At 30.7% G+C, this 115,343-nt stretch carries 114 protein-coding genes and 8 tRNA genes (1 of these 122 running past the window's edge); 30 read left to right on the top strand and 92 right to left on the bottom strand.

The features are described from left to right. From KPL55_RS03410 to KPL55_RS03355, 12 genes are all read right to left on the bottom strand, one after another. Positions 1-37 carry the 5' end (the start) of an HAD-IIIA family hydrolase gene (locus KPL55_RS03410; protein ID WP_216305311.1) on the bottom strand. It extends 497 nt beyond the left edge of the window, so only the first 37 of its 534 coding nucleotides appear in the window; its start codon is at positions 35-37; its stop codon lies off the left edge, out of view. Between the two features lie 86 nt (positions 38-123). Then, a complete protein-coding gene (locus KPL55_RS03405; protein ID WP_216305310.1) occupies positions 124-1,326 on the bottom strand; it encodes a BaiN/RdsA family NAD(P)/FAD-dependent oxidoreductase in 1,203 nt (400 codons plus the stop codon). Positions 1,327-1,338: 12 nt separating this feature from the next. Continuing rightward, complete coding sequence (rlmH, locus tag KPL55_RS03400; protein ID WP_216305309.1) at positions 1,339-1,818, bottom strand: 23S rRNA (pseudouridine(1915)-N(3))-methyltransferase RlmH; 480 nt, start codon at positions 1,816-1,818, stop codon at positions 1,339-1,341. A gap of 171 nt (positions 1,819-1,989) precedes the next feature. Beyond that, positions 1,990-2,787 carry an ABC transporter permease subunit gene (locus KPL55_RS03395; protein WP_216305308.1) on the bottom strand — a complete coding sequence of 266 codons (798 nt, stop codon included), beginning with the start codon at positions 2,785-2,787 and terminating at the stop codon, positions 1,990-1,992. 38 nt (positions 2,788-2,825) lie between these two features. After that, the gene (locus KPL55_RS03390) at positions 2,826-3,623 is read right to left on the bottom strand and encodes an ABC transporter permease subunit (RefSeq protein WP_216305307.1); all 798 of its coding nucleotides are present in this window, start codon (positions 3,621-3,623) and stop codon (positions 2,826-2,828) included. A 5-nt stretch (positions 3,624-3,628) separates the two neighbouring features. Further along, positions 3,629-4,513: an ABC transporter ATP-binding protein gene (locus KPL55_RS03385; RefSeq protein WP_216305306.1), complete on the bottom strand. Its 885-nt coding sequence runs from the start codon at positions 4,511-4,513 to the stop codon at positions 3,629-3,631. Positions 4,514-4,610: 97 nt separating this feature from the next. Continuing rightward, positions 4,611-5,231, bottom strand: coding sequence for a TetR/AcrR family transcriptional regulator (locus KPL55_RS03380; protein WP_216305305.1), 621 nt, complete (start codon positions 5,229-5,231; stop codon positions 4,611-4,613). Positions 5,232-5,396: 165 nt separating this feature from the next. After that, positions 5,397-5,900 carry an SEC-C metal-binding domain-containing protein gene (locus tag KPL55_RS03375; protein WP_216305304.1) on the bottom strand — a complete coding sequence of 168 codons (504 nt, stop codon included), beginning with the start codon at positions 5,898-5,900 and terminating at the stop codon, positions 5,397-5,399. A 115-nt stretch (positions 5,901-6,015) separates the two neighbouring features. After that, entirely contained in the window at positions 6,016-6,579 is a 564-nt protein-coding gene (locus KPL55_RS03370) for a GerMN domain-containing protein (RefSeq protein WP_216305303.1), read from the bottom strand. Between the two features lie 230 nt (positions 6,580-6,809). After that, positions 6,810-7,595, bottom strand: coding sequence for an MBL fold metallo-hydrolase (locus KPL55_RS03365; protein WP_216305302.1), 786 nt, complete (start codon positions 7,593-7,595; stop codon positions 6,810-6,812). A 25-nt stretch (positions 7,596-7,620) separates the two neighbouring features. Further along, entirely contained in the window at positions 7,621-8,877 is a 1,257-nt protein-coding gene (gene murA / locus KPL55_RS03360) for a UDP-N-acetylglucosamine 1-carboxyvinyltransferase (protein ID WP_216305383.1), read from the bottom strand. Positions 8,878-9,082: 205 nt separating this feature from the next. Next, positions 9,083-9,244, bottom strand: coding sequence for a DUF1540 domain-containing protein (locus KPL55_RS03355; protein WP_216305301.1), 162 nt, complete (start codon positions 9,242-9,244; stop codon positions 9,083-9,085). Positions 9,245-9,458: 214 nt separating this feature from the next. On the opposite strand from KPL55_RS03355, the gene KPL55_RS03350 reads away from it, so the two are divergent. The 6 genes from KPL55_RS03350 (at position 9,459) to KPL55_RS03325 (ending at position 13,524) form a co-directional block, all read left to right on the top strand. Beyond that, positions 9,459-10,010 (top strand): hypothetical protein, encoded by a 552-nt coding sequence (locus tag KPL55_RS03350; protein ID WP_216305300.1) that lies wholly within the window; start codon positions 9,459-9,461, stop codon positions 10,008-10,010. A 32-nt stretch (positions 10,011-10,042) separates the two neighbouring features. After that, entirely contained in the window at positions 10,043-10,594 is a 552-nt protein-coding gene (locus KPL55_RS03345; protein WP_216305299.1) for a 2'-5' RNA ligase family protein, read from the top strand. Beyond that, a complete protein-coding gene (locus KPL55_RS03340; RefSeq protein ID WP_216305298.1) occupies positions 10,581-11,066 on the top strand; it encodes a dUTP diphosphatase in 486 nt (161 codons plus the stop codon). Before KPL55_RS03345 ends, KPL55_RS03340 begins: the two co-directional genes overlap by 14 nt. Positions 11,067-11,155: 89 nt before the next feature. Then, complete coding sequence (locus KPL55_RS03335) at positions 11,156-11,584, top strand: DMT family transporter (protein WP_281418799.1); 429 nt, start codon at positions 11,156-11,158, stop codon at positions 11,582-11,584. Positions 11,585-11,656: 72 nt separating this feature from the next. Beyond that, a complete protein-coding gene (locus KPL55_RS03330) occupies positions 11,657-12,850 on the top strand; it encodes a S8 family serine peptidase (protein WP_216305297.1) in 1,194 nt (397 codons plus the stop codon). A gap of 164 nt (positions 12,851-13,014) precedes the next feature. After that, a complete protein-coding gene (locus KPL55_RS03325) occupies positions 13,015-13,524 on the top strand; it encodes a ferritin (protein WP_216305296.1) in 510 nt (169 codons plus the stop codon). A gap of 412 nt (positions 13,525-13,936) precedes the next feature. On the opposite strand, the gene KPL55_RS03320 is transcribed toward KPL55_RS03325, so the two are convergent. The 10 genes from KPL55_RS03320 to KPL55_RS03275 form a co-directional block, all read right to left on the bottom strand. Further along, complete coding sequence (locus KPL55_RS03320; protein WP_216305295.1) at positions 13,937-15,166, bottom strand: competence/damage-inducible protein A; 1,230 nt, start codon at positions 15,164-15,166, stop codon at positions 13,937-13,939. A 47-nt stretch (positions 15,167-15,213) separates the two neighbouring features. Further along, entirely contained in the window at positions 15,214-16,161 is a 948-nt protein-coding gene (locus KPL55_RS03315) for a phosphoglycerate dehydrogenase (RefSeq protein ID WP_216305294.1), read from the bottom strand. 38 nt (positions 16,162-16,199) lie between these two features. Beyond that, complete coding sequence (locus tag KPL55_RS03310) at positions 16,200-19,130, bottom strand: insulinase family protein (RefSeq protein WP_216305293.1); 2,931 nt, start codon at positions 19,128-19,130, stop codon at positions 16,200-16,202. A gap of 330 nt (positions 19,131-19,460) precedes the next feature. Further along, a complete protein-coding gene (locus KPL55_RS03305) occupies positions 19,461-20,411 on the bottom strand; it encodes an ABC transporter permease (protein WP_216305292.1) in 951 nt (316 codons plus the stop codon). Next, complete coding sequence (locus KPL55_RS03300; RefSeq protein WP_246599286.1) at positions 20,404-21,330, bottom strand: ABC transporter ATP-binding protein; 927 nt, start codon at positions 21,328-21,330, stop codon at positions 20,404-20,406. The genes KPL55_RS03305 and KPL55_RS03300 overlap by 8 nt, the downstream gene beginning before the upstream one ends. Positions 21,331-21,368: 38 nt before the next feature. Next, positions 21,369-22,286 (bottom strand): sensor histidine kinase, encoded by a 918-nt coding sequence (locus tag KPL55_RS03295; RefSeq protein WP_216305291.1) that lies wholly within the window; start codon positions 22,284-22,286, stop codon positions 21,369-21,371. A gap of 49 nt (positions 22,287-22,335) precedes the next feature. Further along, positions 22,336-23,091 carry an ABC transporter permease gene (locus KPL55_RS03290; RefSeq protein WP_216305290.1) on the bottom strand — a complete coding sequence of 252 codons (756 nt, stop codon included), beginning with the start codon at positions 23,089-23,091 and terminating at the stop codon, positions 22,336-22,338. Then, the gene (locus KPL55_RS03285) at positions 23,084-24,007 is read right to left on the bottom strand and encodes an ABC transporter ATP-binding protein (RefSeq protein ID WP_216305289.1); all 924 of its coding nucleotides are present in this window, start codon (positions 24,005-24,007) and stop codon (positions 23,084-23,086) included. The genes KPL55_RS03290 and KPL55_RS03285 overlap by 8 nt, the downstream gene beginning before the upstream one ends. A gap of 98 nt (positions 24,008-24,105) precedes the next feature. Then, positions 24,106-24,795, bottom strand: coding sequence for a response regulator transcription factor (locus tag KPL55_RS03280; protein WP_216305288.1), 690 nt, complete (start codon positions 24,793-24,795; stop codon positions 24,106-24,108). Between the two features lie 284 nt (positions 24,796-25,079). Further along, a complete protein-coding gene (locus KPL55_RS03275; RefSeq protein WP_216305287.1) occupies positions 25,080-30,518 on the bottom strand; it encodes a diguanylate cyclase in 5,439 nt (1,812 codons plus the stop codon). A gap of 355 nt (positions 30,519-30,873) precedes the next feature. Here KPL55_RS03275 and KPL55_RS03270 point away from each other — a divergent pair, with 355 nt between their 5' ends. Then, positions 30,874-31,218, top strand: coding sequence for a protease inhibitor I42 family protein (locus KPL55_RS03270; protein ID WP_216305286.1), 345 nt, complete (start codon positions 30,874-30,876; stop codon positions 31,216-31,218). 84 nt (positions 31,219-31,302) lie between these two features. Here KPL55_RS03270 and KPL55_RS03265 read toward each other — a convergent pair whose 3' ends face one another. Beyond that, positions 31,303-32,172 (bottom strand): methionyl aminopeptidase, encoded by an 870-nt coding sequence (locus tag KPL55_RS03265; RefSeq protein WP_216305285.1) that lies wholly within the window; start codon positions 32,170-32,172, stop codon positions 31,303-31,305. 475 nt (positions 32,173-32,647) lie between these two features. Between KPL55_RS03265 and KPL55_RS03260 the strand changes: the two genes are divergently transcribed. Then, the gene (locus KPL55_RS03260; RefSeq protein WP_216305284.1) at positions 32,648-33,766 is read left to right on the top strand and encodes an HD-GYP domain-containing protein; all 1,119 of its coding nucleotides are present in this window, start codon (positions 32,648-32,650) and stop codon (positions 33,764-33,766) included. Positions 33,767-33,860: 94 nt separating this feature from the next. On the opposite strand, the gene KPL55_RS03255 is transcribed toward KPL55_RS03260, so the two are convergent. The 7 genes from KPL55_RS03255 to proC all read right to left on the bottom strand — a co-directional run bounded on the left by KPL55_RS03255 (position 33,861) and on the right by proC (position 40,450). Then, positions 33,861-34,154 (bottom strand): hypothetical protein, encoded by a 294-nt coding sequence (locus KPL55_RS03255; RefSeq protein ID WP_216305283.1) that lies wholly within the window; start codon positions 34,152-34,154, stop codon positions 33,861-33,863. A 329-nt stretch (positions 34,155-34,483) separates the two neighbouring features. After that, positions 34,484-35,179: a response regulator transcription factor gene (locus tag KPL55_RS03250; RefSeq protein ID WP_216305282.1), complete on the bottom strand. Its 696-nt coding sequence runs from the start codon at positions 35,177-35,179 to the stop codon at positions 34,484-34,486. 15 nt (positions 35,180-35,194) lie between these two features. After that, complete coding sequence (locus tag KPL55_RS03245; protein ID WP_216305281.1) at positions 35,195-36,631, bottom strand: sensor histidine kinase; 1,437 nt, start codon at positions 36,629-36,631, stop codon at positions 35,195-35,197. A gap of 29 nt (positions 36,632-36,660) precedes the next feature. Beyond that, complete coding sequence (locus tag KPL55_RS03240) at positions 36,661-37,413, bottom strand: ABC transporter permease (RefSeq protein ID WP_216305280.1); 753 nt, start codon at positions 37,411-37,413, stop codon at positions 36,661-36,663. After that, positions 37,400-38,125, bottom strand: coding sequence for an ABC transporter ATP-binding protein (locus KPL55_RS03235; protein WP_216305279.1), 726 nt, complete (start codon positions 38,123-38,125; stop codon positions 37,400-37,402). Before KPL55_RS03235 ends, KPL55_RS03240 begins: the two co-directional genes overlap by 14 nt. Before the next feature lie 149 nt (positions 38,126-38,274). Further along, positions 38,275-39,522, bottom strand: coding sequence for a hypothetical protein (locus KPL55_RS03230; RefSeq protein ID WP_216305278.1), 1,248 nt, complete (start codon positions 39,520-39,522; stop codon positions 38,275-38,277). Positions 39,523-39,640: 118 nt separating this feature from the next. After that, positions 39,641-40,450, bottom strand: coding sequence for a pyrroline-5-carboxylate reductase (gene proC, locus KPL55_RS03225; RefSeq protein WP_216305277.1), 810 nt, complete (start codon positions 40,448-40,450; stop codon positions 39,641-39,643). A gap of 230 nt (positions 40,451-40,680) precedes the next feature. On the opposite strand from proC, the gene KPL55_RS03220 reads away from it, so the two are divergent. Continuing rightward, positions 40,681-40,827, top strand: coding sequence for a small, acid-soluble spore protein, alpha/beta type (locus tag KPL55_RS03220; protein WP_216305276.1), 147 nt, complete (start codon positions 40,681-40,683; stop codon positions 40,825-40,827). A 138-nt stretch (positions 40,828-40,965) separates the two neighbouring features. On the opposite strand, the gene KPL55_RS03215 is transcribed toward KPL55_RS03220, so the two are convergent. The 14 genes from KPL55_RS03215 to KPL55_RS03150 all read right to left on the bottom strand — a co-directional run bounded on the left by KPL55_RS03215 (position 40,966) and on the right by KPL55_RS03150 (position 53,558). Then, positions 40,966-41,847 carry a DegV family protein gene (locus KPL55_RS03215; protein ID WP_216305275.1) on the bottom strand — a complete coding sequence of 294 codons (882 nt, stop codon included), beginning with the start codon at positions 41,845-41,847 and terminating at the stop codon, positions 40,966-40,968. Positions 41,848-41,983: 136 nt separating this feature from the next. Next, the gene (locus tag KPL55_RS03210) at positions 41,984-42,934 is read right to left on the bottom strand and encodes an acetyl-CoA carboxylase carboxyltransferase subunit alpha (protein ID WP_216305274.1); all 951 of its coding nucleotides are present in this window, start codon (positions 42,932-42,934) and stop codon (positions 41,984-41,986) included. A gap of 43 nt (positions 42,935-42,977) precedes the next feature. Then, complete coding sequence (gene accD, locus KPL55_RS03205; RefSeq protein ID WP_216305273.1) at positions 42,978-43,838, bottom strand: acetyl-CoA carboxylase, carboxyltransferase subunit beta; 861 nt, start codon at positions 43,836-43,838, stop codon at positions 42,978-42,980. Between the two features lie 115 nt (positions 43,839-43,953). Next, the gene (locus tag KPL55_RS03200) at positions 43,954-45,300 is read right to left on the bottom strand and encodes an acetyl-CoA carboxylase biotin carboxylase subunit (protein ID WP_216305272.1); all 1,347 of its coding nucleotides are present in this window, start codon (positions 45,298-45,300) and stop codon (positions 43,954-43,956) included. Between the two features lie 47 nt (positions 45,301-45,347). Beyond that, on the bottom strand, positions 45,348-45,794 hold the full coding sequence (gene fabZ / locus KPL55_RS03195) for a 3-hydroxyacyl-ACP dehydratase FabZ (protein WP_216305271.1): 447 nt from the start codon (positions 45,792-45,794) through the stop codon (positions 45,348-45,350). Between the two features lie 69 nt (positions 45,795-45,863). After that, on the bottom strand, positions 45,864-46,367 hold the full coding sequence (accB, locus tag KPL55_RS03190; RefSeq protein WP_216305270.1) for an acetyl-CoA carboxylase biotin carboxyl carrier protein: 504 nt from the start codon (positions 46,365-46,367) through the stop codon (positions 45,864-45,866). A gap of 2 nt (positions 46,368-46,369) precedes the next feature. Then, positions 46,370-47,611 (bottom strand): beta-ketoacyl-ACP synthase II, encoded by a 1,242-nt coding sequence (gene fabF / locus KPL55_RS03185; protein ID WP_216305269.1) that lies wholly within the window; start codon positions 47,609-47,611, stop codon positions 46,370-46,372. Between the two features lie 73 nt (positions 47,612-47,684). Then, positions 47,685-48,425, bottom strand: a complete 741-nt coding sequence (gene fabG, locus KPL55_RS03180) for a 3-oxoacyl-[acyl-carrier-protein] reductase (protein WP_216305268.1) — start codon at positions 48,423-48,425, stop codon at positions 47,685-47,687. A 55-nt stretch (positions 48,426-48,480) separates the two neighbouring features. Beyond that, on the bottom strand, positions 48,481-49,416 hold the full coding sequence (gene fabD / locus KPL55_RS03175) for an ACP S-malonyltransferase (RefSeq protein WP_216305267.1): 936 nt from the start codon (positions 49,414-49,416) through the stop codon (positions 48,481-48,483). Between the two features lie 86 nt (positions 49,417-49,502). Further along, the gene (gene fabK, locus KPL55_RS03170) at positions 49,503-50,435 is read right to left on the bottom strand and encodes an enoyl-[acyl-carrier-protein] reductase FabK (RefSeq protein WP_216305266.1); all 933 of its coding nucleotides are present in this window, start codon (positions 50,433-50,435) and stop codon (positions 49,503-49,505) included. Between the two features lie 174 nt (positions 50,436-50,609). Continuing rightward, entirely contained in the window at positions 50,610-50,840 is a 231-nt protein-coding gene (acpP, locus tag KPL55_RS03165; protein ID WP_216305265.1) for an acyl carrier protein, read from the bottom strand. Between the two features lie 20 nt (positions 50,841-50,860). Continuing rightward, entirely contained in the window at positions 50,861-51,844 is a 984-nt protein-coding gene (locus KPL55_RS03160) for a beta-ketoacyl-ACP synthase III (protein ID WP_216305264.1), read from the bottom strand. Positions 51,845-51,901: 57 nt separating this feature from the next. After that, the gene (locus KPL55_RS03155) at positions 51,902-52,354 is read right to left on the bottom strand and encodes a MarR family winged helix-turn-helix transcriptional regulator (RefSeq protein WP_216305263.1); all 453 of its coding nucleotides are present in this window, start codon (positions 52,352-52,354) and stop codon (positions 51,902-51,904) included. Positions 52,355-52,484: 130 nt separating this feature from the next. After that, the gene (locus KPL55_RS03150) at positions 52,485-53,558 is read right to left on the bottom strand and encodes an NAD(P)H-dependent flavin oxidoreductase (RefSeq protein WP_216305262.1); all 1,074 of its coding nucleotides are present in this window, start codon (positions 53,556-53,558) and stop codon (positions 52,485-52,487) included. 349 nt (positions 53,559-53,907) lie between these two features. Here KPL55_RS03150 and corA point away from each other — a divergent pair, with 349 nt between their 5' ends. From corA to KPL55_RS03130, 4 genes are all read left to right on the top strand, one after another. Continuing rightward, a complete protein-coding gene (corA, locus tag KPL55_RS03145; RefSeq protein WP_216305261.1) occupies positions 53,908-54,861 on the top strand; it encodes a magnesium/cobalt transporter CorA in 954 nt (317 codons plus the stop codon). A 70-nt stretch (positions 54,862-54,931) separates the two neighbouring features. Continuing rightward, positions 54,932-55,195, top strand: coding sequence for a zinc ribbon domain-containing protein (locus KPL55_RS03140; RefSeq protein ID WP_216305260.1), 264 nt, complete (start codon positions 54,932-54,934; stop codon positions 55,193-55,195). Positions 55,196-55,322: 127 nt separating this feature from the next. Next, positions 55,323-55,817 (top strand): TspO/MBR family protein, encoded by a 495-nt coding sequence (locus tag KPL55_RS03135; RefSeq protein WP_216305259.1) that lies wholly within the window; start codon positions 55,323-55,325, stop codon positions 55,815-55,817. A 33-nt stretch (positions 55,818-55,850) separates the two neighbouring features. Then, entirely contained in the window at positions 55,851-56,492 is a 642-nt protein-coding gene (locus KPL55_RS03130) for a tRNA-uridine aminocarboxypropyltransferase (RefSeq protein WP_216305258.1), read from the top strand. A gap of 194 nt (positions 56,493-56,686) precedes the next feature. On the opposite strand, the gene KPL55_RS03125 is transcribed toward KPL55_RS03130, so the two are convergent. Together KPL55_RS03125 and KPL55_RS03120 are read right to left on the bottom strand one after the other, a co-directional pair. Beyond that, positions 56,687-59,362 carry a YhgE/Pip domain-containing protein gene (locus KPL55_RS03125; RefSeq protein ID WP_216305257.1) on the bottom strand — a complete coding sequence of 892 codons (2,676 nt, stop codon included), beginning with the start codon at positions 59,360-59,362 and terminating at the stop codon, positions 56,687-56,689. 169 nt (positions 59,363-59,531) lie between these two features. Beyond that, positions 59,532-60,095, bottom strand: coding sequence for a TetR/AcrR family transcriptional regulator (locus KPL55_RS03120; RefSeq protein WP_216305256.1), 564 nt, complete (start codon positions 60,093-60,095; stop codon positions 59,532-59,534). Positions 60,096-60,353: 258 nt separating this feature from the next. On the opposite strand from KPL55_RS03120, the gene KPL55_RS03115 reads away from it, so the two are divergent. Continuing rightward, a complete protein-coding gene (locus KPL55_RS03115) occupies positions 60,354-60,998 on the top strand; it encodes an undecaprenyl diphosphate synthase family protein (RefSeq protein WP_216305255.1) in 645 nt (214 codons plus the stop codon). Positions 60,999-61,415: 417 nt separating this feature from the next. Here the strand turns inward: KPL55_RS03115 and KPL55_RS03110 are convergent, their stop codons facing one another. The 5 genes from KPL55_RS03110 to KPL55_RS03095 all read right to left on the bottom strand — a co-directional run bounded on the left by KPL55_RS03110 (position 61,416) and on the right by KPL55_RS03095 (position 64,809). Next, positions 61,416-61,631, bottom strand: coding sequence for a hypothetical protein (locus tag KPL55_RS03110; RefSeq protein ID WP_216305254.1), 216 nt, complete (start codon positions 61,629-61,631; stop codon positions 61,416-61,418). Between the two features lie 163 nt (positions 61,632-61,794). After that, positions 61,795-62,460 (bottom strand): ferredoxin-like domain-containing protein, encoded by a 666-nt coding sequence (locus tag KPL55_RS03105; RefSeq protein WP_216305253.1) that lies wholly within the window; start codon positions 62,458-62,460, stop codon positions 61,795-61,797. Between the two features lie 61 nt (positions 62,461-62,521). Further along, positions 62,522-63,184: a hypothetical protein gene (locus tag KPL55_RS03100; RefSeq protein ID WP_216305252.1), complete on the bottom strand. Its 663-nt coding sequence runs from the start codon at positions 63,182-63,184 to the stop codon at positions 62,522-62,524. A gap of 239 nt (positions 63,185-63,423) precedes the next feature. Beyond that, positions 63,424-63,549, bottom strand: a complete 126-nt coding sequence (locus KPL55_RS26260) for a hypothetical protein (RefSeq protein ID WP_281418797.1) — start codon at positions 63,547-63,549, stop codon at positions 63,424-63,426. A gap of 60 nt (positions 63,550-63,609) precedes the next feature. Further along, positions 63,610-64,809, bottom strand: coding sequence for a M23 family metallopeptidase (locus KPL55_RS03095; RefSeq protein WP_216305251.1), 1,200 nt, complete (start codon positions 64,807-64,809; stop codon positions 63,610-63,612). A 184-nt stretch (positions 64,810-64,993) separates the two neighbouring features. Between KPL55_RS03095 and KPL55_RS03090 the strand changes: the two genes are divergently transcribed. Together KPL55_RS03090 and KPL55_RS03085 are read left to right on the top strand one after the other, a co-directional pair. Further along, the gene (locus tag KPL55_RS03090) at positions 64,994-65,980 is read left to right on the top strand and encodes a DnaD domain protein (RefSeq protein ID WP_216305250.1); all 987 of its coding nucleotides are present in this window, start codon (positions 64,994-64,996) and stop codon (positions 65,978-65,980) included. Then, positions 65,973-66,953, top strand: coding sequence for an ATP-binding protein (locus KPL55_RS03085; protein ID WP_216305249.1), 981 nt, complete (start codon positions 65,973-65,975; stop codon positions 66,951-66,953). Before KPL55_RS03090 ends, KPL55_RS03085 begins: the two co-directional genes overlap by 8 nt. Positions 66,954-67,114: 161 nt before the next feature. Here the strand turns inward: KPL55_RS03085 and KPL55_RS03080 are convergent. From KPL55_RS03080 to KPL55_RS03050, 7 genes are all read right to left on the bottom strand, one after another. Further along, positions 67,115-67,189: transfer RNA gene (locus KPL55_RS03080), tRNA-Thr, on the bottom strand. A gap of 6 nt (positions 67,190-67,195) precedes the next feature. Further along, a tRNA-Asp gene (locus KPL55_RS03075) sits at positions 67,196-67,272 on the bottom strand. Between the two features lie 5 nt (positions 67,273-67,277). After that, a tRNA-Val gene (locus KPL55_RS03070) sits at positions 67,278-67,353 on the bottom strand. Positions 67,354-67,367: 14 nt separating this feature from the next. Further along, positions 67,368-67,442 (bottom strand) — tRNA-Glu (locus tag KPL55_RS03065). 95 nt (positions 67,443-67,537) lie between these two features. Continuing rightward, positions 67,538-67,614: transfer RNA gene (locus KPL55_RS03060), tRNA-Asp, on the bottom strand. Between the two features lie 5 nt (positions 67,615-67,619). After that, positions 67,620-67,695 (bottom strand) — tRNA-Val (locus tag KPL55_RS03055). Positions 67,696-67,709: 14 nt separating this feature from the next. Next, positions 67,710-67,784: transfer RNA gene (locus tag KPL55_RS03050), tRNA-Glu, on the bottom strand. 338 nt (positions 67,785-68,122) lie between these two features. Here KPL55_RS03050 and KPL55_RS03045 point away from each other — a divergent pair. Next, the gene (locus KPL55_RS03045) at positions 68,123-69,352 is read left to right on the top strand and encodes a BaiN/RdsA family NAD(P)/FAD-dependent oxidoreductase (protein WP_216305248.1); all 1,230 of its coding nucleotides are present in this window, start codon (positions 68,123-68,125) and stop codon (positions 69,350-69,352) included. A 386-nt stretch (positions 69,353-69,738) separates the two neighbouring features. Here the strand turns inward: KPL55_RS03045 and KPL55_RS03040 are convergent, their stop codons facing one another. Beyond that, complete coding sequence (locus KPL55_RS03040; protein WP_216305247.1) at positions 69,739-70,488, bottom strand: acyl-[acyl-carrier-protein] thioesterase; 750 nt, start codon at positions 70,486-70,488, stop codon at positions 69,739-69,741. Positions 70,489-70,769: 281 nt separating this feature from the next. Between KPL55_RS03040 and KPL55_RS03035 the strand changes: the two genes are divergently transcribed. Next, positions 70,770-71,360: an ECF transporter S component gene (locus KPL55_RS03035; protein ID WP_216305246.1), complete on the top strand. Its 591-nt coding sequence runs from the start codon at positions 70,770-70,772 to the stop codon at positions 71,358-71,360. Positions 71,361-71,401: 41 nt separating this feature from the next. Here KPL55_RS03035 and KPL55_RS03030 read toward each other — a convergent pair whose 3' ends face one another. From KPL55_RS03030 to KPL55_RS03010, 5 genes are all read right to left on the bottom strand, one after another. Further along, a complete protein-coding gene (locus tag KPL55_RS03030; RefSeq protein ID WP_216305245.1) occupies positions 71,402-71,587 on the bottom strand; it encodes a DUF1858 domain-containing protein in 186 nt (61 codons plus the stop codon). 257 nt (positions 71,588-71,844) lie between these two features. Then, complete coding sequence (locus KPL55_RS03025; protein ID WP_216305244.1) at positions 71,845-73,131, bottom strand: adenylosuccinate synthase; 1,287 nt, start codon at positions 73,129-73,131, stop codon at positions 71,845-71,847. Between the two features lie 161 nt (positions 73,132-73,292). Continuing rightward, positions 73,293-74,705 carry an NAD(P)/FAD-dependent oxidoreductase gene (locus KPL55_RS03020; protein WP_216305243.1) on the bottom strand — a complete coding sequence of 471 codons (1,413 nt, stop codon included), beginning with the start codon at positions 74,703-74,705 and terminating at the stop codon, positions 73,293-73,295. Between the two features lie 325 nt (positions 74,706-75,030). After that, complete coding sequence (locus tag KPL55_RS03015) at positions 75,031-75,993, bottom strand: 3'-5' exoribonuclease YhaM family protein (protein WP_216305242.1); 963 nt, start codon at positions 75,991-75,993, stop codon at positions 75,031-75,033. 307 nt (positions 75,994-76,300) lie between these two features. Then, positions 76,301-77,542, bottom strand: a complete 1,242-nt coding sequence (locus KPL55_RS03010) for a C40 family peptidase (RefSeq protein ID WP_216305241.1) — start codon at positions 77,540-77,542, stop codon at positions 76,301-76,303. Between the two features lie 422 nt (positions 77,543-77,964). Here KPL55_RS03010 and KPL55_RS03005 point away from each other — a divergent pair, with 422 nt between their 5' ends. Together KPL55_RS03005 and KPL55_RS03000 are read left to right on the top strand one after the other, a co-directional pair. Beyond that, entirely contained in the window at positions 77,965-78,123 is a 159-nt protein-coding gene (locus KPL55_RS03005) for a RepB family protein (RefSeq protein ID WP_216305240.1), read from the top strand. Positions 78,124-79,255: 1,132 nt separating this feature from the next. Beyond that, a complete protein-coding gene (locus tag KPL55_RS03000; protein ID WP_216305239.1) occupies positions 79,256-80,071 on the top strand; it encodes an FTR1 family iron permease in 816 nt (271 codons plus the stop codon). Positions 80,072-80,379: 308 nt separating this feature from the next. Here KPL55_RS03000 and KPL55_RS02995 read toward each other — a convergent pair. The 15 genes from KPL55_RS02995 to KPL55_RS02925 form a co-directional block, all read right to left on the bottom strand. Further along, positions 80,380-80,455 (bottom strand) — tRNA-Thr (locus tag KPL55_RS02995). 20 nt (positions 80,456-80,475) lie between these two features. After that, positions 80,476-80,814: a TM2 domain-containing protein gene (locus tag KPL55_RS02990; RefSeq protein ID WP_216305238.1), complete on the bottom strand. Its 339-nt coding sequence runs from the start codon at positions 80,812-80,814 to the stop codon at positions 80,476-80,478. A 149-nt stretch (positions 80,815-80,963) separates the two neighbouring features. After that, the gene (locus tag KPL55_RS02985) at positions 80,964-81,353 is read right to left on the bottom strand and encodes a hypothetical protein (protein ID WP_216305237.1); all 390 of its coding nucleotides are present in this window, start codon (positions 81,351-81,353) and stop codon (positions 80,964-80,966) included. A 2-nt stretch (positions 81,354-81,355) separates the two neighbouring features. Then, a complete protein-coding gene (locus KPL55_RS02980; RefSeq protein WP_216305236.1) occupies positions 81,356-82,411 on the bottom strand; it encodes a ParM/StbA family protein in 1,056 nt (351 codons plus the stop codon). A gap of 373 nt (positions 82,412-82,784) precedes the next feature. Then, a complete protein-coding gene (locus KPL55_RS02975) occupies positions 82,785-84,116 on the bottom strand; it encodes a replicative DNA helicase (protein WP_216305235.1) in 1,332 nt (443 codons plus the stop codon). Positions 84,117-84,207: 91 nt separating this feature from the next. After that, positions 84,208-86,106 carry a Lon family ATP-dependent protease gene (lonC, locus tag KPL55_RS02970; RefSeq protein ID WP_246599285.1) on the bottom strand — a complete coding sequence of 633 codons (1,899 nt, stop codon included), beginning with the start codon at positions 86,104-86,106 and terminating at the stop codon, positions 84,208-84,210. 68 nt (positions 86,107-86,174) lie between these two features. After that, on the bottom strand, positions 86,175-86,618 hold the full coding sequence (gene rplI / locus KPL55_RS02965) for a 50S ribosomal protein L9 (protein ID WP_216305234.1): 444 nt from the start codon (positions 86,616-86,618) through the stop codon (positions 86,175-86,177). After that, entirely contained in the window at positions 86,618-88,609 is a 1,992-nt protein-coding gene (locus KPL55_RS02960) for a DHH family phosphoesterase (RefSeq protein WP_216305233.1), read from the bottom strand. Before KPL55_RS02960 ends, rplI begins: the two co-directional genes overlap by 1 nt. Positions 88,610-88,622: 13 nt before the next feature. Beyond that, on the bottom strand, positions 88,623-89,630 hold the full coding sequence (locus KPL55_RS02955; protein ID WP_216305232.1) for a DUF2232 domain-containing protein: 1,008 nt from the start codon (positions 89,628-89,630) through the stop codon (positions 88,623-88,625). 15 nt (positions 89,631-89,645) lie between these two features. Further along, the gene (locus KPL55_RS02950) at positions 89,646-89,960 is read right to left on the bottom strand and encodes a MazG-like family protein (protein ID WP_216305231.1); all 315 of its coding nucleotides are present in this window, start codon (positions 89,958-89,960) and stop codon (positions 89,646-89,648) included. A 333-nt stretch (positions 89,961-90,293) separates the two neighbouring features. Beyond that, complete coding sequence (rpsR, locus tag KPL55_RS02945; RefSeq protein WP_216305230.1) at positions 90,294-90,560, bottom strand: 30S ribosomal protein S18; 267 nt, start codon at positions 90,558-90,560, stop codon at positions 90,294-90,296. A 25-nt stretch (positions 90,561-90,585) separates the two neighbouring features. Further along, positions 90,586-91,026, bottom strand: a complete 441-nt coding sequence (locus KPL55_RS02940) for a single-stranded DNA-binding protein (RefSeq protein ID WP_216305229.1) — start codon at positions 91,024-91,026, stop codon at positions 90,586-90,588. A gap of 11 nt (positions 91,027-91,037) precedes the next feature. Continuing rightward, positions 91,038-91,325, bottom strand: a complete 288-nt coding sequence (rpsF, locus tag KPL55_RS02935) for a 30S ribosomal protein S6 (RefSeq protein WP_216305228.1) — start codon at positions 91,323-91,325, stop codon at positions 91,038-91,040. Positions 91,326-91,444: 119 nt separating this feature from the next. After that, positions 91,445-91,645 carry a DUF951 domain-containing protein gene (locus KPL55_RS02930; RefSeq protein ID WP_216305227.1) on the bottom strand — a complete coding sequence of 67 codons (201 nt, stop codon included), beginning with the start codon at positions 91,643-91,645 and terminating at the stop codon, positions 91,445-91,447. A gap of 57 nt (positions 91,646-91,702) precedes the next feature. After that, positions 91,703-91,954 carry a putative Se/S carrier protein gene (locus KPL55_RS02925; protein WP_216305226.1) on the bottom strand — a complete coding sequence of 84 codons (252 nt, stop codon included), beginning with the start codon at positions 91,952-91,954 and terminating at the stop codon, positions 91,703-91,705. 217 nt (positions 91,955-92,171) lie between these two features. Between KPL55_RS02925 and KPL55_RS02920 the strand changes: the two genes are divergently transcribed. Genes KPL55_RS02920 through yyaC form a run of 3 tightly spaced genes read left to right on the top strand, consistent with a single transcriptional unit; the run spans position 92,172 to position 95,039 of the window. Beyond that, positions 92,172-93,326: an aminotransferase class V-fold PLP-dependent enzyme gene (locus KPL55_RS02920; protein WP_216305225.1), complete on the top strand. Its 1,155-nt coding sequence runs from the start codon at positions 92,172-92,174 to the stop codon at positions 93,324-93,326. Positions 93,327-93,336: 10 nt separating this feature from the next. Next, a complete protein-coding gene (gene ytvI, locus KPL55_RS02915) occupies positions 93,337-94,389 on the top strand; it encodes a sporulation integral membrane protein YtvI (protein WP_216305224.1) in 1,053 nt (350 codons plus the stop codon). A gap of 47 nt (positions 94,390-94,436) precedes the next feature. Further along, a complete protein-coding gene (yyaC, locus tag KPL55_RS02910) occupies positions 94,437-95,039 on the top strand; it encodes a spore protease YyaC (protein WP_216305223.1) in 603 nt (200 codons plus the stop codon). Positions 95,040-95,109: 70 nt separating this feature from the next. On the opposite strand, the gene KPL55_RS02905 is transcribed toward yyaC, so the two are convergent. From KPL55_RS02905 to rpmH, 13 genes are all read right to left on the bottom strand, one after another. Beyond that, positions 95,110-95,367, bottom strand: coding sequence for a YkuS family protein (locus KPL55_RS02905; protein WP_216305222.1), 258 nt, complete (start codon positions 95,365-95,367; stop codon positions 95,110-95,112). A 127-nt stretch (positions 95,368-95,494) separates the two neighbouring features. Beyond that, positions 95,495-96,019 (bottom strand): DUF4446 family protein, encoded by a 525-nt coding sequence (locus tag KPL55_RS02900; RefSeq protein ID WP_216305221.1) that lies wholly within the window; start codon positions 96,017-96,019, stop codon positions 95,495-95,497. A gap of 39 nt (positions 96,020-96,058) precedes the next feature. Next, positions 96,059-96,907 (bottom strand): ParB/RepB/Spo0J family partition protein, encoded by an 849-nt coding sequence (locus tag KPL55_RS02895; RefSeq protein WP_216305220.1) that lies wholly within the window; start codon positions 96,905-96,907, stop codon positions 96,059-96,061. Positions 96,908-96,913: 6 nt separating this feature from the next. Next, positions 96,914-97,681: a ParA family protein gene (locus KPL55_RS02890; RefSeq protein ID WP_216305219.1), complete on the bottom strand. Its 768-nt coding sequence runs from the start codon at positions 97,679-97,681 to the stop codon at positions 96,914-96,916. A gap of 172 nt (positions 97,682-97,853) precedes the next feature. Beyond that, a complete protein-coding gene (gene noc, locus KPL55_RS02885) occupies positions 97,854-98,639 on the bottom strand; it encodes a nucleoid occlusion protein (RefSeq protein ID WP_216305218.1) in 786 nt (261 codons plus the stop codon). A gap of 179 nt (positions 98,640-98,818) precedes the next feature. Continuing rightward, a complete protein-coding gene (rsmG, locus tag KPL55_RS02880; protein ID WP_216305217.1) occupies positions 98,819-99,538 on the bottom strand; it encodes a 16S rRNA (guanine(527)-N(7))-methyltransferase RsmG in 720 nt (239 codons plus the stop codon). 49 nt (positions 99,539-99,587) lie between these two features. Beyond that, positions 99,588-101,483, bottom strand: a complete 1,896-nt coding sequence (gene mnmG, locus KPL55_RS02875) for a tRNA uridine-5-carboxymethylaminomethyl(34) synthesis enzyme MnmG (protein WP_216305216.1) — start codon at positions 101,481-101,483, stop codon at positions 99,588-99,590. Positions 101,484-101,491: 8 nt separating this feature from the next. Further along, complete coding sequence (gene mnmE, locus KPL55_RS02870) at positions 101,492-102,868, bottom strand: tRNA uridine-5-carboxymethylaminomethyl(34) synthesis GTPase MnmE (protein WP_216305215.1); 1,377 nt, start codon at positions 102,866-102,868, stop codon at positions 101,492-101,494. A gap of 221 nt (positions 102,869-103,089) precedes the next feature. Further along, complete coding sequence (gene jag, locus KPL55_RS02865; RefSeq protein WP_216305214.1) at positions 103,090-103,716, bottom strand: RNA-binding cell elongation regulator Jag/EloR; 627 nt, start codon at positions 103,714-103,716, stop codon at positions 103,090-103,092. Positions 103,717-103,762: 46 nt separating this feature from the next. Further along, positions 103,763-104,425 carry a membrane protein insertase YidC gene (gene yidC / locus KPL55_RS02860; protein WP_216305213.1) on the bottom strand — a complete coding sequence of 221 codons (663 nt, stop codon included), beginning with the start codon at positions 104,423-104,425 and terminating at the stop codon, positions 103,763-103,765. A gap of 18 nt (positions 104,426-104,443) precedes the next feature. Continuing rightward, complete coding sequence (gene yidD, locus KPL55_RS02855; RefSeq protein ID WP_216305212.1) at positions 104,444-104,653, bottom strand: membrane protein insertion efficiency factor YidD; 210 nt, start codon at positions 104,651-104,653, stop codon at positions 104,444-104,446. Continuing rightward, positions 104,625-104,996 carry a ribonuclease P protein component gene (rnpA, locus tag KPL55_RS02850; RefSeq protein WP_216305211.1) on the bottom strand — a complete coding sequence of 124 codons (372 nt, stop codon included), beginning with the start codon at positions 104,994-104,996 and terminating at the stop codon, positions 104,625-104,627. Before rnpA ends, yidD begins: the two co-directional genes overlap by 29 nt. Before the next feature lie 53 nt (positions 104,997-105,049). Next, positions 105,050-105,184 carry a 50S ribosomal protein L34 gene (rpmH, locus tag KPL55_RS02845; protein WP_071614800.1) on the bottom strand — a complete coding sequence of 45 codons (135 nt, stop codon included), beginning with the start codon at positions 105,182-105,184 and terminating at the stop codon, positions 105,050-105,052. A gap of 544 nt (positions 105,185-105,728) precedes the next feature. Between rpmH and dnaA the strand changes: the two genes are divergently transcribed. The 7 genes from dnaA (at position 105,729) to gyrA (ending at position 114,873) form a co-directional block, all read left to right on the top strand. Next, a complete protein-coding gene (dnaA, locus tag KPL55_RS02840; protein ID WP_216305210.1) occupies positions 105,729-107,081 on the top strand; it encodes a chromosomal replication initiator protein DnaA in 1,353 nt (450 codons plus the stop codon). A gap of 270 nt (positions 107,082-107,351) precedes the next feature. Further along, a complete protein-coding gene (gene dnaN, locus KPL55_RS02835) occupies positions 107,352-108,461 on the top strand; it encodes a DNA polymerase III subunit beta (protein ID WP_216305209.1) in 1,110 nt (369 codons plus the stop codon). A gap of 44 nt (positions 108,462-108,505) precedes the next feature. Continuing rightward, positions 108,506-108,712: an RNA-binding S4 domain-containing protein gene (locus tag KPL55_RS02830; RefSeq protein ID WP_216305208.1), complete on the top strand. Its 207-nt coding sequence runs from the start codon at positions 108,506-108,508 to the stop codon at positions 108,710-108,712. 130 nt (positions 108,713-108,842) lie between these two features. After that, positions 108,843-109,934: a DNA replication/repair protein RecF gene (recF, locus tag KPL55_RS02825; RefSeq protein WP_216305207.1), complete on the top strand. Its 1,092-nt coding sequence runs from the start codon at positions 108,843-108,845 to the stop codon at positions 109,932-109,934. Positions 109,935-109,974: 40 nt separating this feature from the next. Continuing rightward, positions 109,975-110,238, top strand: coding sequence for an extracellular matrix regulator RemB (remB, locus tag KPL55_RS02820; protein WP_216305206.1), 264 nt, complete (start codon positions 109,975-109,977; stop codon positions 110,236-110,238). Between the two features lie 20 nt (positions 110,239-110,258). Continuing rightward, positions 110,259-112,163 (top strand): DNA topoisomerase (ATP-hydrolyzing) subunit B, encoded by a 1,905-nt coding sequence (gyrB, locus tag KPL55_RS02815; protein WP_216305205.1) that lies wholly within the window; start codon positions 110,259-110,261, stop codon positions 112,161-112,163. Between the two features lie 133 nt (positions 112,164-112,296). Further along, positions 112,297-114,873, top strand: coding sequence for a DNA gyrase subunit A (gene gyrA / locus KPL55_RS02810; RefSeq protein WP_376770423.1), 2,577 nt, complete (start codon positions 112,297-112,299; stop codon positions 114,871-114,873). The last annotated feature ends 470 nt before the right edge of the window (positions 114,874-115,343 follow it).

Raw genomic sequence — 115,343 nt, 5'->3', positions numbered from 1 at the left:
CCCTATCTATAAATACGGCGTCTATGATATTCCCCACATTCGTAACCCCCTGCTGTGCACTAATATGAATAAATTGTTGATAAAGTATGCTTTTGATATTGATGTTGTGGATAACTTTATATATTAATTTGTACCTGCTACGTATCCTGTTGAAAACGCCATTTGAAGATTATACCCACCAGTCTCCGCATCAATATCTATAACTTCTCCTGCGAAATACAAATTTTTTATAAGTTTTGATTCCATAGTAGATGCATTTATTTCTTTGACTTTAACCCCACCTGAAGTTACTTGAGCCGCCTTAATCGATAGTGTTTCTCTAGCTGTTAACTTCATCTCTTTCATATACTCAATTATTTTATTCTCATCTACTTTCTTTAAATCACTAGCTTTAACCTCAGTTAGAGCTAACAGGCTAAATATTTCCTTTAAATAGTTTTGTGGAAGTATTCCTTTTAAATTATTAAGTACTGTCTTGTTTTGATTTATTTTCATAATTTCTAATATTTCAGCTTTAGACTTATCGCGTACAAAATCTAAATAAACTTGCACTTCTCCCTCTGCTAAAGCTTTATTTATGTAAGATGAAAGCTTTAAAACCGCTGGGCCTGATATTCCAAAATGAGTGAATATCATATCACCAAACTTTTCTATACTCTTCTTTTTAATTTTAACTGAAATTACAACATCCCTCATTGATATTCCCTGCAAACTCTTAACAAACTCTTCTTTTATAACTAAAGGAATTAATGCTGCATATAAAGGCGTTATAGTGTGTCCGTATTTACTTAATACTTCGAACATAAATCCATCCGACCCTGAATCTGGATAGCTCTTTCCCCCTGTTGTAACAATAACCTTATCTCCCAAAATTCTCTTACCACTATCAGTTATTACACCTTTAATAACTCCGTCGTCAACTATAAACTGTTGAACCTTTGTGTTATACAAAATCTTAACATTGTTTTTTTCTAAATCATTCTTTAATAATTCTATAACATCATCTGCCTTATTACTTCTGGTATATATCTTTTGGTCAAGTTCTTCCTTATATTCTAATCCATTCTCTCTAAAGTACTCTAGCAGTTGCTGATTCGAAAATGTATAAAGAGCGCTATATAGGAATTTTTTATTGTTTACTATTTTGTCAAAAAACTCTTCTATATCTCTATTATTTGTAATATTGCATCTGCCACCGCCTGTAAGTTTTAGCTTGGCACCAATTTCTATATTTCTTTCTATTAATTTAACTTTATTATTTTTCGCTGCACTGATAGCTGCCATAATACCAGCCGGTCCTCCACCAACAACAATAACATTTCGCATAAATACACCCCTTTATTTGTGGTAAGGTTCACCACTTATTATTCTAAATCCCCTGTACACCTGTTCAAGTAACATTACTCTAAATAATTGATGAGGAAAAGTCATTTTCGAAAAGCATAGTTTGTAATTAGCCCTTTCTAATACTGCTTTGGATAAACCTAATGAACCTCCGATTACAAAAGCTATATTACTATCCCCTCTTATGCCCAGATCTCTCATATAGTTTGAAAGTTCAACTGAGGATATCATATCTCCCTTAAGCTCTAGGGCAATTACAAACATATTATCCTTAATGCTTTTAAGTATAGACTCCCCTTCTTTCTCTTTTATTAAAATCTCTTCTTTTTCAGAGGCATTATCAGGAGTCTTTTCATCCCCTAATTCAACTACGTTAAGCTTACAATACCTAGATAGTCTTTTTGTATATTCGTCTATTGCACTTTTTAAATATTTTTCCTTTATTTTACCGACACAAATTATAGTTATATTCATTCCTAGCTCTCCTTTATACACTTACCACTTATCTTTTTATCACTCTATCTCAGCTATGTTACAATTATCACATATATAATATACTATTACATGATTTATTTCAAACTTAGCCTTTTTAAAAAAATAACATGGAGCAAAACTCCATGTTATTTCCATTGTATTAGTCTATTACTATATGCTTAGATCTCTTTTATCATAAAAAATGTAAGTGATCTTTATCATTGCTAAAATAAGTACAAGTGATATTATAACAAAATTCAATTGGAACCCACCGCCAAACATTAAATTTTTAGCTTCAAAATATTTGAATGGTGTAAAGTATTTAAGATAATCAATTTTGCCACTTAAATCTATAGCCATTGATAATATATACGTAATTAAAAGAACTGCTGTAGATACTGATGTTGAACTCTTTGGATTTTTGCATGCGGTAGCTATAGATGCCCCTATAAACATAAATATAAGCTGCAAAATAAACATTCCACCCATTAAAATTAATATCTGTGAACTTACGGCTTCACCTTTACTATATTTTTCTACCACAACAATAGAAGAAATTAGAGTTATAATATTAAATATTAAAATATTAACAAGAGCTGCCAATAGTTTTGAAGTTATAATTTTATTCCTTGAAACTGGTTTTGAAAATAGAAACTCTGCAGTTTTATCTGTCTCTTCCTTCGAGATTATATCAGCTCCAAGCATAACGGCATGAATAGTTGCCATAATAACTAAATATAAAAAGAGCATTCCATAATAACCACTGGCCTTGGATACGTCAAACCCATTTATTCCAAATATTATTTGCATAGATTTAGGCATTTGTTCAAATACCTCATTCATAGACTGACCTGAGGATGATAATGCTACATATTTCCCCATACCGGCAGCAACCATAAATATTATACCAAAAACCCATATAATAAGCCCTTTTCTATGAGCCCTCATTTCTACAATAAATATATTCATAAACTAACCTCCTTATATTCCTTATTACCCATTAATCGTTAAGCAGAATGAACATCTTTTTTAGAATATACAAAATAACTGGCCGTAATTGCTGCTACAATAAATCCTAGCCCTATTATAAAAAATTGAACCTCATAACTAGAATTATTCAGGATATAAGTCGTGTCGAAATATTTAAAGGGAGTAATATATCTCATGGCATCATCTCCTGTAGTTGCTGCAAACATACCAAGAATGAAAAATGCAAATACAATCCCTAGTGAAATAGGTAACACCGATTTAATTTTAGGAATTAAAACAGAAATTATAATTCCTAAGGCAAGAAACATAAGCTGAACGAAAAATAATGTAATAGAAACCATAAAAAACATTTTGTAACTATATTTTTCTGTTGCTACAAAGGATGCCATAATACTAGCTACTAATAGGTAAATTATATTCGTAATTACAAGACACGTTAATGCCGCCATTAGCTTTGATGTCATAATCGCCCTTCGCGTTACAGGCCTAGTTAAAAGAAAATCTGCTGTTTTTTGGCGAACTTCCTTTGACACAATGGAGGTTCCTAGATTCATAGCTTGAATGGCACCACAGAGTGTTGTATATAAAAACATATACGAGTAAAACCCTAAAATAGAAGACATACTGTCTACCGAGAACCCAAATGCTTTTCTTAGTGGTTCTGGAAATCCTTTCATTATTTCTTTAAACGCCTCAGCTTCCTTAGAAAAAGCAGGAAACAAAGATAAGAAAAGAACAACAAGAGCTATTAAAGAACAAGTCCATATTATAGTGGATTTCCTATAAGCCTTTAATTCATGAAAAAACATATTCATAGCTCTTAGTCCTCCTTTTCATAGTAATGCATAAAGATTTCTTCAAGGTCTGGCTCTTCAATCCAAAGATTTGATATTTCTATTTGCGAAATCTTTTTCATAATAAAATTAATGTTGCCACCAAATAAAAAGCTTATTATATTCTTTTTTATCACTAAGTCGGTTACACCGCTTATTTTAAAATAATTAGCATCTATTTTTGATTTTACCTCAATCTTGAATTTCTTATGATTATTTTCTTGTAACGTACTAATCTTATCAAGCTTTATGATTTTTCCCTCTTTAATAATCGCAACACGATTGCATAACCTCTGGACCTCACTTAAAATATGCGAAGAAAGTAAAATTGTAACACCCTTTTTATTCTCCCCCTCAAGAAGTTCAAAGAATTTCTGTTGCATAAGTGGATCTAGTCCACTAGTGGGCTCATCAAGTATAATAAGTTTAGGCGAATGCAATAGCCCTTGAACGATACCAACTTTCTTTTTGTTACCAAAAGATAAATCATCAATTTTTTTATTAAGATCAAGATCCATTATTTCTGCTAGTTCTATAATTCTTTTGCTGCAATCTTTTTTATAAAAGCTAGCCGAATACTTTAGCAAATCCATAACCTTCATATTGTCGTAATAAAATACCTCTGATGGTAGATATCCTATTTCGCACCTTATCTCTGGCCCAAATTCTATACAGTCTTTACCGAAGATCGTAGCACTACCACTAGTTGGATAAATTAAAGACAGTAATGTTCTTATAGTTGTTGATTTTCCTGCACCATTAGGCCCAATAAATCCAAATATTTCTCCTTGTTCCACGTTAAAGCTAACATCTGTAATTCCCCTTGATTTTCCATAACTTTTAGTCAAGTTTTTAATTTCGATAACATTCATTTCTTAATCCCCCTCTAATTTCTAATTCCCCTACATACTTTATGCGCCTAATATCTTCCGATTTATTCAATTCTAAAAGAATACACAACAATTATATTTATCTTAATAAAAATATTTCTTTGTATACTGCATTTTTATAAAACTCGTAAATATCAATTGCCTGCTCATACATTATATCCATACTTGAATCGTTTTTAACTCCCTCGTTCCAAATACCCTCCAAACACCATCCAATCATTTTATTCAATTTTTCAATATCAACTCCATCTTTGAACTTACTTAAATCTATATTCTCAAACATTTGATTATACATTTTCTCTTCAATTTTATCATTTATTTCTTTCATTGAGTCTGCAATCTCTGGCATTTTCTCACCGCTGGCTTTAAGAACAAATTTGTACATATAAGGATGCTTCTCTAGAAGATCCATTGTAAAATTAAGACCTTGAAGAAGCATTTCAAAATAATCTTTCTCATCAAAATTAAATTTTTCGTACACTTTCTTTTCAAAAAGTTTCATAGCATATTCATATAAAAAAACAAATAATGACTTTTTATTTTTAAAATACTGAAATAATGAACCTTTGGCTATTTTCGCTTCTAATGCAATATCATCTGTTGATGCGTGCTTATAATCATTTTTAGAAAATATATTCGTACCCGCATTGATAATGCGATTTTGTTTTTCTTCATCTAATTTATAAAAAACATGATACATATAAACTCCTTTCTGACTAGTATAGTCATAATTTTACTCTGATGACTGAAAAAATCAAGCCCTAAAATTAATAAAAAAATTAGAATTCAATAAAAATAAACCTTGCCACGAAAGCAAAGTTCACTACTATAACTGTTATTTTTTTTATTATTTAAAATGATTGTACTACGCTTGTTTTCCGCAACATTTTTTGTATTTCTTACCACTTCCACATGGACATTCATCATTTCTTCCAACTTTATCAACATTAACTACCATTTTAGAATCTCTATAAGCTCTTTGAATTTCTTTTCTTTTTTCTTTAGAAAAAATTCCTTCCCATTGTGGAAGCTCATATAAGTAATCTGCTTTTGCATCTAACATATTAAAATAAAGTTTTTCGTAGTCTATTTTTAAATCTACTTCTGTTTCGCTTTCAGTTTCTTCTAGTTGTATTGGTTCTATAAGACTATCGTTTATTCCGTCAGCAAATCCCATAAAATATATATTTGAAACATCAAAGTGTTTTGCAAGTGAATCCATAGTACCCTTAACTTCATCTTTATGGTTCGATAACAATTTAGTATAAATACGTCTTTCAACTTCACCATAATCTTGCCAAAATGCTGCTTCTCCTCTACGTTTAACATAATCAACCACCATATCTGTCCACTCTTTATATAAACTCATGTATATTCTCCTCCGACTCATAATATATTTTGTTTTATTATAATAACCATTTCTGTAATATTGAATATCTAAGTTTTAAATTTCTAAGTATTAAATAGTGTTTTTACAACTAATTCTATTTTTCAACTGGAATTAGTTCACCTTTACTAAATGGTTTAGATATGTTAAAGTTTCCACCTATAGTATCAATACCATCATTTCCAATTGTAATTTTCACCTTTTGAACAGATGGTAATTGAGTTAAAGATGTCGCTATACCTTCTAGGCAACTTTCTTCTTTTTTCTTTTCCATGTTTATTCTAGCTTCGTTACTTAAATTAACATAAGCAATGTTATCTTTAATAGAAAAACTCAATAACCTAGTTTCTTTAGGAAGTATTGGTTTTAACTCACTTTTTACAGTAGGCCCTTTTATAAGTTCTTGCATAATAGTTTCCCCAATAAGTTCTTCCTTATTAATAATTCTTTCATCCTTAACTACTTCTACCTCATCGCCATCTTTAGTACCATCAAAATAAATATTCAATTGTATAATATCATCTTTTTCTAAGGGAAGTTTTAGATTCTCAAGCTTTTCTTTATTTGTAACGCTTTTTGTATCTTTTTTCTCACACCCAGAAAATGCCACCGTTGAAACAATTAACATAGAACATAATAATATTTTGATTGCTTTTCTCATATTTAACCGCTCCTTTAATAATCAACCTTAGTTGCTTAATCAACCTTAGTTGCTTAATCAACCTTAGTTGCTTAATCCACTAAAGTAGCTTAATCCACTAAAGTGGCTTAATCCACTAATATGGCTTAATTAGTGACTTCAGAATGATATTTATGAATCACTAAAGTATTGGCTTTGCTCAAGTAGTAATACCTGTGATACTGTGGTATAGGACTCCATGTTAACAATTCTTAAAAATTAATTACATCACTTGGCATATCTCTTCTTGCAAGCTTTAGAGAAATATCTCTACCTATTTCAATGTGATTTTCATTAAGTATATTAAGCACTGTTTGATATGCTAAATCGGGGTAATTATTAGTTTTGCTCAAATGTCCTAAAATAATATGCTTTTGCTTCTCACTCATTATTTCTACAATAGCCTGTCCACATGCCTCGTTGGATAAATGACCTACGTCACTTAAAATTCTTCTTTTTAAAGGGTATGGATACGGCCCAAACTTTACCATCTCAACATCATGATTGCTCTCAAGTAAAATTACATCCGCGTCTTTTATTATATTTTTCACTTCTGGTGAAAAATATCCTAAATCTGTAGCAATACAAGCTTTTTTATTTCCACTACACAACGCGAATCCTATTGGGTCAGCTGCATCGTGTGATATACTATAATTTATTATATGCATGTCCTTTATATCTACATAATTATCGCTAATTATCCTTATATTATTTTCTTTTATCTTGCCCAGTTTAATCTCCATAGCTTCCCAAGTATTTTGATTAGCATAAATAGGTATATCATACCTTCTAGAAATAATTCCAGCACCCTTTATGTGATCTGAATGTTCATGTGTAATAAAAATTCCATCAATATCACTAGGATCTTGGTTTATATGTTTAAGCGCACTTTCAATGCTTTTCCCTGGCATACCGACATCCACTAAAATTTTTGCATTTTGTGACGCTACAAATATGCTATTCCCACTACTTCCACTATATAATGGACAAAAAATCATAATTGTCTCCTTTAATTTCAAATTGTTACGCCTTAACTCTTCTTATGTCTGCACCTATACTTCTAAATTTTTCTTCAATGTTTGGATAACCTCTATCAATATGTTCAATCCCTAAGATTTCAGTAGTACCTTCTGCTATAAGCCCAGCTATAACTAAAGCCGCACCCGCTCTCAAATCTGATGCCACAACTACTTTACCAGTAAGATTACGCACACCATCCACTGTAGCGACACTTCCTTCAACCTTAATGCTCGCACCCATTTTATTGAGTTCATCCACATGTTTAAATCGTGATTCCCATATGCTTTCATTTATTATGCTCCTGCCCTCTGACACCGATAACAAAGTGTTCATTGGTTGTTGAACATCCGTTGGAAATCCCGGATAAGGCAAAGTCTTGATATTTACAGCCTTAAGTCTTCCTTCTGCCTTAACAGTAACACTGTCTCCGCCTTCGATTACCTCAGCTCCCATTTCCATAAGCTTTGCAGAAATAGATTCAAGATGTTTTGGAATAACATTATTTATAGTTACTTCCCCACCACAAGCCGCAGCTGCTATCATAAATGTACCAGCCTCAATTTGATCTGGAATTACACTATAAGTACATCCCGTTAATTCTTTAACTCCTATAATTCTTATAACATCCGTGCCTGCACCTTTGACATTAGCTCCCATAGAGTTTAAGAAGTTAGCTACATCAACAACATGTGGCTCTTTTGCAGAATTTTCTAAAATAGTTGTACCTTCTGCAAGTGTTGCCGCAGCCATTACATTTATTGTTGCTCCTACACTAACAACATCAAAATAAATACTAGTCCCAATTAACCTATCAGCTTGAACATTCACCGATCCATTTTCGATAGTAACTGTTGCCCCAAGCGCTTCAAACCCCTTTATATGCTGATCTATAGGCCTAGCCCCTATTGGGCAACCCCCAGGAAGCGCCACTCTAGCCTTTTTAAACCTAGCTAAAAGTGCACCAATTAAATAATAAGACGCTCTCATTTTTCTTACATCTTCTGTGTTAGCATCTATGCTGCTTATATTTGTACTATCTATAGTAACTAAATTTTTTTCTCTTTTAATCGTGCAACCTAAATTCTCTAATATTCTTTCAATACAATTTACATCTTCTATATTAGGAATATTTTCAATGATACATTTACCCTTGCTTGCTATTACAGCTATTGGTAGAATTGCTACTGCTGCATTTTTCGCACCACTTATTTCTACTTGACCAAGGATACGTCGACCCCCGTTAATTACCAATTTATCCATATTTGTATCAACCTCACTATACATTATATATTAAGTATTTTTTTCTATACATACAACTGAATTATACCATACCTAAGTAGTATTCTAACATTTATTTTGAAAATGTTATAGTAAATTATTTTATTAATGAAAGAATTTATTATATTTTTAAAAAAACAATGTAAAAATCACCCGTATTTCTACGGGTGATTTTTACTAAATCATATTATTGCATTGTTTTAAAACTTCCGCAATCTGTACATTCCGGTGTTTTAGCAACACTTTCATGTTTTACTACTTCTATTTTGTTCAAAGTACAAAAATTATCATCCTTACAATGATAACTACATTCGCTTACTACACAACCTATACTGTCATTATGCTTCATATAATTGACCTCCCTTTTCATTTCTATAGATATTATTAGCATAATTTAAAATATTTATACTTATAAAGTGGCAAAAGATTTTAATTTTGGGTAGTTTGAATACATAAATTTACACAGAAAATACAAACTTCAAAAATTATGTTATAATAAAGTTGTAATTTAGTCATAATAATGTTAACCAATATTGGTTATAAACTTCGCTTGGAGGAAGAAAATGAAATATTTTTTAGTTGCGCTATTTGATGATCTATCTAATTCTACAATTCAAAGTATTCAAAAAGACATTTGTAGAAAATATAAACTATATAAGAGCTCCCCTAATCTTTATATACCTATAATTTCCATAATAAATCCTGATTTAGAAAAATTAGATGTTGTTGTTTCTAAAATTTTAGCACCTTATAAAAAGTTTAAAATAGGCATAAATAACAGCATCTGTTTAAGTGATAATTTCAATCAAGTTAATCTGAATGTTTATGATAAAGGCTATATATTTCGTTTAGCAAGAAACATCACAGATACCTTAGATCTACATAGTTTTAATGTTAGAAGTGATGATAACAATAATATTGATTTGCATATTTTTATTGCAAGTGCCAATCACATAATTAAGAAGTCCTGTAATGGCAGTACTCTTCCTATCAATGATACTTTAAATAAAGATGATTTTTTTAAATTTGTAAAGGTTTCGAAACTTGAGTTATGGAAACAAGTTAGCAATAAAAAAGAAATATTAGTTAAAACTTATGAACTAAGAGAATATTAAAACATAAATTTAGATTTGAGAGGAGGATTAATATGGTTTATTACTTAGTTGGTTTATTTGATAAAACTTCTTACGAATACATTGAAAAACTTCAGAAATCAATCTGTAAAAAGTATAACTTGTACAATTCTGATTCAAATTTACCTAAGCTTCATATAACTCTTGAAGTAATAACTAATCCTACTCTTTCAGATTTAGATATTTCTTTGGAAAATATTCTTAAGAATTATACTAAATTTGAAGTAGAATTAGATGGGGTAATATGTTTCGACCCTCCCTATAAATCTGTAAATTTAAATATTAAAAATAAAGGTACAGTTTATGAATTATCTAAAAACATAAATTCTATCTTAAATTCTAATGGGTTTAATGTTAGAGAAGATATTGAAAATTGGAATTTGCATATTTCTATAGCCAGCACAACTTTCGCTGATAGAGAGTGGTCAAATAATGAATATTTAGCAGCTTGTAACTTAGTTAAGGATGAAAGCTTTCCAAAAACTATAACTGTCGATGTTGTAGAACTTTGGAAACCTATAAATAATAACGATGAAATGGTGGTTAAAAAATATGGATTTACATAAATTATTTCAAATGCAAAATACTCTAGACCAAAGAATTCAAGCAGAGCATCATCTTGAAGGAGTTCCTTTATTAAATAAAAAGATATTATCACTTCAAGTAGAACTTAGTGAACTTGCAAACGAAACCCGTTGTTTTAAATTTTGGAGCACAAAACAGCCTTCAAGTAAAGATGTAATTCTTGAGGAGTATGTTGATTGCCTTCACTTTATTTTAAGCTTAGGTTTAGAAAAAAACTTTCAAGATACCACATTAGATGTTAAAGATATTTGCTATGAATTGTCTGATCAGTTTTTAAACTTATATATATACATTGCAGATTTTGCAGTTGACTCTACTATACATAACTATTTAAATATTTTTAATAATTTTTTAAGTTTAGGCCAAACTTTAGGATTTTCCGTAGAAAATATTGAAAATGCCTATTTATATAAAAACAAAATTAACCACGAAAGACAGGATAATGGATACTAATTTTTATAAATGCCTTCTTTAATATATACCAACTTTTTTAATATTACATTTCATTCTGGGTAAACTAATTCAGAGGAGTGTGATTTTAGTTGGGTATAATATTTTCTATAATTGCAGGTATAGCTATGAGTTTACAAGGTGTTTTTAATACGAGGGTAAGTGAAAAGATAGGTCTTTGGGAGACTAACGTCTTTGTTCAAGGCACTGGTTTGATTTTAACATTAATAATCCTCTTTTTAGCTGGTAACGGAGATTTCAAAGCTATAAAGGAAGTTAATAAATTATATCTACTTGGAGGCGCCTTGGGCGCTATAATTATATTCACTGTAATGATGGGTATATCAAGTATGGGACCAACCTGTTCCATCGCAATAATATTAGTTGCCCAGCTCTTAGCTGCAGGCATAATTGATAGCTTTGGTTTGTTTGACTCTACCCAAATTAAATTTGCTCTATCTAAGTTTATAGGCCTAGGTGTAATGATTGTAGGTATAATAATTTTTAAATGGAGATGTTAATGTTTTTTTAGTTAACACTTATTGATAGTCTGCATATACTATAATAATGTAACAATACATTAGGAGGTTTACATGTTTTCCTTCAAAAATAAGTTAGACAATTCATTAAGGCATGCTTTGAGAAATAGCCTGTATCAAAACTATAGAGTAATAATCCATTGCAAATCCCTTGAACGTAAAACTATTGATAAAATAATATCTTTAAAATGTGAAATTCTAAGACATATTCCATCGATAAATTGTATTTGTGCTATTTTAACATCAAGTGTAATAGATAGGTTGCTAGAATACCCACAAGTATCATATATAACTTTTGATTCTTACGCTCATTTATGTGGCAATAGCTTGCTCGCGTCTAATGGTGTTTCTTTTCAGAGCAATTATAGCCTTACCGGAAAGGGCATTGGCATTGGCATAATTGATAGCGGTGTATATCCACATTGTGATTTATTAAATCCTAGCAGTAGAATAAAGAAATTTGTAGACTTAGTTAATAATTCAAACTACCCTTATGATGATAATGGTCACGGCACCTTTATGAGCGGATTAATTTGTGGTAGTGGTTATGGATCAAAAGGTATGTACAAAGGCATTGCAAAAGATAGCCATATTTTTATGATTAAAGCCTTTAATAAACTAGGCAAGGGTTATGTATCTGATATTTTATTTTCTCTTGAAACTATAGTAAACGAAAGTAATGACCTTAATATTAAAATCATTTGCCTCCCTTTTGAAACTTTCGAAACTAATGAATTTGTACTATCTTTATTTTCAAAGCTTTTTGACAATGCCATATCAAAAGGGCTTGTTGTAATTGTTCCTAGTGGGAGCAATAAAAATGTTAAAAGTTCTATTAAAGGCATAGCAACTCTTAGTAATTGTATAACTGTAGGTGGTTATGATAGCATAGGAACACCAAAAATTTATGAATACTCCTCTTGTGGACCTTTCCAAAAACTTGATAAACCAAATTTAATTGCTGCTTGTGTTGATATTTGTTCTTTAATAACAGATGCACAATTCATTTCCCAAAAAAATGGTGTTAAGCTTTATCCACCCTGCATCACTAATCTATATACTACATATACAGGAACGTCCTGCTCTGCTGCTTTTATAAGTGGTATATGCGCTCTTTTATATGAGAATAATAAAAATTTAAATTTCAAAGATATATTAGCATTGCTAAAGGTATCTTCAAGCTTAATTAATTCGCCCAAATATATGCAAGGTAGTGGAATTGTAAATATAGAAAATTTATTACCTTAAATTATTGTTTATAATTACTATATTTAGTGTATAATAATAGTATTAACTAATATTAATGATTAGTTAAAAATTATTATCAATTTAAGATAATAACATATTAAATTTTACTTTTAAGGGGTAATGATTGTTTTATGCCCCCCAACGTAATCACTAGGAGGATTATTATGATAAGCGAAAGATTGTTCACAGAACTAAATAAACAAATGAACTTTGAATTTTACTCTGCACACATTTATCTAGCTATGGCAGCATATTGCGCAGCAGAAGATTTTGATGGTTTTGCTAATTTTTTTAAAGTACAAGCCGAGGAAGAGAAATTCCATGCTATGAAATTTTATAATTATATAAATGAAATGAATGGAAGAATAACACTTGAGGGCATGCCTAATCCTCAAAATGATTATGAATCACTTCTCGATGCTTTTAAGTTTGCATATAACCATGAAAAGATTGTAACTAGTAAAATTTACAATCTTACTGACATTGCAACTGAGGAAAGAGAACATGCTACTATAAGTTTACTTAAGTGGTTTATTGATGAGCAAGTAGAGGAAGAAGCTACTTTTAATGGTCATATAAAAAGACTTAGTAGAATTAATGATGACCCTACAAGTATTTATATGTTAGATAATGAACTGGCAACAAGAGTTTTTGTTCCACCTATCACAAAGTAGGGATGAAAAAGTATGTATTACTACTAATGCAATCATTGCGCTAAGAACTACTAATTACAATTTTAATTAAGCTGCTAAAAACATAAACTCGCTACGATCAAACATATGTTTTCTTAACGCATCTTAATCAAAATTGTAATAAGAAGTTCTAAAGCTTATTCTAATGCATTATACGTAATACATACTTTTTTTGCGTTTAAGAACAATTGTTAACAATCTGGTAAGTTGTGACTAGCTGAAGTACCAAACGTTCATGTAAAATGGCCGTATAAAAAGAGACAAAAATAAAACAAGGGCATTTCTACCCTTGTTGCTAAGCTATTTAAATAATGTTGTCACATAATTGCAAATCTAGATTATTTTTTTATCAATGGCATTTGTAACTGGGTAAGCCATTCATCTTAGTTAATACCTATAATAGTTCTCGTCGTAGCCAGTCTAGTAACTGCATTGTTGCTCGCTTGCGGATTTCTTGTCTTTTGCCTGATAATTTAAGTTTTTTGGTTTTAACTTCGCCATTTATAGCTAAACCTATATATACAAGGCCTACTGGTTTTTCATCGCTCCCACCATCCGGACCTGCAATTCCAGTAGTTGAAATCCCAATATTAGTACCTGCAGTTTTTGCTATACCTAGCGCCATTTCCGCTGCTACTTCACTACTTACTGCTCCGTACTTATCTAATGTTTCCACTTTAACTCCTAGTCTATTGATTTTAGCCTCGTTACTATAGGTCACAGCGCCCTCTTTAAGCGAAGAAGATATCCCTGGATAGTTTATAAGCGTGGATGCTACCATTCCTCCTGTGCAAGATTCAGCTGTAGCTATGGTAATTTTTTTATTTATAAGCATTTTACCAATTACATTTTCTAGGGTTGTATCTCCTTCTCCATAAATATTGCTACCTAGTCTACTACGTATTTCATCTTCCATGGGTTTTATGATTCTTAGACCCTCCTCATTCGTATTAGCTTTTGCTGTAATTCTAAATGTCATTTCTCCGTCTTTAGCATAAGGTGCTACTGTTGGATTAGTTTGCTTATCCATTATATCCTCTATTATAGTTTCTGCGCTGCTTTCGCCCACTCCAATAACTCTTAGCACCTTAGATACCAATACTCCTTGCGATAACTTTTCAAGATATGGAATAACTGCCTCTTCAAACATAGGTTTCATTTCCCATGGAGGTCCGGGTAAAAGCGCAATTATTTTACTATTTTCGTCAATTATACATCCTGGTGCTGTTCCATTATTGTTTGGTAACACTACAGCATCTATTGGGAAATATGCTTGTTTCCTATTATTTTTAGTCATCGGCCTATCAACCCTTTTAAAATAATCCTCAATAATTTTTAAAGAAGGTTCATGAACCACACTTTGCTTTCCAAAATATTCAAATGCTACTTCTTTAGTTAAATCATCTTTCGTAGGTCCAAGTCCCCCTGTAGCTATTACTAAATCTGCTCTACTAAAAGCCAAATTATATGCTTCTAAAAGTCTTTCTGGGTTATCTCCCACTACGGACTGATGGTATACTGATATCCCTAAATCTGCCAATCTCTTAGCGATATATTGTGTATTTGTATTTACTATATCACCAAGCAAAATTTCTGTTCCAATTGCTAATATCTCTGCTTTCATAATAATTTCCTCCTCTAGGTTCCATACAGGTAGATTGTTTTATAAAACTAATATCCCTTCTTTATATCTACTACATTTACTAATTTTTCACCTTGTACATATTTTTTCATATTCTCATATATCAGGTTAAATCTTCGCTGGTTTCTCATTTCTGATATCCATGAATTATGTGAAGTTAGTATAACATTATCTAAATCCCATAATGGGTTATGCTGGGTTAATGGTTCTTCTTCGTATACATCGAGAGCTGCCCCTAATAATTTACCATCTTTCAAATTTTCAATTAGAGAAACCTCATCAACAATACTTCCTCTAGCTACATTTATGAAATAAGCACCATTTTTCATTTTACTAAATCTGTCGTCATTAATTAAATGATATGTAGCTTTAGTATAAGGCACCGTAACCACAACCACATCACATAATTTAAGCATTTCATCAATTTCTTGCATGTTATAACATTTATTAAAATATTGAACATCTCTACCATTTGTGTTTACACCTAGTAGTGTTACATCAAACCCCTGAAATCGTTTAGCTGCCTCTAAAGCTATTGTACCCGTTCCTATAAACCCGATAGTCTTACCGCATAACTCCATAATGCTTGTATCTATTTTCCACTTTCTACTAAACTGATTTTGATACAACCCTTTACTGTTTTTAAATAACTCCAAGGTTTTTAATATAATCCACTCACCCATAGGTATACTATATCCACCCCTGTTATTTGTAACTATAATAGAACTATTTTTAACGTATTCTAACGGTAATTGATCAATTCCTACACTAGATAATTGAATCCATTTTAGCTTTTTCATTTTTTCTATGGCGAGAGTTTCAAATGGATTATAACAAATTAAAACTTCTACATCTTCTACATCTTTACTATAAATTAATCCTTGCTCTTTGGTCACATTTACATTGTACCCAAATGCCTCTATGTCCTTCATCCTCTCTTGCCCATAGTTGTAAGTAAAAAGTGTTTTTATATCCATATTAGTCCTCCTTTGAAAAAAAGGTGCCCTAAGGCACCTTATTTAAACACATTTACTAAACTAGTAAATATATCTTTGTTATCTTTAAGTTTAGTTTCATTTCCTAGTACACAGAAATAGTTTTCATTTATCACATCAGCAAGCAATGTTTTAAAAGACTTAATATCTTCTGGTTTTGTATTTAATACTTCTTCTCTTTCCTTTTGTCTTTGCGCATGTGAAATACCTCTTATATAATATGCTGTTGCCCGCTCACCCTTCATAGATGGTGTTAATGGTGAATCAAGCTCACTGATTGTTCCTATTATATATTTGGTCATTTCTCTCTCCGATGCTTCAAAAGTTCCTATATAATCACATATTCCATCATATGCCTTTAAGGTCTCCTTAACATTAGGGTCACGATAAGATACAAAGACCATATTACCACTTCTAGCTATACTTGCAAACCCTCCATAAGCACCACCTTGCACACGCACTCTATTCCATAAGTAATCAAGACTTGCTATAGTTTTAAGTACTAACATCTTACCTGAATAAGAATATCCTTTTTTGATGAAGTTATATCCTTTAGCTACATATTGAACATCCGATGACGTTAATAATCCTTCATTGTCTTTATTTAGCTCAAAGTCATATTTAACATCTGGCAATTCATCCTTACCTAATATATCTATGATTTTAGGCAGCTCACTTGCAAATGCAGTATATATATCATCTTCTCCTGTAACACTTATAATAAGATTGTTTTTGTTAAATATAAGTTTTGAAACCTTGTTTAAGTTTTCAATAATTTCTTCCGATTTATTGTCAAAATCTTTTTCAATCTCATCAATAAATTTAAAGAAGGATATTCCTGTAGTCTTTTCTATATAAGCTGATGCAGGTGAGAAATGCGAGGTTAGTCTTCCTGCTGCGCTCATATGTCCTCTATCAACAATTTTCATTTCATGCCTAGATTTTAATTGTTGAATTAACTCCTTTAAACGTTTCTTTTCATCAAATTTAGTATCACTTATTATCTCTGCCATAATATCAAATAATTTAGGCATTTTATTAACTAAAGCTTTAGTCTTTAATACTAACTTAGGACTATATTTTTCAAAGCTATCATTTTCTCCATAAACATCAGTTGTAAAATGAATTCCTCCTGTATTAATATTAACCTCATTTGATAAATCAGAATAATTAGTATTTTTTGTACTTACTCTTCCTAATATTGTTGATAATAATGTTATATAAGGCAATAACTTAGTATCTACTTTTTTAGCATCAAATAATATATTTATATAAGCAATTTTATTAGTAAATATATCATGAGCTAACACCTTTACTCCCTGCTCATCCTTTTCCTCTATAGGTAAATCTTCTACCTTAGTTTCAATGTCTGATAACTCAAGTAGTGGAATAGTCTCAAGTACTTCCACTGGATCTGGTGTCATTTGTCTTTCCTTAAGATCTTTTGCCTGCTTAATTATTTTAAGTATTTGTTCTTCAGATAAACTCGCTTTGTATTTTGCTAATTTTTCCTCTGTTGCCTTAGATCTTTGCTCAGCGAGACCCTTTTTACCATTTAAAATAACCATAGAGCTATGAGTGTTATTTATAAGATATTTCTCTATAAGTTCTTCAAAATAATTAGTTGTTAATGCAGATTTTATTTTACTTAAATAACTTTCATATTCTAAATGCATAGTTGGGTCTTTGTCATAAAGCCAACTGTCCATACTATTTATATAATAATATAGCCCCTTAGGAAAACCACCTAAATCAGCTTCTCTTAACTTAAATTCTGTAATATTTATGCAAGCCTCTATTAGTTTTTTGTCTATTCCATCCCTAACTATATTCTTTAGAGTTGTAAACACAACTTCCTTAAATTTTTCTTTTTCACTTTCATTAGAGTTCTTTACTACTATACTAAATACTGGTTGCAATATACTATTATCAAAACTACCAAATACATCTTTTCCAATTTCAGCATCTACAAGTGCTTTTTTTAGTGGAGCTGCAGCACTTTCTAACAATAAATACTCCAAAATTTCAAAAGCTAAATGTAATTCTGGCTGACTAATATTATCACCTGAAACAAAATTCAAACTTAAGAAAGTTTTACCATTTTCCTCATCATCGCATGAAATAGGGTAATCTATCTTTATTTCTTCCATCTTTCCAAATGGTTTTTGAAGTTGTATAGCTGAGTCTACATTTATTTTATCAAAATTATTTAAATATCCTTCACTAATAAATTGTAACTGTTTATCAATATTTCCATCCCCATATAAACATATATAACTATTTGATGGATGATAGTATTTTTTATGATAATCTATGAATTCCGTGTGAGTTAAATCCGGTATAAATTCAGGATCTCCACCAGATTCTACTCCATATGACGTGTCCGGAAATAATGACTCTTGTATCTTACGCATAAGAATGCCCTCAGGTGATGAGAATGCACCCTTCATTTCATTATAAACTACGCCTTTATAAGTTAGTTTATCTTCCTTGTTTTCTAATTCATAATGCCAACCCTCTTGCATTAATATTTCTGGTTTAGAATATATATTAGGATAAAAAACTGCATCTAAATATACATCCATAAGATTAAAAAAGTCTTTTTCATTTCTACTAGCTAGAGGATATATTGTTTTATCTGAAAAAGTCATAGCATTTAAAAATGTGTTTAAAGATCCCTTTATTAACTCTACAAAAGGTTCCTTTGTTGGAAATTTTCTAGATCCACAAAGCACTGAATGCTCAAGTATATGTGGAAGCCCATTACTACTTTTAGGTGGAGTTCTAAATCCTATTGAGAACACCTTATTATCATCATCATTTTCTATATGCAATAATCTAGCTCCACTTTTCTCATGCTGGAACAATCTTGTTATCGAATTTAATTCTTTTACATTCTTTTCCTCTACTAATTTAAAACCATGATATATACTCCCAATCGTAAATTTCATCTTTTTCCTCCTCATACTCGCTTTGAACTTTTAAAACTATTATTAAATGTTTCACTTTTATAAATATGTAATAAGGTCTACTACATAAACATGCAAATCAATAATTCTAAACTCATTCTAATATATTAATTATACACCATTATATTCCTTCTAGCTAACAAGATAATATATTTTACCTATATATCATTCCTCATTTTACCCATGTATATACAATAAGTTAAATTTAAATAATGTGACCTATTTATTCCTCCTGCGTAGCTCCAAATAAGAGTTTGAAACGTGAAATTCCACACATACCTGACTTGATATTAGTTTATTGTCCTTATACTATTATGCTACTATATCTCTTTTACTAAAAGCTACGTATGCAATAACATTAAAAATTATAAAATAAGCTATCAGCACAGTAATTGAAAATGTCATTGTCATACCTTTGACTAATGGCTGTCCATCGATATATTGATTCAAATTCGTATTTGCAAATAAAATATATTTAGACCAATTAAATCTAGCAAGTTGCATTGTTACCATATTGCCTACAGTTAAAAGAAAAACACCAATACCTATAGCCATTGCACTATTACGGAAAACTGAAGAAATCATAAATGCTAAAGTAACCATCATCACTAAGCTAATACATTGAAGTCCATAACCCTCAACAATATGTGTTATCATATTAACTTCGATTATTTTGCCACTAACATTTGTGAGAAATGGTGTACCTGCACCTTTAAAGGTAAATAATATTCCTCCAATAAGAAATGAGACTACTAAAAGTACCAAAAGCATGAAAAGAGTATAACCTAAAACGGAAATATATTTTGATAATAAAATTTTCCACCGTTTTGAAGGTCTAATTAGTAATAATTTAATTGTGCCTCCCGAAAACTCATTGGCTACTATTCCACCACCCATTATAATTGCAAAAAGAGAAATTAAAAATATTATGCTACTTGCTCCGTCTACAAAACCCAATACCGATTTATCTTGAACTGGTTGTATGTCATGTTTAAGACGATATTCATTAGTTTGTAAATCTTTTTCATATCTATCTTTTACCGTTCTAGACATTTGTGGATTGGCTATCTCTTTTTTAATTTCCTGATTTTGAATTTTAATATCCGCTTTCCACTCACTCTTAGGTGCCTCATTACCCACAAATTTAAATAAGAACCCAAATGCTACTGTAATAATAACTAGTATACCAATCATTATCCATGTACTAATACTATGAGAAAGCTTCATGTTTTCATTACGAACTAAATTTATTATATTACGCAATTCCGCTACCCCCTGTCATTTCTAAGAATTTTTTTTCTAAGCTTTGTTGAACCTTGCGAACACCATAAATTTTAATTCCCTGGCCCACAAGCTTTTCAACTAGTTCAGGAACATTTTCTATATTTTCTTTAATTTCAATTTCTTCTTCAATTATTTCTGGTTTATATTTGCTACTAATACTTTCTAAATATACTTTTGCTTTTTCAAGCGGTTTAACATCTAAAGCTATAACTGAATCAGTCTCGTCTTCCAGCATTTCTTTCATGTCCTGAATTCTAATCAACTTACCATTTTGCAAAATTCCTACCCTATCACACATAAGTTCCATTTCAGAAAGTAAGTGACTTGATACTATTACTGCAACATTTTCTTCTCTTGCAAGTGTCCTGAGCTGATTACGCAATTCATGAATACCTGCAGGATCTAGTCCATTAGTAGGTTCATCTAGTACCAATAATTTTGGGGAATGAAGTAGCGCTTGTGCAACCCCTAGTCTTTGACGCATGCCTAGTGAATATGTCTTTATTTTGTCATGTATTCTCTTTTCAAGGCCCACAATTTTTATAACCTCATCAATATGTTCCTTTTTTATATTTGGGTACATTCTCCAGAAATGAACAAGATTTTGATACCCAGTTAAATATTTGTATAAATCCGGATTTTCGATAATTCCACCCACTTTAGCAATGGCCTTTTCAAAATCCTTATTAACATTTAATCCGTCAATATACATTTTACCTTTAGTAATAGACATAAGTCCTAGAAGCATTTTAATAGTAGTAGTTTTGCCAGCACCGTTTGGTCCGAGGAATCCAAACACCTCCCCTGAATGAACGTCAAAAGTAAGATCATCTATTATTATCCTTTTGCCGATTTTCTTTGTAACATTCTGTATTTGCACTATATTTTTCACTTCCATACTGAACCTCCTTATATGAGTTTTAAAATTATAAATATCTACTTCGAAATAGACTTTAAACATTTCCACCTTATTATTATGCTAAGATTTCCGTATGCTAGTTCCGCTGAGATTTCATGCCCCATTTGTTCAACAAATTGCTTTGTTATAGCAAGTCCAATCCCTGTGCTTTTTCCTGTTCTTGCTCTATCCGCTGTAAAAAAACGCTCAAATAAATGTTTTGCATCTTCATCACTTAAATTTGGCGCAGCATTTTGAAATATTGTAACAATGCAATCATTACTGCGTTTTAAAGCGATAACTACATTTCCTTTACCATATTTAATGATGTTTTGTATTAGATTTGAAAACACTCTCTTTACTGCAACCTCATCTCCTATAATAAAACAAGGTTTTTCTTCTATATCAATTTTAGGTTCTACTTCAAAACTTAAAAAATCATTATAAGATGAAGCCACGCATTCGCACACTATGTTATTTAAATTTAAGGATTTCAAATCAAATCTATATTCATTACCTTCTAGTCTTGATAAATCATAAAAACTAGTTATTAAGTTTTCTAAGGATTTTGTTCTATTTTTTATTATATCGATATAAGGTTTGTTTTCATCTTCAGCCAAACTATTATCATCAATTAGTTGCATATACCCCATTATTGAAGTTAACGGAGTCCTTAAATCATGAGATATATTTGAAATAGCTTTTCTAAGCTCTAAATCCATCTTTTTATATTTAGCTTCTGACTTTTGTTTTTCTTCTAAATTTTTGTTTATTCCTAGCGCTAACCTACGTAATTGTTTATTAGAACAAGATAATAGTATTTTCGAATTAGTCTTAGTTTTATTGATTTTGTTTAATTGATTATTTATACTTTTAATTTCAATATATAATAAAACATAAAGGCTAACAGATATTACTACCACCGCAAGTAATGAAAATATTATTAATCTTTGCATAAACATCACCCCTGCCTTTAATCTCTAGCATAGCTTATGCTAAACTAATTTATTTAACTTCCTTTTTTTCAAAATACAGTATGGTTATAGCTGTAAATACTACTGTATAAATAACACCCATTAATACTGAAGAGATTATAATTTCACTTGTTAATGTCCCCCTTGAAATTTCATTTATTTTTTTTGTTATAAGAATATTCTCTGCGTACTTAAAATTTTCTGAAACAAACGTTGAAAAGAATTTAATAATCGTACCCGTCATGATAAATATTCCAAGATATACACATTCAAAAACAGTATCATTTTTAATAATAAGAGCTAGACAAGTACATATTGCTATAGCCGCTATCCATAAAGGCGTGGCTACTAATGATTTTCGAAAAAAAGTTATTATATTAATAGGTAGTTCATTATTTACTCCAAATATTACAAATGCGCTCCCAAAATACAAAACTAATATACTAATTTCTGCTATAAATGCAAGCATAACTGTCGCCACAATCTTTGATAAAATTATTTTACTTCTTGCAACTCCAAAAGACACAACATTCCTAAGCGTATCATTTTTGTTTTCATCCGCTGTAATAATATCTGTAAATCCAGCAACTAAAAATACTGGTATAATAAGCGTTTCCATAAGTAAACCATCAAACATACTATTAATACTCTCAGACGGCATATTACCCTGTATATTTAAAATAGCAACATTAGATAATACAGCTAAAATAGCCATAAAAGCGATTAAAGCCCAAACACCTATTTTATTAAAACTTCTATAAAGTTCAGCTTTTATGTAATTAATCATGGTTATTACCCCCCATTAAATCTACAAAGTACTCTTCTAAATTCACACCACTGTTATTCATTGAAAATAACTTTATTCCATTATTAATAAGTACCTCTGATACAATTTCCGGGGTATCTATATGCTGATATAATCTAATTTCATTTTTATTTACCACTTCATATTCCATGCATTCCAGCTTATTTTCTATAATAACTGTAGCTTTTGAGGTATCATCTACTTTAATTAATAAGTGCCGTTTACATTTTTCTTCTAGATTTTTTGCAGATATTTGCTCTATAAACTCCCCGTTATTAATAAAACCATAGGTGTTTGCAAGTTGAGATAGCTCACTTAATATATGGCTAGATATAATTATTGTAGTATTTTTTTCTCTATTAAGTTTTAATAAGAGTTCTCTTAATTCCACTATTCCAGTAGGATCAATACCATTGGTAGGTTCATCCAAAACTAGCAAGTCAGGATTTATCATTATAGCTAGTGCCAGTCCTAATCTTTGTTTCATTCCCATTGAAAAATTTTTGATTTTTTTCTTGCCCACATCCTCAAGACCTACCATTTTAAGTGCCTCATCTACACATTCTTTTTCTACAACTCCCCTCTGCAATCTATAGTATTCTAGATTTTTCTTTGCTGATAAATACTTGAAAAAACTTGGTGTTTCAATTATGCATCCTATCCTAGCTCTTGAATTATTTAAACCAGCTTTTGATGTTTCGTTAAAAAGTTCTAGCTCTCCGCTTGTTGGTATAGATAATCCAGATATCATCCTAAGAATGGTTGTTTTTCCTGCACCGTTCTTACCTACAAGTCCGTAAATATCCCCTTGTTTCAATTCTAAATCAACATTATTTACTGCAAAGTTTTTACCATACTTTTTAGTTAATTGTTTTGTTTTTAAAATTATATCCCCCATTTAATTTCCTCCCTTATCTTTCAGCTCCTTTATATACTTATAATAATACTTAAAGTATAAGATACCTTAAGGAAATCCTTAAGAAAGTATTAAGATTTCTAACTCATCTTATAACCAATTCCCCATACTGTATGAATATACTCACTATACGGATCAATCTTTGCTATTTTTGAGCGAAGATTGCTTACATGAACATTTACAGTATTATCATCACCCAAAAACTCATCATTCCATACAGTCTCAAATATATTTGCTTTAGTAAACACCTTATTAGGGCACAACATTAACATCTCTAAGATATGAAACTCTCGTGGTGTAATATTAATATTTTCTCCTTTAACTAGTGCCTCAACTGATTCACTATTTAAAGTTAAATCTTTATACTTTAAAATGTTTTCGTCATTACTTTTATTGGAAAATATCATATATCTTCTGAGTTGTGCCTCAATCCTTGCTAGAATTTCATTTACATCAAAAGGCTTGGACATAAAATCATCTGCTCCCAGTTTTAGTACTTCTATTTTTGTATCCTGTGATGTCTTTGCAGATAAAACTATTATTGGCATAGTTTTAATTTTTCTTATTATTGATATTAGTTCCTCACCAGATATACCAGGTATCATTAAATCTAATAAGATAATGTGGAAATCACACTGCTTTATACACATTTCTGCTTCTGATCCTGAATATGCAGTTTTCACATGGTATCCATGCTTGCTCAATATTTCACATAACAAATTATTTATCTCTATATCATCTTCCACTACTAATACGCTTATATTATTCATTCCTCTCACCCTTTATAAATTAATTTAATATATTTTCTATTATATGTAATTTTATCCACACTTGTATAATTCATATTTATACAATTTTAGTATACTTTTGTTTTGTTGATTTGTACAATTATTGAAACTTTTCCTTTATTATATATATTATAGAAATATTAATATTGGTAAATTTTCATGCACATTTGACAATAATAGGCCCCACCTTCCGGTGGAGCCTATCAAAACATTTCCTTCTGATCTACAGATCATATATACTTTTTCGTTTCTTTATACTTTTAAAATTAAAGTATAGGTGCTATTATCTTGCCAAGAGTCTTTACAAAATTAACATCATCAAAATTAAATTCTTTTGCTTTAGTTGATTCACTTAAATATAACACTCCTTTTATTTGATCGCCTATAATAAGTGGTACAGCTATAACAGACTGCCAATTTGGAATACCAGTAATAACATCATACTCAATTATTGTATCCCAATCAATTTTACATACCCCTTGTTTACTATCAATTACAGACTTTATTATATTCTTATTATACATATCACTCTCAATCCATCCACTTTCAAAAATTTTTCTTGAATATTTCCCAGTGATATCTCCATTATCGTTAATAAACAAAATACCATTTTGCGCTTCTGTAATTTCAATAATTCTACCTAATAAACTGTATATTTTATCTTCTTTTGTAACGCTTTTATTTATAATTTCAATTAATTCTATCATGGCAAGCACATTTCTGTGGTCTTGTATTTCATTACCCGTTATTATTCCAGCAAGTCTATCTGTTTTTTTTGCTTTTACTAAAAACTCACTATCCCAAGCAACATATCTATTTCTTCCACGCTGCTTAGCTACATATAATGCTTGATCCACTCTCTCCACTAATTCTCCTTGCCACTCACCGTTTAGCGGACATGAAATCACGCCCAAACTTACAGTAACATCTCGTCTATCGTCTAGTATCTTCTCACTTTCAATTTTATTCCTAAGTTTTTCAGCTACAAGCTGTGCTCCGCAAATATCAGTATCCGGAAGAATAATAATAAACTCTTCCCCACCATACCTACCTACAATATCTGTTTCTCTTAAATTGTCCATCACAACTTCGCAAACTCTTTTTAAAACATAATCTCCTGTCCGATGTCCAAATTTATCATTTACCATTTTAAAGTGATCCAAATCATACATAATAATGGAAAACTTACTTCCATTAAGACTTGCTACTTCAATTTGTTCATCTAATGCCTCTTCTAGATATTTTCTAGTAAGCGTGCCCGTTAATTTATCAATAGATGCACTTAACCTAAGCTTATATTTTTCAATAATTATACCTACAACTTTACTAATCTCCATACATTTTTTCATGCTATCACTGTTAATATTGTTAAGCACTCTTTGTGATTCAATATATATATAACCAATAACATGTTTAACATCCTGCGGATTTTTTCTTCTCTCATTTTTCATAAAGTCTTTCTCATTGCCATTGTCCATAATAATAGGAATACAAATATACGCCTTCAAATTATTATAAATACTTTTTAACTCTTCCTTAGGTAAAACATCAGTTACTAAAACTGGATTATCAACACCTAAAATCTTAGCTGAACTTTCTGGATTTTGTGATAATTCATATTTTCTATCACTAGACGCAATTACTTTGTATCCATTATCATTATCACCCATAATGATAGTACCCCTAGTAGCTAAAGTTATAGATGATAAATAATCAATTATAAGTTCTAAGTTTTTGATGTTGTCAGATTGTAGATTTTCTAATACATCATTTATGTCATGAATATCCTCATGAAGAGAAAATGAATATACTTTTTTTATAGACTTTATAAGATTTTTATTCTTTAATATGTCTTTAGGATTTACTTGCTTTAATAAAAAATCTAATTCTTCTTCATCCTTAACCTTAATAGGATCAAATTTTAACATTGATACATCTTTATTATTCTTGTAATAGTTATTGACACCTAGAAACTTATCAAAAGGCCTTAATGCATTATTTAGTTTAATGTAACTTAATCTATATGATATGGGTAGATCAAGATTTATATCCTTTAATATACCACAGGCCTCAAAATAGTAAATCACTGCATACAAATAATCTTTTTTTTCAAAATAACAATCGGCAATTGATGTAGATATTCTCCAGCAAATATCTGCTATTTTATATTTTTTAGAATATTCTAACGCTTCTTTGAAAAGTTTAAGCTTACTCTTCTTTTCAATTAGTCCATCAACATATAATTTTTTAATGTATACTCTATACTCTTTTATATCGATATCAATATCAATCTTGTTAATCTCATTTAAAATATTAATTACATATTTTTGTTTACCTTCTTCATACAAGAAAATTATTAAATCATAGAATATATTAAGCCTGCTAGTATTAGCTAATATTTTATTAGCTATAATTATAATATTTTTTATACTTAAATCTATTTCTTCATCATTTGACCTGGAACGAATTTTTATATTTTCATTTAAAATAACTGCTTGCCATTTCTTTATAGAATTGTCATTTTCATATAATTTTAATGTTTTATTAATATAAAATTTAGCCTTCACCAAATCTCCCAGTTTATAGTTTATTTCAGATGCTAAAAAATAAAATTCTCTTATATCTTTACCTTGATTAGGATATTTCTCTAACTCTTTAATGCAGAACTTATAATACTTATAGGCATCGTTATAATTGTCTAATTTTAAATATACGCTTGCAATACTGGTGTAACAATAAAATGTATAGAACTCATATTGATATTTTTTGCATTTTTCTAGCGTTTGAATAAAAAATTGTAATGACATTTCATACTGTTGCTCTGAAGCATATGTAGCAGCAATATTTATCGATGCATCTATCTCACAACTACTAATATTATTTTTTTGGCATATATCCTTCATTTCAATAAAGTACTTTATAGCCTTATTATTATCTTGGTAATAATGACCATAAATAACTCCAACATTGTTTAAAGACTTTATTAATATACCAATGTTATTATACTTATTACATAAATCTATATTTGCTTCAAAAATAGCTAATGCTTCTCCAGCTTTACCATTTCTTAAGCAAACTTTTCCCATATGATGGTTGAATATAATTTTTAGCTTATCATATTCCCCTATACATTGTTGCATACATACATTGCATATAGTTTCAACTTTTGAATACTCTTGATTTATGTCATATACAGCGGCTAGTATACCTTGGCACCTAAGCATCCCTGAAATATAATCTACTTTCTCAAGCATCACATTAATTTTATCAATATAGAAAATAGTTTTATCTATATTATTTTTACTTAGCTCTATTTCAGCCACCTTAATTAAGCTATCTATTATATATTCGTGAAGATTTGTATTATCATGATACTTCTCTATTAACAAATAGTAATTTACTGCTAAATCTATATTACCCTCATCTTCATTTAACGCTGCAAGGTCCATAATAATACTTATATTTTTAATTGAATCGCACGAATAGTCCATAATAGATACCGCTTTTGTTAAGTTTTTTATAGCATCCCTCCTGTTTTTTAGAAGTTTCATCTTTTCAGCATTTTCAATACAATAATCTATAATCTTCTTCTGCTGATTTGATTTTTCTAAATGATAAATTAATTCCTCAATATATTCTGTACCACCTTGGCAATACAAATTCTCAAGTAATACGGAAGCTAATCTATGCATGGTTATTTTGTCTTCATCGCTTATTTTTTCATACATTAGGCTTTTTAAAAATTTATTGTAAAACCCAAATACGAAACCTCTGTCTTCAATTTTTTTACATAGTATTCCTGAGGAAATGAGTCCTTTAATACTATCTTCTAACTCAACATTATAATCTTCAAGAAAACCTTTAATTATCTCTAATGAAATAGCACTTTCAAATATCGATATTATTTCTAAAATAATATGATTTAGTTCTCCCATTTCGTTAACTTGGCTTAATAATACTTGATGCATATCAGTTGGCATTATAAATTCAGAATAATCATACTCTTTAGCCCAAGAACCCTTTATATCGTCTATATAAATATATTTTTTATTAAATGAATTCTTTATAATCTCTTGCACAAATAATGGATTGCCTTTTGTTTTCTCATAAACACTGTTTGCAAATTGATATGGTATAGTAGGGGAACTTAAAATATCTTGTATCATTTTACCAACTTGTACTTGTGTTAATTCTTTCAAAAATATATTACTAACTCCATTTGTGCCAGACATATTTTCTATAAATTCTGTGAACTTTTTATTTAATATACATTCTCCATCACAGTAGGACATTATAAACATAATATTTTTATTTGGTATCTTATTTCTTATAAGATATTCTATTAATTCTATTGTAAAAGAATCCGCCAAATGCAAATTATCAATAATTATTACTATAGGTATATTGTTTACACATTCTTCAATAAACCCAGCCGCTCTATTTATAAGCCTAAATTTTTCTTTTTCTTCACTTAAAGGCTTTGAATATATTATATTTTTTTTGTCCCCAAGTCCAGGTATAAATTTAACAAGCTCCGCTTCGTATCTTTCCAATAGACCTGGTTGTGCCTGCGCGATAAATAACTTTAATATATGAATGAAGGCCTTGCTACTATCTTTAGTAGATTCATCTAATGCAAAACTGCTGTAAACATTTACTTTCTTTAAATCAAAAATATATTTTAATTTTTTAAGAAACCGTGTTTTCCCAATACCTGATTCACCATGAATCAAAATAGTAGAATTATTTGCATTTTTATTTTTAATAGAATCATAGATCTTAGTTATTTTTTCAACTTCTTCCTCTTTACCTACCATTTTTAAATTAAAATTTAATTTTTCCAGTTCATCTTTTCTATGTGGTACATAATTAGTTTCAAAAATAATATTTATATCTATTACAAGTTCAGATATGTTTTTATATCTTTTTTGCGGATTACTATTAATCATTTTCTTTATAATACTTTTGAATTTTATATTCAACTTTTCATTATTATTAAATATTTCATTTACCTTGATTTCGTCAAAATCCTTAGTTTCTTCATTAAATATAAAATTGTCCTCTTTACTCCTCATATAAATAACAATCAATAAAATCCCTAGTGAATATATATCACTGAGCACATTGCATTTTTCACCTTTTAATACCTCTGGTGCTTTAAAATAATTTTGATAACTTTTATTTTTAAAGAACCCTTGTTTTTCAAGTTCAATAGTTGCAAAATCTTTAAACTTAATATCATCTTTTTTATTTTCAAATGTGTTTTGCACTATAATATTAGATAAATTTATATCACTATAAATAACGCCCTTCAAATGCAGATAATTTATACTTTGGCAAATTTCTATAAACATATCTAATATTTCCATACTTGTTTTACCAAGTGAAATATCTAAAATAGTAGAATTATTTATCACATATTCATTTGTGAAGAAATATACTTTTTCATCTAATTTTTTATTATCTATCAACTTAACTAAAGCAAAGTCGTATATTGAAATTATATTTTTACATTTAAAGTTAGTTAAATTCATAAACTCATTAGTATAGAATTCAATTAGTTTCTTATGTACATACTCCGAATTAATAATATTTAATTGAACTGTATCATGATTTTTTATTATGTCATTTACTACATAACTGGAAACCAACCTATTTTGGTTTATACATTCAACTATTCTATACCTATTGTTAATAATCTCCATTTTAATCACACCCTTAAATATCAATTAAACAAAAAATATCAATTAAACAAATTTATTATTATCAATATTATAATATAAATCTTTTTTATATACCATTATTAATTTATATAATAATATATTTATTCCAAATTATAAAAATATATCCTCCGCTGTTATTATACCAAATTGTTCTATTATTTACTTTTTTTATTTATATGATACATAATATAACTACTAAAACATCAATTATAATACTGTTGTTACATGAATAAAAAAGAATATTATAGAAATAATAGTAACAATAATAATTTATCTTATTCTATGAAAAAAACTGTATACCTCGATTTGGTATAGATAATTTAAGGAGGGTGATTGCTTGACCTTTGAATATGAAGTTTCCAAATTAGATGCTATCGCCTTAAGCTATAATTCTATTAATTTGATCCATAACAATAATCAAATGATTATTGAGCTCACCGAATCCCCATCTACAGGCTATTGTTGGTACTATACTATTTCTGATCCTTCTATTCTTACTTTAGAAAACAAAAAAAAATTTGATTTTAACAAATCCAATATAATAGGAGGAAGCCTACAAATAATTTGGAGATTTAAATGCTTAAAATGTGGTGAATGCAAAATACATTTCGCTTACTATAACAGTTGGAAAAGTGACTCTCGCTTCTTAGATGAGTATTCATACATAGTAAAAATAGAATAGAAATCTCAAATAATAAGCATATTAAAAACACCACCCTTTAGGATGGTGTTTTTAATATGCGCTTACAATTTGTTTTTATTTTTCTTATGTTAATATTTCAAATCCAGTCTCTGTAACAAGTATAGTGTGTTCCCACTGTGATGACAATGAACCATCTACTGTAACGGCTGTCCAATCATCCTCAAGTACCTCAGTCTCTGGACTACCAATATTAATCATAGGTTCAATAGTAAAGGTCATATTAGGTAATAAAATCGACCCTTCTCCTTTTTTACCTATATGAGGTACAAAAGGTTCTTCATGAAACTCTAATCCAACGCCATGCCCACCATAATCGTATACTACGGAATATCCAAGACTTTCTGCATGCTCTTGAATAGCATTTCCAATGTCCCCAAGTGTATTAAAAGGCTTCACTTGCTCTATGCCTCTTTCTAAACATTCCTTTGATACCCGTACCAAATCTACTGCTTCTTTCGACGCTTGCCCCATTATGAACATTCTATTGGCATCACCGTAATAACCATCTAGTATGCAAGTAACATCTACATTTACTATATCTCCATCTTTTAAAACAGTATCGCTTGGTATGCCATGACATATTACATCATTTATTGACGTACATACACTCTTTGGAAAACCACCATAACCTAGTGGTGCAGGATATGCGTTATGGGCTACTGTATATTCATGTACCCAAGTATTAATATCATTTGTGGTTATTCCTACTTTTATTTTCTCTCCAACCATATCTAATATCTCATGAGTTAGCTTACAACTCTTTCTTATACCATCTATTTGTTCTTTTGACTTCATGATATCTCTAGGTATTGCATAACCTACTTTTTCCTCTATATTACTTATGAATGTATCCTGGTCCATATGGCACTTTTTATATTTTTTACCACTTCCACACCAACAAACATCATTTCGAGATAATTTATCTTTATCCATTATATTTCCTCCCTGTTAAGATTATTCAAAACATCAATTTTAACTACAATTTAGTTATAAGACATCCTAGACTTATTATTTTATAAATTTGCCTAAGTATATGATTATTTTTTAGCAATCCCAATTTCTTAAGATTATATCCTATATCGATGATTCCATCTTTAATTATAGTTCATAATCGCAAGTATTCAAGCTTATTTCTTAAAATTCTTTATACACCCAACAGAATAAAATTGAAATACTTGGTTTTATTTACTATTATATTATCTAATGATATTAAGTGTAATATATATAATTATAAACTATTAGTGTAATTTATTCTTAAAATAGTGTAAAATATATTATTATACCTATATATTTCATCAATTCAATTTTATGTAATGTATAACCAGTTTGAAGATAAATGTTTTTATTTTGAATTATAATTAAAATCCGTTAAAGCGACTTAATTTTTGTGTTGGGGTGTGATGTAGTTATGAGACTTGTACCAATAGAATTTGCGAAACCCGGGGATTGTTTGGCCAAAACTATCTTTGATAATGATGGAAGGGTTCTTTTAAGAGAGGGTGTTACATTAACTGATATTTTTTTAGTACGAATAAAACGCTTACAAATTTTTTCTTTATATATCGCTGACGAGTATAGTGAAGCTCTAATAGATGATGTAATAAAACCCGAACTACGCCAACATGCTATTAAAGCTATTAAAGAGACCTTCTATAGCTTCGAAAAATATAATTTATACTCTGATACTAATAATTTTAATCAAAAAAAATTTATAAAAGAAAAACAAACATATTTTGAATCGATAGGAAATATTGCTAAAGATATTATCGACGAAATTATAAGCAAAAAAAATGTAATGATTAGTTTAGTAGACATTAAAAGTATGGATAATTACACCTACCAACATAGCGTAAATGTTGCTGTGCTCTCTCTAGTATTAGGTGTCCAACTTCATTTAAATCAACATGAACTTTATACCTTATGCATGGGTGCATTAATACATGACATTGGTAAAGTCCTTATTCCGAAAGATATAATCTTAAAACCCGGACCTTTAACTGAGGATGAATTCAAAACAATAAAAGAACATACTACTAAAGGTTATGATTATTTAAGAGGCTGTTTAGAAATCTCCGCGCCCGCTAGAATTGTGGCTCTTCAGCACCATGAAAAAGTAAATGGGAACGGATATCCCGATAATATAAAGAATAAATCAATAAATAGATTTGCTAGAATTGTTGCTATTGCAGATGTTTATGATGCTCTTACGTCTGACCGCCATTATAGAAAAGCTATGAGCCCTAGCGACGCTGTCGAATACATATTTGCCCATGGTGATACTCAATTTGATTATGAAATGGTTAAAGCTTTTTCTAAGGCAGTTGTTCCCTATCCACCTGGAACTCTAGTAAAACTTAGCACTGGTGACATCGGAGTGGTAACAACCATACTACCAAATTTTGCTTTAAGACCACAGGTTAAGATAGTAAAGAAAGGGAATAGACGTAATTCTCAAGAAATCGGAGCTACTATTTCATTAATTTCGAATTTAGATATTGTAATTCAAAATATTGAATTTGCAGTTTAATATAACGTTAACTATAACTTCCATTTAACATTTGTTTATGTGTATTAGTAAAAGCAAGAGGGTACTCCTAAATTAAGGAATACCCTTTTATTTTCTATATTTTAATTTTATTTTCTATGTATTGTTTATCATATATTCCTTGTTTAATATACTCATATTTATTGGAACCTGCTTTAGCTACTAAATTATTATTAGCTATTTCTGTAGCTTCTTCTATATTTTTAGCCTTAAATATTATTGTTCCACCATTTCTATTATACATTCCACCACATATTAAATATTTAGAAGAATGATTAATTTTATCGGTATTTTGAGCATATGTTATTGCTAAACTGTCATTACCTTCCTTTGAATAATTAATCTTAACTAATAAATCTTTTGTTTCCATTTATTTTGCCCCCAGTTAAATAATCTACTAAAGTAGCTATTTAATAATCTACTAAAGTAGCTATTTAATAATCCACCAAAGTGGTTTTTAGAAATGCAGTTCAGCGTGAAATCAAATATTATGTTAAATGAAATATTTATATTTTTTTAGATACTTTGCAGGTATTTTGTCTTAATTTGTTATATTTATATTGTACCGAACATTTGTTCGTAAGTCAATACTTTTTATAAATTTAATGCTTTAATCCAAATATATGTTTTGATTTTAATAAGTATTACTATCTTTTAAAAAAGAGAACAATATAAAAAGGTACAGGTTTAGAGTATGATTCATACCCTAAGCCTGTACCCTGTTCCCCAAACAGTTTCAATGTATTGTGGTTGTGCTGTATTAGTCTCAATTTTTTCTCTAACTCTTCCAATATGTACTGTTACAGTTGCAGTATCTGATAAAGCATCAAATCCCCATATTTTTTCAAACAATTCAACTTTACTAAATACTCTATTGGGATTTTCGGCTAGATATAATAATAAATCAAATTCCTTTTGAGCTAAATTTATTTCTACTCCATTTATAAAAACCTGTCTACAATCTTTTTTTATTTCTAGTCCTCTTATTATGAGAGTGCTACTTTTAACACTACTTTTAAATTTACTCTTTATTCGCTCGTAATTTCTGATGTGCGACTTTACCCTAGCAACTAGTTCACTTGGATTAAACGGTTTAGTAATATAATCGTCAGCTCCAAGACTCAAACCCTTTATTTTATCAATATCTTCCTTTTTTGCAGAGACCATTAAAACTGGTATGTCCTTTTCTTCTCGTATACTACGTAAAATTGTAAATCCATCAATTTTAGGAAGCATTACATCAAGGATTAAAAGGTCAAACTCACTTGTCTTTAATGCATTTAACCCCTCAACACCGTCATAACATATATAAACTTCAAATCCTTCAATCTCTAAATAGTCCTTTTGGAGCTGTGCAATACTCACATCGTCTTCAACTATTAAAATTTTCTTCATAATACTCCTCTACTCTTAAGATATTTTTCCTAATGATATCAAAATACTTATGCCTTGATCTTCATGACTTACAGCCCAAATTGTGCCGCTATGACCCTCTACAATTTGTTTTGCAATAGCAAGTCCTAGTCCACTCCCATTTGCTTCACTTCTTGCAGCATCTGCCCTATAAAACCTATCAAATATTTTATTAACATCATTCTCGTCAATTCCAGAACCATTGTCCCTTATCTCGATAATAATACTTGAATTAGTTTCCCTAAGAAATATAGTAATTTCTCCTTGCTTTTTATCCATATATTTACGAGAGTTATCAATAATATTTAATATAACCCGCATCAATCTTTCTCTATCAATTCTAACGTATTTTACCCCATCTAAATTGCTCTTTAGAGAAATTTTAATATTAAACTTTTCTAGTTCTAGTGAACTTTCATGAATGCAATAATTAAAGTAATCTATAATATCCGTTTTTTCAAAGTTAAATGGAAGTTGGCTCAAATCTAATTTGGAATATAAAAGTAAATCATCGATCATTACATCCATTTGTTCTGACTTTGAGTAAATAGTTTTTAAATAACGTTCTTCCTTCTCAGGAGTATTAGCAACCCCATCTAAAATGCCTTTTACATAACCTTTAATTGATGTTATAGGTGTTTTAAGGTCATGTGATATACTTGATACTAACATTGTCCTATTATCATCATACTTCTTTTTCATGTGGGTAGTGTCCTTAAGTTGTATTCTCATTTTTTCGAAATCCTCGCATAACTCTCTAATTTCCTCGTCACCAATTTCAGTAATTTCTACATTTAAATCACCTTTACTGATTTGTCCTACCGCCGATTTTAGAAGTTCTAGTGGTTTTATTATCCTTTTGGATAATAGATATGACATAAATATATTAACCGTTATAAAAGTAATAAGAAATACAACAAAAACAAAAATAATAAATCGTTCTAGAATACTTGAATATTCAAAAGTTGGCGCCAATAATATTGCTGATCCTATAGCTTCATCTTTAAACTTAAGTGGTGCTACTTCCACCATGTACGCTATATCATCAATTATTACTATCTTTTTTTGAGATTGATTTTTTGCTTCTAATAAACATTTTTCTATATCAATTTTGTTTATTTCCTTAGAATTATATATAACAGAATTGTTTTTAAGAATAATAATGTCTCCATTAATAATTGATACTTTCTGCTTTAAATACTTCTGAAAATTTGGATCCTCTATATCTGCAGACTTCTGCCTCCATATATCATTACTTGCATCAGATAATTGTGTTTTTATAAATATTGTTTTTTTGAAATTATCATAACTTATATTCCTGTTAAAAATTCTTGATGAAGCAAAAAGGAATAAGAATGCTGCTATAATTGTAACTACAAAAGGAATTATTATAGTTATAGTATTAGATAAGATTAACCGTTTCTTTATATTCATCTTCCCACCTCGATATTTTTAAAACCTGATTAAAATTCCTTATTATCGAATATATAATATCCTGCTGTAAAAAATATTATACCATAACTAATCATCATCATAAACTGAAGGAATACTTTGAAATAAGGAATAGTATCCATATTAAATAAGGTGTACCAACTCATCATAGATGTAATAAATACACCAGAAAATCGATAAAATATAATTCCTAACCCTTTAAAAATAGCAAAAACAAAAATAGATATAAAAAACACGCCTATGCCACTTCTAATAATATTTGCAAAAAATGCAATTATTATTGATAAAATAACCATAGGAACTAATGTAACTATATAAGAAATTACTATCTTAAAAACGCTACTAAGTGCAAATGAATTTGAATTAAAAAGACAACCTGCGATTATCGAAAAAATCATTACAAACAAAAGATTGGCAAGAATAAATAACATAATTGCTGTTAATTTTGCCCCGTAGAATTTAAATCTTGAGATTGGCCTTGTAAGTGCAATTTTCATAGTATTTTGTGAAAATTCTCCTGAAAAACTCTCTATAGTAACAAGCGCAGTAAAAAGTGGGAGAATAGTATTTACTACTACAGAAAGCACAAGAATAGGAAATTCCATGCTAGAAACTCCACGAAGTCCAAATCCAGATCTTAATACCACCATAGATAGCTGTCCTACTATAATAAAAATAAGTGATATAATCATTGCGACTAAAACTTTTTTTCTTTTGTATAACTTTTCAATTTCATTTGTTAATGCAGCTTTAAATTCTCCCATTTCTTTCTACCTCGCTAACAAAATAATTTTCTAGTGTTGCATAATTATTTAATATATTTTTTATAGTATCTATGTTAAGCATCTTCCCATTATATAATACACCAATATGAGTACATGTAAGTTCCACATCATGTATAAGGTGACTTGAAATAAAAAATGTAGTCTTTTCTTTTTCTACCATATCTTTTATTATATTTCTCATAGAAATCATTCCTTCAACATCAAGTCCATTTAAGGGCTCGTCCAAAATAATCACTTGTGGTTTAGACAATATTGTAGCTGCAATCCCTAATCTTTGCTTCATACCAAGAGAAAATTTTCTTGGTTTCTCATTTTTATATTTTAACATTCCTGTAAGTTCTAAAACTTCATGGATTCTATCATCATCAACATTTTCATAATATCTTGATGCCTGCTTTAAATTTTCATATGCTGTTAAATATTGATAACACTCTGCCGTTTCTATAATGCAACCTACTTCTTTCATTACATTTTGATAATCTTCTTGAATACTTTGACCAAAAACTTTGACATCTCCACTATCTGGTTTTATTAGCCCTGTCATTATTTTCATAGCAGTAGTCTTACCAGCACCATTGGGTCCCAGAAACCCAAATATGTCTCCTTTATTTATATCAATATTAATATCTGTTATTCCTCTTCCATTTTTATATAGCTTAGAAAGATTTTTAATTTCAATAGCTTTTTCCAATTGTATCCCCCCCATCTAGTTTTGAAACCACCTCTTATAAAAGTGATAGGCTTTCTTTTGAAATGTCATTAAACTCAATAAATAAGGCGATACCTCGCCTTATTTGAATACTTTACTCTAAATTCCCTAACCTTTAATTTTATTTATTATTAGTTGAATACTTTATTGTATTGACCATTATTAATTATTTTTCCACTTTGATTTTCATTTATATTAAAGTATATGTCTGCTGAACCTATGCTTATAGATATATTACCGGTTATCTTTTCTTTTGAGTCGCTACTTGAATTAAAAGTCCCACTAAACTGGTCCTTGTCAAATTTCGCATCAAACTTGAAGTCTTTTTTATCAGATACAAAATCCTCGTATCCCTTAACATACTGCTCATAATATCTTCCGCTAACACCCTTGTCATCTACTGCTGTAATATCTAAGAATTTTTCACCTATCTTTATAAATTTAGCATCTTTTTCTATTAAAATATCTGTTTTATATTTCCCTATATACTTTTGGGGATTAGTCAATTTACTATAATCTTGTTCTACATTTTTCTCTACTTTCTTACCATTAAGATCTGGTTTGCTAACTTTAGTTGTATTAACTTCTGTCATCTTTGCTAATAACTCGAAGGTAACCTTATGTTCTACTCCCTTTTCATCTTTACCAGAAATAACCCCACTTCCAAGAACACTTTGAATAAGTCCGTCTTTGGTTGTTACCATATTTCCTTTAACTTGTTTCACAAATACGTCCTTTGTTATTTTAGGCATTGTATTCTCGCTTGGGTTATTAGATCTGTTCCCAAGTTCATTTTTAGATTGTAGCGATACAACTGCATTAATAATCGCTGGTATTTGTGATTCACTTAAAGAACCAGATAAAGTTTTACTTCCATCTGCATTTTGCGTAACCACAACAGAGTCTTTTAAATTGCCTACTAAAGCATCTGCAATTTTCTCCATATCAGCAGCCCCATCTCGCTTAAAAGGATTTTCAGAAGTTGTACTTTTTTGAGGTTTTGCATATTCATTTGTATAATAAATATTTTGATCAGCATTTTTAGATATACTACCATTTTTATCAGAGTAATTGTAATCCTCTGTTTTTTTTGAACCCTCAAGTGTTGTTGTTACAGTTTCTTTGACGCCCTTTGATACATCTACTTTACTAAGCGAATCTTGAGAATAGAGAACAGTATTATTGTCCTTTAAAACAACAGACATATCCGCAGTATAACTTGAGAGTTTAGTTGTAGCATTTTCCGCTGTATATTTAACAGAATCTTTAAGTTGATCATATCCACTTTTGGTTACAACTTGAGCTATAGCTGTAGTTGTAAACATAACAGTCCCTATCATAAAACTTATAATGGTTGTTGTTTTCTTATTTAGCTTCATTTTATTAAAACCCCTTTTTGTTTAAAATTACTTTTGCCATGAAAGTCTTCCATAATTATATCTTAATATATATGTCTCTACTTTCTCTAAACTAATTATAAACAAAGTATAAACTCTATTATTTTTTACCCATTTTGATTGCCTTTTCCGTACAACTCTCCATAGCTGAAATTATTGAGCCCCTAAAATTGTTTTTTTCTAAAGTATATACTGCCTCTATAGTCGTTCCCCCTGGTGAGCACACATTGTCTTTAAGCTTTCCTGGGTGTTCTCCAGTCTCAAGTACCATTTTAGCTGCTCCTAGTACAGCTTGGGCTGCCATCTTATAAGCCTTGTCTCTTGGCATTCCTTGAAGCACTGCTCCATCACCTAATGCTTCAATAAACATATAGACATAAGCCGGAGATGATCCACTAACAGCCGGAACTACATCGATAAGCTTTTCCTCTAATATTTCTATCTTTCCGAAGCTTTCAAATATATTTACTACATCTTGCAATTCTTCTTTAGTTATATTCACGTTAGCGCAAAGCGCACTCATACCCTCTCCAACAAGCGCTGGAGTGTTTGGCATAGTTCTTATAACCTTAGCATCATCTCCTAGCTTTTCACTCATATGCTCAAGTGTTATCCCTGCAGCTATAGTAACTATAATTACATCCTTTTTTAAATACGGCTTTATTTCATCAATAACTTCAAAATATTTGTAAGGCTTTACAGCTAGTATTACTATGTCAGAAAATTTTGCAACTTCCTCGTTATCATTAGTTATTAAAATATTATTCGATTTTTTCATCTTAAGCAAATTTTTGTCTGATGGATTACTTGCTATTACCTTTTCACCAGAGACTAACTTTGATTTTACTATTCCACTTATCATCGCCTGTGCCATATTACCGCAACCTATAAATCCTATTGTTTTATTCATCTTATTGTTACCTCCTATTTTAGTTCAGTTAATAATATTAATTATATCATTAAAATGTATATTGGCATAAGTAACAAATCTACATTCTAGTAAGATTATACTAATATTCCATAAATGCTCTTTTTACAGCATACAAATTAGATATCTGGTTATAATAATATTTAGAAGTTTAATATTATACCGCAAGTAATTTATGATTGCTTAAATTTTAATTAAGGAGGGCTATTATTATGTCACATAAAAACAATAAAAATAGCAAAGACAATAAAAAAGCTAGTCAAAAAACTAAAAAAGAATTAGATAAAATGAAAATGGAAACTGCTAATGAAATAGGTGTTTCTAAAGAATCTAAAAAATTAGGAAAAGAAACAGAATAATTTTAAATAATGAAAAAGGAAGATGTTATAGCTAATATCGCTAAACATCTTCCTTTTACTTTATTTAAAATAAATATCTATTAATTTATAATTTAAAATTATTATTGCGATTTTATTGCCATTAATATATTTAAGCTCTTATCTTTCATTTGCTATAAAAAACAGTCCTACCATATCTGGTCCTGTATGTGACCCAATTGCTGTCCCAACATAATTTAAAATAACGTCTTTAACATTTCCATTTTCTCTAACTAAAGCCTCTAAAGCTAATGCATCATCAATACAATCTCCATGACTTATTGCTATAACTTGCTCTTTATTCGGATCTGTTTTTTCCTTAAACTTTTGGGCTAAGGTGCTAATTGCTTTTTTTCTGCCCCTGCATTTAGAAAAAGGTGTAAGTCGCCCTTCATTATCCACAAATAAAACCGGTTTTATATTTAGGAGAATACCGACGGCTGCAGCAGAACTTGATATTCTTCCACCTCTTTTTAGATGATTTAGATCACTAACTGTAAACCAATGATTAATCTTAAGTTTATTTTCCTCAATCCATGTAATTATCTCTTCTTTAGAACTTCCTTTTTTCAACATTTCATAAGCATAATAAACTAAAAGTCCTTGTCCGAGGCTTGCACATTTACTATCAACTATACTTATGTCTGCAGATGGAAACTCTTCAAGTACCATTTCTCTTGCTATGTTTGCACTATTTATAGTGCCAGTTAATGCGGAAGACATTGCAATATATATTATAGGCTTTTTTTCCATAACATATTTTCTAAAAACATCTACGTATCTTTGACTATTTATTTGTGATGTAGTAGGCATTTCACCTTGCCTTAAAGCATTAAAGAATTCCTTGCGTGTAAACTTTATACCAAAGTCATCTTCTATTGATTCACCTTTAAAATTACAAACTAAACCTAATGGCACTATGTTATCTTGCTTAATACATTCTAAAGGTAAATCGCATCCTGAATCTATTACTAGAATTATCTCACTATGTGTTTCGCTCATAACTTAAATCCCCTTCACCATTATCATAAATATTATTCTTATCTCCTATTATGTATGATTTATATGAACAGTTCAATAGAAAAAAAAAGAAAAGTATATATACTTCTCTTAATAACCCTAAAATGAAATTTATTGTCTATTCTCCTACCTTACCAATTTTTCTGAATTTATAATATCTCTTAGTGAGTAAGGACTCTATAGTCTCACGTTTTAATCTATTTATTGCCTCTTCTAAATTACGTTTAATACAAGCTGCCATCTCATCTACATTGGTATGTGCACCACCAAGGGGTTCTTTTATAATTCTATCTATTATCCCAAAATTAATTAAATCCTGAGCAGTTATTTTCATTTTATTAGCCGCTTCTTTAGCACGACTTGCATCTTTATATAAAATACTAGCAAAACCCTCTGGTGATAAAATGGAATAAATAGCATGCTCTAGCATCCAAACCTCATCAGCTATCGCCATGGCTAACGCTCCACCACTTCCACCTTCTCCTATAACTATTGAGATTATTGGTGTTTTTAATGTTGACATATACATAAGATTTCTAGCAATTGCCTCACCCTGACCTCTTTCTTCTGCACCTAGGCCACAATAAGCTCCTGGTGTATCTACAAAACAAATAACAGGTCTATTAAATTTTTCTGCCTGTTTCATAAGTCTTAAAGTTTTTCTATATCCTTCAGGATTTGGCATACCGAAGTTCCGCTTTATGTTTTCCTTTGTATTATTTCCCTTTTGCTGAGCTATAACCGTAACAGGAATACCATTAAACTCTGCTATTCCACCTACAATAGCAGCATCATCTCCATAATACCTATCACCATGAAATTCCATAAAGCCATCAAAAATTCGATTGATATAATCAAGAGCAGTCGGCCTTTCCACAAGCCTTGCAATGCTTACTTTATCCCAGGCAGTTAAATTTTTATAGGCTTCCTTTTGCATATTGTAGAGCTTAATTTCCATCTGTCTTATCTCTTTTACTAAATCCATATTCTGATCTGTCGCCAAATTCTTTAGTTCGTCTATTTTACTTTTTAACTCATACATGTTTTTTTCAAAAGGTAAAGTTACCATAAAATTTCACTCCCTATTTGTTCCTTGTGTCTTTCTCTTGATGTTATAAATGAATTTTTAATATCTTCGTTAATGTATCTTTCATATCTTTTCTATCTACTACTTCATCTATAAACCCTTTTTCAAGCAAAAATTCAGCCCTCTGAAACCCTTCAGGTAATTGCTGTTTTAATGTTTGCTCTATAACTCTTTTTCCTGCAAACCCTATTAATGCATTAGGCTCTGCGAGTATTATATCCCCAAGCATTGCAAAACTTGCAGTTACACCACCCGTAGTTGGATCTGTAAGAACAGTTATATAAAGGCACCCTTTATCATTATGCCTTGCAATCGCAGCACTAGTTTTTGCCATTTGCATAAGAGAAAATATACCCTCTTGCATCCTAGCACCACCTGAGGCTGTAAATATAATAATTGGTTTTCTATCTTCCGTTGCTCTTTCAATGACCCTCGTAAGTTTTTCACCAACTACGCACCCCATACTTCCCATCATAAAATTGCTGTCCATGACTGCAATTAGAGTATCTAAACCATTTATCTTACCTTCTCCAGTTATTACAGCTTCATTCAATAAAGTTTTGCCACGGATACCTTGTAACTTATCCTTATACCCTTCAAAATCTATAGGGTTTTCTGAGATCATAAACTCATCATGTTCTACGAAAGTCCCCTTATCTATAGTGTATTCTATTCTTTCTCTGGATCCAATTCTAAAATGGGTTCTACAATTCCCACATGTCATTATACTTATTTCTAAATCCTTCTTATAAAGGATTTCACCACAGGTTTTACATTTAACCCACATTCCAGAGGGGATATTAGGCTTTTTATCACCATCATCATTACCTAACTTTTTAACCTCAATATATTTATTCTTTTTAAATATACGATTAAACTCAAACATATAGTTACCCCTTTCTAAATACATACCTAAACTACATTTTAACATTAAAAGTAGATCCTCATACTCATATTATAAAACTTTTGAGTAATAAACTCCAGCATGCATTTAGATACTTTTAAATATTTTTAAATTCTTTACTAATAAAGCTAGTATCAAAGTTCCCTTTGATAAATTTTTCATTATTCACAATTTTAAATTGAAAATCAATATTAGTATCTATGCCTTCTATTATGAATTCACCTAATGCACTTCTCATTTTACATAGAGCTTCATCACGATCCTTACCATGCACAATTAGTTTTGCTATCATAGAATCATAAGTAGGTGGAATTTTGTACCCCTGATATGCAGCACTATCTATTCTTATTCCATATCCACCGGGAATATGAAGTGATTTTATTTCTCCAGGGCAAGGCATGAAATTTTTGTTTGGATTTTCTGCATTTATCCTACATTCAATAGCGTGTCCCTGAATTTTAATATCCTCCTGTTTATAAGAAAGTTTTTGTCCTGAAGCAATTTTTATTTGAGCTTTAACTAAATCCACTCCAGTTACCATTTCAGTTATTCCATGTTCCACCTGTATACGAGTATTCATTTCCATAAAATAGTATTTACCATGTTTATCTAATAAAAACTCTATAGTTCCAGCATTTTTATAATTAATTGATTTAGCCGCCTTAACTGCGACCTCACCCATCTGTTCTCTAAGTTCCTTAGTCATTACGACTCCTGGTGCCTCTTCTATTACCTTCTGATTACGTCTTTGAATAGAACAGTCTCTCTCGCCAAGATGAATAACATTTCCATGTTCATCTGCAAGTATTTGAAACTCTATATGCCTTGGTTCCTCAATAAATTTTTCCATATACATTGTGTCATCACCAAAAGATGTTTTAGCCTCTGCCTTAGCAGTATTATAAGCAGCCGCGAGATCTTCAACAGTGCTTACCACTCTAATTCCACGTCCGCCACCTCCTGCTGAGGCTTTTATCATTACAGGGTATCCTATTTTTTCAGCTTCGAGTAGAGCCTGCGCCTCATCAATAATTTCCCCGCCAGAACCAGGAACTACTGGTACTCCAGCATTTATCATGATTTCTCTTGCCTTTAGCTTATTTCCCATATTATCAATGTTTTCTGAATCCGGACCTATATATTTTATATTACATTCCTCACACATCTGTGCAAACTTACTATTCTCAGATAGAAAACCAAACCCAGGATGAATTGCCTCTGCACCTGTAAGCACTGTTGCACTTAAAATGTTCTGCATATTTAAATAACTATCCTTTGATTTAGCAGGCCCTATACAAATAGCTTCATCTGCCATTTGGGTATGAAGAGCATCTTTATCTATCTCAGAATATACTGCTACAGTAAGAATACCCATTTCATTACACGCTCTGATTATTCTTACCGCTATCTCGCCTCTATTAGCAATTAATATCTTCTTAAACATATTGTTTACCTTCCCCACACTTAATATTATTGAAGTGTTTTTAGTATTTATATTCCTACTGCAAATGTAATTTCAGCTTGTGCCACTTTAACTCCATTTACTGTTGCTATTCCTAAACCTATCCCAACTGGACCCTTCATCTTTATTATCTCAACCTCAAGTTTAAGTACATCTCCAGGAACAACTTTCTTTCTGAATTTTGCTTTATTAATACCTCCGAAATAGGCTATTTTACCTTTATAGCTTTCCAGACTTAGTAGTGCCACTGCTCCAACCTGTGCTAAAGCCTCAATAATTATTACTCCTGGAAGTATAGGCTCCTCTGGGAAATGACCTTGAAAAAAATACTCATTCATAGTAATATTCTTATAACCTACAGCCCTTTTCCCTGGCTCTAACTCCTCTACCTTATCAACAAATAAAAATGGATATCTATGAGGAATAATTTCTTGAATTTGTTTTATATCTAAAGTAGTCTTTTTTATATCTTCCATGTTATTACCTCCAATTTTTACGTAATTAAATTAGTGGATATAAGGCGCTCTTAGGCTACCCTAGCTCTACTAGTTTTCAATTATTTTAAATAATGGCTGTCCGTACTCTACCATATCTTCATTAGAAACTAATACTTCTGCAATTTCTCCATCTACTTCACTTTCGATTTCATTCATAAGCTTCATAGCTTCTAAAATACAAAGTGTATCTCCTATTTTAACCTTTGAGCCAACTTTAACAAAATTCTTAAGTTCTGAACTCGGAGCTGAATACATAGTTCCTACAATAGGTGATTTAACTACGAAATAGTTTTCCTCAGGTATAATCTTCGCAGCATTCTCTATAGTTCTAGCTATATTATTTTCTAACTTTTCTACATAAACTTCATTTGTTGCTATATTTTCTCTAGTTTGTGGTTCCTGCTTTACTGATACCACAGGAGTTCTTTCAACTATTACCTGTTGCTCTATTTTCTCCATCTTTATTCTAATACCTTCGTTCTCAATTTCGAAAGAAGTAAGAGAAGACTCACTAACAGTTTTTATTAATTCTTGTATATTCTTATAATCCATAATTATTTACCATCCCATTTTTTTAATATTATAGTAGCATTATGACCGCCAAAACCTAACGAATTAGACATAGCATATTTTAGCTCCTGTGATCTTCCTATGTTTGGAACGTAATCTAAATCACACTCTTCATCCGGAACCTTATATCCTATAGTTGCTGGTACAAAAGCTTCTTCTAATGCTTTTACACATACTATCGCTTCTATAGCTCCTGAAGCTCCTAGCAAATGCCCTGTCATAGATTTCGTTGAACTTATTGGAAGTTTATATGCATATTCTCCAAAAGCAACTTTTATAGCTGCGGTTTCAAATTTATCATTATATGGAGTACTTGTTCCATGTGCATTTATGTATGATACTTCTTCTGCCTTTATACTTGCATCCTTAAGTGCCATTACCATTGATCTTGCAGCGCCTTCTCCAGTTGGTGATGGTGAAGTTATATGGTATGCATCACAAGTTGTTCCATAACCACTAACCTCTGCATATATCTTTGCATTTCTCTTCTGTGCATGCTCCAAAGATTCAAGTATAACTATACCTGCACCGTCTCCCATAATAAAACCATCTCTCTCCTTATCAAAAGGGATTGATGCTCTTAAAGGATCTTCGCTTTTACTTAAAGCTGTTAGCGATATAAATCCTGCCATAGCCAGTGGTGTTATTGATGCTTCTGCTCCCCCTGCTATTATTATGTCGGCTCTCCCATCTTGAATCATATGAAAAGCATCTCCTATTGCATTAGTGCCTGTAGCACAAGCAGTAACTACGCTTGAACACATACCTTTAGCGCCGTACTTTATCGCAATGTTTCCAGCTGCCATATTACCTATTATCATAGGTATTAAGTAAGGTGTTACTTTACTTGGACCCCTTTCAATAAGCTTAGCATTTTCTTTCTCAATAGTACCAATACCACCTATTCCTGAACCAACGATTACTGCTATTCTCTCACTATCTTCAGCTTCTAAGTCAAGTCCAGAATTTTTAATGGCCTCGTCAGCAGCAACTATTGCATATTGAGAATATTTATCCATTTTTCTTGCTTCTCTTTTGTCTAGCGCAACCGTCACATCAAAATCCTTAACCTCTGCAGCTAGTTTGCATTTAAAATTGGTAATATCAAATGACTTAATTACATCGACACCACAAGTGCCTTTTTTTATATTATCCCAAAAATTGATTACATCATTTCCTATAGGAGTAACTGCTCCCATACCTGTTATAACAACTCTATTTTTCATAAAGTAAATCCTCCTTTAATTATCACCTTAAATTGCTGGAAAACCATTTACTATTAACCAACTACTATTAAAGTTACATTACCATTCCACCATCAACATTTATAACTTGACCTGTTATGTATGAAGCTTCCTCAGAGGCTAAAAATGCTACTACATTTGCTACATCTTCTGGAGTTCCAAGTCTCTTTAATGGAATTGAACTCATCATAGCTTCCTTTGCCTTCTCAGGCACAGCGTCAGTCATATCTGTTTGAATATACCCTGGCGCTACTGCATTACAAGTAACTCCGCGGCTTGCAAACTCTCTAGCAACAGACTTTGTCATACCTATTATTCCAGCTTTTGCAGATGAGTAATTTACTTGACCTGCATTTCCTGTAACACCAGTCACTGAAGATATATTTATTATTCTTCCACTTCTTTGCTTAAGCATTATAGATGATACATGCCTAGTACAATTGAAAGCACCCTTAAGATTAACATCTATAACGTTATCAAAATCTTCTTCCTTCATTCTCATTATAAGACCATCTTTAGTTATTCCAGCGTTGTTAACTAGAATATCTAAGCTTCCAAATTCAACAATACATTTTTTCATCATACTTTCAACGTCACTATAACTACTTATATCAGCTTGAACTGCTAGTGCCTTAACACCTAATGCCTCTATTTCTTTAACAACATCCTTCACCGCATCTTCGCTTTTTCTATAGTTAACAACTACATTTGCTCCAAGTTTTGCAAACTTTATAGCTATAGCCCTACCAATTCCACGGCTAGCCCCTGTAACTACTGCTGTTTTCCCTTTTAACATAAATTTACGCTCCTCTTTACATCTTTCATAGTTTCCTGTTTCTTAATTAGTGTAACTACTTCTTAAGAATTTCTACTGCTTTAGCTAAAGATGCCATATCCTCTATATTAATTACCGTAAGTTTTCTATCTATTTTCTTAACAAATCCGCAAAGCACCTTACCTGGTCCTATCTCTACGAATGTATCAACACCATCTTTTATCATATTTTTTATAATCGTTTCCCATAAAACAGAACTCATAACTTGAAGTTTTAAATTACCTTTAATATCATTTGTACTTTTTACACAATCACCATTTACATTTGTCATTACCGGAATAGTCATATCTCTAAGAACTATATTTTCAAGTTCAATCTCCAACTTCTCGGCTGCTGGTTTTAGCATAGAACAATGGAATGGTGCACTTACAGATAACATTATCGCTCTTTTTGCACCTTTTTCTTTAGCATGCTCACAAGCAAGTTCTACCGCAGCTATTTCCCCGGCAATTACTATTTGTCCTGGACAGTTTAAATTAGCTATTTCAACTATACCAGTAGTTTCAGCCTCAATACAAGCTTCTTCGACTAGATTAGCTTCAAGTCCTATTATAGCAGCCATAGTTCCTATTCCTACAGGCACTGCCTCCTGCATAAATCTTCCTCGTTTCTTAACAAGCTTCACCGCATCTTTAAACTCCATAGCTCCACTACAGACAAGTGCTGAGTACTCTCCAAGACTAAGTCCTGCAGTTACATCACATTCAATGCCATGTTCTTTTAATGCCATAAGAGCCGCTATGGAAGTTGTGAGGATAGCTGGTTGAGTATTCTCTGTGATATTTAATTCTGAATCTGTACCCTCAAAACAAAGTTTACTTAATTCAAAATTAAGTTCTTCATCTGCTATATTAAATATATTTTTGCAAACATCTATATTCTCAAATAATTCTTTGCCCATTCCGATGTATTGAGCTCCCTGACCGGGAAAAATAAAAGCAATTTTACTCATAATTTCCCTCCTTAATCATCACTTTCAGTGCTGTTCACCTTAGTTTCTGTTAATTCTCTTATCTATGTCAAATAATAAAAATATTTTTATTTAAATTTTATAATTGCGTCTTCGGCTTGCGTAAACATTTCTTCTATAATTTCTTTGCAACTTTGTTCTTTCTTTACAAGACCTGCTATTTGGCCTGCCATAATAGATCCCATTTCAATATCGCCCTCTTTTACAGCTTTTGGTAGACATCCGCGTCCAAGTTCTTCTAATGCCTCCACTGTAGCGTTTTCTTTTTCAAGTTTCTGAAATTGTCTTGATAATTTATTTTTCAAAACCCTAATTGGGTGACCTGTTGATCTTCCTGTAACTACCGAATCTATATCTTTTGCAGATAATATCTTCTTTTTGTAATTCTCATGTATTGTGCATTCATTTGCTACTAAAAATCTAGTTCCTACTTGAACTCCCTGCACGCCAAGCATAAATGCTGCAGCAACGCCACGTCCATCGCCTATTCCACCAGCTGCAATTACTGGTATAGTAACTCCATCAACAACCTGAGGTACTAGTGACATAGTCGTAAGTTCACCAATATGTCCTCCCGATTCACAACCTTCAGCAATTACTGCATCTGCTCCTGCTCTTTCCATACGTTTAGCTAAGGCAACTGATGCCACAACTGGTATTACTTTAATTCCGTGCGACTTCCAAAGCTCCATATATTTACCTGGATTTCCTGCCCCTGTAGTAACAACTTTAACACCTTCTTCACATACAAGATGTGCAATTTCTTCTGCATTATCACTTAAAAGCATTATATTAACGCCAAAAGGTTTATCAGTTAACTTCTTTGCTTTTCTAATTTCATCTCTTATATATTCAGTTGGTGCATTTGCTGCTGCTATAATACCTAATCCCCCTGCATTAGAAACTGCAGATGCTAAGCTACTGTCTGCAACCCAAGCCATTCCACCTTGTATTATTGGGTATTTCACACCTAAATCTTTAAAAAAAACGGAATTAAACATATTGCCCCTCCTTTATTCCTTCAAAATATATAGTTAGAGTCAGATAATTATGAAAAAAAAGTATATATTACGTGGACTACTATCGATGTAATATATACTTTTTAATGTACTGAAAACTAACTATTTATATGCTTAGCAGTTCAGCTCTCTAATTATCTAACCCATTGATTACTATTATTTTAATTTTTCTTCTATATATTGAACTATTCCTTTTACATCCTTGATGTTTTCTATATCTTCATTCGGAATTTCTATTTCAAATGCTTCTTCAAGCGACATTACTATTTCAAATATTTCAAGAGAATCTACTCCTAAATCATCTGCAAATTTTGCCTCCATTTTAACCTCTGCCTCATCTATTCCTAATTGTTCAACTATTACACTTCTAACTTTTTCAAATACCATTAATAATTCCTCCTAAAATTTTATTTATTCATTGTCCATTCTATTAATGAAGCTCCGTAGGTTAATCCACCACCAAAGCCTACAAGTATAATCTTATCTCCAGCTGTAAGTAAATTATTTTTGTTCATTTCATCTAGTGCTATAGCAATACTTGCTGCTGATGTATTACCATATCTATCTAGATTCACAAAAAATTTATCTTTATCAGCCTTCAATTTTCTAACAACAAATTCTATTATTCTGAAATTTGCCTGATGGCAAACAACATACTTAATATCATCAAGTGTGCAATCATTTTCGTCTAAAATTTGACTTATACTACTTGCGATAGTTTTTACTGCAAATTTAAAAATCTCTTTGCCATCCATACTTATTGTGGCTTTAAAATTTTCATTTCCTTTTGTAAAAGTATTTTTAACGTCTACAGTTGGACAAGTTAATGCTCCACCCTTTTGGCCTTCTGACGCTGAATTTATAGAAATAATCCCTTTTTTTATGCCCGCCTCAAGTACCGTTGCTCCAGCACCATCACCAAAGAGCACACAAGTGTTTCTATCAGTCCAATCAACAATCTTTGATAATACCTCGGCACCAATTATTAATGCCTTTTTACTCTTACCTGTTCTAAGAAACTGCATTGCTATGTTAAGTGCAAATATAAAACCTGTACATGCTGCTGATATATCAAAGGCCATAGCATTAACTGCTCCGATATTCCCTTGAACTATGCATGCAGTAGATGGAACAAATTGATCAGGTGATGTACTTGCAAGGATTATCAAATCTATGTCTTCGGGTTTAATTCCTGCATCTTTTAGTGCGGAAAGCGCAGCTTTTGTTGCTAAATCTGAGGTGTTTTCACCTTGTGATATATGTCTTTCCTTGATGCCTGTCATTGAAACTATCCATTCATCTGACGTATCTACAATTTCTGCTAATTGTTGATTAGTCATTATGTTTAGAGGAGCATAACTTCCTGTACCAATTATTTGTACTTCATTCATTGCATAATTCCCCCGTTTTATTAACCTTCTAATTAATCTTCAGATTTAAACTTCAGATTAACCTTCTATCCTGTATTTTTCTTTAAAAAATTCATTTAATTTTTCTAGAGACCTTATCAGCACTTCTTCTTCTTGCGCGTTTAGACCATCTATAGTTGCATGCACCATGTGAGAATGAAATGTGTCATGTATTCTATAGGCAAGCTTTCCTCTTCTTGTAAGCGCAATCATTACTGATCTTCTATCTTCTTCGCCTCTTTTTCTATCCACGTATCCTTTTTTTAAGAGTTTGTTAATAGCAGTTGTAAGAGTTCCTACTGTGATTTTAAGCCCTTGAGCTATTTGTGACATAGTACTATACTCATACATTCCTATTTCATAAATAGTATGTATTTCCGTTACAGATAGGTCTTTAAGTATCCCTTCTTTAAGGGCCCTCTGCTCTATTTGTAATATGTCGCTAAAGGTCTCTACTAAAAGTTCATTAACAACTCCAATAGATCTGCTCATATTTATCACCATTTCCTATACACTGATTTTCATATACTTTGATACTCAAAGTATATCTATGGAATAGTTATTTGTCAATATTTTTACCATTTTATTGAAACTTTAAAGTGTATTTACACTCGCTACAACCCTATAAATTACATTCAGCTTCTTCCACAAGTTCATTCATAAGCTCTTTAACTGAAACAATTTTATCTACTTTATATGCATTACTACCCACAAATATAAGCCCTTTATCTAAGTTACCTTTTACTGCTTGTATTAGCGCTTCTGTAATACAATAAGGTGTTGTCTTAGGATTACAATCCTTTATACATAAATAGCACTTACTTACTTTGCATCCTTCATCTGATACGATTTTCATGAAATTATTGTTAATAGCCCTTCCTGGCATACCTACCGGGCTTTTTACTATCTTTATATCTTCTTCTTTCGAATTGATATAAGCCATCTTGAATTCTAAACTTGCATCACATTCATTAGTCGCTACAAATCTAGTAGCCATTTGTACCCCTGCTGCACCAAGTTTTATAAGTTCTGCTATATCCGCCCCAGTATAAACTCCTCCAGCAGCTACTACAGGTATTTTTTTATTATACTTTTCTTCAAAAGGTTTAATTGCTTCAATAACTTCTTTAACTATTTGCTTTAGGTCTTGTGTTTTCTTTTCTACCAATGCTTCCATAGCGAAGCCAAGATGTCCACCGGCTTCAGGCCCTTCAACAACAATTAGATCTGCGGCACAATTATTTTTTCTATCCCACATTTTTGATATAACTGTAGTTGCTTTTGCTGATGACACTATAGGTGCAAGCTTTGTTTTAAACCCTTTAGCTATTTTAGGCAAATTAAGTGGAAGTCCTGCACCAGATATTATTAAATCTATTCCTTCTTCTAGAGCAGTTGTTACTATTTCCTCATAATTATTCATAGCTACCATAATATTTATTCCAATTATGCCCTTAGGACTTAATTCTCTAGCGCGTCTAATTTCATTTCTTAATGCTCTTTTATTTGCTTCTTTTGCATTGGTTCCAAAGTCTTTTTCATTATAACCAATTTGAGCAGTTGATATTATCCCTATTCCACCCTCATTTGCAACCGCTGATGAAAGGCCTGAAAGAGACACACCTACTCCCATGCCGCCTTGAATTATAGGAATACTTGCTGTTAATTCTCCAATTTTTAAAGGAGGTAACTTCATAATTATCCTCTCCCTTTACTTTAATTTTCAACTAGTTTGATAGTCAAAGTATATATATTTTTATATTTTATGTCAAGACATAATAATCTTACAATTATTTCTCGCAATCTATTCTATAGTAGAGTTATATATTTACATACATTTTAGTATTTACTAAGTTTTGAAAATTATTTACTTATTTTACTTCATATCCATCTAATATTTAGTTTGCCAATAACAATCATTGTATTATAATGAAAATAGTATGCTTTGTTACTTTAGTGTATCTTACATTATAAAAAATATAATATATTAGTTAAATATTAAATAGTTTTTAAACATAGAAAGTCCATGGAAGGAATGAATTTATTTGATTAGAACTATAGCTATTACAAAAGATTTAAAGGCAATCTATGATTTACCGCTAAACGAATTATCAAAAGGAAATATTATGTGGTATTGGATGGATTTTGTTAACCCTAATCATGAGGAAATATCTTTATTGGACTCACATTTTCATTTTCATAATTTGGCCATTGAGGATTGTGTTTTTTCACTAAATAGCCCTAAATTAGATTATTATGGTAGCTATAATTTCTTTGTCCTCAACGCTTTAGCTAAAAACGCTTTAGATCCAGTAGAAGTGTCTCTCTTTGTTGGCAAGAACTACATAGTATCTTATCATAATAAACAATTAGATGCATTAGATGAAGCGTGGGAGCGAGCAAGAGATAATAAAAAAAATTGGGAGAAGGGACCTTCTTATATTGCTCATCAAATACTAGATAAAATAGTTGACTACTTCTTTCCAGCTATTAGCGAAATTGAAAATAATCTAACTAAAATTGAAACTAATGTAAATAAGAAACCAACTCATATTTTAATGGATGAAATTTTCAAGGCAAGAAGTGATTTATTAAAACTCAGGAGAATAGTAAATTCTATGCGTGATTTATTATATAGAATATTAAACTCTGAACGACTTATAGGATTTCATGAACATAAATTATATTTTTCTGATATTCACGATCACTTAATTAAACTTTCAGACATGGTTGATTCTAATCGAGAGATGACATCTGATATACGCGATAATTATTTATCAATAAACTCAACTCGCATGAATAAAAATATGATGGTGTTAACTGTTATCACAAGTATATTTATACCACTAACATTTATAGCTGGTGTTTATGGTATGAACTTCCAAAACATGCCTGAGCTTAGCTCAAAGTATGGTTATTTTGTAGTTTTATTAATTATGGCTTTTATAGCAATAGAGATGTTTTTATGGTTCAAACATAAGGGTTGGTTTGATGTGTAGGTAGGTTCATAACAACAATAAATATACTATACTTAAATTTGACTATATATTAAGGAGGGAATAACTAACTATGAATAATAAATATAGTACATGTCAAAGTTGTGGAATGCCATTAAATAAGGATGATAAAAATTCCGGGTCCGAAACTGATGGAACTTTAAGTAAAATGTATTGCAGTTTTTGTTATAAAAACGGTGAATTTACGATGCCAGATATTACTGTAATTGAAATGAAAGAACTAGTAACCAAAAAAATATTAGAAATGAAGATACCTAGATTTGTAGCAAAGTTCTTATCACGAAATACACATAAATTAAAAAGATGGAATAAATAAATTTAATATGTATAATAATTAATTTATAAATAAATTATTATAAGTTCTCTTAGGTATAAACTAACTTCTTAATAAATATATATTTATAATAAACTAATTAAGAATAATTATTAAAAGGGAGCTAAATATGTTTAATATTTTTAAAGTAGAAGGTAAAAAAAATATCCCTGCTCTTGCTATTAGCATTTTATTAGCACAAAGTGTAGGTATTTTAAGTGGATTTTTGAGCAGTTCTGCGCAAAGCTCATATGAAAGTTTTAACAAACCCTTTTTCTCCCCCCCCGCTTGGGTTTTCCCTGTAGTCTGGACAATTTTATTCTTTTTAATGGCTGTAGCGTCTTATAGAATTTGGATGAAGGGTAAAGCCGGCGCCGATGTACAAAAGGCATTAGTTTTATATTGCACTCAACTGTTTTTAAATTTTCTTTGGCCAATTATATTTTTCAGATTTAGGTTATATGCAATAGCTTTCCTAGAGTTACTTCTATTGTTAGTATACATTCTATTGACTACTTTTGAGTTTTATAGAATAGATAAAATTTCCGCATACCTTATGATTCCATATATCGCTTGGGTATCTTTTGCCGGAGTTTTGAATTATGCTATATGGATGATGAATTAAATTTCTAAATTCAAAAGATTAAGAGGAGGCACCATGAACTCAAATTATAAAATAAAACAAATAACAAGCCTATATGATAGTTGTAATATGTGTGGCTTGCCAATTATAAATTGCATTTGTGCTAGGGCTCCTAAAATAAAAACTGATGCAAATATTTGGATTCTCTCTACAGAAAAAGAGTTTTATAGACCTTCTAATACTGCAAGGTTATTGAAGATAATTAATCCATATTCAACGGAGATTTTTCTTTGGGAAAGAACAAAAATCCCTGAAAAATTAGTATCAAATCTAAACAATGAAATATATGATGTATTTCTACTTTTCCCTGCAGATAATTCTGAAACAATTAGCCGAAAAGTAGAATATAAAAGTTCAGCTAAAATCCCTGTATTTATTATCATAGACGGTACATGGAAGGAAGCACGAAAAATAATTAGAAGAAGTCCCTATCTAGAAACGCTACCAATTATTTCATTAGAGCCAACTTTTAAGTCTAATTATGATTTAAGAAGAGGTGCAAAAGATGGTAATCTGTGCACAATAGAAGTAGCTATAGAAGTATTAAAAATAAATCATGAAATTGATAATTCTCAGGTAGTAAATGAGTTTTATAATCTATTTTTAAAAAGCTATAAGGCAGGGGCAAGCGGTCATGAAATTTCCAATAAAAATTAAAAATGCCATCCAAAAGAATGGCATAAAAAGTGAAATTACTGCATTGGCTGCTGAAAATTTCCTGAAGTTTTCCAACGTGCCTTTTATTATTCATATTAAGGTTATTAATCTCATATTGAAAGTCATTAATTTAATAAAACACATGTCAATTATCACAAATTGACATGTGTTTTATTAATTATCCTTTACTTGTATTATGTTGTAGTACTCGATGCTTGTTCTTTTCTCTCTTGAATAAATTTTTGTGCCTTATCTGCATGTCCCTTCATTAATATAGATGTAATTAAGAACACAAATAGTATTATTGCAAGCACTGTCACATCTTTTGCAAGAACACCATAATCAGCACCTGCTATTACTTCTCTTAATCCAGATACAGCATAAGTAAATGGCATAAATGGATTTAAAACCTTAAACAATTTAGGTACAATTTCTATTGGGAATGTACCCGCACAAGAAGTTAGTTGAAGAATTAACAATATAATAGACAATAATCTTCCCACTTGCCCAAGCAAAAATACCAAACATTGAATAATTGCTATAAATACAAATGATAATAGAATATTAAATAAGAAATATAACACTACATTACTCGGTCTAAGACCTAGCAGCATTACTGCTCCACTTGCAAGCACCGCTTGCATAAATCCTATAGCTCCATATGATAAGAACTTCCCCGCTACTACAGAAGCTGGACTTGCTATAATATCTTCATCTACCTTATCCGTAATTACAAAGAACATCATTAAAGCTCCTACCCATAACGATAGAGGAATGAAATACGGAGTAAACCCTTCACCATAAGTTTTAACAGGATTTATCGGTTCTTGATCTATTACTACAGGCTCCGAAAATGTATCCGCCATAGTTTTACTGTCATTCTTAAGGCTACCACTAAGATCTTCGTAGCCCGCTTTAGTCTTTTCGTTAAGTTCTTTAGACCCATCTGCTAGTTTTAAAATACCATTGTCTAGTTTATTAGCACCAATATATAACTTATTTACACCATTTTTTAACTCAGGTAATTTACCATTTAAAGTGCTTATTCCAAGCGATAATTGAGCCGATCCATCATTTAATTTTGAGGTTCCCTCTACTAGAGATGGCATTTTTTGATTAAGCCCTGAAATACCTTCTGATAAAGCTCCTGAACCTACCGCAAGCTTAGCTGTGCCTCCAGATAACACAGGTATTTTATTGTTAAGTGATACTAAACCATCGGATAATGCTCCCGAACCTGTAGCGAGCTTCGCAACGCCCTGCTCTAAAGAAGGCATTTTACTACTAATTTGCGAAAGTCCATTTCCAAATTCACCATTCATAGCAGTATATAGCTTATCTAAGCCTCCACTAATTTGAGTTGCGACGCCCGCTGCGCTGCCCGTTTTTTCTGCAAAACCCTCGGCTCCTTTTGAATACTGCTCTGCACCTTGTGCAAATTCTTTTGAACCATTTACAAAGCCTAATGATCCCACTTCTAATTGCTTGGCTCCTTCTGCTACTCCATGTGCACCAGCTTGAAGTTCATCCATCATCGCTATATTATTTTTATCTGTAGCAACCTTATTTAACGAATTAATTGTAGCTAAAAACCCTTGCATATTTGCATCATTTTTCGCATCTGGATTAGCATCTAAATATGCTCCGAGCTGCTTCTCTACTGCTTGCTGCAAATCTGTTTGAGATGTTTTGTTATTTTTTAATAATACATCTACACCCCCAGCAACACTCGCACTTGCATCTTTAAGATTACCTATTCCACCTTTCATTTGATCATATCCAACACTAAGCTTCCCTGAACCCTGCTTTAGACCAGTTGCTGCTTCGCCTAACTTACTTGAACCCTCTTTAGTTGCTCCAAGCCCTAGAGCAAGCTTTGACGCTCCATCTTTAAGTTGACCAGTTGAAGGTACCATTTGATTTTTGTAAACATCATTAAGCTTTTGTACCCCTTCTGCCATAGTTGGTATTTGTTTATTAAGTGACACTAATCCATTATTCAGCTGATTTGCTCCACCATTAAGTTTCTGTACCCCAGTTGCCATAGTTGGTACTTGTTTATTAAGCTCTAATAACCCCTTATTTAACTGATCTGAGCCACTATACAGCTTACCTACACCACTTGCCATATTCGGCATTTGAGCTTTAAGAGACCCTAATTTACTAGTTAACGTAGTAGAACCAGCTAGTAACTTCTCTACACCATCTGATAACTCCGGAACTTTATTGTTAAGCTGCTTTGTTCCAACTTGTAACTGACCCGTACCATCTTTTGCTGTAATTAAGCCATCAGCAAGCTGCTTACTTCCATCTGTTGCTTTTTTCATACCGTCTTTAATTACATATAAACTATCAAATACTGCTGTTGTATATTCTTTAGACATGCTTTTTGTTAATTCTGATTTAATCTGATCTAAGACCTTACCATTAATTTGCGCAGCTAAAAAATTTCTCTTCTCATTTGCACTATATAATATTTTAGCTTGCTTTGGCTTACCTACAGTAGCGCTTAAAGCATTCTCCGAAAAATTTTCAGGAATTACAAACATAGCGTAGTAATCCTTCTTCTTAACTCCATCTTCAGCTTGTTTTTTAGTAACGAATTTCCAACCTACCGCTTGCTTACTTTTAAGGTTATTTACTAGATCTTTCCCATAGTTAACCTTTGCTCCGTCTTTTGTACTTCCTACATCTTGGTTTACAACTGCAACAGGCATATCCTTAATCCTTGCATATGGATCCCAAAATGCAGCAAGATAAAGTAAACTGTACAAAAGTGGAACTATAATAATTGCTATTACTGATACTCTTATAAATCTATTTTTTAATATACTTAAAATATCTCTCTGCGCTACCTTTAAAAAATTCATATTTTCACCTTGTCCTTTACGTAATTATTTAATGTAAAAATTAATAAAATAAATTCGACTGACTAGTCAGTATATATTTATTCTACATTAATTTATTATAAAGTCAATAATTTTTTTCAAATAAAAAAAACAGCAAGAGATTCTAACTTGTAGAATTATCTTACTGTTTTTATTTTATTCCATTTAAAAGGTGCTCCATAAAGTTATCTGTAATTTCGTCTAATTTCATACTATCGTTTTTTACAACATTATAAACCGCCGTTGACACTAATGTCCCAAAATATGAATATGTTAAAAAAGAAGACTCACATTTTTTTATAATTCCATCATCCATAGCCTTAATTAAAAACTTTTCAATATCCTCCATATAAAGCTTTAGCATTTCTCTGAGTTCAAAATGTCTTATTTTCCCTCCCCATACTTGACTCATTATAACCTTAAATAAATCTCTATTTTCAAATACCAGTTTTAACTGATCCCTACTTAATTCCCTTAATTTAAAATTGTAATCGCCAGCTCCTACATTAATACTTTCCAATTGCTCCCTCAGCAAACTTACTCCTTCAGTAATTATATATTTAAAAACCTCATCCTTACTTTTGAAGTAATAATATACTGTACCTTTAGCCACCCCTGCACTTATCGAAATTTCATCCATAGTAGCTCCATCATAACCATTTGTTGAAAAAATTTTAATCGCTGACTCAAATATCGCTCTTTTTGTTTTATTCATTAGCACACCTCAACTTGTTAAAAATTTTATCAGTTGTTCTATTTTAATAGTATTATACTATATATTATAAGCATTTTTCTAAATTATTAAAATTTACAATTAATTTAAAAATCAACTAAAGTACCCTAATTAACAAATTATCAAGAAAAATTTATAAAATAAATGATTAACAATTTCATAATATAATGGATTAATGTAGCAATAGTGGATATACTATGGTTTATAAGTTGTAAAAATTTAAAACTAAAGGGTGATAATATGAGAATACCAAATCATATCGGAGTAATCCCCGATGGAAATAGAAGATGGTCTGTAGATAAAGGCTTATCAAAAGACAAGGGGTATACTTTTGGACTAGATCCTGGTCTATCTTTGTATAAGCTTTGCAAAGATGTTGGTGTAAAAGAAATAACCTATTATGGTTTTACTACTGACAATACAAAGAGACCATTACTTCAAAGGGTAGCTTTTGTAAAAGCTTGCGTTGATGCAGTAAAGCTCTTAAGTACACAAGATGCTGAGCTATTAGTGGTTGGAAATACTAATTCACCTATGTTTCCAAAGGAACTACTTCCTTTCACAACACGAAAAACTTTTGGCAAGGGCGGTATAAAGCTAAATTTCCTCGTAAACTATGGATGGGAATGGGATTTAAGTAATTTAGATCAGAATAAGAGTAGCAAAAGAAGCAATATATTTGATTGTATAAAGACTAATGACATTTCTAGAGTAGATCTAATTATACGTTGGGGTGGAAGAAGGCGCCTTAGTGGGTTTTTACCTTTACAATCCATATATTCTGACTTTTATGTTATAGATGAGTATTGGCCGGATTTTAAGCCTGAGCATCTATCAAACGCTTTAAGTTGGTATAATGAACAAGATGTAACCCTTGGTGGTTAATTATATATTTCTTTTAAGTAGATATATGTTTTAAAACTTATATCTATTTTTTTATGTAATAGCTTATGATACTATTAAACTAATAATATTTACATAACGCTTAATAATCGGCTCTATATTTTTATAAGTGATATATTTTATTTTCTTAAAGGAGTTATTTATGGTTAACCAAAAAATAAACTGTACTAAATGCATATATTACTATATTACTTGGGATTCATCTTTTCCTAAAGGGTGTAAAGTTTATGGTTTTAAGTCTTTGAATTCACCCTCCATACTAGTAAAACAATCATCTGGTATATCATGTGGTAAATTCACACCAAAATAATAATGATAAATTTTTGACCATTATTACTGGAATGAGGCATATAAACAGAAAGCTCGCTTTAGTTATATGCCTAGTAAATCCCTTAGCTATTAATCTATAACCCTTTTATTCTCCTGAGTTACCTCACTTGCATAAGATTGAATTTCTTCTTGCCTTATGGTTCCATCATCATTAATTCCTGTGACTATTGTAGGTATATTTACAAGTTTACTGTCCACACCCTCGATTTTAACATACCTATCTAATCCATTTTTAAGTTTTTCATATTCATCGTTTCCCAATTCTCTACCCTTTATCGTTTTCAAACTCCATCTCTCCTTTAAAGTATAATGCCTATCATTCAAAAAAATATACGAGTGTTTAGCCTAAAATAATTTTCACTGCAATATAATTTTGCTGAAAAGAGATGTTTTTTATTCATAAAATAAAAAAAACGCTAAATAAGCGTTTTCAACATAAATATTATAATTAAATATTACAAGTAAGTAGTATATCTGTCTTAAATTTTACAAGTCCTATACGTAAAATAAAATCACCTAATTTTTCACCCATGTTTCCATTAGCCTTGTAATACTCCATTAAATTATCAACTAGAGTAAATACCTGGTCCTGGGTTAGATTGTCCGCAATAATATCTGCTACCCTAGGAGTAAATCCTCCACTACCACCTGCCACTATCATGTATCCATCTATATGACCTATTACTCCTAGATCCCTAGAGTAAACACTAGTACATGCATTTTTGCATCCTGCTACTCCAATTTTAGTTCTACAAGGCATCTGCATACCATGATACCTCTTGTCTAAAATCATTCCAATTTGCAAAGAATTTTGTTTAGCTCTTTTACAAAACGCAGCTGGGCACATATGAACATTCTTTACTGAGTTAAGCGATTTAACCGCCGGCTCCATACCAAGTTCTTCCCATACCTTAGAAACATCATCTGCATCAAGTCCAAGTATTGCAATTCTCTGCCCCGAGGTCATCTTTAGTATTCCTTTATATTTTTGTGCTACCTCTGCTATTTTAATAAGCTGCTTTGAGGTTATAAATCCCCCTGGAATATGAGGTGTTACACCATAAGTCCTTTTTCCATTTCGTACCTTTTGAAGTACCGCATGTTTAGGTTCCATTACATTTTCTCCTATCCCACAAGGACTAATCACCCATTAGTCATAATATCCCTTGTTAGTTTTATTTACTTATAATTTGATTTAAGCCTATTATACCACTATGATCTAATCCTTTAATGAAATTATAAGTATATTTCTCATTAGCCTTTTCAATAAATGCTCTAGTCCATGCATGTCTTAGATCATAAAATATATCTACATCTCCATTTACTTCTTTCCAATAACTTTTATGGATACAACTTGTAGTTTCCCATTCGAATATATCATTTTCTGATTTTATAGGTCTTGTTACTCTATCGCAAGGCATTCCCTCCAATAGATAATTACTAATAGCATTAAATATTTCTTCTGGCTTCTCTGGTGTTCCTTTGGCTTTTAAAGTTCCCCCCATAGCCTCGCCTTGCTTTTCAAAACAATCTCGCGCGATAACTTCTGCCTCTTTACCGTACTTTTTACTCATCTCTGTTATTATAAATGCAGTCCTAGTTTCTACTTTACCGATTTTATCCTGTAACCATCCATGAATATTAGATACATCAATTACATCCTCTATATTTCTTGTAGTGTCTATTGGATTTCCGTAAGCTAATGATTTTTGAACGATATCTATTGCCACATCTCCATATTTACCTATATAAACTTCTTTTAAGTTTGTTTCTAAATCCTCTGCCAATAAAATTTTACTAAATAACCATGTGTGTATTGGTGCTAAAAATGCGCTCATTACTATTCCTCCTAATTTATATTTACTGCTTGAGTAAATTTCTTATTTACTATATTTATTATTTTAATATATATTTTTTTAAATTTATAACTTGTGTACCAATAAGTTAATAATACTATATTTGACCTGAACTTACGGTAACGTGCGTTACCATAAAAATATTATCACTAATTAATTATTTTAAAAAAATAAAAAGAGCATTAAAGCTCTCTTTATTAATATACATTAAACTAATTCAATTATTCCTGTGTTCTTGTAGCAGATTTACGTTTTGCTTTCTTCATATCAGAAGCTTCTATAGTCTCTGGTTTGCTAGGTTTATTATTTTTTTCTTTTGCAGGCATTTTCATTTCTTTATATGGCATTAAATCACCCCTTCATAAAGTATTTTTTACTTATAATATAATTCTATTCATATATTTTTTTTACTTAATGTATTTTTGAGGATCCTTAGGTATACCATTTTCCCTTACTTCAAAATGTAGATGTGGTCCTGTACTATTCCCAGTACTTCCTACTTCACCTATTTTTGTGCCTTTCTTTACTACTTCACCTTTTAGAGCGGTGATGACACTACAATGTGCATATGTGGTTTCTACTCCTTTGCCATGATCAATTTTTATTACATTACCGTATCCACTTTCCCACCCAGCATAACTAATAGTACCATCTAATGCAGCGCTTATATTTGCACCAAAATTCGCAGCAATATCTATTCCTTTATGCATCTTACCCCACCTTGTTCCAAAAGGTGAACTAATACTACCTCTTGATGGTCTATTTATAGACGCTTCCACAAGTAGTGTAGGTTTTTTAGTTCCCACGTATATTTCTTTATTTTGAACTTGTTTTATAATTTTTGATGTTAAAAGCTTTTCATTAATTATACTCTTGTTAATGGTAGTTATCTGGGTGCTAATTATTTTTGATCCATCAATGCCTTTACTTATCGTTTTGTTAACTCCACTCATTATTTCACTTGAGGGTTTCATAACTGTAGTAGGATGTATAATCTGACTTTCATCTTTATTTCCTACTATTTTAACACCTATAAGTGGTGTTTGTGATTTATCATTATATTTTATAACTTCATTTACAATTTGTGAATTTTCATATAATTCTCCAGTACTAACTTTAATCCTTTCATAAATAATTTTATTTTCTATATCCACAGATTTAACACTATTGAGCTTTGCTGCCTTATTATAGTGATCTTTTATTGACTTCAAGATTTCTCTCCCTTGATTTTCATTTGTAACACACGCTATTTTCCTATTATCCGATTTCATAACAAATGCATCTACTACTATGTTGAATTTTTTTAGCATTACTTTCTTTAGTTCATTACCACTTATAAACATACTATCATCGTCTACTTTTACTTTATTTAGTGTAAAATCCTTAACTACAATTACATTGCTATATTTTAATTTAACATCGCTTTGTAATTCCTTATACGTCTTATTAAACTCACTCTTATTTCTTACAAAGGTTATTGTATTTTCTCCTATAGAAACTTTATAACCATAAAACCTAAATACATTGAAATACAAAATAGTCACTGTAATCATAATTGTTATAAGCACTACAAATATATTCATTTTGTTTCGTTTTAAAATATTCAATACTTAAACCTCCTATTGTACTTACTTAATATGCCCTAATTTGCCAAATTATAAACATTATTGAAGTATTTTTTTTCTTCGTATCTTTAACTGTATGGTATACTATAGTTTGAATAATAAATTTTTATGGAGTAAAACATTAAGTATTTTAACTCTTTAATATAAAAAGGAAGGTAGTGACTTTATGAGCACTTTCATGTTTAAGAATGAAAATTACAAATATACTCCTGTGAGTAATATCTTTATAGATAAGTTTATGCCTAGAGCTAGAGGAGAATTCGTTAAAGTTTATCTTCTTGGGCTAAAATATTGTGCATCTGGAGAAATAGGTGCTACCTCGCAAGTTATAGCAAATACTCTTGGACTTTTAGAAACTGATGTCGTTAATGCTTGGAATTATTGGAATGATGAGACCATAATTAAAATGACTCCAATTGATAATATGGGTAACTATAATATTGAATTTTTAGACTTATTAGATATCCCAAGTGATAGTAAACAAAATATAAATTTACTTGAAGAATTAGCTAACTCTTCCATAAAGGGTATGCTTCAAGATATTGAGAAATTATTAGCGAAACCTCTCTCACCAAAGGAAATGACCATGTACCTGGGTTGGCAAAAGGATTACAATTTTTCCCCAGAGCTCATACTACTTCTAATTCAATATTGCGTATCAAAAGGTAAAGTTGACTATAGATATATTGAGACTATTGCAATTGCATGGCATGATTCAAATATTAAAAATATTGAAGATGCTCAATCTTATATAAAAAAACATGAAGATAAATGGATAAATATCAGAAAAATATTAAATTATTTAGGAATAAAAGCTCCAGAAATAATGAAACCACAAGAACAAATATTAGATAAATGGATAAATGTTTATAAATTCCCCATAGAAGTTATATTTAAAGCTTGTGATATCTGTTTTGACAGACTAAGCAGGGCCGATTTTAAATATATTGATGGAATTCTAAACAGTTGGTTTAAAGATGGTATAAAATCTTTAGAGGATATAGAGAAAAAAGATAAAAAGAGAATACTTACTAATAAACCCAAAACTGCTGGTGGTAAACCTGCCAAGGGAAGTTTTACTGATTATGAACAAAGAGCTTATGACTTTGACGAACTTGAAAAAAAATTGCTAGGATGGGATAAAAATGATTAAGGGATATCAAACCAAAATATTAGCTGTGTATGATAAGATAAGGCAAAAAGAGGAGTCCGACTTTAGAGATAGAAAAGCCTATATAGAAAAAACTCATCCTGAAATTATTGATTTAGATCATAAAATAGGTAAATTATGTATTGAATTATCCATTAGTGCCTTAAAAAGTATTAATAATAGAGATGAATACCTACGTGCTTTAAAAGAAAAAATAATGGATTTAAGAGTTAGGAAATCTGAACTACTGGTTTCTAATGGTTTTGATATGGAGTATTTGAATTTACATTATAGATGTACGAAATGTCGTGATACAGGATTTATTGGCAACATAAAATGCACCTGTTTTAAACAAAAGGTTATAGATGTTTATTATACCGGATCCGAGCTTAAAAACATTCTAAAAACCCATAATTTTGATAATTTTAAATTAGATTTTTATCCTTCTAGAAAAAGTGAACTTCAATCAGAATCTCCAAAAAAGAACATGGAAAAGATATTATCAAATTCCATGAGTTTTTTAAGAAATTTTGATACCTCCGATGAAAATTTATTATTCTATGGAAGTTCTGGTACAGGTAAAACATTTCTGTCTCACTGTATTACAAAAGAATTAATTGATAAAGGCTTTTTTGTAGTCTATAGGACAGCCGAAGAATTAATAAAAGCTTTAAAAGATATTAGGTTTAATAATGATAATTCTTTAGAAGATTTACTGATAAATTGTGACCTGCTTATTATAGACGATTTGGGTACTGAGCAACTTTCTGATTTTACTAAAACAGAAATGTTTAATCTTATAAACACCAAGTTACTCAAACAAAAGAAAATGCTAGTATCCACTAATTTAACTCTTGAAAGTATCCTTAAGACATATTCTGAAAGAATAACATCAAGACTTCTTGGAAACTTCACTCTTTGTAAATTTTTTGGCGATGATATAAGAATAAAGATAAATTTAAGTAGACCAAAATAAATTAGAAAAAGTATATATTACTACTAATGCATTATACGTAATATATACTTTTTTTGTGCATAAAAATATTTGTTAGCAACTTATAGTTTATATTACCTGTATGTTAAAAGGATTTCCTATACAATAAAAAAAAAGTACTAAACAAATGTTTAGTACTTTTTTGGAGCTGGCAATAGGAATTGAACCTACAACCTGCTGATTACAAGTCAGCTGCTCTACCGTTGAGCCATGCCAGCAGAAAATGGCGACCCAGAAGGGACTCGGACCCTCGACCTCCGCCGTGACAGGGCGGCACTCTAACCAACTGAGCTACTGGGCCATATATGGTGGGAACAACAGGGTTCGAACCTGTGACCCTCTGCTTGTAAGGCAGATGCTCTCCCAGCTGAGCTATGCTCCCATATATGTTTTGTATGGTGACTCCTAGGGGAATTGAACCCCTGTTACCACCGTGAAAGGGTGGTGTCTTAACCGCTTGACCAAGGAGCCTTGTTAAATTTAAAATGAATCTCACAATAATAATTGACTTTACAATCTGCTAATTACAGCATGTTTGCTTTTTATTAATTATTGCAGTGTAAAAATGGCGACCCAGAAGGGACTCGGACCCTCGACCTCTGCCGTGACAGGGCAGCACTCTAACCAACTGAGCTACTGGGCCATATATGGTGGGAACAACAGGGTTCGAACCTGTGACCCTCTGCTTGTAAGGCAGATGCTCTCCCAGCTGAGCTATGCTCCCATATATGTTTTGTATGGTGACTCCTAGGGGAATTGAACCCCTGTTACCACCGTGAAAGGGTGGTGTCTTAACCGCTTGACCAAGGAGCCATAGTCGTTGTCACTTTATTAGTTATGTAGTTGGGTCTCGCAACCCGACATAGACTATAATACCTAATTTTCCTTAGTGTGTCAACATATTTTCTTATTTTTTTCAATTTTATTTTTTAATTTAGTCCATGACTCCAGTTAATTCAACGCTTTATCCTATAAATAAAAGTTTTACTTTTTATAAAATATTTTAATATTTACTAAAGAATTCTCTAAATACCTTATAATTTTTTATAAAATAATATAAATACATGTTCAACTTAATGATTTTAGGGTAAAATTATAAGCAAAACAATTTATATTACAATCATAATTTTTTCTCGAAGGGAGAGATTTTCTTGAAACATTCTCTTATAATAGTTGGCGGAGGTGCCGCTGGTATAACTGCCGCTCTAATAGCAAAGGATTCTGGAATAGATGTAGCCATAATTGAAGGAAGCGATAGATTAGGCAAAAAAATATTAACTACTGGCAACGGTAGATGCAATATTAGTAATGAAAATATAAATAACGATAGATACCACAGTGATAATCCTTGTTTCTTTGAAGGCGTTCTAAATTCTTTTTCTACAGAGGATACTATAGCTTTTTTCGCCTCTTTAGGTATACCTTTAGTAACTGTAGATGGAGGTAAAATGTTTCCTATGTCTATGCAAGCCTCATCAGTTCTTGATATATTAAGGTTTGCTCTTGACGAAAAAAACATCACTGTCTATACAAATACTAAAGCTAAGGAAATTACTAAAACTAAAAAGGGCTTTAAAATTTGTAATTCAGATAATAGTATATATGAGTGTGACAGGTTGATTATTGCAGCAGGTGGCAAATGTGCCCCTAAAACAGGTTCTGACGGCTCCGGATATACATTAGCAAGACAATTAGGTCATGATGTGTTACCTCAAGTCCCTGCCCTTGTACAGCTTAAATTAAACTATAGTAGGTTAAAAGCTTTATCTGGAGTAAAATTTGATGGATATGGAGAAATATTTATAAATGGTTTATGTATTCAAAAGGAATTTGGAGAAATACTCTTTACGGATTATGGTATATCAGGCCCGCCAATACTTCAACTTAGTAGAGCTGCAGCTTATGGCTTAACTAAAAGTAATAAAGTTTCATTGAAAATTGATATGTTACCAAATATTAGCCGTGAAGATCTAACACAATTTTTAAATAAACATTGGTCATTATTTGAAAATCGCTCTATTTGCGATTCATTTATCGGGATAATACACAAGAAGATGATTCCAATAATTTTAAAAGAAGCAAAAATAGAAGATATACATAAACCTTGCCGCGATTTAAACCTAATAGAAAAAGAAGCTATATATGGTTTGCTAAAACATTGGCAATTTGAGGTATCGGGTACTAATTCTTTTGCAAATGCTCAAGTCACCGCAGGAGGTATTAATACAAAAGAAGTTAACGCTCAAACTTTAGAATCTAATATTACAAAAGGTTTATTCTTTGCAGGTGAAATATTAGATGTCGATGGAGATTGTGGTGGTTTTAACCTTCAATGGGCATGGAGTTCTGGTGCTGTTGCAGGGATAAATGCTTCCAAATAGATTTTCTACTATTAATATCTAAGAAGTTTTTCTTATATTATGCTATAACTAAAAGTAGAGGTCGCCTGAATACTTCGCTTAGCAACCTCTACTTTTGTTAGCATAACATAAGAAAAAATAATATTAAACCATAATTAAAAATTGATAATTCCGAACAGCACCGGTATCTCTGTTTTGTCTGAGATAGATTACAATATGCAATTCATAACTTATCTAAAAAACAGCTTGCCCCAGATTGAACATTAATCACCTAATTGTTTTTCCGTTTTGGTTAAGAATTTTTCCACCATCTAAAAAAAATATATAATGCGTAGAATTACTTGGCGCAGTGAAAGTATCTCAAGCAATATGTACTTTTCGCTATAGCATAATCCAAGAAAAATCTACTATACCCAGATACTTTCTAATAGCGTAAGTTCAACGCCCTCTTCATTTACTATTCTATGTCTACATATTATTTTATCTTCTTCTTTTATAACCTCGGTACTTACCGTTATAGTCTCTCCATATTTTGTTTCCTTGATGTAGGTTACCTTAATGTTTTTCATTTCATAATTGAGTATTATATCCTTAGGGATTGTTTCTAAAGCCCATGCAGCATATTTAACATTGTTTACGTGTTTATTTGTATCAATGTCACTGTATCTTACCTGGAAACTTTTCTCACTATCTACTTTATTTATTGATAATATATTCTCAATGTCTATTGGTGTGTTACTACTATCATCTATACCATAAACTTCGTACATATCTTTCGTAACTCTTATTGGTCTTCTTCTAGCTGTGTTTATCAAAATCCATATAGAATCGGCATGTCCTATTTTATTTCCTTTACCATCAAAGATATCGTATTTTCTATCTGCATAAAACCTTTTAAAAGAATGTGCATATGTCTCCACCTTTATAGTATCGTTTAGAAGTGGGTATGACTCAATTGTTATATCCCATTTGTATAAGACCCAAGCCATGTCATTCTCAGTAAGGTAGTCTATTCCAACTCCTAAGGTTTCGCTTTGGTACATTGCCATATCTCCTAGATAATTAATTATACTTATAATCAAAGCTCTTTTATGTATGTCTACCTCATAATAATGAATGTTATAATTTCTGAAAGTAACTACTGGAATTTTACTCATACTATCACTCCTATATTTTTTACTATATAATATTTATTAAATTTGCGCATAATAATTTTCCTTACATCTAGAATTATACTAAATAAATATACATTAAAATACATTTATAAGTCATTTTCTTTATAAACTTTGATAAATTTTTATTTATCTATTTAATTTTTATCAAATACGTGCTAAAATATTGTTGTCAGTATTCACTATGAAACTGAACTATATCTATTAATAAGGATTATACAAATAGGTCGACTTATATCCTTATGGAATAAGAGCGGAGGTTACACATGATTAACAATACTATGAAACTAAGACGAATAAAAACAAGTGAACTTACAACGATTGGTATGCTATCAGCAGTTTGTGTTGTACTTGGACTAACTGGATATGGATTTATTCCACTTCCTGGTGCAAAAGCTACTATAATGCATATTCCCGTTATCATAGGTTCTATAATAGGTGGTCCGATGGTAGGCATGACTATTGGTTTCATATTCGGTATTTTTAGTATCATGCAAAATATAACAACTCCAAATATACTATCATTTGCTTTTATAAATCCTTTAGTATCTGTATTACCAAGGGTACTTATTGGTCTTACTTCTTACTATGTTTATAAATTAAGTTACATAAAAAAGGATAGTGTACGAATAGGACTAGCAACCATTGTTGGTTCACTAACTAATACCTTTGGTGTTCTTACTATGGTATATGTTTTATATGCAGCTAAATTTGCTGCTTCTAAAGGCATAGATCCATCCATTGCTGCAAAGACTATTTATGGCATAGCTATAATAAACGGCGTTCCAGAAGCTATTATAGCTACTGTAATTACCATCCCAGTTATAATAGCCATAAAAAAGATAAAAAGAAGATAAAAAATTAAGACACTTAGCATTTGCTAAGTGTCTTAATTTTTTTATGCGTTTATTGCAGTCATTAATTCTTCTAAATTAAGACCATGAACCATTGCTGCTTCTTCTAATGTTTCAGCTTGAGCTGAAGGGCATCCTACACAACCCATTCCAAAGTTCATTAACACTTGAACTGATTCAGGTTTTGTTCTTACAACTTCGCCTATTGTCATATCCTTAGTTATACTCATATTATATACCTCGCTTTATTTTAATTTTAAACTATTATAACAGAATTAGAATATTAAATAAATAAAAATATTTATTTAACTTAGTTCTAACTCTGATTATAATCTCTATGTTTACATTTTACCAGTACGCACTTTTTTAATCTTTAGTATACATTTGCATACCTTAATAAATGTTTCCTACAATACTTAGAATCTCCTATAATATAAAAACCATACCTACTTAAGATAAAACCTTTGATATTATGTAGGCTTAATTGCTATATTTCAGTTAATACCATTGTTTGATCTCTTTTAGGTCCTACTGAAACTATAGAAACTTTAACTCCAGTAAACTCTTCAATTCTCTTTATATATATTTTTGCATTTTCAGGAAGTTCATCGTAACTTCTTGCATCAGCTATGTTTTCATCCCAACCATCAAATTCTTCATATACTGGCACGCACGCTGCTAAATCTTCAAGACTTGCTGGGAAATAATCTATAACGCTGCCTTCAAATTCATATCCAACACAGATTTTAATTTTTTCAAGTCCTGCTAATGTATCTATTTTAGTTACAGCAAAGCTTGTAATTCCTGAAACTCTAGCTGCAGACTTTAATATAACAAGATCAAGCCATCCACATCTTCTTGCTCTGCCTGTTGTTACACCAAACTCAAAACCTTTTTCACGAATCCATTCTCCTGTTTCATCCTCAAGTTCTGTTGGAAATGGTCCTTTTCCTACTCTTGTAGTATATGCTTTAGCTACTCCTACAACACTTGTTATCATTGTAGGCCCTATTCCTGCTCCAACACAAACTCCACCTGCAATAGTGTTAGAAGACGTTACAAAAGGATATGAACCATAATCTATATCAAGTAAAGTTCCTTGTGCTCCTTCAAATAAAACATCCTTACCTGCTTTTATTGAATCGTAAACTTTAACTGATATGTCTTTTACATATGGCCTCATTCTTTCTGCATACTCTAGGTACTCAGTATATATTTTTTCAAAGTCTAAAGCCTCTCCGCCAAAAACTTTTGTAATTATATCATTTTTTAATGCTAAACTAGTTTGAAGTCTTTCTTTAAAAACATCTTTTTTCATAAGGTCACAAACTCGAATTCCACTTCTTTCAAATTTATCACTGTAACATGGACCTATCCCTTTTTTAGTAGTTCCGATATCATTTTTACCTCTAGCTATTTCATATAAATTATCTAACTCTTTATGATAAGGCATTATAACTTGTGATCTATCACTAATCATTAATCTTTCAGGAGTTATTTGCTCACCTAATGCTTCTAAGTAATCAATCTCTGTAAATAAAGCTTTTGGATCTACAACAACGCCGTTACCTATTACATTCAATTTCTCTTTATATAATATTCCTGATGGTATTAAATGAAGTTTATATTCTTTTTCTCCAACCACTACAGTATGACCTGCATTGTTTCCACCTTGAAAACGGACTACAACGTCTGCCTTCTGTGCAAGATAATCTGTCATCTTACCTTTACCTTCATCTCCCCATTGGGCTCCTAAAACAATAAATGCTGACATATATATTCCTCGCTTTCTTTCATTTAACAATAAAATTTCTTAGATACTACGGCACGCAAATTCCATCGCTTCTTACATGTAGTTTCTTTTCTAGTCTTTAGTTTCTATTTGAATTATACACTTTTAATGCTCATATAACCAATTGTTTATCTTAAACACTATTATTTTTCCTTATTAGTTATGTCTCTTGCTACTACAACTCCAGTTGCTGAAGCTTGCATTAAGCCTCTAGTTATTCCCGCTCCATCTCCTATGGTGTACAAATTGCTAATTGATGTTTCAAATTTATCATTTGTAGTAAACTTACTAGAATAAAATTTTACTTCTACTCCATATAGTAATGTATTTTTGCTATATAAGCCTGGAGCTATTTTGTCAAAAGCCTTTAACGCCTCTACAATGGATGTTAAGTGTCTTTGTGGCAATACAAAACTTAAATCGCCTGGTACTGCTGATTTCAGAGTAGGCACAGTAGTTGATTTACTTAATCTATTAACATCCGTTCTTCTTCCTTTTAGTAAATCCCCAAGTCTTTGAACCATTATACCTCCACCTGTTAACATATTGCCTAGCTGAGCTATATATTTTCCATAACCAATAGGTTGATTAAATGGCTCTGTAAAACTAGTAGATACAAGCATCGCAAAATTTGTATTAGTTGTTCTAAGTTTCTGATCTGAATAACTATGACCATTTACTACTGCAATTGTATTATCATCATAATATTCTGCTGACACTACTCCACCAGGATTCATACAAAAGGTTCTAACCTTATTTCCGAAAGTATCAGAATAATATACAAGTTTTGCTTCATACAGGTCCTTTGTTAGATGATCCATAACAGAATTAGGTACTTCAACTCTTACACCAATATCTACTGCATTATTAGTAACTTCGATATTGTGTTTTTTAGCTTCATTTGCAATCCATTCTGCCCCACCTCTACCTGGCGCTGCTACAACATACTTTGCATTAACCTTGATTTTGCCTTGTTTATTGGTTAATATTACGCCAGTGGCCTTATTATCTTCTATTAGAATTTCTTCAACTTCACTAAGCTCAATAAATTCTGTATTCGTATTATCCATTAAATGATGGTACATAGATTTTAAAACTTCATAAGCAAGTTCTGTACCCAAATGTCTTACTGGGCATTCAACAAGACGAATATTATGTTTGCTTGCTTCATATTTTACTTCTTCAACTTTATCATTATTAAGTCCATATACCTTTTCATTTGCTCCAAATTTTATATATATATCATCACAATATTTTATTAACTGTTTAGATTCGTCTTCTGAGAAATATTCAAGAAGTCTTCCACCCACTTCAGGGCTTAATGAAAGCTTACCATCTGAGAAAGCACCAGCACCTGACCATCCATATGTTATTCCACATGGATTACAATTAACGCATTTACCATTAATCCGCGCAGGACATTTTCTTTTCTCTATACTTCTTCCTTTATCAACTATAAGTACACTAAGTTCTGGTCTTTTATCAGAAATCTCTAATGCCGTAAATATACCCGCTGGTCCAGCTCCTACAATAATCACATCATAAAAATCTTTCATTTGATATACCCTCCTGTGTGCGTATGGGGCAGATAACAATTATCAATTGTTATCTCTCCTGTATTCCTCTGTAGGAAATTAAACCTGTTACTAATTATCATACTATTTAATGATATCAGAGCAACATAATCCAGTCAACATAAAATGCGAATATTATTAATTTATTTTAAGTAATAGTTCGTATATTATGATTCTTTACACTTCTCAAATAAAAAAATACACTTATTTACATTTACTGCACAAGTGTATTTTCATATAAGATATATTTTATATTTTCTTCAAGCGTTCTTATTTTTATTCATTATATAAATTCTTATTTATTTTCCTATTTACTGATAGTATTTCTGTAAACATTTATATTATCAAGCGACCTTATTCTTTCTGAAAACTTACCTTCCTTTGTATCTCTAATTGCCTTATTCATATCATACATTCTCGCATCCATTATATCTAAATGGTGTAACATCTCTGCTTCTGGTATCATTGGCTTTTTAGGACTTCCATATTCCGCTTCATAATGGTGAGATAGCACCATGTGTTGCAGTAACATAGATACTTCTTTTCCAGCTTTAACCTCAATACTTGCTGTTTCTATCATTTTTATACCTTGAATTATATGCCCTAAAAGCTGACCTTCAACTGAATACTCACTTACAATTCCAAGTTCGCTAGCATTCATCTCGTATATTTTACCAATATCATGGAGTATTATACCTGCATATAATAAATCTGTATTTAAAAACGTATAGATTTCGCTTAACTTTTCTCCAGCCTTAAGCATTGTTGTAGTATGATATAAAAGCCCTGATCTTACAGAATGATGATTAGACTTGGCTGCTGGATAATGCATTAGTTTTTCTTCATTATTACCTAGAATATTAGTAACTATATTTTGAATATCTATATTTTCGATTTTAGATAAATAATTTAGAACATCATCATACATCTCTTCTGGTGAATATGGCGCTACTGCAACATAATCGCAAATCTTAACTTCATCTTTTTCCTCAGTTAATCTTATGTTTTCAATTTTTAATTGGAGTACACCTCTCCACTCATTTACAGTTCCCTTAACTTTAACTAAAATACTTTGTTTAAACTTACTCTCAAGCTCATCATTGCATTCCCATAGTTTTGCATTTATATCTCCCGTTGCATCTCCTAAGTTGAAATCTAAATATCTATTTGAATTACTATTATTGGAGACTTTGCTATCCACAGATTTTATAACATAAAATCCCTCAACCCTGTCGCCCTTTTTTAATTCGCTTATTTTCTTCATTTCCATATTTATCTCCTTAATATTGTATCAAACATATTACCTCTACCTTACGTTGATACAATTACTTAATATTTTATATATATTAATTAAATATAACTTTAATATATCCTATATATACATCATTATCATTTATATAATTAATAATTTACTAACTTAAAAAGGATTTTTTCAATTTGCTCCATAATATTATACTAGCCTATATATTTTTACAAGCCATTTGTAAAAATTAAGTTTGTCCATTCATAAACATACTTAACTATTAAATATTTGTATTTTTAATCATAAAAAAAAAGTAAAACAAGCTTAAATAAGCTTATTTTACAACCCTTTTCCCTATTATAAATTTATCTTTGTAATATCCAGTTAATTCAGATACTCTTATATTATAACCAGTCTTAGGAGACTGTATAAATCTATTATTGCCAATATATATTCCCACATGTGATGCTTGATAAGGATCTGCAGAATTTGTAGCGAAAAATATTAAATCACCTTTTTGAAGATTAGTTATACTAACAGAATGACCTACATTTATTTGATCCATAGTTACTCTAGGTAAATTTATACCTATATTTCTATAAACATATTGAACTAAACCTGAACAATCAAAACCACCACTTACGTACTTACCGCTAGAGTTATACTTGGCTGGAGTTGCGCCGCCCCATAAGTATGGTGTTCCTAAAAATGTATTTGTTTGAGCTATTAAACTATCTATGCTTTTGGTAGCAACATATTGATTGCCATTTATAGTATATATAGTTTTACTTGTTGTGATATTACCTCTACTAGGTGTTACACTACCTAAAACTACAGCATTAGATCCCATGCTTACATATGTAGTAGATATATATCCCCATTGACCATTGTATTTTATTTTATAAAAACCATTTTGTGACCCGTATAAATTTACTTTTGCATTCCTTTTTAGTACTCCCATAATATTACTACCCGCAGCCGCCGCTTTTCTAATATTTAAACTCGACGCTGTGATATTGCCAATTCCGGTAATTTTATCAACAGTTGTACTAACTGGAGCTGCAGTGACAATCACATTTGTAGAACTCTGTCCTGTAACCTTCACATATAACTCACTTACATAACCTGTTTTACCAGCATAATTTATCTTGTAAAATCCATTTGACTTTTCATACATAGTAACTTTGGTACCCAGTGTTATAGTGCTAGTAACCGGGTAACTTATTCCAGAACCTGACCTTACGTTTAAATGTTGCGTTGTTACTGTTCCACTTTTCCCTACGCTTGCAGTTGCTATAGGTTTGGCTATAGGGGTTGGACTACTTTTAGCTATTGTTACATATGAGCTATATACATATCCCGTTTTCCCTTTATAATTAATTTTATAAAAGTTATTCGCTTTGCCAAGTGTCTCTATTTTCGTGTTTCTTGGTAATGAAGTTATAGTTGAAGATGAAAGTGAAGCAGTTTTCCTAACCTTTAATGAACTTGCATTTATTATTCCACTATCGGCAAGTGCAACATGTGAACTTGCTATGCTTAATAACATGACTATAAACGCTATTCTCTTTTTCATATGATTACCCCCCTGTATTTCTAATAATTATAAACTAATAAATTAATTTTAAAGCTTGTCTACTTACTATATTTAATGCTTACGCATATTTACATCGACCACTACCTTTAACTCTGCTAATTCCATAATTTATTCCTTTTTTTGATACATTATCATTGTAACAGAAAATATTCCAATTTTATATACATACGGCTTATAAAATCAGATATTTTCATGATTTTTATTTTAACTTGCTTATCATGTAAAATAATATTTTATTAAATAGAAATTTCATTTATTATGTCTATATAAAAATTCTCACAAGACTGTTAACTTTATGGTATTTTATGTAAATTAGTATTATACTTAATATTGTTCTACACTATTTAACTTAGTTACCATAAGATTATTTTAGGTAACACAAATATTATGAGGTGATAATTATGGCCAGAGGAAGAAAAAAAATTGAAAACTCAAAAAGTGAAGTTATCCATGTGAGAATAAGTGAGGAGCTATCAAACTCATTAGAAAGTTTCTGCAATGCTAGTAATATAACAAAGAGCGAGGTAATAAGACTACTTCTAGAGAGTATTTTGAAATGAAAATAACAATAGTAGGACTACTTCCAAAATTATTACCATATAATAATTTAAAATAAAAAAGGCAGTTAAGATATAACTCTCAGCTACCATTTACTAAATCTTTCTTTATTTTCTCTTCTATTAGAAGTTCTTTCCACAAGCAACTAATCTCTTATTACCCTTAATTAGTTTACTTTTATCTACTCCAACCTTAACTTTTATTTTTTTCATATACATTCAACCTCACTTTAAATTTACTTGATCTAATATTGCTTATAAATTATATTTTTATTTCCATCTTTTAGTATTCTTGACCGATTTATATTATATTAATCACTGCTTGTCCTCTAAATATACATTTATTAAATATTTTTATTTCTACGCTAAAAAGCAAAGCCAAAGTATCTCTACTTCGGCTTTGCTTTTTATTATTTATAATTTGGAGCTGAAAAAGAGGATCGAACCCTCGACCTACGCGTTATCAAAATAAACGCCAAGTATTCCATTATATTTTAACTTTGGTTTTCTCTATTACTGTATAAACAGGTTTCAATCATGCGTCGCACAAGAGTGAAACCTGCAAACAACTGGTTCGTAAGAACAAGGTTTAATTGGTTTTAAAAAGACCCCAATCCATTACATACAGTCATTCTACTTTTTAACTAAGTAATCATAGCTTATCATAGCTTATAACATGAAAAAAATGGAATGTAATGGTGTTTATAATAAATATAATTATAGAAAGGCGGGTTACAAGAAGGTATTGGTACTTTTTATAATTCTAATGGTAAAAAACATGTAGGTCAATGGTTAAAAGGAATACTTAAAATACCTTGTTTTCAAATGACGTGAAAGTCTATTTTTCACGTCATTCAATTTTTAAAATAAGTAATTATAGTTTATTTCAAAATAGGATTATATGTCGTCACAAGTACCCCTCATATAATGATGCTGGGGTTGATATATTTAGCTTATACTAATATTCTCAATGTAACACAATACCAATTGAGTTACTTTCACTTTGAGGCTATTACCCTATTCCACCTTTTCGGGGGGATAGACAAAAACACCCATTGACAAAAATATAACCATATCTTATAATTTAATTGAGAATAAAAATCAATGTCATGTAGACGAAAGGAATATTATATTTATGGCAAATTTTTTACCAGGACTAATTATGGGTTTTAGAGAGGGCCTTGAAGCTTTCTTAATCGTTGTAATTATACTTCAATATTTAAAAAAGAGTGACAATACTACTTTTATGAAAAATGCATTTTCAGGAGCTTTAATAGGAATTTTAGCTTCAGTAGGAATCGGAGGGATTTTATTATTCATATCAAAATCTATTGGTAAAACAGATGAATTAACTAAGTTATGGGAAAGTTCATCAAGTATTGTGGCGCTAATATTAATAACTACTTTTATCTATTGGATGATAAAACATGGAAGAAACATGGTTACGGAAGTTCAAACTCAAGTAAAAACTAATCTTTCAGCTATAGGCATTTTTAGTATTACCTTTTTTATGGTTGTTCGTGAAGGTACTGAAATTGCAGTATTTGTTTTTGCTGGCAAATATCTTTTATTATCAATATTTTTAGGTGTTGTTGCAGCATTGATTTTTTGCATATTAATTTATTTCTCTTTAGTAAAGATAAATTTAAAGATATTATTTAATGTAACTTTAGTATATTTAATTATACAAGCTGGATTTTTACTAGGTTACGGCATCCATGAAGGCTTATCTGCGCTACATTCTTTAAATATTATTTCAAGTTCAAGTCCACTATTAATTAAGGCATTCGACCTTTCAAAAACTATCTTCTACCATAAAGAAGGTATAATAGGACTTCCTCTTTACATTTTAATTGGTTGGTACTCAAAACCAGAAATAATACAATTTGTTGCTCAATATTTTTACACCTTCATTTTGCTTTTTATATGGCATAGAGAGGTTAGAAAATAGTACAAATTTTGGAGTATCTCAAAATGATTAAAAAACATTTTGAGATACTTTATTTTTTTATATATTCTAAAGTTTATCCTTGAATATGTGCTTCATACCCTTATGATGTGTTTTTTTATGATATTCTGAAAGTAATTAAAACGTTATGTTTGTTATTTTCCAGGAATTTCTCCTAGAGATAATGCTTAGAGATCTACCCAACCAGTACCCAATTTTAGTATTTCTCATAGAAAGCAATCAATCGTTGGTATGAGTAATTAAAAAAGCAAAGCCAAAGTATCTCTACTTCGGCTTTGCTTTTTATTATTTGGAGCTGAAAAAGGGGATCGAACCCTCGACCTACGCGTTACGAGTGCGTTACTCTACCAACTGAGCTATTTCAGCATAAATTTAAGAATTAAGTTTTAATATCCATTTAAATATTTATTAAAATTTTTATTTAACTTTAATCCTTTTTTATCTGTAAATGTGTTAGTTGCGATCATGATAATATCTATTAACACCCATATTCCAAAACCACCAAATGTTAAAATCATTAAAATACCTGTAAATATTTTGCCTACATAAAATCTATGTATTCCAAGTGCACCAATAAAAATACATAACAACAAAGTTGTTAACCAGTTTTTATCACAAACATTACGTGCATCATTAGTATTCTGAGCAATTAACAAATTAACACCACATACTTTACAAAAATTACATCCGTCATCATTTTGAGATCCACACTTAGGACAAAACATTAAATCACCCTCATACATTATTTAGAATGCTACTTTTATATTTTACCATATAGAACGATTTTTTACTACAAGTAATGAATAAGCATCTCTTATAAAAATTCACATTCTTAGAAGTTAAAAGGAAGGAGCAGCCTAAAAGCCACTCCAGTTTATAAAGACATATCTTTTACACGGCTAAGTTTTTTCATGTAATCGCTTTCTATAGTATCTAGTTCCTCCTGTTGCTTCTTTTCATTTGCTTTCTCTACATCAAAATCATTCTTATCCTGCAAATTTGAAGTAGGCATAGCACCTTTTAAAAGCTCTCCAACTATATTGCCTATATATTCCTTAACTTCAGGGTTATCTAAAATATTTGCAATATCCACAGTATCTAATTGCTTAACTTTATTACCGTAGTCCTTGTAAAACCTTAGTGCCTGCTTTATAAGTTTAGAATTATTAATACCTTTCTTCTCCATATTGCCAACATAATTAATTAAGTCCTTATCTGTTTCCTCTCCTAAATTTGAGGATACGGTTTTGCGGAGTGCACCCATACCTAATCCCCTGTTACTGTAGTTGCAGCAACTTCTTTGCTTCCATCTAGATAATCAATTACTAATAGTTCTTTATATCTTTCTGCAAATAATATAGCATTAGCACATTGTGCATTTTTATCTTCTATTAGTTTTGGCTCAGTTTTTTTAAACTCATTTTGTAGATATTCTAGTAATAATTCGGCAGGACCCCCTATTACTCTTATGTCTTTGCATGTATTTGGTTTAAATGAGCTATTAATTGAGCTTATTGCTTTCTCTACGTAAGGTCTTAAAACTTGGTCCTTGATATCTTGTAGAACATTTTCATCCCCGAAAGGTAGTTCATTATCCTCTAAGTACTCAATAGCATCTGATACATCATAATTACCGTCAGAGCCTTCAGCGGAATTAAACTTAGTAAGCAATGATTCAATTGTTGGTTCAAATCCATGTTGGGCAAAACTACTAGCTTTCGTCATGCCAAGCACCTTATTTCCAAATTCATCTTTTTCATATTTCCAATGTGACACATCAAGGGTACCACCACCAAAATCAAGTAGCAACATTGGATAAGTGAATGTTTCCATAGTTTCAGCACTCAATGTACCACCTTGTTTAAATACCTGCACTTCTAAAATCTCTATATCATATGTTAAATTATTTATTGTTATTGACTGTTTTTCCATCTTTTTAAGTTCATTTTTAAGTGGAATACTGTGATCTATATAGTATTCTGCAGGAAGACCTACCGCAAGTCTTACCTTTATATTAGTTTCACCTTTAAAACTTAGAGCAATAGCATTAAGTAAATTTAACTTGTAATGATCTGACATGTATTTATTAGGTTCCATGTTAAGCTTACCTTCTTTACTCCCCACAGTATATAACTTACCATTCCAAGTGATGTTACTTATTCCAGTAGCCCTAGACCCATGTTTGCTTACAGCCGAAACTCTACTTGCAAAAATTACATTAGTACTTGTTTTTGTAAATGTATTTCCTATGTCTACAGTTAGTACCGATCCTAACACTTTACCTAATACAGGGTACTTCTTTGATATATCCGTTAAGTTCATTTTCCGTTCCTCCTAAATTTTTCTAATTATACCTCTTCCGTATATATTCTATATTTTGTATTAATATCCTTCTTTTGTAATAAAATAAATATAGATATTTATTTACATTTATAAACCTATACATCTATATCTATAAATATACTTACATTTGTAGATATATATATCTACAAATGTAAACATATATATACCTATTTTATATAAAACGCTCTATTGTGCTATCCCTATGATAACAAGCTCTTCCTCACTATATAATCGCATTAAAAATAGGATAACAAAATTTTAAATTTCGTTATCCTATCATAATTAAATGTTATTTGTACACTTATTTTATTATAATTTAATTCAAGTAGATAAATCCTACTTTTATATATCATTAATCTCTATTAATTACATCAAGCCTTGCAAATTTACTGAATTGACCTATCCATGCAAGTTTTACTGTACCTATTGGACCATTTCTTTGTTTTGCTATTATAAGCTCTGCAACATTTTTATCTTCCGTTTCCTCATTATAATACTCATCTCTATACAAGAACATAACAAGGTCAGCATCCTGCTCTATAGACCCTGATTCTCTAAGATCTGATAGCATTGGTCTATGGTCAGTTCTCTGCTCCGGCGCACGTGATAGTTGTGATAACGCTATAACAGGGCACTCCATCTCTTTAGCTAATGCCTTAATTGATCTTGATATCTCTGATACTTCCTGTTGTCTACTTTCTGTATTACTACCAGTCATAAGTTGAAGGTAATCTATAACTATTAAATCTATGCCATGTTCCATCTTTAACTTTCTACATTTAGAACGCATATCCATAACAGAAGTTCCTGCTGTATCATCAATGAATATTTTTGAAGCTGCTAGCGGACCAGATGCCTTTGCTATGTTTTCCCAATCTCTATCTTCTAGATCACCATGCCTAAGTTTTGACATATCAACATTTGCTTCAGAGCAAAGTAGTTTATATGAAAGTTGTTCCTTTGACATTTCAAGAGAAAATACAGCTACACTTTTTCCTTGACGAAGTGCTGCAAACTCTGCTAAATTTAGTGCAAACGTAGTTTTACCCATAGATGGCCTTGCTGCAATAAGAATCATATCTCCCTTTTGAAATCCAGCAGTTTTATCATCAAGTTCTGGAAATCCACTGGATATTCCCGTTGTTTCCCCTTTATTATTAAATATTCTCTCTATTTCTAAAAACCCTCGCTCTAGAACCGTGTTCATTGGTTCAAAGTCACCTGCATTTTTTTTCTGTGATATGTTAAATACCTTTTGCTCTGCAAGATCCATTACAGCTTCTACATCATCTTGTTTACTATAACAGTCTTCAATAATTTCAGTAGAAGACCTAATAAGTTTTCTCAAAATAGATTTATCATCTACTATTTTTATGTACGAACTTAAATTAGCTGTGGATGGTACTGAATTACTTATCTCCGAAATGTAAGTAATCCCTCCAGAAGATTCTAATTGCTCAGAAGAGCGAAGATGTTCAAGCAACGTAATCATATCAATAGGTGTATCCTTTTGATATAAATCAAAAATGGCGTTAAATATAACCTTATGAGAATCTCTGTAAAAATCGTCGCCTTTTAAAACCTCCACTACTCTAGAAATGGCTGTTTTATCTATAAGCATTGATCCAATTACTGATTGCTCAGCTTCTAAGTTATACGGTAAACTTCTAAGTGATGTATCCATTCCTTATCTCTCCTAAATTAATCTTTTATGCCCTGTTAAAAGTGCAACACCAAAGGTGATGATTTAACAGGGCATTAAATTAATTTTATTTTTATGCGAAGACTAATTTCATTAATTCTTCAATGTTTGATGCAGTTTTTGTTTCAATATCTTTAAGACCCATAGGGACTTCTTTTTCGTTATCCTTAGGAACTATAACCATATTAATCCCTTTTCTTCTTGCACCATAAATCTTTTCAAATATTCCACCTACAGGTTTGATAATGCCTCTTAGTGATATTTCACCAGTAACTGCTATATCCTGCCTTAAGGGTTTGTCTAAAAGCGAACTAATTATACATACAGTTATAGCTGCTCCTGCAGATGGTCCATCTATTTTACCACCACCTACTATATTTACATGTATGTCATAATCCTTAATATCTTTATTAGTTGTTTTTCTAATTACGGATGCAGCATTAAATACCGAATCCTTGGCCATACTTCCAGCAGTATCATTAAACCTTACTTGCCCTTTACCTTTTTCCTTAGATTCAAATATGGATGTTTCTATTTCTATAGTTGATCCTATATATCCTGATACCCCAAGTCCATATATGTGACCAACTTCCGCTTTAACATCCTTATCCAATTCCTCATACGGAAATAATCTACTTATAGATATAATTTCTAATAAGTCCTTCATTTCAATTATAATTTGAGACTTGTTTGCACGTTTTCTGTTATGCAATACATATCCATATGCATCTGCTAAAATATTTATAGCTTTTCTTCCTTCAATAGTATATCTACCAATTGTACTTGCTACTCCAACTCCTATTTCAACCTTTAACTTAATCGCAGCATTTACTACGATATCCTCTATATCTTTTGAAGTTAATGGTTCAAAATAAACTTCAGTACATCTTGATCTTAATGCCGGGTTTATTTGTGATGGTTCTTTAGTAGTAGCACCTATTAAAACAAAGTCTGCTGGCGCACCTTTATCAAATAAATATTTTATATACTTAGGTGTATTTTCATCTTCAGGATCGTAATATGATGATGAAAACTCTACTCTTTTATCTTCAAGAACTTTAAGCAATTTATTTTGAAGTATACTATCCAGTTCTCCTATTTCATCAATAAATAATACCCCTCCATGAGCCTCAGTTACAAGCCCTGGTTTTGGTTCAGGAATTCCGCCCTCGGCAAGATCTCTTTTACTTCCCTGATATATTGGGTCATGAACAGATCCTAAAAGAGGATTTGTTATTTCTCTTGGATCCCATCTAAGTGTCGTACCGTCTACTTCTACAAATTTAGCATCTTTATCATAAATTGTGTAGCTTAGCTTTTTAGCTTCCTCAAGAGCAAGCCTAGCTGCGGTAGTCTTACCAACTCCTGGTGGTCCATAAAGAATAATGTGTTGCGGATATGGTGATGCCATTTTAGATATAAGGGATTTTATAGCTCTTTCTTGACCCACTATTTCACTAAAACTCTCAGGTCTTAACATAGCTTGTATATTTTTAGTAAGTTTTCTTCTATCAAGTTCTTGAAGATCATCAAATTTTTTAAGTGTTTTAGCATTTTCAGGACCCTTTTGTTTCTTAATTATTCCAAGTCTTACTTCATCAATATACTTCTCTTGTTTTTCAAGTAGATTTTGCTCAACTTGAGATTCAATCCTATTTTGTACATATCTTTTAGCTATCTCATCAGTTAACCACTCATTAGTGCTGTCTAATACATCTTGAACGTTATGTTCATCAGGTATTACTATTATGCCTTTACCATTACTTATAATTTTATTTAAGGCGTATAACCTTTTATAGATACTTTCGCTTTTAATATGTTTTTGAAGTTTGAACTTTATGGTTTTAGCCTTTATGCTTCCCTCATCCATTACATTCCTCATTATTTCATATAAAACGTCAATTTGTGTATCTAGTGGTAATGAATCTTTTTCAACTGGTTCTCCACTTTGATTTACGAATAATGTATTCAAATTCAATCCGCTTAAATAAATAAGATTATCGCTTATTTACTAGAACGTTTCCTCCCTTTGTTTTATGATTACTGCTCACAAACAAGAACTTTTATCTTAGTAGATATTTCTGGGTATATTTTAACTTCTACTTCGTAAGTTCCTAATAATTTTATTGTGTCTGTTACTATTTTCTTTTTATCGATATCCAAATTACATTGTTTATTTAATTCTGCTGCAATATCCTTAGTTGTAATTGCACCAAAAAGTTTTCCATTTTCTCCAGCTTTACCTATTATCTTTACAACCTTATCTTTAAGATCATTTGCTATTTTTTGTGCATCTTCTATTTCAGCTGTTTTCTTTTTTCTTTCAATGTCGTTCTTTTTATTTAATATGTGCATGTTTGAGTCACTAGCTTCCTCAACCAAAAGTCTTGGAATTAAATAATTCCTCGCATATCCATCTGCAGCGTTTACCACATCACCCTTTTTGCCCATACTTTTAACATCCTTTAATAATATAACTTTCATTATTTTTCATCCTCCTTTAAATATTCATCAATAGCTTCATTTAATTTTTCCACTACTTCTTCAAGTTTCATCGAAGTGAATTTTGTACCTGCCATAGTCATGTGTCCACCACCACCTAGTGTTTCGAGTATCAACTGTACATTTATTTTCCCAAGAGACCTTCCACTAATATATACTTCATCCCCTATTTTAACAATAACAAATGATGCCTGGATACCAGTAATATTTAGAAGTTCATCCGCTGCCTGGGCAGCTATTACAGAATCTTCTATTTCTGTTGGGCAAATAGCTACGGCAATTCCATTTTTAATTTTTGCAGCTCTTATAATATCAGCCCTTTGCAGAAAAACACCCATATTATCAGAAAACATTTTTTTAACATCCATTGTATCTGCGCCATGACGCCTTAAAAAGGCAGCCGCCTCAAATGTCCTAACTCCAGTTTTAAAAGAAAAGTTCTTTGTATCTACACATATTCCTGCCAAAAGACTTACTGCTTCTATATGTTTTAGCTTAGGTTTATCTACCATGTATTGAATCATCTCAGTTACGAGTTCTGCAGTAGATGATGCATAAGTTTCCATATAACTAAGTACTGCTCCTTGTATAAAATCTTGCGATTTTCTATGATGATCAATTATAACTACTTTTTCTACTTCATTAACTATATCTAAATTTAGTACATGACTTTCATTGTGGACATCTACTAATATAAGTAGGCTATTTAATTTTTTAACACTTTTAAATTTTTCACTTGTTATAAAAGTGTTTTTGTATTCTTCATCTTCAAGTATTATATCCATCATGCTTTTTATGCCACTACTTACTCCCTCAAGAATAATGTAACATTCCTTGTCTAATCTTTTAATAATACTATATAAGCCAATTGCAGCTCCTAAACAATCAGGATCAGGGTTCTTATGACCCATTATAAATATTGCATTACTCTCACTTACTAAATCCATTAGTGCATGGGCTATAACTCTTGCACGTACTTTAGTCCTTTTCTCAACTTCTTTTGTCTTTCCTCCAAAGAAAGATAACTTATCACCTTTTTTAACTACTACTTGATCGCCACCACGACCTAATGCAAGTTCTTTAGCCGAAGTCGCAAATTCATAGTTTTTAAGTGGAGTATCTTCTCCCCTACCTACGCCTATACTTAAGGTTACTGCAAGTTTATTACCATTGCTTATTTCCCTTACACTATCTAGTATATCAAATTTCATTTCTATTTCTTTTTCAATATACTTGTCTTGAACTATAATAACATATTTATTTGATGTATATTTTTTTACTACAGCATTCACACTCTGCCCATAACTGTTTATCATTCTCTCTATATCCGCTACAAGTAGTGGTGCCTTGTCTTCTTCTGTGTTTTTAACAACATCATCAAGATTATCAACTTCTACTAGCATAACACTTTCCCTGTTTCCGTTAATACCTTTTATTATATTATTTTTTTCTGTTGTATCATAAAAATATAAAAGCATAATCTTATCTTTAACATTCTTATTTTCATTTGTGTCTACACTATTTGTATATATCTCATAGACACTATCCTTTATTTTTATATTTGGAAATATATTTTTTTTACCCTCTAAAACCTGTTTTAGATTAAGTTCCTTAATTATATCTCTAATATTTTTATTTAAAAGATCTTCCCCTTCGAGCATTGTTGTTACACTTTGATTGTACCATAAAATGTTTCCAAGATACCCTATTATTATTAAGGGAAAAGGAAGTTTTACTAAAGTACTTGTAGTTGCTATATCAAGTTTAGACGAAAAGTTCTCAATGAACTTTTTCCACTCGCCTTTTTTTATTTTTGAGTTATAAATATTATATACCACTAGTACTGCATATAGGCCTAGTGCTACCATTCCTACTTGAAAATGTCCGTAATAAAATATTATATATATGAGTAGGGCCATGGTTACCATATATATTTTATTATTAACATTAAAGTAATTGTATTTATTATCCATAACGAGCCCCCAATTATTTCCTTATAATTCTATATGGGTCAAGCTTCCTAAAATCAAAAGCCATTTCCATGAGTCCTATTGTAAAATAAACATTACTAAATCTCGAAAGTACCGTTAACACTAAGATTAATGCTACCACTGGTTTAGATAAATTTCTTTTAATCCTTAAAAAATATATACTTGCAGCTAATCCATTTATAATAAATACATACATCATAAGTAATTGAGATGCATTTTGTATATAATTTCCACCTGGTATATCTTTTGACGAGAGTATTATTCCTATACATACCGTACCTATTAATACCGCTCCTACTATATTAGAAACGTAAACTCTACTAAAAGGCAGTACAACATCCATTTTGTATCCAAGTTTGTTTAACAGTGCCCTAGACACTATGTAATTCAAGTAGGCTGACATTAATGAAAATATAAAAATGCCTGCCGGTATTACTGTTAGATATAAAGCAACATCCATTTTATTTATCATTTCATAACTTCTATCTAAAATCTTTAATTGCTCTGGAGTTATTCCTCTTTGCAAATAAATAATTTTCGCTCCATCAACTGAGCTTTTCAATGATTGCTTCATAATTTCCACATTTTTAGAAATAAAATCTATAATATTAATTCTTGCTATAAATGACAAAGAAAAAGCTATACTTAATATATTAGATATTGAACATGCAATTGCTAAAAATAATAAAGTTGTAGATGACTTTTTACTTTTCTTAACACAATAACCAAGTACTATACCAATAACTACACAAGGGATAGCTGCATATATTGACCTTATTGGATTAAATACCATTGATGTTAAAATTATACTCAAAAATATAGCAGTAATTGTAACCTTCTTATCATGTCTTATATAAAGTATTGCCACAGGAATTGGTAATACTAATGTTCCTATAAATGAAACCATCGGCAAGTATCCTGTTATAATCATTATAACTGAAATTATAACCGATATAAGAGCGGCCTCCACAATTGCTTTTGTACTATACACATTATTTTTCATTTTTTCCTCCACTAGCTATCTTTCTTTTATATGCGAATATAGTTTGCTTAGATCTTTCCCATCCTTTTCTATATTATCCCCTTCAACTATTCCAACTTTCAACTTCTTTTTCATACTCTCATCCACGGCTACATTTGAATATCCTAGCCTTTCACCTAATATATATAAAAGTATTATCGCCCCTGAAATACAGTCAAGTATCGCATCTTGAGCAACATTGCTTCCCCTACTTAATAATTTAAAGAAATCACCTATTATACATAATAGCTCAGCCTTCAAACTCTCAATTAACTTAACATTAGACATTATATTAAAATCGTCCCTTTTCATAGTATATCATCTCCCCGTGTAGGCTTATGCTCATAACTCTATTTTAGTTAGTTTTCTATATTTATGCAACTAAAGTTTATTTTCAAAATGCACTTCATAATTTAATACTTAATATTCTTTATGTATATATTTTCTGTTTACATTTTATGGATTGCAATTATAAGTATACTACACATTGCACTTTAGAATATATACTTTTATATTTATATTTATATTATTTTCTTAATTAATTGATTTCGGTTATAAAAAAAATAAAAGCAGCTACCTTAAGGCGCTGCTTTCAGTCATCTACTATGTATTAGTAAGCTCTTACTATGTTTTAGTAAGTTTTTACTATTCAGTAGTAAATGGTAATAATGCTATGTTTCTTGCTCTTTTAATAGATACAGTAAGCATTCTCTGATGTTTTGCACAATTTCCAGAAATTCTTCTAGGAAGAATCTTTCCTCTTTCTGTAACATATTTTCTTAATTTATTTATGTCTTTATAGTCGATTGATGTTGCTTTGTCCATACAGAAAGCACAAACTTTTCTTTTCATTCTCTTTCTGTTGCCACCAGCACCACCACCGGCACTTCTTTTATGATCATTCATTGCCATTATTTTTTCCCTCCTTACCTAATTATTAGAATGGAATATCTCCATCATCAATTGGTGTTATGTCACTATCGCTGCCGAAATCATGAGATCCGGCATTTGATTCGCTATTATTTCCACCTTGATTAGTATTCGTACCTGATGATTTACTGCCTCCCCATTCAAGGAAGTCAACTTCATCAGCAATTACTTCAGTAACATATCTCCTAGTACCATCTTTAGCCTCATAATTTCTAGTTTGAATGTTTCCAGATACGCTTAAAAGCTTGCCTTTACTCATGTAATTTGCAGTAGCTTCAGCTTGCTTTCCAAATACCACTACTGGTATAAAGTCTGCTTCTGGTTGACCTTCTCTTTTAAATCTTCTATTAACGGCTACAGTGAAAGTGGCTACAGCTGTTCCTGTTCCTTGAGCAAACTTTAACTCAGGATCTTTTGTTAATCTACCAACTAAAACAACTTTATTCATAAAAGCACCACCTATTTTTCTGGATTTATTATGATATGTCTTATAACACTGTCTGTAATTCTGAATACTCTATCTAATTCTTTTGGTAATTCAGGGTTTGAATTGAAATTGATTAATGTATAGTGACCTTCACTTACTTTTTGTATTTCATAAGCTAATTTTCTTTTGCCCCACGCATCAATATTTTCAATTACTCCACCATTGCTTTCAATTACACCTTTAAACTTTTCAACGTTGGCTTTAACAGCTTCTTCGTCTAATGAAGGATGTAATACGAATATAGTTTCATACTTTCTCATTAATTTCACCTCCTCCCCTCGGACTAACGGCCATGCATTGCACGGCAGGGATTACAATAATAGATTATATCAGTTAATTCTACAAAAATCAAGTATTTATTTTTGTAAGCATGTTTTCATTATTCTTTTTTAACTAAATTTTCTTTTATAACTTTCTTTACTCCTGAATCAAATTTAATTCTTGGGAGCATCACTATCCGAGCACACCCTAAACATTTTATTTTTATATCTGCACCTAATCTGATAATTTCCCAATTTTTGCTTCCGCAAGGATGTGTTTTTTTCATTTCAACTATATCTCCTAAATTAAATACTTTCATTTTCTCTGCCCCCTTCACCTCATCGTTAATTTAACTAAATTAACATGTTTATTTATACTATAGTTCCATAACTTTTATACGATTACCATCACGCACAAAAATGTCTTTTATCTTTATATTTTCTGACTTAATTAGTTCAATTATACTTTGAACACTTTCTTCTTCTATTTTTAAACTAATACCGCAACTTTTTGTTATATATGTAGGTGTAGGAACAACTACTACATTAATTCTATTTTTAAGAGCTTCTCTTTCAGCTTTCATCGCTTCGTGTGTGTTTTGAAACGTTACTATATAATAATTATTCAAAGTAATATATGCATCTCCTTCTATGTTAAACCTCTTTACTTCCTATACATTTACAGCACTTTATACTATAATATTGTATAATATGTTAATTAAAAAATATAAATTTTATTTTTTATCTATTTTTATTATAAACTATTTATGATCTTAATTATACGGTAACAAAATTTAAAAACATATTTATAATATATTAATTTATTATATAAAATCGGAGGAAATAATGAAAGTATATTTAGATAATGCATCCACTACATTTCCTAAACCACCTGAGGTATATTCCTCAATAATGAATTACATGATGAATATAGGCACAAATCCAGGCAGAGGTGTTTCCACTGCATCCCTCTCCGGCAATAGAGTTATTTTAAATTGTAGATATGCATTAATGGATTTTTTTCATTTCGATAAGGTTGAAAACATAATTTTCACGCCAAATGTAACTACTTCATTAAATCTTCTTATAAAATCATCCGTTCAAAATGGATGGCACGTAATAACTTCCTCGATGGATCATAACGCTACCTTAAGGCCACTAAACTCACTTCATGAAAAAGGTATTATAGAATTAGATATTGTGCCTTGTTCAAAAGAGGGCTTGATAAGTATAGAAGATTTTAAAAATACAATTAAACCTAATACAAAACTAGTGGTTCTATCGCACTCATCTAACATTGTTGGTACTATTCAGCCTCTGGAGGCTATCGGCAAGCTGTGCAAGTCTAAGGGCATATATTTCATTATAGATGTCGCTCAAACTGCTGGAGTATTACCAATAGATTTTTATAAGCTAAATTGTAGTGCCTTAGCTTTTACAGGACATAAAGGTTTACTTGGTCCTCAAGGAACCGGTGGTTTTTTAATTGAAGATAATTTTAACAAAGAATGTTCTCCATTTATCGAAGGTGGAACTGGTAGTCTCTCCTCTAGTGTTGTCCAACCAGATTTTCTACCAGATAAATTCGAGAGTGGGACTTTAAATTCCCCAGGAATTGCTGGCCTTTTAGAAGGTATTAATTTTATTAATTCAAATGGATTAGACTCTATTCGAGAAAATGAAGAATATCTATGTAATAAGTTTATAGAGGGACTTCTGAATATACCTTCAATTATTGTTTATGGTCCCAACGATATTTCTAAAAGAACCTCTACTATATCTGTCAATTCAACAAAATTCGACAATTCAGAATTAGGATATATTTTAGATAATGAATATGGCATTACAACAAGAACTGGACTTCACTGTGCACCACTTGCTCATAAAACTATTGGTACTTACCCATCCGGCACTTTGAGATTCGGCATTGGCCCTTTTAATGACGTTAAGGATATTAATTATACCCTAAATTCTCTCAATACTATTATAAGAAAGGTGTGATTTTATTTACATGGATGATATTTTAGAAAAAATTAATAAGTTAACCATCTTTTTCGTTGTGTATTCCTTTATTTTTGTAATATTTTTTGGAACTATAAGTTATACACTTCCTTTTGTGCTTGCCCTTATTTTGGCATCATTCCTCAAAATACCTACTAAATACTTGATGAAGAAATTTAAGTTCAAAAACACCTTAGCAACGCTACTTACAACTAGTATTTTCTTTACTGCAATTATTGTATTATTGTCCTTAATTATAGCTACCCTAACTTCAGAATCAATACAACTTGGAAAAAACGTTCAAACATATGTAACTTCAAACAAAGAGGTTATACTCAATTTTTTTAGTAATTTACAAAACTATTATAAAAACTTAGATCCAAGTATACTAAGTAACATTGAGTCAAATATCAATAACTACATTACTAAAACTATAAATATTAGTATGAATGCATCAACAAAGATATTTTCACAAACTTTAGGTTTTGTATCTACTATACCTTATACATTAATGGTCTTATTATTTACTCTGCTTACTACATATTTTTTTACAAAAGATTTATCACTAGCAAATAAAAATAACTTTGATTTAATTCCTAGGAAAAATAAGGATAGGATACATTCTATTTTCGATGAATCAAAAAAGATGCTTAAAAATTACTTTCTCTCATATTTACTAATAATAACAATAACATTTTTAGAAACTATAGTTGTTTTTTTAATTTTCAAAGTTAAGTATGCTGTAACCTTAAGTATAGTTTGTGGAATATTTGATTTACTTCCTATCTTCGGTATAGGAGCTATATATTTACCTTTAATAATAATATTTTTTATATCTAAAAATTATGTAGCAGCTTTAGGGCTTTTAATATCATATATAATCATCACTATTGTAAGACAAATTATCGAACCTAAAATTGTATCTTCATCACTAGGTATACATCCTGTAGCTGTTCTAGCTTCTATATTTATAGGATTAAGAGCAAATGGTATTCTTGGCATGTTGTTTTGCATGTTTTTGATGGTATTTTACAAAATACTTAGAAAAGTCGAAGTTTTATAGAATAAAAAACCTCCTACGTGGCTAAAATCCAAATAGGAGGTTTTTTTATGATAGAAAAAATAATTTTAGATTCAATGTCCAAAGATTGCACTTTTAAATTACGAGATATTGTAAGTAACTATATTTTACCCATAGTTAAATCATCACGTCCTATTGTTATTTTATGTATCGGCACAGACAGATCTACCGGTGATAGTTTAGGCCCCCTCGTTGGGAATAAACTAAGTTTTTTAATTAGAAATAAAATTCATATTTACGGTAGTCTTGAGTGCCCAGTACATGCTAAAAATTTATGTGAGATAATTGACGAAATTAGTTATTCATATAAAAACCCATATATTATTGCAATTGATGCTTGCCTTGGGAGTTTGCAAAACGTAGGAAAAATAATTATCGAAGAAAAACCATTAAGCCCTGGTGCTGCTATGAATAAAGATTTACCTAAAGTAGGTGATCTTAGTATAACCGGTGTTGTAAATATAGCTGGGGCCTTTGAATTTATGGTTCTTCAAAATACAAGATTATATACTGTAATGATGCTCGCCGACGCTATATCAAAAGGATTATATCATTCAATACTCAAAACCTTAGGTGGAAGAAAATTCGGTTCTATTTATGATGAATTTAACATAAAAGATGTTGAAGTCTAATTATATACCAGTAGATAACTTTTATAACCTACTCATTTAATTTTGCCACAAGAAAAAAATTCAATCTTTCTTAAAATATTGAACTATACACTCTAGTAGTTAATATGTATTCTATTTCTTCAATGGTTTTACTACCAATATCAATAATCAATGTTCCTTCTCTTTTTATGTTATTCTGCATATTTAAGTTCATTAATCCACCATTTTTGAGATTACATATTATAGCATCACAGCTTACATTATTATCTCTGTTATTTATAACCGTATATCCTCTTTTGGTTAATTCATCTTGTAAATAACTAAGTTCCTCTGAAACACATATTACCATAAAAAACCTCTTTTAATTTTAGTATACCCAAAAGAGCTTTTTTATTACAATAAATAAAGATTAGATTAATAATTATTAATCTAATCTTTATTTATTGTAATGTTTATTTATATATTTTTCTTATTTCTTATGATTCTATCATTACAGCTTGTTCTAAGACTTTATTCTCTTCCTTTGATAATTCATATCTAGATATTCCTTTATCTATAGATTTAGCATAAATAGTACTCTCATTTCTACCATAAATACTCGTTAATATAACACCATTACTATTCCCATCAAGTAATGCTACAGAAAAGCTTAAATCACTTCCAATATCATCAAAAGCTTTGTATCTTACCATTGATGTTTTTTGAAGGCAAGCCTTTAATTTCCCATCTAGTTTTTCATACATTTGTTTCATAACTTCGTTTTCATCTTTAACGACATTAACCGTTTCTTTTACCTCATCAATGTGATCTAAATAAGACACAACCATCTCTTCTAAGTTGTTTTTATTTACACCCCTCATTAATTTTCTATATTTATTCTCTAGTCTATTCAATGATGCATATGTAATTATAACTAGTAATATCAATATAAGTACAAGAATTATAAGCGCTATTATTATGTATAACTGTCCATCTTTTATAAAGTTAATTATGCTTTGCATTTCGAACTACTTCCTCTCCGTTATGTTTCACGTGAAACATTATATATTAAAAACCTCTAAAATTCTTTCAAAATCTTCTTCTGAATAGTACTCAATTTCTATTTTACCCTTGTTTTTGCTTTTAGAGTTAATTAAAACTTTTGTTCCAAAACGATTTTCTAATTTATTCATAATGTCTTTGTAATATATATTATTTTCATTTCTAACTGCTTTTTCTTTTTTTATATTTCCAAAGTTTTTTACCAATTTCTCAGTTTCTCTTACATTTAGACTATCATCTATAACCATTTGAGCTATTTGATACTGAAGTTGGTTATCACTTATTCCCAGGATTGCCCTACCATGACCCTCTGAAATCACTTCATCTATTATATAATCCTGAACTCTTTCGTCTAAATTTAAGAGCCTCATGCAATTTGTTATAGCTGTTCTTGACTTAGATACCTTCTTACTTATTTCCTCTTGAGTAAGATCAAAATCTACTAGAAGCTTCCTATAGGCAATAGCTTCTTCAATAGGATTTAAATCCTCTCTTTGAATGTTTTCTATTAAGGATATTTCAAGTACCTCTTTGTTATTTATATTCATAACAATCGCTGGCATTTCGATAAGTCCAATACTCCTAGCTGCTCTAAATCTTCTCTCCCCAGCTACAACTATGTATATATCATCTTCTTTCTTTAAAATAATAGGTTGAATAATCCCATGTTCTTTTATTGATTGTGCCAATTCAGATATTTTTTCTGGATCAAAGCTCTTTCTAGGTTGATCCTTATTAGCTTTTATTAAATTCATAGGTATTTTAAGAATAGTCGAACCATCCTCTAAAATCTCTTCTTCGGGTATTAGAGCCCCTAACCCTTTTCCTAATCCAAATTTCTTACTCAATGTTTATCATCTCCTTTGTCTATCTAAAAATTCTTCAGCTAGATCTCTGTAAGCATCTGCTCCTTTGCACTTATCATCATATAACATAATTGGTAATCCGAAACTCGGTGCCTCAGCTAATCTTATATTTCTAGGTATTGTTGTTTCATAAACTTTATCATTGAAGTATTTTTTCACTTCTGACACAACTTCATTACATAATTTTGTTCTATTATCATACATACTCAAAATAATACCTTCTATTTCTAATTTTTTATTAAGTGATTTTTTAACTAGTTGGATTGTTGTTACTAGTTGTCCAACACCTTCTAATGCATAGAACTCACATTGTATAGGTGTTAGCACACTGCTCGCAGCCGTAAGCGCATTTATAGTTAAGATTCCGAGTGATGGTGGACAGTCTATGAAAATATAGTCAAATTCGCCTTCAACTTCTTTAAGTTTTTCTTTTAGTATATTTTCTCTGTCACTTCTACTAATTAACTCTACTTCTGCACCTGCAAGCTCCATCGTAGAAGGAACTAAATATAAATTGTTTACTAGCTCACATTCTTTTATTGTATCTCTAATTGAAATATCTGATGTTAGTAAATCATATATTGAAAGTTCTATTTTTTTCTTATCAAATCCTAATCCACTTGTAGTATTTCCTTGAGGGTCTATATCTATAGTTAAAATCTTTTTCCCTTGCATAGCTAAATAGGAGCATAAATTTATATTTGTAGTAGTTTTACCTACCCCTCCCTTTTGATTGAAAATACATATGGTTTTCATGACTACACCTCCGATTCATAATATTATTTTTATTCCTACATGTTATTTTGCTATAGTTTTTTTTGCTGTATAGTTCATTATATATTTTTGTCAAATATAATAATAGTGTTTTCTTCAATAATTAACAAAAATATAAAAAAGCAGAATGTTTCACGTGAAACATTCTGCTTTTTTATACTAATTTTTTAGGTATTCTTATTATTACTTCTATGCTGTCTTCTAATTCCTTAGATTTGTATTCTGCATTTATACCATATTTATCGAACACTTGTTTTATAGTGTTTATATAAACTCTAGGTGCAAAAATTCCTTTTATTTTTTTCTTCCCACCCGAAGCTACTTCATCTCTACATAACTTCAATAACTCTTTTTCAATAAGCTCTTCTGTATTTTTAACATTCAATGATTTATCAATAATTATTTTAAGTACTTTTTTTTGAATGTTTATATCAGATAATCTAAGTAATGCTCTAGCATGTCTTTCAGTAAGTTTATTCTCTATTAGAATACTTGTAATCTGCTTGTCCAATTTTAACAATCTCAATTTATTGGCAATAGTCGATTGTTTCTTTCCTATCATTTGTGCTAAATGTTCCTGTGTATAAGAATGATCTTGTATAAGATTATAATAAGCCATAGCTTCTTCTAAAAAGTTCAAATCTTCTCTTTGTAAATTTTCTAGTAGTGCAATTGCAGCAGAATCTTTATCTGTAATATCTATAATAATTACTGGAACTTGCTCGAGTCCTATTTTTTTCGCAGCCCTAAGTCTTCTCTCTCCCGCAACTAACTCATATCTATTCTCACCACTTTTCCTAACTGTAAGTGGTTGAATTATTCCATAAGCTTTTATTGACAGAGATAGCTCTTCAATAGTTTCTTCATTAAAGTGTTTTCTAGGCTGATAAACATTTGGAGAAATTAATTCTATAGATACGTAATTGACATTATTTTGCATAATATACCATCCCTCAATTTTCCCTTTTTTCTTTTAACCTTTAGTTTTACCTTTTATTAACAATTCTATCTTTTTATCATATTTCCTTCTTTTTTCTCTATTATTTCGTACGACAAATTATAACATTAACCATCATATTCTATGCTAATTACATCAATCCTTGACTTATTGTACTCGTCCTAAACTAAAGGATTTTTAGCAACAAGACCTGCCTTTCTAGGGTAGTCTCTATGAGTTTGTTTTACTTTTTTTATTATAACTAAATTATGGTTTAAATCACTGTCTTCGATATGTACCTTTTCTATATGTTCTATTTGTCCACCAAGCATCCTAATTGCATTCTTTGATAACTTAATTTCTTCTTCAACTGCAGGGCCTTTCATTGCTACAAAATACCCTCCAACCTTTACATATGGTATGCAATATTCACTTAAAACTGTTAAGTTAGCAACGGCTCTTGATACTGCCACATCAAATTTTTCCCTATATTGTTTTTCCTGAGCAAAATCTTCTGCTCTACCATGAATGGCTTTAATATTTTTCAGATCAAGCCTTTTAATTACTTCATTTAAAAAAATAATTCTCTTATTAAGTGAATCAAGTAAAACTATATTAACTTCTGGTTTTATTATTTTCATAGGAATACCTGGAAAACCTCCTCCAGTGCCTATATCTATAACATTTTTAGCATTTTTTAACTGATCAAACTTAAAAACCTTCATAGAATCTATAAAGTGTTTTTTTATTATTTCTTCATCTTCTTTTATAGCTGTCAAATTTATTTTCTCATTCCATTCCTTTATCAAATCTTTATATAACATAAATTGATCATATTTCTCTTGATCAAATTTAAGTCCTTCATTATTACTAGCCTCATTTAATATATCAAAGTATTTCATATTTCACCTCCGCTTTATTCTTATAAATTAACAAATCACAACTTTAAAGTTATTCATTGTTTTTTAAGTTATTTAATCTCTTTTGTTGCTCAAGATATATCATTAGAACAGACATATCTGCAGGTGATACCCCTGATATTCTAGAGGCTTGACCTATACTTTCAGGTTTAATTTTACCTAATTTTTGCGTTGCCTCTATTCTTAAACCTTTAATTTTATCATAATTTATATCTTTAGATATAATTTTATTTTCAAATTTCTTAAATTGTTTAATTTGGTCTAATTGTTTCTGGATATAACCTTCGTATTTTGAAACAATATTAACTTGCTGACATATATATTTATTTAACATAGGTCTATCTATATCTAGTTTTTCCACCATATAATAATCAAGTTCCGGTCTTTTTATAAGTTCATACAGACTAATAGGTTTTTTTAGTGGTGTAGAATTGCAAGAAATTAAAAATTCTTCGATCTCTTTTTTATTTGTAATTTGTAATTGTTTTATTCTTTCAATTTCCTCTTCTATTTGTATCTTCTTTTTTGTGAAAATTTCATATCTATGTTCGTCAACAAGACCTACACTATGACCTATTTCAGTTAACCTTAAGTCGGCATTGTCTTGTCTTAATAACAATCTATATTCTGCTCTAGAAGTCATCATTCTATATGGTTCGTTTGTTCCTTTAGTAACTAAATCATCAATTAAAACTCCTATATAACCATCAGACCTTTTTAAGATTAAGGGATCTTTGTTTTTAACATTAAGCGCTGCGTTTATTCCAGCAATAATACCTTGTGATGCTGCTTCTTCATATCCTGAACTACCATTTATTTGACCAGCTGAGAATAACCCACTAATGTCTTTAAATTCTAATGAAAGTTTCAAATCCGTAGAATCTATGCAGTCATATTCAATAGCATACGCAGTTCGCATAATTTCAACATTCTCTAGTCCTGGCACAGTTTTTAGCATTTCTACTTGAATTTCTTCCGGAAGAGAACTAGACATACCTTGAACATACATCTCCTGTGTGTTTTCACCCTCAGGTTCTATAAATATTTGATGTCTTTCCTTATCTGTGAATCTCATTACTTTGTCTTCAATAGATGGACAATATCTAGGTCCGGTACTTATAATAGACCCATTATATAATGGAGATCTATGAATATTCTTTCTGATTACATTATGAGTATCCTCATTTGTATATGTTAAATAACATGACAACTGATCTCGCCCTATATCCCCACTAATAAATGAAAATGGAACTACCTCAGTATCACCAAGTTGAACTTCCATTTTAGAAAAGTCCACCGAGCGTTTATTAATTCTAGCTGGTGTTCCTGTTTTAAATCTTCGCAGAGTTATCCCAATCTTATCTAATGAATTAGATAATTCATTAGCAGGTTGCAGTCCACTAGGTCCTTCACTATAACTAAGATCTCCAATAATAACGTTTGATTTTAAGTATGTTCCTGACGCAATAACAATAGTTTTAGTAGTAAAATAAGCACCATTTTTAGTAAGAACGCCTTTAACTTTTCCATTATCCACGTCAATAGATACTATTTCTAATTGTCTTAGTTGCAAATTTTCTTGTTCTTCCAGTATCTTTTTCATTCTTTGTCCATATGCTTTTTTATCCGCTTGAGCTCTTAATGAAAATACAGCTGGCCCTTTAGACTTATTTAGCATTCTAGATTGTATATATGTATTGTCAATATTTACTCCCATTTCGCCACCCAGAGCATCAATTTCCTTTACTAAATGTCCTTTAGCCGTCCCACCGATGTTAGGATTACATGGCATTAAAGCCACACTATCTAAGTTTATGGCACAAATTAAAGTTTTGCATCCTATTCTTGCAGCCGCAAGACCAGCCTCACAACCTGCATGACCAGCTCCTATAACTACAACATCAAAATTCCCTGCATCATATTTCATATTTATCCCTACTTTCCCAAACAAAATTCTGCGAATATTTTATGTATAATATCTTCTTCTAAAGCTTCTCCAGTAATTTCCCCTAAATTTATCCACGCACTTCGTATATCTATTGAAGCGAGATCTATAGCTGAAGTATGCCTTAGTGCCTCTAGTGAAGATTCTAAGTTTTCCTTTGCCCTTATTAAGGACTGCTTATGCCTATTGTTTGTAATAAATACACCCTCTGTTTTTATTTCACCATTAAAGAATAAATCTTTTATATGTTCTTTAACATAATTTAATCCCTCTCCAGTTTTTACAGAAATATTAGTAATATATTGTGATTTTAGATTTTTTAATTCTTCCATTTCTATTTTACCACCTAAATCACTTTTATTTAATAGTACAATACATTTTTTTTCTTTAATATACTCAATAATTTCTCTATCCTGAGCAGTTAACTCATTACTTGCATCTAATATTAAGATAACTAGATCAGCTTCATTAATCTTTTCTTTTGATTTCTCTACTCCTATTTTCTCAACTATATCATCAGTTTCGCGAATACCTGCAGTATCTACTATTTTAATTGGTATACCTTCAATGCTTATATATTCTTCTATAGCATCCCTTGTAGTTCCTGGCACATCTGTAACAATAGCTCTTTTTTCTTTAAGAAGAGCGTTTAGGAGCGATGATTTTCCTACGTTAGGTTTGCCTACTATGACAGTACTTAAACCTTCCCTTAAAATTTTGCCCTCATCTGCAGTACTCAGGAGTTCACTTATTTCACCTATTATTGTAATAACGTCTTTATTTACTTCTTCCGCTGTTACTTCTTCTATGTCCTCTTCTGGGTAATCAACAGTAACCTCTATATGAGCAATTACACTAAGTAATTTATTTCTTAGTGTTTTTATTTCCTTGGAAATAGAACCTTCAGATTGCATAAGCGCTGATTTCATACTAAGTTCTGTTTTTGCTCTTATTATATCTATTACCGCCTCCGCCTGGCTTAAATCAATTCTACCATTCAAAAATGCTCTTTTGGTAAATTCTCCTGGCTCCGCCATTCTTGCTCCTGCTCTAATAACTTCTTGTAAAATCCTATTAGTTCCAACGACGCCACCATGACAATTTATTTCAATAGTATCTTCTGCAGTAAAACTTTTAGGTCCTTTCATATAAGAAATAATAACTTCATCAAGTTTACTCTCGTTTTTATCAATTATATGACCATATCTCATAGTGTAAGATTTGAAATCATGAAGTTCTCTGTTATTTTTACCTACAAATATATCACCGACTATATCTATGGCCTTATCACCAGATACCCTAATTATTGATATACCGCCTTCTCCTATACTAGTTGCTATTGCAGCTATAGTATCAAATTCTTTCATAAAATACTACCTCCTACTTTAATAAGTATCTATTATTATATCCTTATTAAATATTTTATATCTATGTGGATTTCTAAATTTATAATCTCTTATTACTAGCGTTTATAATAATATTCTTAAAGTTCAACGCCTGATCATTAACTAAATATATTTTTATAACCTTGAAACTTAAGAATATGATTAATATAGCACTTATTTTTATAAATTTAAAAAGAAAGCCCTTAGGCTTTCTTTAAATCTACTACAACTCTTCTATAAGGTTCTTCACCTTCACTAAAGGTATAAACATATGAATCATTTTGAAGCGATGAGTGTATTATTCTTCTCTCATAGGGGTTCATAGGTTCAAGCTTTAATACCCTACCACTAACCCTTACCTTATAGGCAATTTTAGATGCAAGTCTTTTTAAAGTCTCTTCTCTTTTCGCTCTATAATTTTCAGTATCTAATATTACTCTTTTATATTCTTCATCATGATTTTTATTTACAACTAAACTTACAAGGTATTGAAGGGCATCTAAAGTCTCGCCTCTATATCCTATTAATAGTCCCATATTAGCCCCAACCAAATCAATTTTGATCTCGTTGTTTTCTTCTTTTAGATTCACCTGTGCCTTCATACTCATAGAAAGCAATATTTCCATTAAGAATGTTTTAGCTTCATTTAAGCTATTTCTTTTAACTGTAACTCTTACTAAAGCAGGTTTTACTCCAATAATATTCAAAAAACCTTTGCTACCTTGTTCTATTGTTTCAACTTCTACTTTATCTATAGTAACATTCAGTTCCTTCAATGCATTATTGATAGCATCTTCTACATTCTTACCCATCATTTCTATAATCTTCATATCCCAATACACCTGCCTTTCTAAATATAAATATTAGGCTCTTGTGTTAAACTACTTTTTTGGGAAGTTCCAGTTTGTTTATAACTAAAGTTTGAATAACTTGTACTAAATTGTTAATTACCCAATACAGAACTAACGCACCTTTAAATTTAAGACTCATGAATCCCATAAATATAGCCATTCCTGTAGTCATTGTTGAAGTTTGTTTAGATTGAGCACCACCACCAGGTGGTTGCATAAGTTTTGATGAAAAATATGTTGTAACTGTAGATAATATCGGTAGTATATACATAGGATCAGGTTTAGATAAATCACCCATCCATAAGAATCCAGCACCTTGCAAATTCAAGTTATTGAATAAGCCATATAAAGCAAATAATATAGGCATTTGAATAAGCATTGGCAAACATCCACCCATTGGATTTACTCCATTTTCTTTATAAAGCTTCATTACTTCTTGTTGAGACTTTTGTGGATCCTTTTTATATTTTTCTTGAACTTTTTTCATTTCTGGTTGAATTAAACCCATTTTAGCCGTTGATCTAGTTTGTTTAATACTTAATGGCAATAGTATTACTCTTATTATAACTGTGAAAAGAATTATTGTTAATCCAAACGATATATCAATATTTGGTATAACAGCATTAATTCCAGTATGTACAAAATAAAAAAACTTTGAAAGTGGATCACTTATTATCTTTAAATTCAAATTAAACCTCCCAAGTGCTTATTTAACTGGATCAAAGCCGCCCTTATTATAAGGATGACATCTTAGTATTCTCTTTATTCCCATAATAGAGCCTTTTATTGCTCCATGTTTTTCAATAGCTTCTAGAGCATACTGAGAACATGTAGGATAAAATATACAACAAGGCCTCTTAAGAGGTGATATATATTTTCTATAACTCTTAATACCCATCACAAGTATTTTTTTCATTATTAATTAAACCGGCTTTCTTAATAAGTTTTGTAAGTGCAGACTCTATTTCTTTATAAGTCTTAGTATTGGAAGGATTCCTTGCAATAAACACTAAATCATGTCCTAGCTTCAATCCTTCATTATTCAGCCTATAGCTTTCACTTATAAGTCTTTTAACTCTGCCGCGAATTACACTATTTCCTACCTTTTTACTCACAGATATTCCACATCTATTAATATCTTTACCGTTCTTGTAAATATATAATACTAATAATATGTTAGAAAAAGATTTTCCTTTTCTATATACTGTTCTAAATTCAGTATTCTTTCTAATTCTGTATTTCTTAACATCAGTCTTCATATATAGCCGCCCTCTTTTCCGCAAATTGCAGAAAAAGGCCACATTAGCGGCCCTTATGCTGTCAATCTTTTTCTTCCTTTTTGTCTTCTTTTTTGAAGAATATTTCTTCCAGAAGCGGTTTTCATTCTTTTTCTAAATCCGTGTTCCTTTTTTCTTTGTCTCTTTTTAGGCTGGTAAGTCATGAACATATCTACTACACCCCCTTCTATGTATCCATTTCATTATATCAATTATCGTGCAACTGCATAAGTATGGTTTTACTATTAGATTATATAGTCACATCATCCTAATGTCAAGGTAAGCATTTTTATTAATATTGTTAATGTTTTTTATATTTATATGTTTTTTTGTGGATAACTTCTTGAACACCTTGTTATTTTTTGATATTATATAAGAATGGACTGTGAATAACCTACTATTTTATAAAGTTATTCACAACTTGTGGACAAAACTGTGAATAACTATTACAATATTGTACTAAACCTCTTTTTACTTATCTATTTTTAGCTCTATTGTCAGATTTATTCCTTTTTTATTCTGTTGATAATTTTTTTTTCATATTGTTAACAATTTATACTTTGTTAAAAATATAAACATAGTTATTAACCTGTGGATATTTTTAATGCTATTTATCAACAACCTACAATATATTAATTTAATTGTTTATAACCTTGTTTATATATTGTTTGTTTTTACATAAAAATTTTTTTTATTTGAACTGGAGGGTAGGAAATGAACACCCAAATTAAAGATATCTGGGAAAAAACCTTAAATATAATAAAAGGTGAACTTACAGAAGTAAGTTTTAATACTTGGATTAAAAGTATAGAACCTATGGCCTTAGATAATAATACTTTTAAGTTAGGTGTTCCTAATAATTTTACTAAAGATATTCTTGAAAATAGATATAAGGATTTAATAATGAACGCTGTTAAATTACTTACATCTAAAACTTATAAAATAGAATTCTTTATATTATCTGAAGAAGTAGCCGAAATTGAATCGCCTAAAGCAAAACGAGAATCACAAAGACATAATTTGGTGGTTAATGATGAAATGTCTGCAACACTTAACCCAAAATATACCTTTGATTCTTATGTAATTGGTAATAGTAATAGGTTTGCACATGCTGCGTCTCTTGCTGTAGCCGAATCTCCTGCCAAGGCATATAATCCATTATTTATTTATGGTGGAGTTGGTCTTGGAAAAACACATTTAATGCATGCCATTGGTCATTACATATTAGCAAATAATCCGAAATCTAAAGTTGTTTATGTTTCTTCTGAAAAATTCACAAATGAACTTATTAATTCTATTAAGGATGATAAAAACGTAGAATTTAGAAATAAGTATAGAAATGTAGATGTACTTCTAATTGATGATATACAGTTTATCGCTGGCAAAGAACGTACGCAAGAAGAATTCTTTCACACATTTAACGATCTTCATGAAGCAAATAAGCAAATTATTTTATCTAGTGATAGGCCTCCCAAAGAGATCCCTACTTTAGAAGATAGATTGCGCTCTAGATTTGAATGGGGACTTATAGCTGATATACAACCGCCTGATTTTGAAACTAGAATTGCTATTTTAAAAAAGAAAGCAGATATAGAAAATTTAAGCATTCCTAATGAAGTATTAGTATATATTGCTACAAAAATAAAATCTAATATACGAGAACTAGAAGGTGCACTCATTAGAATCGTAGCCTTTTCATCTCTAACTAATAAAGAAATTGGAATAGATCTAGCATCAGAAGCACTAAAAGATATTATTTCTAGTAGAAATTCAAAGCAAGTAACCATTGAACTAATACAAGATATAGTCTCTAGCTACTTTAATTTAAAAATTGAAGATTTCAAATCTTCAAGGCGAACAAGAAATATTACATTCCCAAGACAAATTGCAATGTATTTGTGCAGAAAGCTTACAGATATGTCGCTTCCTAAAATAGGTGAGGAATTTGGTGGCCGTGATCATACAACAGTAATTCATGCATGTGAAAAAATATCTAACGGACTTAAAGTAGATGAAAATCTACAAGATAACATAGCTGAACTAACTAAAAAGATAAGTCAGAAATAATAAATAGCGTTACTAACATGTGTTAATACTATTTATATATAATCCTGTGCATAAAATAATGCGTAAAACCTAGCTGTTGATATTGTGGATAACTGTGATTTTTTTATGCGTACTTATCCACAATTAACTTTACCAAGTATTGTTGCGCTCTAAAGGCTAAGATAGGTTTTTAACATATCAACAGCCCCTACTACTATTACTACTATAAATTATTATTATCTTACCTATCTTTTATCAATTTTCCAATGTGGATAAGGAGGCCTATTTTACATGAAATTTATATGTGAAAAAAGTATATTACAAGAAGCAATATCAAATGTTCAAAAAGCTATAACTGGAAAATCAACTATGCCGGTATTACTGGGAATACTTATAATAGCAAAAAATAAGGAAGTAACTCTTATAGGATCAGATATTGATTTGAGCATTGAAGCTAAAATTGCTGCAGATGTTATTGAAGACGGAACAGTAGTCCTAGATTCTAAGCTATTTGGTGAAATTATAAGGAAACTACCTAATAGTGCAATAGAAATAAGTTCAGCTGAAAATAACTCAATTAAAATAGTTTGCCAAAAATCATATGCTACTATAGTCCATATGGATGGAGATGACTATCCTAATTTACCTGATATAATAGAAAATATGATTTTTTCAGTATCTCAAAGAGTATTAAAAAACATGATGAAAGGTACTATATTTGCAGTAGCTCAAGATGAAACCAGACCAATTCTTACAGGAGTCTTATTCGAAATAAAAGATAAGAAACTTAATCTTGTAGCATTAGACGGCTATAGAGTTGCATTTAGAAGTGAAAGTGTAGATAACGATTCTAGTATAACTGCTGTAATACCAGGTAAAACATTAAGTGAAGTATCAAAAATACTAGAAGAAACAGACGAGAATGTTAATATAACATTTACTCCTAATCATATTTTATTTAACATTGGGAAAACTAGAGTTATATCTAGGTTACTAGAAGGTGAATTTATAAAATATAGCTCAATAATACCAGAAGAGTATAATCTAAAAATTACTGCTAAAAGGCATGAATTATTAAGCTGTATTGAGAGAGCTTCGCTTATGGCAAAAGAGGGAAATACAAATTTAGTTAAATTTAATATAGAAGAAGATAACATGATAATCACTTCCAATTCTCAATTGGGAAAGGCAAGAGAAGAAATAAATATAATTTTGCAAGGAGAGCCTCTTCAAATTGCATTTAACTCAAAATACCTAATAGAGCTCTTAAAAATAATGGAAGAAGAAGAAATAGTTATGGAATTTTCTAGTGGTGTTAATCCTTGTGTTGTAAGAAACAAAGAAAAAGATAATTGCACATATATGGTATTGCCAGTAAGAATAAGAGCAACAAATAATTAATTGAAGGTTATAAAAAAATAATATAATATAAAGGCGGTTTTAAAATGAATGAAATACAAATAGAGACAGGAATAATTAAATTGGACAATTTTCTAAAGTGGGCTGGAATTGCTTCTTTAGGTTCAGAGGCAAAAATTTATATAAAAAACGAAGAAGTTAAAGTTAACGGTAAAATAGAAACTCAAAGAGGTAAAAAATTAGTTGTTGGTGATATAGTTGAATTTAATAACGAAAAATATAAAGTAATTTAAAAAACATGAAGGCACCGGAAATTTTTTAATACTCTCCGGTGCACAATTTATGTCTAAAACAAAAGAATTTATTTATACATATAAAATAATATAATTATATATATATGTTATAATCATAATAGGTGATTGTATGTTTATAAAATATTTACAGCTTAAAAATTTTAGGAATTATGATGAATTATTTATAGAATTTAATAAAGGCACTAACGTATTTGTAGGGGACAATGCACAAGGTAAAACAAATATTTTAGAAGCTATTTATTATTGCAGCTTAGCTAAATCTCACAGAACAAATAAAGATAAGGAATTAATTAATTGGAATGGAACTGAAGCATTCATTAAGCTTTATGTATGTAAAACTAGGCTAGATAAAAAGATAGAGATAAAAATTTTTAAAGAAGGCAAAAAAGGAATTAATATAAATTCTATAAAACTTCAAAAACTGTCCGAACTAGTGGGAAGTTTCAATGTAATTATGTTTTCTCCTGAAGATTTAAATATTGTTAAAGAATCCCCATCATATAGACGTAAATTTTTAGATATAGAGCTGTGTAAGCTAAGCAAACGCTATTATTTTAACTTATCTCAATATAAAAAAATTCTAAATGAAAGAAATTTAGCTATAAAAAAATGGAACACAGATATTGATATTATAGATGTGTATGATAAACAACTTAGTGAATTTGGTGCAATTATAATAAAAGATAGAGTGGCTTATATAGAAAAATTAAATAAATTAGGAAAAGTAATACATAGTAATATAACATCCAAGAGTGAAGTGATCGAAATAAAATATCTAACACCTATTAAGGATTTAGATAATATAAAAGAGAACTTTTATTTGCTTTTATGCAAAAACAGAAAAAGAGATATAGAAACTAGAACTACAGCAGTAGGACCACATAGAGATGATTTTTCTATAGATATTAATGGCATTGATGCAAGAATATATGGGTCTCAAGGGCAACAGAGAACTTCTGTTTTGACCATTAAATTTGGAGCATTAGAAATTATAAAAGACATAACTGGAGAATACCCAGTATTATTGCTTGACGATGTTTTGTCTGAATTAGATACAAAAAGGCAAGAATATATATTAAATTCTATAAAAAATGTTCAAACGTTAATTACATGCACTGGCGTTAATGATATAAGAAAATATTTAAACCCTGAAAGTAAGATATTTGAAGTAATGTCGGGTGGGTTAAAAGAAATTACATAATTGGAAAAAAAGTAAAAAGGATTATTAAGGAGGATATAATATGTTTTTACATTTAGGAGAAAATGTAGTAGTTCCTATAAAAGACATAATAGGCATATTTGACATGGAAACTACTATGTACAGTTCGGATACTAATCAATTTTTAAGAATGGCTGAAGAAGATGGTTTTGTAGAAAGAATAACAAAGAATATTGTTAAATCTTTTGTAATTGCTGAGGTAGACAAAAAAAGTAAAGTATATCTTTCACCAATATCATCGCAAACTTTATGCAAAAGAACAGAAACTGTATATTATACGCTTTAAAGTGAATTAGGAGGATATGCATGGAAATAAATAATGTTTATGACGAGAGTCAAATACAAGTACTTGAAGGATTAGAGGCAGTAAGAAAAAGACCTGGTATGTATATAGGTAGCACTAGTATACGTGGACTTCATCATTTAGTTTATGAAATTGTAGATAATAGTATAGATGAGGCATTGGCAGGTTTTTGCAAGAATATTAATGTAATTATACATGGAGATAATTCTATAACCGTTATTGATGATGGTCGAGGAATGCCAGTTGGAATACATCATAAAATGAAAATACCAACTGTAGAAGTTATAATGACTGTACTTCATGCAGGTGGAAAATTTGGTGGTGGAGCTTATAAAGTATCTGGTGGTCTTCATGGTGTTGGATCTTCTGTAGTTAATGCGTTGTCAGTAGTTTGTGAAGTAGAAGTTAAAGTTGATGGCGATATATGGAAACAAACATTCTCAAAAGGAAAAACTACTAGCACACTTATAAATATAGGGAAAACGCAGGATCATGGAACGAAAGTATTCTTTACTCCAGATCCAGAGATTTTTGAAGAGATTAATTTTGATTACGAAACTTTATGTCAAAGGTTAAGAGAGCTTGCTTTTTTAAATAAAGGTTTAAATATAACACTTACAGATGAACGCGAGGATAAACATCAAGAATTTATGTATGAGGGTGGAATAAAATCTTTTGTAGATTATTTAAATAGAAATAAAGGAACAATACATGAGACTATATACATGGAAGGAAGAAGAGATGAGTATGTTGTTGAAATAGCACTTCAATACAACGATACATACACCGAAAATATATTTTCTTTTGCAAATAATATAGATACTGTAGAAGGTGGAACACATTTAGTTGGGTTTAAAACTGCTTTAACAAGAGTAGTAAATGATTATGCTAAAAAATTTGGTTTCTTAAAAGAAAATGATAAAAACCTATCAGGTGAAGATGTACGTGAAGGTCTTACAGCAGTAATATCTATAAAGCTTACCGACCCTCAATTCGAAGGTCAAACAAAAACTAAGCTTGGTAATAGTGAAGTAAGAGGTATTGTTGATAGTATTGTAGGTGAGGCTATTAGTAATGTTTTAGAGGAGGATCCACAACTCGGTAAAAACATAATTGATAAAGGACTAAATGCAGCAAGGGCAAGAGAAGCTGCTAAAAAGGCAAGAGAACTTACAAGAAGAAAATCGATACTTGAATCCACTACTCTTCCAGGAAAATTATCAGATTGTGCATCAAAGGATCCTATGGAATGCGAAATATATTTAGTCGAAGGTGATTCGGCTGGTGGCTCTGCTAAGCAAGGTCGAGATAGAAAATTCCAAGCAATACTTCCTCTAAAAGGGAAAATCATGAACGTTGAAAAGCAAAGAATTGATAAAATGCTTGCATCTCTTGAGATTAGGGCTATGATAACTGCTTTTGGTGCTGGTATAGGTAAAGATTTTGATGTTAAAAAAATAAGATACGATCGTATTATTATCATGACAGATGCGGATGTAGATGGAGCACATATTAGAACTTTATTACTTACATTCTTTTATAGATACATGAAAGAACTAGTAGAAGGTGGGCATGTATATGTAGCTCAACCACCACTATATAAGGTATCTAAAGGTAAAAAAGAGCATTATGTGTATAGTGATAAAGAGTTACAAAATATACTTACTGAAATAGGCGGAAAAGATAATAACACTGATATACAAAGATACAAAGGTCTTGGAGAAATGGATGCACATCAACTTTGGGATACAACAATGAATCCAGAAGAAAGAGTTCTTCTTCAAGTACATGTTGAGGATGCAATGGCAGCGGATGAAATATTTACTATTCTTATGGGTGATAAGGTAGAACCTCGTCGTGAGTTTATACAAGAGAACGCCAAAAGTGTAGTTAACATAGATATATAGCTTAATTGGCTACAAAGATAGAAGTATGTACAATTAGTATATAATTTTATTAAAATAATTACAGTCACCCATGGATAGCATTGAAATTTAATGGGACTGACATAAAATATTTTGTTTAAAGAGGTGTAACATGATTAATAATCTTGGAAAAATTTTACCTGTTGATATAAGAAAAGAAATGAAAAAATCTTATATAGAGTACGCTATGAGTGTTATTGTAAGTCGTGCCCTTCCAGATGTACGTGATGGACTTAAACCTGTTCATAGAAGAATATTGTTTTCTATGCATGAACTAGGATTAACTCCAGAAAAAGGATTTAGAAAGTGCGCTAGGATTGTTGGAGATGTTTTGGGTAAATACCATCCACATGGTGATACAGCGGTATATGGAGCACTAGTTAGAATGGCCCAAGACTTTTCACAAAGATGCACTTTGGTTGAAGGCCATGGTAATTTCGGTTCTGTAGATGGAGATTCAGCAGCAGCAATGAGATATACAGAAGCTAAAATGAGTAAAATTACAACTCAGATGCTTCGAGATATTAATAAAGAGACAGTAGACTTCGTTCCTAATTTTGATGGAGAAGAAAAAGAACCATCAGTACTTCCTTCAAGATTTCCTAATCTTTTAGTTAACGGATCAACAGGAATAGCAGTAGGTATGGCAACTAATATACCTCCACATAATTTAATTGAAGTTATAGATGGAGTGCTTATGGTTATTGAAGACCCAGAAGTTACTATAAGTGATTTAATGACAAAAATAAAAGGTCCGGATTTTCCTACAGGCGGAATTATTTTAGGAAGAGCAGGAATAAAAAGCGCTTATGAAACAGGTAGAGGAAGAATCCTTGTAAGAGCTAAAACAGACATTGAAGAGAATAAAGGCAGAAATGCAATAATAGTAACAGAATTACCTTATCAAGTTAATAAAGCGAAACTTATAGAAGGTATTGCAGATTTAGTAAAAGATAAGAAAATAGATGGTATATCGGATTTAAGAGATGAATCTGATAGAGAAGGTATGAGAATTGTTATAGAATTAAAAAGAGATGCGAATCCTAATATCGTGTTGAATAGGTTATTTAAACATACTAGGATGCAAGATACTTTTGGAGTTATAATGATAGCGCTTGTTAATAATGAACCTCAAACTTTAAATTTAAAACAAGTTTTAGTTTATTATTTAGAACATCAAAAGGATGTAGTAAGAAGAAGAACTCAATTTGACCTTGATAAAGCATTAGCAAGAGCTCATATCTTAGAGGGCCTTAAGATTGCACTAGACCACATTGATGAAGTAATTCGTTTGATAAGAGCGTCTAAAAGCATAAGTGAAGCTAGAGAAAGCTTAATGAACGCTTTTGATTTATCAGAAAAACAAGCTGTAGCTATAGTTGAAATGAGGCTTGGAAGACTTACAGGTCTTGAAAGAGGTAAAATTGAAGATGAGTATAATGAGTTAATAAAACTTGTTAATTACTTAAAAGGAATTTTATCAGATGAATCAATATTATTAACTATAATTCAAGATGAACTTATAGAAATTAGGAATAAATATGGTGATACTAGAAGATCATCAATAGAAAAAAATCCATATAGCATAGATGAGGAAGATTTAATTCAAGAGCAAGATATTGTAATAACGCTAACTCATGCAGGTTATATAAAGAGGCTACCAGCTGATACTTATAGCGCTCAAAAAAGAGGGGGTAGAGGGATACAAGGTGTTACTACAAAAGAAGATGACTTTGTAGAACATATCTTTATAACCACAACCCACAATAATATTTTATTCTTCACAAACAAAGGAAAATCATTTAAATTAAAAGCATATGAGATTCCAGAGGGCGGAAGAACAGCTAAGGGAACAAACTTAATAAATATAATACCACTCGCAAGTGATGAAAAAATTCAAGCGGTTATTTCTCTTAAAGAGTTTGCTGAGGATAATTATCTTGTAATGGGAACAAAACTTGGTTTAATTAAGAAAACATCCTTGGATAAATACTCTTCTATAAGGAAGAATGGTTTGAATGCAATTAATTTAAGAGAAGATGATGAATTAATTGGAGCTGCAATAACCACAGGAGATAGCGAAATGCTATTTGTTACAAGAAATGGTTATTCTATAAGATTCAGTGAGACAGATGTAAGAGGAATGGGAAGAACTGCAACGGGAGTTAAGTCATTAACTCTAAGAGAAGAAGATATTGTAGTTTCTATGAATATAGTTACGCCAGAAGAAGAACTTTTGGTTATAAGTGAAAATGGTTTTGGAAAAAGAACATTAGTATCAGAATACTCACTTCAACGTAGAGGCGGTAAGGGAGTAATAACTTATAAGGTATCAGAGAAAACAGGTAAACTTGTAGGTGCTAGAATAGTAAAAGATGGAGATGAAATGATTCTTATAAACAGTAATGGTATTGTTATAAGACTAAATGTAGATGGAATATCAACTACAAGTAGAAATACTATGGGCGTTACTCTAATGAAGAACGGAGAAGGAGATAACATAGTTGCAATAGCTAAAATAAACTGTAGTGATGTAATTAGTGAGGATGAAGTTTGTCAGCCAGATGCAACTAATCCTTTAGAGCAAATAGAAGGATCTTCTCAAGAAGACATTAAAGAAACTTCAGTTGATGAGAATCAGGAATTAGAATTAACTCAAAATGATGAGACAGATGAAAAAACTGAGGATTAAAAAATAAAAGATTGAAAGCACGTATTTGAAATTAATTCAAATACGTGCTTTTATCTTTTTTAAGAATTATAAAATACAACTTACCTAGTGTATCCAAAGGTGTAAATGAGAGAAAGAAAGAGATATATGTAGAAATATAGGTATAATATATGTAGGCGTAGAGTTAATTTAAACACAGCATTAAATAGATTTGGTACAATACTCCTTGTCGTTACGAATTAGTGACAACGTCGGTTTAATTTTAAAAGTTAAGTGATTTTCTAAGATCTAAATAATATTAAGAAATTAGAAAAAATATGTTGACAATATTAAAATTAAAAGGTAAAATGATAGAGGTCGTCAGATGATGACAAAGTAAGTTGGTCTTTGAAAATTAAACAGAGAAATAGGTAAACTTAGCAAAATTTATTTTGTTAAACCAGTCAATTACTTTAGTATAAAGTAAAATTTAGTCGTAAGACTAAAAGTAT

This window comes from Clostridium lacusfryxellense (genome assembly GCF_018861735.1).
Lineage (GTDB): Bacteria > Bacillota > Clostridia > Clostridiales > Clostridiaceae > Clostridium_AD > Clostridium_AD lacusfryxellense.
This window is presented reverse-complemented; position numbering and strand designations above follow the sequence as displayed.

Excerpts from the sequence above, each read along its gene's own strand:
- fabD (WP_216305267.1), bottom strand. The coding sequence starts at position 49,416 with ATGAGTAAAATTGCTTTTATTTTTCCCGGTCAGGGAGCTCAATACATC.
- KPL55_RS03230 (WP_216305278.1), bottom strand. The coding sequence starts at position 39,522 with ATGAAGCTAAATAAGAAAACAACAACCATTATAAGTTTTATGATAGGG.
- KPL55_RS02980 (WP_216305236.1), bottom strand. The coding sequence starts at position 82,411 with ATGAACTTAACGGATATATCAAAGAAGTACCCTGTATTAGGTAAAGTG.
- remB (WP_216305206.1), top strand. The coding sequence starts at position 109,975 with ATGTTTTTACATTTAGGAGAAAATGTAGTAGTTCCTATAAAAGACATA.
- KPL55_RS03240 (WP_216305280.1), bottom strand. The coding sequence starts at position 37,413 with ATGGGAGAATTTAAAGCTGCATTAACAAATGAAATTGAAAAGTTATAC.
- KPL55_RS03090 (WP_216305250.1), top strand. The coding sequence starts at position 64,994 with ATGAGCACTTTCATGTTTAAGAATGAAAATTACAAATATACTCCTGTG.
- rnpA (WP_216305211.1), bottom strand. The coding sequence starts at position 104,996 with ATGAAGACTGATGTTAAGAAATACAGAATTAGAAAGAATACTGAATTT.
- KPL55_RS03155 (WP_216305263.1), bottom strand. The coding sequence starts at position 52,354 with ATGAGCAGATCTATTGGAGTTGTTAATGAACTTTTAGTAGAGACCTTT.
- KPL55_RS03315 (WP_216305294.1), bottom strand. The coding sequence starts at position 16,161 with ATGGATATAAAAACACTTTTTACTTACAACTATGGGCAAGAGAGGATG.
- ytvI (WP_216305224.1), top strand. The coding sequence starts at position 93,337 with ATGGATGATATTTTAGAAAAAATTAATAAGTTAACCATCTTTTTCGTT.
- fabG (WP_216305268.1), bottom strand. The coding sequence starts at position 48,425 with ATGTTAAAAGGGAAAACAGCAGTAGTTACAGGGGCTAGCCGTGGAATT.
- KPL55_RS03340 (WP_216305298.1), top strand. The coding sequence starts at position 10,581 with ATGGATTTACATAAATTATTTCAAATGCAAAATACTCTAGACCAAAGA.
- KPL55_RS03365 (WP_216305302.1), bottom strand. The coding sequence starts at position 7,595 with ATGATTTTTTGTCCATTATATAGTGGAAGTAGTGGGAATAGCATATTT.
- KPL55_RS03160 (WP_216305264.1), bottom strand. The coding sequence starts at position 51,844 with ATGAATGAAGTACAAATAATTGGTACAGGAAGTTATGCTCCTCTAAAC.
- KPL55_RS03125 (WP_216305257.1), bottom strand. The coding sequence starts at position 59,362 with ATGAATTTTTTAAAGGTAGCGCAGAGAGATATTTTAAGTATATTAAAA.
- KPL55_RS03350 (WP_216305300.1), top strand. The coding sequence starts at position 9,459 with ATGAAATATTTTTTAGTTGCGCTATTTGATGATCTATCTAATTCTACA.
- KPL55_RS03255 (WP_216305283.1), bottom strand. The coding sequence starts at position 34,154 with ATGGAAACAAAAGATTTATTAGTTAAGATTAATTATTCAAAGGAAGGT.
- rplI (WP_216305234.1), bottom strand. The coding sequence starts at position 86,618 with ATGAAAGTTATATTATTAAAGGATGTTAAAAGTATGGGCAAAAAGGGT.
- KPL55_RS03000 (WP_216305239.1), top strand. The coding sequence starts at position 79,256 with ATGGCAAATTTTTTACCAGGACTAATTATGGGTTTTAGAGAGGGCCTT.
- yyaC (WP_216305223.1), top strand. The coding sequence starts at position 94,437 with ATGATAGAAAAAATAATTTTAGATTCAATGTCCAAAGATTGCACTTTT.
- KPL55_RS03260 (WP_216305284.1), top strand. The coding sequence starts at position 32,648 with ATGAGACTTGTACCAATAGAATTTGCGAAACCCGGGGATTGTTTGGCC.
- KPL55_RS03085 (WP_216305249.1), top strand. The coding sequence starts at position 65,973 with ATGATTAAGGGATATCAAACCAAAATATTAGCTGTGTATGATAAGATA.
- KPL55_RS03280 (WP_216305288.1), bottom strand. The coding sequence starts at position 24,795 with ATGAATAATATAAGCGTATTAGTAGTGGAAGATGATATAGAGATAAAT.
- KPL55_RS03250 (WP_216305282.1), bottom strand. The coding sequence starts at position 35,179 with ATGAAGAAAATTTTAATAGTTGAAGACGATGTGAGTATTGCACAGCTC.
- acpP (WP_216305265.1), bottom strand. The coding sequence starts at position 50,840 with ATGGTATTTGAAAAAGTTAGAAGTGTAATAGTTGAACAATTAGGAATA.
- KPL55_RS03100 (WP_216305252.1), bottom strand. The coding sequence starts at position 63,184 with ATGAGCGCATTTTTAGCACCAATACACACATGGTTATTTAGTAAAATT.
- mnmG (WP_216305216.1), bottom strand. The coding sequence starts at position 101,483 with ATGAAATATGATGCAGGGAATTTTGATGTTGTAGTTATAGGAGCTGGT.
- rpsR (WP_216305230.1), bottom strand. The coding sequence starts at position 90,560 with ATGGCAATGAATGATCATAAAAGAAGTGCCGGTGGTGGTGCTGGTGGC.
- jag (WP_216305214.1), bottom strand. The coding sequence starts at position 103,716 with ATGAAGATTATAGAAATGATGGGTAAGAATGTAGAAGATGCTATCAAT.
- recF (WP_216305207.1), top strand. The coding sequence starts at position 108,843 with ATGTTTATAAAATATTTACAGCTTAAAAATTTTAGGAATTATGATGAA.
- dnaN (WP_216305209.1), top strand. The coding sequence starts at position 107,352 with ATGAAATTTATATGTGAAAAAAGTATATTACAAGAAGCAATATCAAAT.
- dnaA (WP_216305210.1), top strand. The coding sequence starts at position 105,729 with ATGAACACCCAAATTAAAGATATCTGGGAAAAAACCTTAAATATAATA.
- KPL55_RS03015 (WP_216305242.1), bottom strand. The coding sequence starts at position 75,993 with ATGGAAATGAAGAAAATAAGCGAATTAAAAAAGGGCGACAGGGTTGAG.
- KPL55_RS03200 (WP_216305272.1), bottom strand. The coding sequence starts at position 45,300 with ATGTTTAAGAAGATATTAATTGCTAATAGAGGCGAGATAGCGGTAAGA.
- KPL55_RS02830 (WP_216305208.1), top strand. The coding sequence starts at position 108,506 with ATGAATGAAATACAAATAGAGACAGGAATAATTAAATTGGACAATTTT.
- KPL55_RS03120 (WP_216305256.1), bottom strand. The coding sequence starts at position 60,095 with ATGAATAAAACAAAAAGAGCGATATTTGAGTCAGCGATTAAAATTTTT.
- KPL55_RS03030 (WP_216305245.1), bottom strand. The coding sequence starts at position 71,587 with ATGAGTATAACTAAGGATATGACAATAGGCGAAGTTGTAAGAACAAAA.
- KPL55_RS03390 (WP_216305307.1), bottom strand. The coding sequence starts at position 3,623 with ATGAATATGTTTTTTCATGAATTAAAGGCTTATAGGAAATCCACTATA.
- KPL55_RS03275 (WP_216305287.1), bottom strand. The coding sequence starts at position 30,518 with ATGGAGATTATTAACAATAGGTATAGAATAGTTGAATGTATAAACCAA.
- KPL55_RS03375 (WP_216305304.1), bottom strand. The coding sequence starts at position 5,900 with ATGAGTTTATATAAAGAGTGGACAGATATGGTGGTTGATTATGTTAAA.
- KPL55_RS03330 (WP_216305297.1), top strand. The coding sequence starts at position 11,657 with ATGTTTTCCTTCAAAAATAAGTTAGACAATTCATTAAGGCATGCTTTG.
- KPL55_RS03115 (WP_216305255.1), top strand. The coding sequence starts at position 60,354 with ATGAGAATACCAAATCATATCGGAGTAATCCCCGATGGAAATAGAAGA.
- KPL55_RS03370 (WP_216305303.1), bottom strand. The coding sequence starts at position 6,579 with ATGAGAAAAGCAATCAAAATATTATTATGTTCTATGTTAATTGTTTCA.
- KPL55_RS03150 (WP_216305262.1), bottom strand. The coding sequence starts at position 53,558 with ATGAAGTTACCTCCTTTAAAAATTGGAGAATTAACAGCAAGTATTCCT.
- KPL55_RS03135 (WP_216305259.1), top strand. The coding sequence starts at position 55,323 with ATGTTTAATATTTTTAAAGTAGAAGGTAAAAAAAATATCCCTGCTCTT.
- KPL55_RS02950 (WP_216305231.1), bottom strand. The coding sequence starts at position 89,960 with ATGAAAAGGGACGATTTTAATATAATGTCTAATGTTAAGTTAATTGAG.
- KPL55_RS03130 (WP_216305258.1), top strand. The coding sequence starts at position 55,851 with ATGAACTCAAATTATAAAATAAAACAAATAACAAGCCTATATGATAGT.
- KPL55_RS03355 (WP_216305301.1), bottom strand. The coding sequence starts at position 9,244 with ATGAAGCATAATGACAGTATAGGTTGTGTAGTAAGCGAATGTAGTTAT.
- KPL55_RS03285 (WP_216305289.1), bottom strand. The coding sequence starts at position 24,007 with ATGGGGGATATAATTTTAAAAACAAAACAATTAACTAAAAAGTATGGT.
- gyrB (WP_216305205.1), top strand. The coding sequence starts at position 110,259 with ATGGAAATAAATAATGTTTATGACGAGAGTCAAATACAAGTACTTGAA.
- KPL55_RS03290 (WP_216305290.1), bottom strand. The coding sequence starts at position 23,091 with ATGATTAATTACATAAAAGCTGAACTTTATAGAAGTTTTAATAAAATA.
- KPL55_RS03040 (WP_216305247.1), bottom strand. The coding sequence starts at position 70,488 with ATGAGTAAAATTCCAGTAGTTACTTTCAGAAATTATAACATTCATTAT.
- KPL55_RS02985 (WP_216305237.1), bottom strand. The coding sequence starts at position 81,353 with ATGGGTGCACTCCGCAAAACCGTATCCTCAAATTTAGGAGAGGAAACA.
- KPL55_RS02890 (WP_216305219.1), bottom strand. The coding sequence starts at position 97,681 with ATGAAAACCATATGTATTTTCAATCAAAAGGGAGGGGTAGGTAAAACT.
- rpsF (WP_216305228.1), bottom strand. The coding sequence starts at position 91,325 with ATGAGAAAGTATGAAACTATATTCGTATTACATCCTTCATTAGACGAA.
- KPL55_RS02900 (WP_216305221.1), bottom strand. The coding sequence starts at position 96,019 with ATGCAAAGCATAATTAACTTTATAAAAGATGGACAGTTATACATAATA.
- KPL55_RS03245 (WP_216305281.1), bottom strand. The coding sequence starts at position 36,631 with ATGAATATAAAGAAACGGTTAATCTTATCTAATACTATAACTATAATA.
- KPL55_RS03140 (WP_216305260.1), top strand. The coding sequence starts at position 54,932 with ATGAATAATAAATATAGTACATGTCAAAGTTGTGGAATGCCATTAAAT.
- KPL55_RS03300 (WP_246599286.1), bottom strand. The coding sequence starts at position 21,330 with ATGGAAGTGAAAAATATAGTGCAAATACAGAATGTTACAAAGAAAATC.
- yidD (WP_216305212.1), bottom strand. The coding sequence starts at position 104,653 with ATGAAAAAAATACTTGTGATGGGTATTAAGAGTTATAGAAAATATATA.
- fabK (WP_216305266.1), bottom strand. The coding sequence starts at position 50,435 with ATGTTTAATTCCGTTTTTTTTAAAGATTTAGGTGTGAAATACCCAATA.
- KPL55_RS03265 (WP_216305285.1), bottom strand. The coding sequence starts at position 32,172 with ATGGATAAAGATAAATTATCTCGAAATGATGTTTGTTGGTGTGGAAGT.
- KPL55_RS03035 (WP_216305246.1), top strand. The coding sequence starts at position 70,770 with ATGATTAACAATACTATGAAACTAAGACGAATAAAAACAAGTGAACTT.
- mnmE (WP_216305215.1), bottom strand. The coding sequence starts at position 102,868 with ATGAAAGAATTTGATACTATAGCTGCAATAGCAACTAGTATAGGAGAA.
- KPL55_RS02990 (WP_216305238.1), bottom strand. The coding sequence starts at position 80,814 with ATGTTTTGTCCTAAGTGTGGATCTCAAAATGATGACGGATGTAATTTT.
- KPL55_RS02960 (WP_216305233.1), bottom strand. The coding sequence starts at position 88,609 with ATGGATAATAAATACAATTACTTTAATGTTAATAATAAAATATATATG.
- KPL55_RS03385 (WP_216305306.1), bottom strand. The coding sequence starts at position 4,513 with ATGAATGTTATCGAAATTAAAAACTTGACTAAAAGTTATGGAAAATCA.
- KPL55_RS26260 (WP_281418797.1), bottom strand. The coding sequence starts at position 63,549 with ATGCCATATAAAGAAATGAAAATGCCTGCAAAAGAAAAAAATAATAAA.
- KPL55_RS03380 (WP_216305305.1), bottom strand. The coding sequence starts at position 5,231 with ATGTATCATGTTTTTTATAAATTAGATGAAGAAAAACAAAATCGCATT.
- accB (WP_216305270.1), bottom strand. The coding sequence starts at position 46,367 with ATGGATTATAAGAATATACAAGAATTAATAAAAACTGTTAGTGAGTCT.
- KPL55_RS03105 (WP_216305253.1), bottom strand. The coding sequence starts at position 62,460 with ATGGAACCTAAACATGCGGTACTTCAAAAGGTACGAAATGGAAAAAGG.
- KPL55_RS03310 (WP_216305293.1), bottom strand. The coding sequence starts at position 19,130 with ATGAAATTTACGATTGGGAGTATATATCATGGTTTTAAATTAGTAGAG.
- KPL55_RS02905 (WP_216305222.1), bottom strand. The coding sequence starts at position 95,367 with ATGGTAATATGTGTTTCAGAGGAACTTAGTTATTTACAAGATGAATTA.
- fabZ (WP_216305271.1), bottom strand. The coding sequence starts at position 45,794 with ATGGAAGATATAAAAAAGACTACTTTAGATATAAAACAAATTCAAGAA.
- fabF (WP_216305269.1), bottom strand. The coding sequence starts at position 47,611 with ATGAAAAATAGAGTTGTTATAACAGGTATGGGAGCAGTTACTCCTATA.
- KPL55_RS03025 (WP_216305244.1), bottom strand. The coding sequence starts at position 73,131 with ATGTCAGCATTTATTGTTTTAGGAGCCCAATGGGGAGATGAAGGTAAA.
- KPL55_RS03395 (WP_216305308.1), bottom strand. The coding sequence starts at position 2,787 with ATGAATATATTTATTGTAGAAATGAGGGCTCATAGAAAAGGGCTTATT.
- KPL55_RS03020 (WP_216305243.1), bottom strand. The coding sequence starts at position 74,705 with ATGAAAGATTTTTATGATGTGATTATTGTAGGAGCTGGACCAGCGGGT.
- KPL55_RS03295 (WP_216305291.1), bottom strand. The coding sequence starts at position 22,286 with ATGCAAAGATTAATAATATTTTCATTACTTGCGGTGGTAGTAATATCT.
- KPL55_RS02920 (WP_216305225.1), top strand. The coding sequence starts at position 92,172 with ATGAAAGTATATTTAGATAATGCATCCACTACATTTCCTAAACCACCT.
- KPL55_RS02940 (WP_216305229.1), bottom strand. The coding sequence starts at position 91,026 with ATGAATAAAGTTGTTTTAGTTGGTAGATTAACAAAAGATCCTGAGTTA.
- KPL55_RS03320 (WP_216305295.1), bottom strand. The coding sequence starts at position 15,166 with ATGAAAGCAGAGATATTAGCAATTGGAACAGAAATTTTGCTTGGTGAT.
- noc (WP_216305218.1), bottom strand. The coding sequence starts at position 98,639 with ATGCAAAATAATGTCAATTACGTATCTATAGAATTAATTTCTCCAAAT.
- proC (WP_216305277.1), bottom strand. The coding sequence starts at position 40,450 with ATGAATAAAACAATAGGATTTATAGGTTGCGGTAATATGGCACAGGCG.
- murA (WP_216305383.1), bottom strand. The coding sequence starts at position 8,877 with ATGGATAAATTGGTAATTAACGGGGGTCGACGTATCCTTGGTCAAGTA.
- KPL55_RS02975 (WP_216305235.1), bottom strand. The coding sequence starts at position 84,116 with ATGGATACATCACTTAGAAGTTTACCGTATAACTTAGAAGCTGAGCAA.
- rsmG (WP_216305217.1), bottom strand. The coding sequence starts at position 99,538 with ATGAAATACTTTGATATATTAAATGAGGCTAGTAATAATGAAGGACTT.
- KPL55_RS03405 (WP_216305310.1), bottom strand. The coding sequence starts at position 1,326 with ATGCGAAATGTTATTGTTGTTGGTGGAGGACCGGCTGGTATTATGGCA.
- KPL55_RS03210 (WP_216305274.1), bottom strand. The coding sequence starts at position 42,934 with ATGGTAACTTTACCTTTTGAAAAAAACATGTATGAGTTAAAAAGTAAA.
- KPL55_RS03220 (WP_216305276.1), top strand. The coding sequence starts at position 40,681 with ATGTCACATAAAAACAATAAAAATAGCAAAGACAATAAAAAAGCTAGT.
- rlmH (WP_216305309.1), bottom strand. The coding sequence starts at position 1,818 with ATGAATATAACTATAATTTGTGTCGGTAAAATAAAGGAAAAATATTTA.
- KPL55_RS03005 (WP_216305240.1), top strand. The coding sequence starts at position 77,965 with ATGGCCAGAGGAAGAAAAAAAATTGAAAACTCAAAAAGTGAAGTTATC.
- KPL55_RS03215 (WP_216305275.1), bottom strand. The coding sequence starts at position 41,847 with ATGAGCGAAACACATAGTGAGATAATTCTAGTAATAGATTCAGGATGC.
- accD (WP_216305273.1), bottom strand. The coding sequence starts at position 43,838 with ATGTTTGAGTTTAATCGTATATTTAAAAAGAATAAATATATTGAGGTT.
- KPL55_RS03325 (WP_216305296.1), top strand. The coding sequence starts at position 13,015 with ATGATAAGCGAAAGATTGTTCACAGAACTAAATAAACAAATGAACTTT.
- KPL55_RS02930 (WP_216305227.1), bottom strand. The coding sequence starts at position 91,645 with ATGAAAGTATTTAATTTAGGAGATATAGTTGAAATGAAAAAAACACAT.
- KPL55_RS02955 (WP_216305232.1), bottom strand. The coding sequence starts at position 89,630 with ATGAAAAATAATGTGTATAGTACAAAAGCAATTGTGGAGGCCGCTCTT.
- rpmH (WP_071614800.1), bottom strand. The coding sequence starts at position 105,184 with ATGTTCATGACTTACCAGCCTAAAAAGAGACAAAGAAAAAAGGAACAC.
- KPL55_RS03010 (WP_216305241.1), bottom strand. The coding sequence starts at position 77,542 with ATGAAAAAGAGAATAGCGTTTATAGTCATGTTATTAAGCATAGCAAGT.
- KPL55_RS03345 (WP_216305299.1), top strand. The coding sequence starts at position 10,043 with ATGGTTTATTACTTAGTTGGTTTATTTGATAAAACTTCTTACGAATAC.